The sequence below is a fragment of the Candidatus Halocynthiibacter alkanivorans genome (assembly GCF_003333265.1).
Lineage (GTDB): Bacteria > Pseudomonadota > Alphaproteobacteria > Rhodobacterales > Rhodobacteraceae > Halocyntiibacter_A > Halocyntiibacter_A alkanivorans.
Window position 1 is genome coordinate 1 of record NZ_QOLB01000112.1, and the last position, 110,509, is coordinate 110,509.

Sequence of the window (110,509 nt, forward strand, 5' to 3'; positions counted from 1 at the left end):
GAACAGGGCAAAAAGGGGCCAGGACCCGGGGGCCGCCCTCCGCACGCCCCACCCCTTGCCGTTCTACCCTGTTGCTCCCGCAACAATACCCGACTGCCCGACACCCCTTCCCGGCCCCGCCGCTCAGACAGCGCTTCCCGCTGCCCCGACGCCGCCCGCCTGTTGCCGCCCGCCTGTTGCTGCCCCGAATTCCTGGCGCCGCATTGCCGACCCTGGTTGGTGGCCCCATCCAGCGGTGCGCGGACGAGCTTCATGGCTCTGCCCGGAACACCGGGGCCGCCTGACACCTGGTCCGTACAAAAACGCCCCACTCCGGGGTCCGGAGCAGGGCGTGTTGCATTTTTTGGAGGCTGCGGTGGCGGTCCGGCTCGCAGGAAGCGTCAGGCCAGCAGCACCGTCAGGCCAGCGGCAGTGTCAGACCAGTCGCAGCCGGCGCAGGCGCGGCAGCCGCAGCGCCAGCAGCGCCAGCACGATTGCCATCCAGACCAGCGGCTCCAGCTGCCAGCCCTTGACCAGGATCACATAATGCAGCCCGCCCAGCACCAGTGCCGGATAGGTCAGCTTCTGCAAAGTGCGCCACATTGGCCCCAACCGGCGCACCGAGGCATTGTTTGAGGTCAGCGCCAGCGGGATCATCATCACAAAGGCCGCCATGCCAATGGTGACAAAGGGGCGCTTGACGATATCAGTGAGCACCTCAGACATGATCTGCACATCCAGCACCAGCCAGACCGTGAGATGCAGAAACACAAAGAAGAAGCCAATCAGCCCGGTGGCGCGGCGGAATTTGATCAGGCTGATGCCGGTGGCATTGCGCAGCGGCGTGATCAGCAGGCCAAAGACCAGCACTTTCAGCGCCAGTGAGCCCATCTCCTGTTCCAGCACTTTCACCGGATCGACACCAAGCCCGCCATTCAGCCCCTGCCATAACATCCAGGCCGGCCACATTGGCGCCAGGATATAGAACGGCCAGGCCGGGATTTTGCGGGTCAGCCCGTTGATGGTTTGCGCGATACTCATGTCACTCACTTTCACAGATTTATGTCCGGCCACCCCGGCTTCGCCTGCCACGGTATATTATAGTACGCCCGGAATGCGCTCAGATGGCGCCGCTTGCCAAAACGACCAGTACACCTGAGAGACCAGTGCGCCTGAGCGGCCACATTGCCGGCCGCCCCGCACCACGATCCCCGGGTCCGGTTTAAAACTTACGGCTCAGGTCCATATCCTGATACATCGCCGCAACGTGTTCGCCATAGCCGTTGAACATTTGCGTCGGCACCCGTTTGGCGAACAACCCGCCCCCAATGCGCCGCTCGCTGGACTGGCTCCAGCGCGGATGCGACACGTCCGGATTCACATTGGAGTAAAACCCGTATTCGCCCGGGTTGGCGATGTTCCAGCTGGTTTCGGGCTGTTTGTCGGTCAGCTTGATGCTGACAATCGATTTGATCGATTTAAAGCCGTATTTCCACGGCACCACAAGGCGCAGCGGCGCGCCGTTCTGATTGGGCATGTCCTTGCCATAGATCCCGGTCGCCAGCAGCGTCAGCGGATTCATCGCCTCATCCAGCCGCAGCCCTTCACGATAGGGCCATTGCAGCGTGCGCTTGCGCTGACCGCGCATCTCATCCGGCCGCACCAGTGTTTCAAAAGACACGTATTTCGCACCGGGCTGCACGCCGACACGGTCTAACAGATGCGACAACTGAAAGCCGTTCCAGGGCACCACCATCGACCAGGCCTCGACACAGCGCAGCCGGTAGATACGTTCCTCAATGGGCGCACCCTGCAGGATATCGGCAAGATCGTAATTACCTGGTTTGTCCACCATGCCTTCGATTTTGACTGACCAGGGATCGGTGGTCAGCGCCTTGGCATATTTCGCCGGATCACCCTTGCCGGTGCCAAACTCGTAATAGTTGTTATAGGTGGTGATATCTTCCCAGCTGTTGGGCTTGTCAGAGACGTCATACTGCCCCAGCGCCAGCGCCGGACCGGCCATCATCGCAGCGGCACCGGCCAGGCCACCGGCCATGATCTGGCGGCGGTTCAGAAAGGTGGCTTGCGGGGTGATATCCGAATATTTCAGGTCGGGCGTCCAGCGCATAACAGATCTCCAGGGTTCATAGTCACAGTGCTTGGCCAAAGGCATAACCCAAAGCCATCTTACAGCAAAATCAAGCAAACTCACGTTTCGTTGGGTTTTTGAAATGTTTGCCCCACTGGAAGGTCTGCGCCGGAAAGTCTGGGTACAAGTAATGCTCCGCCAGCACCCATAGCAAAAAGCCGGCGCATTTCTGTACCGGCCTTATCCACCCCAAAGCGCCAAACTGTCCGGCAGACATCAGAAGCGGACGCCAAGCCTTGTATAAAGGAAGCTCAGCAGCCAGGCCGGGCCAATCAGCAAAAACTGCACGTCCTTAAAGAAGGACGGTTTTTTGCCTTCGATCATATGGCCCCAGAACTGACCAATCCAGGCCAGTGCAAACACCACCAGCGCCAGCTGCCACAAAGGTGTCTCCAGCATATCCAGCCGCAGATTGGCGGCGATACACAACATGCCAAACACCAGAAACCCGATCGCCAGCGGCACCGACAAGAACAGGTAATAGATCAGCGACAGGGCAAAGATCGCCAGCATCCAGTTCAGACCGGCAGCGGCCAACAGCCCCGGCACCGGCACCGACCAGAGAAGCGCCGTCAGGCTCCAGACGATCAAAGGCACACAGACCCAGTGCACCGTCTTATTGGTCTTGTTCTGATGGCTCGCGCCATACTCGTCCAGCAACGCATCAATCCGGCGCATTTTCCCGTTCTCCCCAGCGATTTGCGACATGCTAGGCGAAACTTCGCGCATTACAAAGAAAAACCCACCCCCGGCAGGGGCGGGCTGTGGCTAACTTAGCGTCATTGCAGGGTTTTACCGACCCATTTTTGGAATTGGTCCCCGTTCTGGCCCGCTATGTCTCTGACGGCACCATGACACAAAGCAGTTCAAACATCAGCGAGACCCCCAGCCAGGCGGTCGCCCCCGCCTGATCAAACGGCGGCGATACTTCAACCAGGTCCGCACCGATGATATTCAGCCCCGCCAGTTCCCGCACCACCTGCAGCGCCTGAAACGCATTCGGTCCGCCGACCTCAGGTGTGCCGGTGCCCGGCGCATAAGCCGGATCGACAAAATCGATGTCATAGGAGACATAGGTGGCGCCATCGCCAACGATCTCGCGCGCCTCGGCCATGACGTCAGAGATGCCGCGTTGGAAAAACTCCTCAATCGCGATGACGCGGATGCCGACCGCATCGGCAAAATCCCGGTCCTCGGAATCATAGGCGGTGCCGCGGATGCCAATCTGCACCACCCGTTTCGGATCCAGCAGCCCCTCTTCCACCGCCCGGCGGAACGGGGTGCCATGGGTGTATTTTGTGCCGCCGAAATAGCCCTTAAACAGATCGGTGTGACTGTCAAAATGCACCATGCCAACCGGCGCATCAGACGCCAGCCCGCGCAGAATCGGCAGCGAACAGAGATGATCACCGCCGGCGGTCAGTGGCCGGATGCCCAGTTGTTTCACCCGGCTGTAAAATTCGGTGAACCGGTTCAGACTGTCCATCAGATCGGCCGGGTTCGGGCTCACGTCGCCCAGATCGGCGCAGCGGGCGGCCTCAAAAGGGCGGATACCGGTGGCACCGTTCTGCGCCCGGATCATGGTCGACAGGTCCCGCAGCTGACGCGGCCCGTGCCGCGGCCCCGGCCGGTTGGTGGTGCCACCGTCCCAGGGCGCCGATCAGGCCAATCTCGACCTCCGATATGCGCGTATCCTCAAGGCTGACATGGGGCAGACGCATAAAGGTCGGCACCCCGGCATACCGGGGCAGTTCCATGCCCGATACAGGTGTGAAAAAAGCGTCGCTCATGGCGGTATCCCCTGTGAGTTGCAGTCCCGCCAGCCTGGGCAGGCGCGCCGGGATTGTCCAGCCCTGGCGCGTCCGACACCGCCACAGGACACCGCTGCTCTGCACCGAGGACAGAGACAGGCTACAGCGCCTCGCGAGCGCCCCCACATGCCGCGCAACCCACTTATGCCCGCCTGGGACAGCCCGCCCCGAGCCGGGCGAAGCAGGTTTCACTTTAAGAGGCAGAAACAGAGGCAGAATCCGCCGCTCCGGGCAAATGTCCGGCCTGGCGCGCTAATCTGAAGCCAGGTCAGGCCAAGCCAGGCTGCCCCCTCAACCGCCAGTCAACGACAAGACACTTGCCCGGAGCGCCGCCAGCAATTCCGCCAGTTCCGCCTCATCCTCTGCTGAATTGCGCAGGCCAAGCGCCGCGCTTTGAATAAAAGCGGCAAACTGGCTGACGCTCAGCCCGGCGGCAAGGATCGCCGCCTCAAAGGGCTGCAATATGCCGGCGAGTGCGTCCGTCTTGCGCGCCTGACCGCGCCGGATCTCAGCCTTACCGGCAGCACTGTAGCCATTGATCATATCCACCGCCTCCGGAGACGCCCGGATCATCCTGAATGAGGCCACAATCGACTGTTCAAAATAGATATCCAGTTTTTCGCCGAGGTTCTCCGCCTGCTGCCACTGCGCCGCAACCTCCTGCTGCATCTGATCGGAAAAATAACGGATCGTGGCACAGAGCACCTCATCCTTGCCGGAATAGACCGTGTAAAGCGTCTGACGCACCAGACCTGCTTCGCGGGCGATGTCATTCATCGTCGTGCGCCGGATGCCATAGCGCATGAACACCTGCAGCGCCGCCTGAACGATTTTTTCATTTGGAATTTTCATGCCCGACAGATTGACAAATTGTGACAGATTGTCAATACACGACAAAACGACACAAACTGTCGCGGCGACAAGTGAGTCGCCCGGCACCGTGATCCGACACAATTGAAAGGTGAAAACCATGATCTCGAAACTGATATTGCTGCTGCTCGGCGTCCTGGGGCTGATCTCTGGCGGTTGGGCGGCAATGATCGCCCTCAGCGACACAACAAGCCAGCTCAGCACGCTCGCGATGATGGGGACGATGGGCTACCTGTTCCACAGTGCAGTGATTTTTGCTGCGCTCAGCTTCCCGCTGCGCCAGCGCCGCACCCTGACCCTGCTGCTGCTGGTCTGGCATGTGCCCGAAGCCATTCTCATCGCCACCATGGGCATGGGCATCCCACCTGAGCAGCAACTCGCCGGCATCCTGTTTCAAAGCGGCTTTGCCGCCCTCGCGCTGCTGTCCTGGTATCTGGCGAAACATGAGACGCCGGACAGCCCTCCGCCGGCAGCACAGGCAAGCTGACCCTGGCGCAGCCCCGGTCTGATCCAAACCCCGCCGCAACCCCGCCGCAGCGACGCTCCGGCAACCCCGGGGCGGCCACACCAGCGCCCCGGCCTGCCCTTGCCAGCCAACCCACCGGTGGCAGCCAGGCCAGCAGCCCTTGCCCGACTCACCAGGCAGGCGCACAATGAGGCCACACTCATGACATGGCGCCCAGGACGCGCAGTGTGACAGGATCTGCCACCGGGACGCCTTCGATGAAACGGAGGACACCATGACCATTGCCGCCCGCCTTGAACAGCACCTGAACGCCCGGGGGCTTCCCTTTGACACCGTGCCGCACCCCTATGCTGCCACCGCGACCGAATGCGCCGAAGCCGCGCATGTGCCCGGGGACCACCTCGCCAAATCCGTGCTCATCCATATGGAAGAAGGCCCGATGCTCGCCGTTCTGCCCAGCAATCACCAGGTGGATCTCAGCGCCTTGCAGGCAATGATGCACCGCCGCCTCGGCCTTGCTGCGGAATCAGAAATGCGCGAGCTGTTTGACGATTGCGACCTTGGCGCCGCGCCCGCCGTGGGCCAGGCCTATGACGTGCGCACAGTGCTGGACAACAGCCTCACCGGGCTGGACAAGATCTGGTTTGAAGCCGGCGACCACAAAACCCTGGTCGAGATGCGCGGCAAGGATTTTGATACGCTGATGCAAGGCGCCGAACACGGCTCCTTCTGCTGCCTGCACTAAGCAACACGCTCTGAAAACGCCACGTTCTGAGCGTGCTCGTGAAGGGCCACAGAAATCCACTCGCAGCCAGTCAAACCCTCCCCTGAACAGGGCGGAGCCCGCTGGCATGCGCCACCTGGAAAATCCTGGCGCAAGCCAGATCAGTGCAAAACTGACGAGGGCCGACAGCCTCAAATACCGAAGGGCACACCTCCGGCAACGGGCAGATTGATACCGGTCACGTAATTAGATTGAGGTCCTGCCAGGTAAGCAACTGCATTGGCCACATCTTCTGGCAGCCCTGCAGCTTTGACGGTGACACTGGCATAACGCCGCCGCTTCATGTCTTCGACTGAAATACCGTTTTCTCCGGCCAGACGAACGTTGGCTGCATTATGCATGTCAGTGGCAATATAGCCGGGGCAAACCGTGTTACACAGAATGCCGTCACTGCCGAATTCGGCGGCAAGCGTTTTGGTCAGCCCGACCAACCCATGTTTCATTGTCGTATAAGCGCCAAAACCTGCTTCGGCACCCAGACTACCCGTAGAGCCGATGTTGATGATGCGTCCGCCCCCAACCTTACGCATCTCGGGAATGACGGCTTGCGACAACATCATGGGCCCCAATATGTTGACGTGAAAGCTCAACTCCCACTGCCCCGGCGTCGTTGACAAGAAGTTATCCGAGCCCGCCAGAGAGCCGGCGTTGTTGACCAGGATGTCGAGACGTCCGAACTCTGCGACCGCGTTTGCAACGCAGATCTCAATATCCTCAACGGAGGTCACGTCCATCTTAGCGGCGCGGGCCCTGCCCCCTGACGCTTGGATTTCTGAAACGAGTTGCGCCAGCAGGTCAGCCTTTAAGCGGCTCTTACCATCTGTTTCTATGCTTCCTTCAATGTCAGCAACGACGACAGCAGCGCCTTCTCCGGCAAGCCGGAGCGCGATTGCCCGACCAATTCCCTGCGGTGCCGATGCGCCAGTCACAATGGCGACTTTTCCGTTGAGTGAGGTCATGTCCGGATTCACCTGTAATTTGTCATTCAGCAACAATCGCTACATCTTTCGCGCCGGGTATCAAGCCCGTTGCCAACGGCTTCCAGTGCCTGTGACCCCCTCAGAGCAACCTTCGCAGGCATGCCGGCGTGCTGGCATCAGGCCTGCACCTGGTCAAACCCTCCCCAAAATGGGCGCTGCCTGAGTTTGGGGAGGTGAAACGCGCCGTCCCGGGGGAGTAAGAGACGGCTCGGAAATAATCCGGGGAATCAGTGCAGGCTCATTCGGGCACAGCCCGGAAAAGCTGGACGGAGGTCAGATCAAAGCCCAAAGGATCCGCCGTTTCCTAAGGTCTAAATTGCTGATAACATTGCTCTGTCCACCCTGGCGGAGCAAAGCACCATGCATAATTTCCGACGCGCAACGCCGGATGACCTGAATGCCTTGTATCGAATTTCTCTCCGGACCGGTCACCTGGGTGCCGACGCGCGCCATCTGTATGCAGACCCCAAATTGATGGGGCATATCTATTCAGCCCCTTACCTCAAATTCTCGCCTGATCTGGCGATGGTCGTTGAGCGCCACGGCCAGGTTCTGGGGTTTTGTATCGGGGCTGCAAACACCAGGGATTTTGAGCGGCGCCTGGAGGCAGCCTGGTGGCCAGGTCTTCGTTGGAAACTACAGAAGCCTCTCGCAATAAAGCGTTCAGAATGGACTGCTGATGAGCGCAGGTGTCAGATGATACATGAGCCGGAGATCGCACCCGAACATGTCTGCAAAAGCTTTCCTGCCCATCTCCATATGAACCTTCTTCCCGAAATACAGGGCCAGGACATCGGGCATAGATTGTTGCAATATTGGATGGAAAGAGCCATCGGGCTGGGTATCTCCGCGGTGCATGTCGGCGCGAATGTTCAGAACCAGAAAGCGGTCAGGTTTTGGCAGCGGCAAGGCTTCAGAAACCTTGTCGAGAACGCTGGCGCGCCAGGGTCGCGAACCGTCTGGCTGGGGCGCTCAAAGCTCTGAGCTGACCGGCTGTTCTGGCCGCAAGCACTTCGCGGACCCGCCAGCCGATGCTGGGTTTCTGACGCAACCTCACCAGCCAGCCAGCGCCAACTACCCGGTCACTCTGCCCGGTGCCAACTGGCCTGTGCAAACGGCCCAGCGCAATCCGTCCGGGATCTCGACCGGGGAGGACCGCCAGGTCGCGCCGATGGCCGGGTGTTTGCCTGTGCCCATAAGAAAGCCTCCCATGGCGGATCCACCGCGGGCGCCGGAACAGCCCCCAGCCTCACCCCCACCACAAAAAGCCGCCCCGGGGTTTCCTCCGGGGCGGCTTTGTCTCACTTAACTGCGGTGCTTAATGCACGATCGCATCGTCGGGTTTGGCGCGGTGGCTGGCACCGACCCGGTCGCCCAGGATCAGCCCGTCGCTGCCGGCCCTGACCTCGAGCACATCGCCGTCGATCACATCTCCCGCCAGCAACAGCTCCGCCAGCGGATTCTGCAGCGCCCGCTGGATCACCCGTTTCAGCGGCCGGGCGCCAAACACCGGGTCATAGCCCTCATCCGCCAGCCATTTGCGCGCGCCCGCATCCAGATCAAGCGAAAGACCGCGCCGCGCCAGACGGGTGTCGAGCAGCCCAAGCTGGATCTCAACGATGCCATCCATATCGTCGCGGCTGAGCCGGTCAAAGATGATGGTCTCGTCCAGCCGGTTAAGGAACTCGGGGCGGAAATGGGCCCGCACCGCATCCATCACATCACGCCGCGCGTCCGAGGCACTGGCCCCCTCCGGCAACTGACTTAAAGCCTGAGCACCCAGATTTGAGGTCAGGATGATCAGCGTCTGTTTGAAATCGACACGCCTTCCCTGGCCATCGGTCAGCACGCCGTCATCCAGCACCTGCAACAGCACGTTGAACACGTCCGGATGCGCCTTTTCGACCTCGTCAAACAGCACCACCTGATAGGGGCGGCGGCGCACCGCCTCAGTCAGCACCCCGCCCTCATCATAACCAACATAGCCTGGAGGCGCCCCGATCAGCCGCGCCACCGCGTGTTTTTCCATGAATTCGGACATGTCGATCCGCACCATGGCGCTGTCGTCATCAAACAGGAACTCCGCCACCGCTTTGGTCAGCTCAGTCTTACCCACGCCGGTCGGCCCCAGAAACAGAAACGAACCCAAAGGCCGGTTCTCATCATTCAGCCCCGCGCGTGCCCGGCGCACCGCATTGGAAAGTGCCCGCACCGCCGGGGCCTGACCAATCACCCGCTGGCCCAGCGCCTCTTCCATGCGCAGCAGTTTCTCGCGGTCGCCCTCCAGCATTTTGCCGGTGGGAATGCCGGTCCAGCGCTCCACCACCTGGGCGATCTGCTCGGCATGCACCTTGTCGCCAACCAGACGCATATCATCCGCGCCGCCGGCCTCAGAGATCTTCTTTTCCAGCTCCGGAATGACGCCGTAAGACAGCTCGCCGGCCCGGGCCAGGTTGCCCTCCCGTTTGGCGATCTCAAGATCGGCCCGCGCCTGTTCCAGATATTCCTTCAGATCGCGTGCACCCTCAAGCTTGTCGCGCTCCGCCTGCCACTGCGCCGTCATTTCGGCCGAGCGCTGGCTCAGGTTGCCCAGCTCTTCTTCCAGCTTGCCCAGCCGGTCTTTTGACGCCTTGTCCTCTTCCCGGCGCAGCGCTTCCGCTTCGATCTGTTTTTGCAGAATCTCACGGTCCAGCGCGTCGAGCTCTTCGGGTTTGCTGTCCACTTCCATACGCAGCCGGGCCCCGGCCTCGTCAATCAGATCGATCGCTTTGTCGGGCAGGAACCGGTCGGTGATGTAGCGATGGCTCAGCGTCGCCGCCGCCACCAGAGCATTGTCGCTGATCTGCACCCCGTGGTGCACCTCATATTTGTCCTTGATGCCGCGCAGGATCGACACGGTGTCCTCGACGGTCGGCTCCTGCACCTGGATCGGCTGGAACCGCCGCGCCAACGCGGCGTCTTTTTCGACATATTTGCGGTATTCATCCAGCGTGGTGGCACCGACACAATGCAACTCGCCCCGCGCCAGCGCCGGTTTGATCAGATTGGCCGCATCCATAGCACCATCGGCCTTGCCGGCCCCGACAAGGGTGTGCATCTCGTCAATAAAGAGGATGATCTCCCCCGCCGCCGCTTCGATCTCCTTCAGCACCGATTTCAGCCGCTCTTCAAATTCGCCGCGGTATTTCGACCCGGCGATCAAAGCGCCCATATCCAGCGCCATCAGCTTTTTGTTGCGCAGGGACTCCGGCACGTCACCACTGATGATGCGCAGCGCCAGACCCTCGGCGATCGCGGTTTTGCCCACGCCAGGCTCCCCGATCAGCACCGGGTTGTTCTTGGTGCGCCGGCTCAGCACCTGCATCGCACGGCGGATTTCCTCGTCGCGCCCAATGATAGGGTCGATTTTACCCGCCCGGGCCGCTTCGGTCAGATCGCGCGCGTATTTGTTCAGCGCGTCAAAGCCATCCTCGGCGCTGGCACTGTCCGCCGTGCGCCCCTTGCGCACCTCATTGATGGCGGTGTTCAGCTTCATCGCGGTGACCGCACCGGCATCCAGCGCCTCTTTGGCTTTGGAGCGCACCACCGCCAGAGCGGTCAGAATACGTTCGACCGGCACAAAACTGTCGCCGGCTTTTTTCGCCAGTTTAAGCGCCTCATCCAGCACTTTTGTCGTCGACTGATCCATATAGGTCTGGCTGCCGTCGCCGGTGACTTTCGGCATTTTTGCCAGCACCGCGTCCAGCGCCTCAACCACGCGCGCGCTCGATCCGCCGGACGCATTGATCAGATTACTGGCCAGACCCTGGCCGTCATCCATCAGGGCTTTCAACAGGTGTTCGGGCAACAAGCGCTGGTGATTTTCGCGCACCGCAATGGTTTGCGCCGCCTGCAGAAACCCGCGCGAGCGCTCGGTGAACTTTTCCATGTCCATCGTCTTCTCCTTTTAACAAGCGTCCCGTCTCAGAGCGCCCGCAACCGGCACGCCCACGTTCAGGACCTTGCATAACATGTGGTTGCGCCCCCGGCCCTGTTCAAGATCAAATTGTTTACGTCTTCACAGCATCTTGCCGCACATCCCCTGGCGGCGCATAATTGTTTCACACCGATCAAACCTGTCCCGGGGAGCCCCCATGCCAAAGCTGGCTGACATAAGGGCCCGCAGCCACTGGACCGATATGCTGCAGGGTCAACCGCAACACCTGGCCATGGCGGTGCTGATGAGCACCGGTGCGCTCAGTCTGCTGGCCCTGCCCACCGCGGAAACCACGGACACCGCCACCTATGAGAGCCTGCTCTGGCTCGACAGTACCGGCTGGGCCCGGCTCTCGATCGCGCTGGCGCTGCTGCACCAGGGGCTGGTGGCGCTGGTGTTCCGGCTGCAATTGCACCGTAATGTGATGAGCCGGCTGTTTGGCGCCCGCGACATGCTGGTCTGGGGCTGGATGTTCCTGCCGCTGCTGGCGGCGCGCCCGTTGACGCTGCTGGCCAGCGGGCTCACTGACCCGACACAGATCAGCCGCTGGGAACCGGCGGAGTTTCTGCTCGGCCTGCTGCTGCTGGTGCCGGCGCTCTGGACCCTGCACAGCGTCATCACCCGTTTCACCATCCGCCGCGCGCTTGGCGGCGATCATTTCCGCGACGAGATTGCGGAACTGCCACTGGTGCGACGCGGCGCCTTCCGCCGGGTGCCCAACGCGATGTACACACTCGCTTTCCTCGGCCTCTGGGCCATCGCCCTGCTGACCCATTCCTGGAACGCGCTGGTGCTGGCGCTGTTTCATCACGGCTATATCTGGGTCCATATGTATTGCACTGAATCCCCGGATATGGGCTGGATTTACCCCAGGCAATAAGCCCGCTTGCCGGGACGCCCCTGCTGCGCGTATGACAGGCCAGCAAAACAGGAGTGCCCCTATGTCTGATGACCGCCTGATCGTCGCCCTTGATGTCCCCAATGCCCTCGCCGGGCTGAAACTGGCTGAACAGCTGGGCGACAGCGTATCCTTTTACAAAATCGGTCTCGGCATGCTGACCGGCGGCGGTATGGCCCTGGCCAATGAGCTGAAAGAAGAGTTTGGCAAACGCATCTTCCTCGACATGAAACTGTTTGATATCAGCGCCACAGTGGAAAAAGCGGTGCGCGGCATCTCCCAGTATAATCTCGATTTCCTCACCGTGCATGGCGACCCCCATGTGGTGCGCGCCGCCAAAGAAGGCGCCGCTGACAGCCAGACCAAAATCCTCGCCGTCACCATCCTGACCTCGCTGGACCGCGCTGATCTGGATGCGGGGCAGATCAAAGCCGGCGACATCCCTGACCTGGTGGTGGAGCGCGCCGGGCGCGCCTTTGACGCCGGCGCCGACGGCATCATCGCCTCCCCGCAGGAAGCGGCGCTGATCCGTGCTTTGCCCGAAGCGGCCGGCCGCCTCATCGTTACCCCCGGCGTGCGCCCCGCGGGTGCCGCTCCAGGCGATCAGAAACGCATCGCCACCCCGGCCCAGGCCATTGCCAACGGCGCCGACCACATCGTAGTCGGCCGCCCCATCTGGCAGGCCGGAGACCCGCGCGCCGCGGCACTTGCCGTGCTCCGCGAATTCGCCGCCGGTTAAGGTCACAAACGACATTCGGGACAAAATATGCCAGGGTAGATTTTTTATCCCTGCATATTTTTCCGGATGTCATTTATGAATATATTTTCACAAACCCCCAGCCTGGAATCCCCCACGCTTGTTTATACGCGTATGCGCCGTGCAACTGGCCGGCTCGCCTTGCTGCTTCCGCTGTCTTTGCTGCTGCTCTCCGCCCTGCCCCAGGTGCCGTTTGCCGGTTCCATCAGCCTGTTCTACTACGGGCCCGTCGGGGTGATCCTGCCGCTGATTGTCGGTCCGATATCGTTGTTTCTCTCCTGTTATCAGGGCGCCCTCCCGGACCCGAAGCGGGTACGCCGCAACCCCAAAGAAGCCTGGCTTACCGACCGGAACCTTTCGCTTCTCGCGGCACTCACCGTCTGGGGCGTGGTGCTGACCCCGACAAACCCGCCCGCCGACATGTCCCCCTCTCCCACCGCGCTTATGCATTTGCTGTTGGATTCGCGTGACCTGATCTCTCTGTTTCACGGCGTGCCTGCGGCGGTGTTTTTCTTCTGCCTCGCGGTGTTTTGCCTCAGCAATTTTCAGCGCAGCCCGCATGGCAGCCCGCATCCGTCACGTTGTGCCCTCACCCGCAGCAAGAACCGGATCTACACGGTCTGCGGGTGGATTATCCTCAGCATGACGCTGGCGTTTCTGGCGCTCTCCATCGCCCGCAACAGCAGTGCCAGCGCCAGTGAGTGGATCATCGGCTGGCGCCTGATATTCTGGAGCGAAGCGCTCGCCCTGACCGCTTTTTCCATCTCCTGGCAGGTGAAAGGCGACGGGTTGCTGCCGCTGGTGCATCTGGTCAGGTCGCTGACAGCACAGCCCGGAGCAGCGCCTGCGAAGCGCCAAAACAGTGCCGGGGCCAACGCGCTGCTGCCACCCGCCTGAATCTGGCCTGAAACTGGCCTGAACAGGAACAGGCCCCGCCATCTCTGGCAGGGCCTGTTGTATACAATCGTGACGGGCCAAAGCCCGGTCTTTGCGATCAAAGAGCCTCAGTCATCGTTGATGTCACGATGCCAGATCTTCACCTGACCTTTGCGCAGGCCAAACACCTTGTGCAATATCAGCCAGGCCAAAAGCGACAGCAGCGCAAACACCACCAGTTTCAGTGGCAGCGCGCCCGCCAGCCAGGCCGCCGCCGGTGGCAACAGCAACAACAAGCCGACCGCCAGCGCGCCCAGCGCAAAGCCGAGAAAAATGAACGCAGGTGCCATGATCTCAAGAATGGCCAGCACCAGCGCCGCCGAGACCCAGACCCACCACAGATCCCACATTATTTGCCACCTTTCAGCATGTTGAACGCGTCACCAAATGCATCCAGCGCCGCCGCCGGCAACAACACCGTCTGCTTGCCTTCGCCGGCGCCGACCGCCACCAGGGCTTCGACCTGTTTCAGCGCCACCTGATACTGCGCCGCCTCAATGCCGTTTTCCTTGATCGCGCGCGCCACCACCTCGGTCGCGTAAGCTTCCGCATCGGCCGAGACCCGGCGCGCCTTGGCCGCCTGCTCCGCCTTATAAAGTTCCGCATCCGCATTCAGTTCGACCGCGCGTTTGCTGCCCTCGGCCTCGGTGACCGCCGCCCGGCGCGCCCGTTCCGCATTCAGCTGCTGCAACATCGCTTCGCGCGTGGCATTGTCGAGATTCACATCGAGAATCTCCGCCCGCGTCACCTCAATGCCCCAGTCATCCACCGCCGCTTCAACTTCCACCTTGATGCGGGAAATCAACTGCTGGCGGTTGGACTGCACCTCATCCAGCTCCATCGAGCCGATGCCCGAACGCACGATACCGGCCACTGTTGTGGCAATCGCCGCATCCACATCGCGGATCCGGTAGACGGTCTTTTCAGGCTCTAATATGCGGTAAAACACCGAAGTCTCCACTTCCACCAGCACATTGTCCGCGGTGATCGCATCCTGGTTCGCGTTGGGCAACTGCCGCTCCAGCACCGAAATCTTGTGCCGTACCCGGTCCAGAAACGGCACGATAAAGTTAATGCCAGGCCCAAGCACTGAGCGCAGCCGCCCAAAGCGTTCAACCACAAATTTTTCCGACTGCGGTACGATACGCACCCCAAGCATCACGCATAAAAGAATGAACCCCGCCAGCAACAGCAGCATCAGGTTCTCGCTCAACAGATCAATCAGCACCGTTTCCAAATCCATTCCAGGCCTCACCTTATCCATAATTAAAATCCAGTTCTTACCCCCTGTTCCGGCGGCTCAATTTGAACTCTAGGCATTGTCGCCGGCAATTGCGACCGCTATCCTGGCGCCATGCCCAGCCTGTGCCGAGATTGTCTGACCCCCTTTGAGAGCGGTCGCCGCTGCCCCTCCTGCGGGCGCCCCCGGGTGAAATCGCACCCGGAACTGTTTGAGCTGTCCATCGCCCATATGGACTGCGACGCTTTTTATGCCAGTGTGGAAAAACGCGACAACCCGGCAATCCGCGACAAGCCGGTGATCATCGGCGGCGGCCGGCGCGGCGTGGTCTCCACTGCTTGTTACATTGCGCGCATCAAAGGTGTGCATTCGGCGATGCCAATGTTCCAGGCCTTAAAACTCTGTCCCGAAGCGGTGATCGTGAAGCCGCGCATGGAAGTCTATGTCGAAGCCTCCCGCGCCATCCGCGCCCTGATGGAAGAGCTGACCCCAAAGATTGAACCGCTGTCGCTGGACGAAGCCTTCATGGATCTCACCGGCACCACCAGATTACACGGCGCACCGCCGGCAGTGATGCTGGCCCGGCTGGTGAAACGGATGAAAGACGAGATCGGCATTACCGGCTCCATCGGGTTGTCGCACAATAAATTCCTCGCCAAAGTCGCCTCCGATCTGGACAAACCACGTGGGTTTTCGGTGATCGGCAAGGCGGAGACCGATGACTTTCTGCGCGACCGCCCGGTCAGCCTGATCTGGGGTGTGGGCGCTGTCAGCCGCGCCAATCTGGAACGCGCCGGCATCCGCACATTTGCCGATCTGCTGCGCTGGGACCGGCGCGATCTGCACGAGCGTTTTGGTTCCATGGGCGAAAGGCTTTGGCACCTGGCGCGCGGCGAAGACCGCCGGCCGGTCTCGGCCCATGCGCCGGTGAAATCAATCTCCAACGAGACCACGTTTTCCGAGGACACCAGCAGCACCGAAATTCTCGACGGCCATATCTGGCGACTGGCGGAACAGGTGTCAGACCGGGCCAAGGCGCGGGACCGGGCCGGGCGCATCATCACGCTCAAGCTCAAACGCCACGACCATACTTCCCTGTCGCGCCGCCTGACCCTGCCCGACGCCACCCAGATGGCCGACCGCATCTACCGCACCGCCCGCGACCTGTTTGACCAGGTCGGCAATCAGGGCCCCTACCGGCTGATCGGGGTTGGATTGTCCGATATCATCGCCTCCAGCCAGGCCGACCTGACCCAGGACCTGCTCGATCCCAAAGCCTCCCAACGTGCAAAGGCCGAACGCGCCACCGATGAAATCCGCGCCCGCTTTGGCAAAGATGCGATTGTAAAAGGCCGCTCCCTGCGCTGATGGCCAGTCCGGCGTAAAGCAACGGGTCCAAAGCAGTGCACCCGGTTGAGAACACGCCACCCCGGCACCCGGTTCACCCGGCGAAGCCACGGAACAGGTTCACCGCGCCGATCCGGATTGGAAGGTCAGAGCAACCGCCGGCCACATTTGCAGTTATTTTCCACCGGCGGCTTCACTGGCCACACGCACCGATGCAACCTCTGACAGCATGCGTTGGCAGCCACATCGCCATCCGCAGCCGACGCACTGGCATCGACACAGGCAGTCTCGCCCGCTACTGCGCCGCCAGCCTTACGTCACTGCGCCCGATCTGCACCAGCTCTGCGGCCACCTCGCGCATCATTGCTTTTAATTCGTCAAAACCACCGTGGCGGGTAAGCCCCGCCTCATCCATATACAGCGCCCGGTCAATTTCCACCTGCACCGCATGACGCCCTACCGAGGGGCGGCCATACTGGCGCACCATATAGACACCGGCAAAGGGTGCATTGCGCGCCACCCGCAAGCCGGTGCGCTGAAACGCCGCTTCCACCTGGTCCATGATATCGCTGTCCGTTGCGGCGCCAAACCGGTCCCCCAGCACAATCTGCGGTGCGCCGGCGACCTGGGCCACAGCTTCATGCGGCATCGAGTGGCAATCAATCAGCAGCGACTGGCCAAAAGAAGCCACCGCCTCGGCCAGCAGTTGATCCAGCGCGCCGTGATAGGGGTACCAGACCTGCTGCAGCCGTTCCGCCGCCTCCGCGCCGGTTATTTTGCCCCGGTAAATCGCGCGCCCACCAGCCACAACGCGGGGAATCACCCCCAGACCCGAGCTGACCCGCGGATTTATCCCGACCCGTGCAAGCCCGGCAATCAAAGCCGGATCCAGCTCGTCACAGCTGCGGTTCAGATCGACAAACGCACGCGGCGCTTCTGCCACCAGCAACGGCGCCCCCAACTGCGGCACATCTTCAAACAACAGGTCGACCCAGGCATCTTCTGACGAACGAATCGCCTGCCGGCTCAAGACCGACTGCTCCAGAAATGCCGCCGGATAGGCGCGGCCGCTGTGGGGCACCGCAAACACGGTGCCGCTGACCTGTTTTTCAGGCCGGATCAGACGGAATGAGCTCATAAATATCCCTTCTCCTCTGCCCGATCATCTTGCGGCAAATTTTTCCTGATCAAAACCCCCTGTAAGCCCTTGTAAGCCCCTCCGACTCCATTTATACGCACGCAGACCGAGCAGGATTTCTGGTAAAGGGTTCATTTGAACCATGTATCAGGCATCGGGTTCCGGGCGTATAGCTCAGTGGTAGAGCACTACGTTGACATCGTAGGGGTCACAAGTTCGAACCTTGTTACGCCCACCATCCCGTCCCTTGAGGACACAGTTTTAATTGGCGCAGCAGCGCCGGCAAGTAGGAGAAGGTCTTATGAAAGTCCGCAACTCGCTTCGCTCGCTGAAGAGCCGGCACCGTGACTGCCGTATCGTGCGCCGTAAAGGCCGCGTTTATGTCATCAACAAAACGCAGCCGCGCTTCAAAGCCCGTCAGGGCTGAAGTCAGCAGCAGCTGAATTTAAAAGGGTCGTTCTCCGGAACGGCCCTTTTTCTTTGCGGGCGTCATTCCACCGGCCCGGTGCCTCCCCAAACCTCCTCCGTCACGCCAGCTCCAACTTTTGCCGCGCGCTTTTTAAATCGATGCGCGCAGGGATGCCGTGTTTCTGCTGTGGGGCACCTACACCCGCCGCCAATCTTGACCCCCGGCACAAACAGGCGAATAATCCCGCCATACAGGCCTTCGTAATTTCACATTACAATGGAGGTAATCATGACATCTCTCACTTCCCCCATCACAGCGGCGCTGTTGGGCTGGCTTGCCGCCACCGGCATGTCTCTCGCGCAAGAAGACATGGGGGCCATGTTCGCCCCGGTGCCGGACGCGGCCATGGGCCCGATGGTTGACCAGCAAATGGGCTACATGACCCAGGAACTTGGCGACGGGCTTTACTGGCTGACGGACGGCACCTATCAGACCATGTTCCTGACCACCGGCGAAGGCGTGATCATCGTCGATGCACCGCCCAGCATGGGGCAAAACCTGCTCAATGCGGTGGCCAGCGTGACGGACGAGCCTATCACCCATGTGATCTACAGCCACAGCCACGGTGACCATATCGGCGCCGCATCACTTTACGGACCTGGCGTCACCATCATCGCGCAACAGGAAACCGCGCGCCATCTCACCGAAAAACAAGACCCCAACCGTCCGGTGCCGACCCAGGTATTTGACGACAGCCTGACGCTGAACATCGGCACCCAGGTGCTGCAGCTCGACTACCTCGGCGTCAACCACAACCCGGGCAATATATTCATCTATGCGCCAAAGCAAAAAGTGTTGATGCTGGTGGATGTGGTGTTTCCCGGCTGGACCCCCTTCCCGGATCTGGCGCTGGCCGAAGACGTGGAGGGCTTTTTTGCAGCCCAGGATCAGGTCCTGACCTATGAGTTCGACAATTTTATCGGCGGACATCTGACCCGTCTCGGCACCCGGGCCGATGTCGAGACCCAGATCGCCTATTTTGATGACATCGTTGTTGCGGCTGGCAAAGCCAATGGCGCAATGGATTTTGGCGCCGCTTTTGGTGAAGCAATGGAACGTGGTGGCGGCAATAATATCTGGGCCGTGGTAAAAATCGCCTTTGACCGTGTCGCCCGTCAATGCGCGGATGAGGTTGAAGCCAAATGGATGGACCGGCTCGGCGGTGTAGATGTGTTCACCTTTGACCACTGCTGGAAGATCTCAGAATTCCAGCGCATCGACTGAGTGCTCTCCGCCGGGCGCAGCCGCTGGCTACAGGCAAAAACCGGCCAGAAGCCCGAACTACAAACCTGGGCCGCAAACCTCGGCTGCAAGCACGGGCCACAAGTACGGGCCACAGGCACGGACAAGAAAGCATCGCGGGCCTGGATTTTTTCCGGGCCCGCCGTTTCATTGGGCTATGATTACCGCCCCGGGCACAGCTTCACCCCGGCAAGCAAATCCGCTGCTCTGGCGGCGCATGCAGACAGGGCATAGCTGCCGGCCTCAGCGCGCGCCCGAAGTGTCCTCATTTTCACTCCCCGGCTCAGCGTCTGCCAACGGACTACGAATGGTCCCGGCCTGCCCCTCGCGCTCCAGCGGCATGCAGTTGTTTGACAGCTGCCATTTCTGCGACAGCCAGTTCAGCTGGTTCAGCACGTCGCGCATTTCCAGCCCGCGTTCGGTCAGCGAATAGGACACTTCCGGCGGAATCGTCGGTTTGTAGTCCCGGTGCACCAGCCCGGCATCCTCCAGTTTGCGCAGCCTCTCAGTCAACACACGGGACGATATCCCGGAGACCAACCGCTTCAACTCGCCAAATCTGACAATTTCATGCGTCGCCAGACGCCACAGGATATATGTGGTCCATGGCCCTGAAATCACACGTAAAAGTCCGTCCATCGGGCAGGAAACTGGTGCCTCTGAAAACTTCATTTTACGTCCTTTCTGGGTGGTTACTATAAAATACCTACTTTTTAAAAATTATCAACCCGCCTACTTGCATTACAGAGCAACACAGTAGGAAAGCACAGACATGACTCGCAAACCAAAAGTCGCCGTCGTTTATCACAGCGGTTACGGCCACACCAAAGTTCAGGCCGAAGCCGTTCTTGCCGGCGCACAATCCGTAACCGGGGTGGACGCCGTGCTCATTGAGGCCGCCGAGGCCGCTGACAACATCGACCAGTTCGCCGATACAGACGCCATCATCTTCGGTTCCCCCACCTATATGGGTACTGTCTCTGCCCAGTTCAAAGCCTTCATGGATGCCTCCTCCGGCGCCTGGATGAACCTGAGCTGGAAGGATAAAATCGCCGGCGGTTTCACCAATTCCGCCAGCCAGGTCGGCGACAAAACCGGCACGTTGCAGACCCTGTCGGTCTTTGCCGCCCAGCACGGCATGATCTGGGTCGGGCTGGATCTGCCGCCCGGCAACAACGCCAGCAACGGCTCTGACGACAACATGAACCGCATGGGCGCCAGCCTGGGCGCGATGGCTCAGTCGCTGGCGGATGCCGGCCCGGATGTAGCGCCACCTTCCGCAGATCAGCGCACCGCGCATCACTATGGTGCCCGCATCGCCAACGCCGCCCTGCGTTGGGCCGCATAAGCCAAATCACCATGCAGAAGGGCCGCCCACATGGACGGCCCTTCCAACGTTCACGACACTAAGATCAGTCCAGCGGTTCAAAATGGCAGGAGAAATGCCGCATCATTTTGGGCTCCCAGCTGATCCGGTAGCCGCGCAGCGCGTCTTTCTGCGCCACCAACTCTTCAAACACCTCAACGATGTAATCGGCATGGGACTGGGTATAGGTGCGACGCGGCATCGCCAGCCGCACCAGATCCATCATCGCCGGCACTTCGCTGCCATCGGGCTGACGGCCAAACATCACGGTGCCGATCTCGCAGCTGCGGATGCCGCCGACCTCATAAAGCGCACAGGCCAGCGCCTGACCGGGATACTGCAGCGGGTCAATATGGGACAACCACCTGCGCGCATCAATGAACACCGCGTGTCCGCCGGCCGGTTTCACCACCGGAATGCCAAGCGCGTCCAAACGCTCAACGATGTATTCGTTGGTGCGGATGCGGTAGCGCAAGTAATCCTCGTCGACGATTTCCACCAGCCCCTGGGCAATCGCCTCAAGATCGCGCCCAGCCAGGCCGCCATAGGTCGGAAAGCCCTCGGTCTGGATCAGTTTTGCCCGCGCCAAAGCGGCCAGCTCGCCGTCATTCAGCGCCAGCCAACCGCCGATATTGGCAAAACCATCCTTCTTGGCGCTCATGGTCATACCATCTGCGCAGGAAAAACAGTCGCGCACGATATCCTTGATCGACCGGTCGCCCTGGCCTGGTTCCCGCTGTTTGATGAACCAGGCGTTTTCGGCGAACCGGCAACCGTCGATGATAAAGGGCTTGCCATGCGCCCGCGCGATCAAAGCCACCGCCCGGATATTTTCCAGGCTCACCGGCTGGCCACCGCCGGCATTGTTGGTCAGGGTGATCATCACGCAGGGCACCGTGTCGCCATGCTCCACCATGAACGCCTCAAGCCGCGTCAGATCCATATTGCCCTTGAACGGATGCAAGCTGGCCGGGTCCTTGCCCTCTTCAATCACCAGATCAAAAGCACGCGCACCACTGGATTCGATATTGCCCCGGGTGGTGTCAAAATGGGTGTTGTTGGGAATGTTGCGTCCCGCCCCGCCCAGGATCGAAAACAGAATTGCCTCCGCCGCCCGTCCCTGGTGGGTCGGAATGATATGCTCAAACGGCATCAGATCCTGCACCGCCGCGGTGAACCGGGCGAACGAAGGCGACCCGGCATAGCTCTCATCTCCGCGCATCATCGCCGCCCATTGCTCCGAGCTCATCGCGCCGGTGCCACTGTCGGTCAGCAGATCAATCAGCACGTCTTTGGACTGCAACCCAAACAGATTGTAATGCGCGGCAGTCAGCAGCTCGCGGCGCTGTTCGCGCGTCGTCATGCGGATGGTTTCGACCGATTTGATGCGGAAGGGTTCAATAATAGTTCTCATCAGCGCTCTCCAAGAGACGACCCCGAAAACATCGCGACAACCACACACACGAACGGGGCCTTGCGCTGCGGTTGCCGGCTTTCGCCAACCGCGCTCAGCGCCCAGTAGGTTGCCCCAGATTTTTACGCGCTGGCCAGCCGCCCTGTCAACGGGCCAGTAAACGCCCTTGCAAACGCGCCAGTCAGCCGACCAGGCCTGCAGCGCAGCCAAAACCACCAGAGGCACGGGGACCTCAGAGATATTTGTCACCGTTGACCGGCAAAGCGCCCGGCGCGAAACTGATGCACAAACACAGAGGATCTCGCCAAACAGCTATTCAGATCACGCAACAGGGAGACCACCATGGCGCATGCAGGCAAATTCTGGGACCGGATCGCCAAACGTTATGCCCGCTCCCCCGTCGCCGATGAAGCCGCTTACCGGCACAAACTGCAGGTCACCCAGGATTATCTGGAGCCTGAGATGGAGCTGCTGGAAATTGGCTGCGGCACCGGCAGCACCGCAATCACCCACGCGCCTTTTGTGCACCACATCCGCGCGGTGGATATCTCGGAAAAGATGCTCGCCTTTGCCCGCGACAAAGCCAGCGCCGCCAATGTCAGAAATGTCCGGTTTGAACAGGCGGCCATCGATGAAATCGAGCTGCCCGACGCGGGCTATGATGTGGTGCTTGCGCTCAGCATTCTGCACCTGGTGGAGGACAGGGACGCGGTGATCGCCAGACTACATCAGGCATTGAGACCGGGTGGATTTTTCATCAGCAGCACCGCCTGCCTTGGCGACAAGATGGGTTTTTTCAAATTCATCGCGCCGCTGGGCCACGCGCTCGGCCTGTTGCCGGTGCTGCGGGTCTTTACCAGCCAGGATCTGCAAGACAGCCTGACCCGCGCCGGGTTTGAGATCAATTACCGCTGGCAGACGGCGCCGGGCAAAGCGCTGTTTATCGTTGCGGGCAAAGCCGGCTCCTGACGAGCGGGCAGCAATTGGCAGCAGGTGGACCCGCTGCGGCGACAAAAATTGTCGCGGAGCCGGTCGGGTCTGGCGCCGCGCCAGGTGATGCCCCGCCACTTGCAGCTCAGACCTGTGGCCGCGTGCTCACCGAAACCGGGTTGCCGGACGGATCGCGTGCATTGGCGAATTCATAGCCGTCGCCGTGATGAACCGGCCCGAACTCCAGCCCCTTCGCGCCGGCCGCCTGACAAAACGCCACCACATCCGGAACCGTAAACACCAGTTTCACGAGTGACTGCCCCTGTTTCTGGCCTTTGCCGGCCGGATGCAGCAGCAGCCCCGTTCCGCCATCCGGATCCGTCAGCTCGACAATCCGGTCGCCCTCGGCCTGCACGGCAGTGAATCCAAAATGAAGATGATAGAACGCGACCATTTCTTCAACGCGTCTGGTGTAAATCAAAACTCTGTTCAACATCTGACCACCCGCAACTTGCTGAGCCCGAGATCACCGGACCGGACAGAGACAGACAATCACGCCAGATCAACTCTGACAATCCTGTGCCAATTTCAGATGTTCACGTTTCGGGTCTGGTTTTGCACAACCCATGCCCTGAAATGTGCAAAATTCATATAAGTTCGCAGCCCCGGGGAAGAGACCAGGACTGCGAACGCCTGGTTAACTATCGTAGTCGCGCTGATCGTCAATAACGATGCCGTCGTTCGGCAAAGATCCGGGCAAAACCTGCTCAATCCTGCCCTTCATTTTCAACGTCGCAACCACGGACGTCGCCCAGGCATCTGTGTCGCCACCGGCAGCTTCAACCTGCACCGTCAGCGCATCCATATCGCCCTCTCTTGTGGCAATGACACGGGCTTTGCTGATCTCCGGATGGGCGGCGACAAAATCGGCGACCTGCTCCGGACGTACAAACATGCCCTTGATCTTGGTGGTCTGATCGGCGCGCCCCATCCAGCCTTTGATGCGCGTATTGCTGCGGCCACAAGGGCTTACGCCCTCCATCACGGCTGACAGATCACCGGTGGCAAAGCGGATAAGCGGGTAGTCAGGGTTCAGCGATGTCACCACCACCTCGCCCACTTCACCCGGCGCCACCGGAATACCAGTGCCGGGGCGCACGATTTCGACAAGCACGCCCTCATCGACAATCATCCCCTCCATCGCTGCGGATTCATAGGCGATATTGCCGAGATCGGCGGTGGCATAGCATTGCAGACAGGCGATGCCGCGATCCGCATAATACTGACGCAAGGACGGAAACAGCGCGCCGCCGCCAACAGCGGCCTTGGTAATGCCCAGGCTGATGCCCATGGCATCGGCCTTTTCCAGGATGATTTTCAGATAGTCCGGCGTACCAGCATATGCAGTGGTTCCAATGTCTTGCGCCGCACGCACCTGCAATTCGGTCTGCCCGGTGCCCGCCGGAATCACCGCAGCACCGACAGCGCGTGCGCCGTTTTCAAAAATCATCCCCGCCGGGGTCAGGTGATAGCCAAAACAGTTCTGAACGATATCGCCTTTGCCGATGCCTGCCGCATGCAGAAACCGCCCCATGCGCCACCAGTCATCGCTGCTGCGCCCGGGTTCATAGATTGGACCGGGGGACTGGAAAATATGGTCCATCTGATGCGCCGCCAGGGTGGTAAAACCCCCAAATGGTGCATTTTTTTTCTGTGCGTTCACCAGGTCGGATTTACGCAGAACCGGCAGCTCTGCCAGTGCCTTAGCATCCGTAACTGAGGCGGCATCCACCCCGGAAAGCAGCGTCTCATAGCCTGGCGCCTTCATCGCGTTAACGATTTGCGCCGGCAAGGCCTGGGCCAGCGCGGAGGCACGTTCATCAGTGCTCCGCGTTTCTAAACGGTCAAAAAAGGACATAATATTCTCCTGGTTACGCCAGCCAGCGCTTGCGACGACGATAGGACCGAACGTCCCGGAAACTCTTGCGGCCGCCTTCCGACATGCCGAGGTAAAACTCTTTAATATCAGGGTTTTCGCGCAGATTGGCTGCGGAGCCTTCCATCACAACACGTCCCGATTCCAGAATGTATCCGTGATGGGCATAACGCAGTGCAACATTGGTATTCTGCTCGGCCAGAAGGAAGGTAACCCCTTCTTTTTCATTGATAGATTTTACAATCTCAAAGATCTGTTCCACCAGTTGTGGCGCCAGCCCCATGGACGGCTCATCCAACAGAACCATCTCCGGCCGGCTCATCAAAGCCCGCCCGATCGCGATCATCTGCTGCTCGCCGCCCGACGTGTAACCCGCCTGGCTTTTGCGCCGCTCTTTCAGCCGCGGGAAATAGCTGTAGACCATTTCCAGATCCTGCGCCGTTTCCCGTTTTGATTTGCGAGTATAGGCCCCGGTTAACAGGTTTTCTTCAACGGTAAGGTGTTCAAAACAATGACGTCCTTCCATCACCTGGATCACGCCTTTGCGCACCAGATCGGCGGGTGCCAGGTCATTAATGACCTGACCCTGGTAGGTAATCGAGCCCTTGGTGACCTCGCCACGCTCCGAGTGAAGCAGGTTAGAAATCGCCTTCAGCGTCGTGGTCTTGCCCGCGCCGTTGCCACCCAGCAAAGCGATAATCCCGCCTTTGGGCACCGTCAGGCTGACCCCTTTCAACACCAGGATCACATGGCTATAGATCACTTCGATATTGTTGACCTCAAGCAAGGTCTCTGTTGTGTGTCCCGTGTCGAGCATCAGTTTTATCCCGAATTACGTGTTTGGATCAGAGGGCCAGCGGTTGCCAGCCCTCTGGAATTGGATCAGTTACACCGCAGTTCGATGTTGTTTTCAGCCGCATAAGCGTTTGAATCTGCATCGATAAGTGGCTGGATGATTTCCATGTCAGATGGGCCGAAATCCGAAATCAGCGACCATGTCTGCGCGGAAGCATCCCACTGCTGGATCGCCCCGGTGCCCGGACCACCATGGTTCTCACAGGTGACGGAGAATGCCGGGCCGAAGTTTGGCATGCCAAGCTCAGTCATCCGCACTTCGGTGATCGTCAGTGCTTCCATCCCGTCGCGCATATTGGCCGGGGTGATTTCAACGTTGCCGGCGATATCCTGTGCATTGCGCGCAGATTCAGCCATCAGCATCGCGGCATAAAAGCCCCGGTTATACAGCGCCGTACCGATATTATCGCCAGCACCGGCCGCAAGACCTTTGTCGACAACATATTCCTGAACATCCTCAAAAACCGGATACTCAGAACCAACACCCTGGAAGGTCACAGCCTTGTAGCCATTGGCCGCATCACCGGCAGGGAGCACGTCAGGTTCACCACCGGACCACCAGACGCCGATAAAGTTTTCCATTGGAAAACGGATATTTGCGGCTTCCTGAATGGCGACCTGGTTCATCACACCCCAGCCCCACATCAGCACATAGTCAGGACGTTCACGGCGGATTTGCAGCCACTGGGATTTTTGCTCCTGACCGGGATGATCAACCGGCAGCAACGTCAGATCAAAGCCATGTTTCTTGGCCAGTTCTTCCAATGTCCGGATCGGCTCTTTGCCATAAGCGGAGTTGTGATAGAGCAGCGCGACTTTCTTGCCCTGCAGATCGTCGCCGTTGATGTCCAGCAAGTGGTTCACCGCCAATGAGGCCGCATTCCAGTAGTTAGCCGGGAAGTTAAACACGTTGGAGAACACTTTGCCGTTCGCCGCGGATGTACGCCCGTAACCAGGTGTGTAAAGCGGAATACCGTCAGCGGTCACTTTTGGGATCAGCTGATAGGTGATGCCTGTGGACAGCGGGTTATAGACCAGAGCGCCTTCGCCCTTGGTGGCCTCATAACATTCAACACCCTTCTCGGTATTATAGCCGGTTTCGCATTCAATGATTTTTGTTTTTACGCCGCCGATGCCGCCATCGCGTTCATTCAAAAGGGTAAAATAGTCCGCATAGCCGTCAGCATAAGGAATGCCACCGGCCGCGTATGGGCCTGTGCGATAGCTGAGCGAAGGGAATACCAGCTCCGATGCCATTGCGGGCGCTGCGGTCAAAAAGGCCAGTACGGCCAGCTTGGTCAATCTAAATTTCATCAGTTGTCTCCTCCCGTGGATATCAAATTGATGGTTTCAACGTGCCAGGTTTGCCCTGGTCCTATTTTGTCAGCCCCCCGCTTAATGCGGGAATGGCCAAAGTCGCAATTTCTCCTTGGCAATGCGCCAGAGTTGCGCAAGCCCGTGGGGTTCAAGGATCAGGAACACAATGATCAACCCCCCGATCACCATGAATTCGAGATGCGCGGCCAGATCAGTCGGCCAGCCGAGCGCACCGACAAAGATATTTTTCATCAAAACCGGCATCAGAACCATAAAGGCCGCCCCCGCAAAGGATCCAAAAATCGAGCCCAGCCCGCCAATGATAACCATGAACAGGATCAGAAATGACTTTTGAATTCCAAAGGCTTCTCCGACTTCCGCCGCGCCGAGATAAACGGAAAAGAACAAGGCGCCGGAGACACCAATGAAAAAAGAGCTGATTGCAAATGCAGACAGTTTCGCCTTGAGCGGGTTCACCCCGATAATTTCAGCTGCGATGTCCATGTCGCGGATGGCCATCCATGAACGGCCCAAAGAACCACGTGTCAAATTGCGCGCAAGCCAGGCGCAGCCGGTTACAAACAGCAACACGACCATGTATTTGGCCCAGGCATCTGTGTTTGCTCCGGTGACAGGAATGGAGAGCACCGTACGCTCCGGCGCGGTGATCTGACCAGAAGCCGAATAGTTGTAAAACCACGGCACTTTATTGAACAACCACACCAGGAAGAACTGCGCCGCCAGGGTTGCGACCGCAAGATAGAACCCTTTGATCCGCAGGGATGGCAGGCCAAAGAGAACACCGACAACCGCAGTAACGGCTCCGGCCAGCAGAATGTGGATCAGGATCGACACGTCGGGAAAGCTCGTCATCAGTTTGTAGCTGGCATATGCGCCCACCGCCATGAACCCGCCGGTGCCCAGGCTGACCTGGCCGCAATAGCCAGTCAGGATGTTCAGACCGATGGCTGCGATCGTGTAGATCATCAAGGGAACAAAGACGGCGTTCGCCCAATAGTCATTGATAATAAAAGGAATAATCCCGAATGCAACCGCCAGGACCGCATAGTAACGCAGCCGGTCAAATTTGATTGGGAACGTCTGGCTGTCATCTTCATAGGACGTCTTAAAGTCGCCCGCCTCACGGTAAAACATCAGAGTACCCCCCTGGAAAGTCGCAGATAGCTGCCGGAGCCGAAAGAGCTGAACGCCGACCAGCCTGTGACATAAGAAATCGAACAGAGTTTCATTGCCTCAAACCCTTTCGATGATTTTTTCGCCAAACAGCCCCTGCGGACGGAAGACGAGGAAGATCAATGCCAGCACATAGGCGAACCAATTCTCGGTCGCGCCGCCCACAAGCGGGCCGATGGAGAATTCAAACAGCTTTTCTCCGACACCGATGATCAAGCCACCAACAATGGCCCCCGGGATCGAGGTAAAGCCACCAAGCATCAGCACCGGAAGTGCTTTAAGTGCAATCAATGAAAGGGAAAACTGTACGCCTGACTTGGCACCCCACATGATGCCTGCGACCAGGGCAACAAAACCCGCAATGGACCAGACCAACACCCAGATGAAACGCAGGGAGATGCCGACCGACAGGGCGGCCTGGTGGTCATCGGCCACGGCGCGAAGGGCACGGCCCTGTTTGGAATATTGCGAAAAAATCGTCAGCGCGGCGACCAGAAGGATGGCAACAACTGTGGCGACCATGTCGAGTTTGTCGATGAAAAACCCGTAGAAATTTTCGCCGCCCAGCCCAATGGTCATGTCTTCGATCCAAAATGATCCGCCCTGTGGCAACCCTACATCTAGTTTCTTGATCTCGGGGCCCCACATGATGTCGCCAAAACCTTCCATGAAATAGGCCAGACCAATGGTCGCCATGAACAGGATGATCTCCGGCTGGTTCACCAGGTGTTTAAGTATATATTTTTCCACGATAATCGCGAACAGGATCATCACCCCAAAAGCGAGAATGATGGCCGGGATCACCGGCACCGTCCAGGGGAAGTGCTCGAGCTCTGTGCCCATTACCGTGTTGATAAGCTTAGCAAAAGGGATCTGCCCCTTTTGAATACCCACCAGGGTCATCGCGGCAAAAAGCGCCATCACACCCTGGGCGTAGTTGAAAATGCCGGAAGCTTTGAAAATGAGCACAAAACCCAGCGCCACAAGCGCGTAGAGCACGCCGGCCATCAACCCGTTGATGATGACCTCGACCGCATAGAGAAACTGGTCAGGCATTAGTTAACCCCTCCGAACTTATATGAAAATTGCACATTCCGAGCCATGGGTTGTGCAAAAGCATGAACATCTGAGAACATTGCGGCGTCAGTCATGGCTGACCCCCAGATAGGCGTCGATCACCTTTTGATCGTTGCGCACCTCATCCGGTGTGCCGTCGCCGATTTTGCGGCCGTAATCCATCACCACCACGCGGTCCGACAGATCCATCACCACACCCATATCGTGTTCGATCAGCGCGATAGTGGTACCAAACTCATCGTTCACATCGAGAATGAAACGGGACATGTCTTCTTTTTCTTCGACATTCATCCCGGCCATGGGTTCATCCAGCAGCAGAAGCCTTGGTTCCGCCGCAAGAGCACGCGCCAGCTCGACCCGCTTTTTCAGACCATAGGGCAAGTTGCCAACTGGAGTTTTGCGGATGGTCTGGATTTCCAGAAAGTCGATGATGTTCTCGACCTTTTCCCGGTGCTCGGTTTCTTCCTTCTGGGCTTTGCCCCACCAGATGGCCTGGCTCAGCATGTTGGATTTCATTTTGGTCAGCCGGCCGGTCATAATATTGTCGAGCACCGACATGCCTTCAAACAGAGCGATGTTCTGAAACGTACGCGCAATGCCCTGGCGCGCCACCTGATAGGGCCGCATTTTCGGACGTATCGCGCCGTCAAACCAGACGTCCCCGTCGGACGGCACGTAAAATCCGGAGATCACGTTCAGCATCGACGATTTTCCGGCGCCATTGGGACCGATGATGGCGCGGATCTCACCTTCGCGGATGTCAAAGGAGATATCTTTGATAGCGACCACACCGCCAAAACGCAGGGTGATGTTTTTCATCTCCATCAGCGTGCCGCCAATTGTGCGGCCGTCGGCGGTCACATAGCTGTCCGGGCTCATAACATTCATTCTGCGGCCATCCTTGTTGTACCGCTCTGGATCGCCGCGTCACGCAGTTCCAGCGTGGCGGAGATCGATCCTTTGCGACCGTCTTCATAGGTGACTTCGGTTTCGGTATAGATCGAGCTTTCCCCGGCGTAGAGCGCGTCCAGCAGGTCACTGTATTTTTCTTCGACCACATTGCGGCGCACCTTGCGGGTGCGGGTCATTTCGCCGTCATCCGCGTCCAGCTCTTTGTGCAGCACAATAAAACGGTGGACCTGGCAGCCCGACAACATTTCATCCTGCGCAATGGAGTTGTTCACCTCAGAAATATGCTGCTGGATCGTGTCCAGCACCTGAGGATGGCCCGCCAACTCCTGATAGGAGGCATACGCGATGTTGTTGCGTTCGGCCCAGTTGCCCACCGCGGTCAGGTCGATGTTGATGAAAGCGGTACACATGTCGCGCCCGTTACCGAAGACAACAGCCTCAAGAATATTGGGGAAGAACTTGAGTTTGTTTTCCACGAACTTAGGCGCGAACATGCGACCGTCGGCCATTTTGCCAACGTCTTTGGCCCGGTCAATAATACGCAGGTGACCGGATGATTTTTCAATGAAACCCGCATCGCCGGTGGCGACCCAGCCCTCGGCGTCTTTGGTGCCGGCGGTGGAGGTGGGATTGTTGTAATATTCAACAAAAGTGCCGGGCGAGCGGTAGAACACTTCGCCGCTGTCATCAATTTTGACCTCAACCCCGGGCGAAGGCACGCCAACCGTATCGGAGCGCACTTCGCCGTCCGGTTGCTGAGTGATGAACACCGTCGCTTCGGTCTGGCCATAGAGTTGTTTCAGGTTGATCCCCAGCGAGCGGTAGAAATCAAACAGTTCCGGGCCGATCGCTTCGCCGGCGGTGTAACCGATGCGGACGCGGGACAGGCCAAGCGTGTTTTTCAGCGGACCATAGATGAACAGATCGCCCATCTTATATTGCAGCCGGTCCACGAAGGAGACCGGTTTGCCGTCGAGGATATCGCTACCAACCTTGCGGGCATGCGCCATGTAATAGTCGAACAGTTTCTTTTTGAAGCGCCCGGAATCTTCCATGCGGATCATCACATTGGTCAGCTGGGTTTCAAAGATGCGCGGCGGGGCGAAATAGTATGTCGGCCCGATTTCGCGCAGGTCGGTCATCATTGTCTCCGCGCTCTCGGGGCAGTTGACGCAAAAGCCGCACCACATTTGCTGGCCGACGGAAAAGATGAAATCACCAACCCAGGCCATCGGCAGATAAGCGAGGATTTCCTCGTTCGGGCCGAGGTGGTCAAACTCAGAAGAGTTGCGCGCGGTCTCAACCACATTGCGGTTGGAAAGCACCACGCCTTTGGGCCGGCCGGTGGTGCCGGATGTGTAAAGCATCACAGCGGTGCTGTCGTAGTCCAGCGCGGCGATGCGCCGGTCGAGCTCATCTTCAAGGCGGGAATGGGCGGCGCGGCCCTCGGCCGAGATATCCGCCAGCGCATTGAGGTGGCTGTGGTCGTATTTGCGCATGCCGCGTTTGTCGACATAGATCACATGTTCAATGTGTTGCACAGTTTCCTGAGCGTCGATCACCTTGTCGACCTGTTCCTGGTCGCCGCAGATCACAAAGCGGGCGCCGCAGTTGTCGAGCACATATTCCATCTCGTCCGCCACCGCGTCCTGATAGAGTGGCACCGGAACGGCGCCGGCCATCTGCGCCGCCACCATGGTCCAGTAGAGCGACGGGCGGTTGCGCCCGATCACCGCCACATGGTCGCCGGGCTCCATGCCCAGAGCAAGGAAGCCGAGCGCGATGGCGCGGATTTCCTCCGCCGCCTCCGCCCAGGTCCAGCTTTGCCAGATGCCATATTCTTTTTCACGGAACGCAGGAGCGTTACCGAATTCTCTCGCGTTCCGGGCCAGAAGCGCAGGAACAGAAACAAGCCCCCCGCGGGGCTGCGCTAAAGTTATCAAATCCAATCCTCCCTGCACCAGAGCCCGGCTCTGGCGGTCGCGGCTTTTATACGAATCCGCTTTGGTCCAACCGTGACGAGACTGATCTTTCAGGTCAAACATTTCTTAACTTTGTCGCAATCCTAACGAATTGTAACAGCGCGCAAAGGGCTTTCCCCTGCCCGCCCTTGCTGGTAGCCAGACAGGCGGAGGGTGATTTTATGACGTCCAAGACCCTGGCTCTGACCCAGTCCGGATTGAACCTGATTGCCCAGGCGCTGTCGATTTTCGACCAGGACCTGCGGCTGGTGGTCTGCAACCGGCGCTATCGTGACCTGTTTGATCTGCCAAAAGAGCTGACCACGGCGGGGGCCCGCTTTGAAGACACCATCCGCTACCTGGTGCAGCGGGGCGAATATGACGAAGTAGAAGATCCGGAGGCCTTTGTGCAGGACCGGGTGGATCAGGCGCGCGCCTTTGAGCCGCATTATCTGGAACGACAGCGCGCCAATGGCGACACCATTTCGATCGAGGGCAGCCCGCTGCCGTCCGGCGGCTGGGTCGCGGTCTATACTGACATCACCGCGCTGAAAGTTCAGGAGCGATTGCTGCGCAGCCGCTCGGATGATCTGGCCGAGCAGGTGTTTGAATATGCAGAAGAATTAAGCGCCAGCAACCGGGCTTTGGCAGCGACAAACGCGACCTTGCAGGAGACCCAGCACGAGCTGACCGAGATGGCGGCACGGGCGCGGATGACCGCAGAAATGATGCCCGCCCATATCGCCCGGATTGACCGGGCGCGGCGCTATACCTATTCCAACCGGCAGCTCAGCACAGTGATGCCCTCACGCCCGTCCGAGATCACCGGCAAGCTGATATCGGAGACGCTGGACGGCGGCGCTTATGATCAGATCAAACCCTCGCTGGACCGCGCATTTCAGGGCACATCCAACGTATTTGAATTCACCGATGACGTCTCCAGCCGGCGGATCCGGGTGGCCTTTACGCCGGACAGAAGCGAGGCCGGTGCGGTCAGCGGTGTCTATATCCTGTCGATGGATATCACCGAAGAAGCCCAGGCACGTGCGGCGCTGGCACAGACCCATAAACGCGAACTGGCAGCACAGCTGACCAATGGGCTGGCGCATGATTTCTCGAATCTTCTGACCATTATTCTGGGCGCGCAAAGCCGTCTGGGACGTCAGAGCCTGGACAAAGCGGCGCAGGAACTGGTGCATGCCACCACCGCAGCGGCCAGACGTGGCGGCCGGTTGCTGAACCGGCTGGCAAAAATATCCGGCCCGCGGGAGATGCGGCCGGTGGCAACAGACTTGCCCGGATTGCTGCGCGAGATCGTGATCCTGGCAAAACCCTCGTTGCCGGAAGGCATCGCGCTGGAGCTGAATATTTCCCGGATGCCCGCCCTGCTGGATCTGGATCCGGCATCGCTGCAGGACAGTCTGCTAAATCTGATTATCAATGCCCGCGACGCGATCGGGGACCAGGGGCGGATCTGTATTTCCGCCAGTGTCCGGCGCGACACCTGGGTCGAAATCCAGGTTTGTGACAGCGGCGGTGGGTTTTCCGCAGAAGCGCTGCGGCACGCGCTGGATCCGTTTTTCACCACCAAGGGCGGCGAAGGTTCGGGGCTGGGCCTGTCGATGGTTTATGATCTGGTGCAGCTTGCGGGCGGGCATGTGCGGCTGGAAAACACCGGGCCTGGCGCCTGTGTCACCCTGCGTCTGCCGCTGCGCCTGCCGCCGCTGCACGCCAAAGCCGATGCCACATCGCTGTTGGTGTTGCTGATTGAGGACAATGCCGATATCCGCACCCTGGTGCGCGAAATGCTGGTGGACATGGGGCATCAGGTTATTGAGGCCGCAAGCGCCGAAGAAGGTCTGGCTCTGGCCCACATAGACGGGCTGGGTCTGGTGCTGTCTGACATTTCACTGGAGCACCGCAGCGCCGGCCTGGATCTCGCGCGCAAAATCCGCGATACGGCGCCCTGCCCGGTGCGGCTGATGACATCGCGCAGCGTCAATGATCCGATTCGCATAGAAGCGGCCCGCGACGGTCCGGTGATCGGCAAACCTTTTACCGCCACGCAGCTGAACGTATTTTTGAGAGAGGAGCCGGGCAATGACTGACGCGCCGATGATTGCCATTCTGGATGACGAACCCCAGATCCGCATGTTGCTGTCAGAAGCGCTGGAGGAGGCCGGGTTCCGCACCGCTTGTTTTGGCCGCGCCACCGAATTTGAGGCGGCGTTGAAATCGATGTCGCCTGATGTGTGCCTGGTGGACCTGGGATTGCCGGATCGCGATGGCCTGGCGCTGGTACACCGGCTGGCGTTGGAAAGTGGCGCCTCGATCATCATCATTTCCGGTCGCGCGCAAGTACAGGACCGGGTCACCGGGCTGGAGCTTGGCGCCGATGATTACATCATCAAACCGTTTGATCCGTCTGAGGTCGTGGCAAGGGTGCGGGTGCGGCTGCGCGCCGGTCGAGACACCGGCAGAGCGGCCAATATCGCCCGGTTTGCCGGTTGGGTTGCCGAATTTGACCGCTACATGCTGCGCGCTGAAGATGGCCGTGAGGTGGCGTTTTCCCACGCCGAGGGCGAAGTGCTGCGGCTGTTTCTGGAAGCGCCGAAACGCTTGATCTCCCGGGCGCAGATGCAGGAGCAACTGGGCGGCGCGGCGGGCGAAAGTTTTGACCGCGCGATGGATGTGCGGATTTCACGGCTGCGCACCAAGCTGGGGGAAGACCCGAAAAACCCACGCCTGATCAAAACCATTTATGGGGCCGGATATATTTTCCTGGGCGATGTCAGCTGGGAATAGGCCGGCACGGGGCGGGCACGGCCTTTGCTCTTTTCAAGTGGCTCTGGTTCTGATTCAAAGAAGGTCTCACCGGGGCTATTTCTATGTTGCACGTTCTTCTTTTGCGCCAGGCGGAACTGGCCGCGGCCCGGTATTACCGGGTCGAAGTGGCCTATAACCTGTTTGGCGAATATTCGGTGTTGCGCGAATGGGGCGCGACCGGGCGTCCGGGGCAATATCGCATTTGCTGGTTTTCCAATTTACGCGAAGCCTGTAAAGCTGCTGACAGGTGGCGTTGCGCGGCAAGTGGCCGTGGATATGCTGAGGTCTGACATAGTGGAATTGAAATGACACATCTTTGGGTACGCGCCGAGCAACGGCAACATGAAGAACGGGTGGGACTGACGCCTGAGGGTGCCCGGGCGCTTATTGACGCCGGGATCCAGGTCACGGTGGAAGACAGTTCGGTGCGCGCGATTGAGATCGACGGCTATGTCGACGCCGGCTGCGAGATTGCCGAGGAAAACTCCTGGCCCGATGCGCCGGCGGATGCGATCATTTTTGGGCTGAAAGAGCTGCCCGAAGATGGCAGCCCGCTGAGCCATCGTCACATTATGTTTGGTCATGCCTATAAGGGCCAGGGCGACGGGCGTATTCTGCTGGACCGGTTCAAGGCCGGGGGCGGTACCCTGTATGACCTGGAATACCTGGTGGATGAAAACGGCCGCCGGGTTGCGGCTTTTGGCTATTGGGCCGGTTATGCCGGTGCGGCGGTGGCGCTGAAATGCTGGGCGGTGCAACAGGCGGGCGAAGAGATTGAGCCGATGGGCACCTACCCTTCTGCCGCCGAAATGCAGGACGATGTCAGCGCCGATCTGAACGCCAGTGGCGGTCCGCGACCCACGGCGCTGATCATTGGCGCTCTGGGCCGCGTCGGCACCGGCGCCAGCGATCTCTGTGAAGAGCTGGGTGTTGCGGTGACAAAATGGGACATGGCGGAGACAGCGTCCGGCGGGCCGTTCCCGGAAATCCTGCAGCATGACATATTCTTCAACTGCATCCTTGCCGCGCCCGGCTGTCCGGTGTTTGTGCCGGAAAGCGCCAAGGCGGCACCGCGTAAACTGGGTGTGATCGGCGATATTGCCTGTGACCCCGGCTCTGAATTCTCGCCGGTCAAAGTCTATGATGATGTGACCACATGGGATGAGCCGGCGCTGCGGGTGCATGAGAATCCGCCGCTTGATGTCACCGCGATCGACAATCTGCCCTCAATGCTGCCGGTGGAAAGCTCGCTTGATTATTCTGAACAGCTGTTGCCGTCTCTGGCAACGCTTGGGGATCTGGACGCGGGTGTCTGGGGCCGGGCAAAAGCCGAATTTGACAAACATATCTGAGGATTAACGCTATGACCATTCACTGGTGTGGAACCGGCCTTTCGGCCATCCCCGGGCTGCGACGCCTGATTGAAGCGGGTCTGGACGTCACCGTCTGGAACCGGACCACAGCCAAGGCGCAGGACGCGGTTGGCGATCTGACCCAAGATATCAAAGCGTTCAGCGTTGAGGCACTTGAGGCTGATCTGGCGGCCGGTGATGTGGTGGTCTCGATGTTGCCCGGCGACATGCATGTGCCGCTGGCAAAACTGGCCATTGCTGCTTCGGCGCATTTTGTGTCCTCTTCCTATATCGCGCCCGAGATGCGGGCGCTGAATCAGGCCGCCAGAGACGCCGGCGTGGCGCTGGTCAATGAGGTGGGTCTTGATCCGGGCATCGACCATCTGATGGCGCATGACCTGGTGGCGGATTACCGTGCCAGCGCCGGGTTTGATGCAGGGAATGAACTGTCGTTCGTTTCTTATTGTGGCGGTGTGCCCAAAGAGGCCAATGACTTCCGCTACAAATTCAGCTGGTCGCCGCTGGGCGTATTGAAAGCGCTGCGCTCGCCGTCAAAATCCATCCGGGATTTCAAGGAATTCAATGTCGCGCGCCCCTGGGATGCATTGGGCGCATATGACGCGCCGCTGGAAGTGCCGGAGAGCTTTGAGGTCTATCCGAACCGCGACTCACTGCCGTTTATGGAGGACTATGGTTTTGACAAATCATGGAAGGTGCGGGAATTCGTGCGCGGCACCCTGCGGCTGAACGGTTGGGCGGCGGCCTGGGCCGATGTGTTCACCGAAATCGAAACCCTGTCGGGCGACGCCGGTGAAGCCCGCCTGAAGGAAATGTCGGACCAGTTCTGGGACGCACATTCTTACAACGAAGGCGAAGCCGACCGGGTGGTGATGTGCGTCTCGCTGAAAGCGGAAAAAGACGGCGCGACCGTCTGGCACAAAACCTGGGCGATGGATGCCTGGGGCGACGCCACCAGCACGGCGATGGCGCGTCTGGTCTCCAACCCTGTTTCGCTGGCGATTGAAGCAGTGACCGCTGGCACCATCGCGCCGGGCGTCTCTGCGGCGCCAAGTGATCCGGCGCTGGTCAAATCCTGGCTCGGCACGGTCGACACACTGAGCCAGCAACTGCATAAAAACGATCACCTGTCGGCGTAAATTTCATCTTCCTCGAGGCCGGGATCAATGCCGAGCCTTTCCAGCCCGGCTTCGAGGTACTCCGCCAGTAAGGGCACGCCGATCAGATATTCCTCTGCCGAAATGTTGAGGTCGGTGCGCACGGTTTGAATGGCCTCGTCCCACTCTACAGGGGCAAAGGTTTCGCGGCCGATCCACATGATCACCACCAGCGCCCGTTGCTCATCGAAATTCAGCCCGGAAATAAAGGCGCGCAACTCCCGTTCAGTCGCATCAGAACTGCGCGACTGCAGGATAGTGCCGCCGTCAGTGCTGTCTCCGGGACCGTCCCAGCGCGCGACTTTCACATCAAGTTCACGGGCACGGAGGATCACATGGGCCACGGTTCTGGGGCTGATGTTTTTCATCACCGGCCTCCTTTCTTTACGTGACATCAGGGTGCAGCAACAGCGCCGCGCCGCATATGACACGGATCAAAAGTGGCGGCTTGAGATGCAGCGCCACCATTGGCAGTGCCTGATGATACAGCATCCGCCGCCTCAGGTCACGCCAGCCACTGCGTGCAGTGTAAGGACGGTGCGCAACCAGGCCGGAGGCTTGATTGCCTTCCGGTTGCCAGGGCGGTGTCTGGCCCGCGTCAGTCGGATTTGGGCACAGAAATCGGGACCACGTTTTGTGCCACTTCCGGGGCGATTTCCTCAAAGTCGAAATTGTCGAGGCGTTTGGCGCGGCGGCCGGCTTTGTCGGCCGAAATGCGGATGTCAGCGATGTCTTTGGCGGCCTGACCAAAGTGACGGTCAAGGTTTTCAACCCGTGTGCCCAGCCGGTCCACATCCGATGAGAGCAGCCCCAATTCTTTGCGGATGGCGCCGGCCTGCTCGCGCATACGGGCGTCTTTCAGGATCGCGCGCATGGTGTTGAGCGTCGCCATGCAGGTGGTGGGCGAGACGATCCAGACCCTTGCCGCAAAACCTTCGCGCACCAGTTCGGGGAAGTTGGAATGCAGTTCTGCATAGACCGCCTCTGAGGGCAGGAACATCAAGGCGCCGTCAGCGGTTTCGCCCTCGATGATGTATTTTTCCGAGATGTCCTTGATATGTTTGCGGATCGCGGTGCGCAGGGCGGCATTGGCCTCTTTCACTTCGCGATCGTTGCTCGCTTTGCGCAGCGCCTCATAGGCTTCCAGCGGGAATTTGCTGTCTATCGCGATCGGGCCCGGAGGGTTGGGCAGATGGATCAGGCAATCGGCGCGTTTGCCGTTGGACAGGGTGGCCTGCATGGTGAAACTGTCACTCGGCATCGCTTTGATGACGATGTCATTCAGCTGAATTTCCCCGAAGGCGCCGCGGGTCTGTTTGTTGGACAGGATGTCCTGCAGACTCAGCACATTGCCCGACAGTTTTTCGATGTTCTCCTGGGCTTTGTCGATGGTGGCGAGCCGTTCCTGCAGCGCGGTCAGCGACGTCACCGTCTGTTTCGCACTGCCGTGCAGGGTGGCGTTCATTTTCTCCTGCATCTCGGCGAGATTTTTGCCGGTTTTGAGCTGCACATCAGAGAGGCTTTCTTTCATCGACAGTTGCACCTGGGACAGGCTGTCAGCCATGTTGCGCTGGACGCGTGCGAGGTTGTCAGACAGGTTCAGCTGCACATCAGTGAGCCGGGTCTCCATCAGCTTGCTCATATTGGCCTGGCTGGTGGTCTGGGTTTCAGACACATGCCGCAGGCCACCGGCAAGCTGGTGCTGCCCGTCTGACAGCGATTGTACCCGCTGGTCCAACCCCTGCATCTGTTGTGCCATCGGCGCGGTCATCGCCGCTGATTGTCCGGCGCGGCGCAGGATCATCAACAGCAGGACCAGCAGCAGAAAGCCGAGGCCAAGCCCGAACAGGCCCAGCAGAAACGCCGGGTCGGTGAATGCAAATTCTGTTTCGCCAATCTGGATCATGTGCGGCCAAAAAGCCTTTCGATATCGGAGAGCTTCAGCTCAACATAGGTGGGTCGGCCGTGGTTGCACTGGCCGGAATGGGGGGTGGCTTCCATTTCGCGCAGCAGCGCGTTCATCTCATCGGCCTGGAGGCGGCGGCCGGTACGCACAGAACCGTGGCAGGCGACACGCGACAGCACCGCTTCAATACGGGCCTGCACCGTCTGGCTGTCGCCGAGATCGGCAAGCTCGTCCAGAATGTCCAGCAGCATCGGACGGGCTTCAATGCGGCCAAGGATGGCGGGGGTCTCGCGCACCGCCACGGCGCCGCCGCCAAAGGGCTCAATCACCAGGCCAAGCCGGGCGAGATCATCCGTAAGAGAGAGCAGCGCGGCGGCGTCGCCTTCGCTCATTTCGACAATCTCGGGGATCAGCAACGCCTGCGACGCCACGCCGTTTTCCGCCATCTGCGCTTTCAGTTTTTCATAGACCAGCCGTTCATGCGCCGCGTGGGCGTCGACCAGAACGATGCCATCGCGGGTCTGGGCGAGGATATAGTTTTCATGCAGATGGGCCCGCGCTGCGCCCAGCGGCCGCTCGCTCAGCGCCGGGTCGATGGGCGGTTCTTCCACCCGCACCGAGGGGGCGGCGGCCTCGGAAAATCCAGGAGTGTCAAAACCTTGCGCCGGTTGTTCGTAAGACGGCTGACCAAAACCCTGGCCCGCAAAGCCGTCCGGCGCCTGGCCCTGAAAGGCGGCGTCCAGCGCCTGCTGACCAGGGCGGTGCGGCGGGGCATAGCTGCCGTAGCCTCCCCCAGACCGGTCCATCTGATAGGCACGCGGCGCGCCGGGCTGTTCCGGGCGCATGGCACCAAGGGTGGCGTCTGCCACCGTGGTGGAGGCGCGGTGACCTGCGCCGGCAAGTGCGTGGCGCAGGGCCGAAACAATCAAGCCGCGCGCCACCCCGGGGTCACGAAAGCGCACTTCGGATTTGGCCGGGTGCACGTTGACATCGACCCGGTGCGGATCCACGTCGATGAACAGGCAGGCTGCCGGGTGACGGTCACGCGACAGGAAGTCAAAATAAGCGCCACGCAGTGCCCCGATCAGCAGTTTGTCCCGCACCGGCCGGCCGTTGACAAACAGGTATTGCGCCACAGCTGAGCCGCGCGAATAGGTCGGCAGTGCGGCATAACCGGTCAGGTGATGGCCTTCGCGTTCGGCGTCAATTTTCAGCGCATTGTCGGCAAACTCGCGGCCCAGCACGGTGCCAAGCCGCGCATGTAACGCGTCAAACATATCACCGCTCTGGGCGTCGGCACGGAAAGTCACCCGACCTTCGCCACCGCCGGACACATCGCGCAGGGTGAAGCCGATAAAAGGCTCGGCCATCGCCAGACGTTTGACCACATCGCCGATGGCCTGGTTTTCAGCCCGGTCGGTGCGCAGGAATTTCAGCCGCGCCGGGGTGGCAAAAAACAGGTCGCGCAGCTCAATCACCGTGCCGCGCGTAATGGCGGCGGGCCGGACCGGTTCCGTCTTGCCGCCGTTGACCGAAATACTGGCGCCCTCGCCGCCTTTGATGCGCGAAGTGATGGTGAGCCGGCCCACCGCGCCGAGCGACGGCAAAGCTTCGCCACGAAAACCAAAGGTGTGGATGTCGAGCAGGTCAGAGCCGTCAATTTTGGAGGTGGCGTGGCGGCTGAGCGCCAGCGGCAGTTCGTCCGCAGTCATGCCCCAGCCGTCATCGGTCACCCGGATCAGGCTTTTGCCGCCATCTGCGATCGCAATTTCAATGCGGGTGGCGCCGGCATCAATGGCGTTTTCCACCAGTTCTTTGACCGCGGAGGCCGGGCGCTCCACCACCTCCCCCGCAGCGATACGGTTGATGGCGGCGTCATCAAGCTGACGAATGACCGCACGGGAATCGCGGTTCTGGGCGGCAGGTTCTGTCATAGATCAGGAGTAACACGGGCAGGGCCACCCTGCTAGGGCCAAATCGTGAACATCTGAGCTGTTCCCCCATGTGCCGGCGGCCTGACCACGCCCCTGCCGGCGGCTCTGCCTGCCCTGGGTCAGGCCCTCTGTCCGTGCCTCTGCCCGCCTGACTGCCCGCCCACCTGCAGCGCGACAGAGCGGACAAAATAACGGCGGGGGCTGAGATCAGCACCCGCCGCAAAGCATTGTTATAGTTGCGCGGTTCAGTCCGTCGGCAACAGGCCTGCGGGCTGACCGACAATGACAAATTCCAGCAGGTCAGGGTCGTAGAGGTCGCGGGCAACGCGGTTGATGTCTTCAAGGGTCACCGCATTGATCAGCCCGTTGCGCCGGGTGATATAGTCCAGCGGCTGCCCCTGCATCTGCATGCCCACAAGTATGCCGGCGATTTTGGCGTTGCCGTCAAAACGCAGCCCATAAGCGCCGGTGAGATAGGTTTGTGCTGCTTCCAGCTCCTCCCGGGTGATGTCACCGCTGGCAATCTTGGCCCATTCCGCCCGCACAACTTCAACCGTTTCCGCCATAACGCCATTGGCCGAGGCGACCTGACCCAGCACCAGCGCGCCTTTTTGCTTGGGGTAGAGATAAGAGCCGATGCCATAGGTCAGCCCGCGTTTTTCGCGCACTTCCTGGCTGAGCCGCGCTTCGCCGCCCTCGCCAAAAATCTGGTTGAGCACATAGGCGGGCATGAAATCAGGATCATCAAATGCAATGCCGGGCTGGCCAAAAATGGCCACCGACTGTGGGGTGTCAAACGGAATCACCGTCTGGCCGCCAGTCAGAAGCACGGACGCTTCCGGCACCGGGGCAGCCCCGGTTTCCGGCAAGGCCCCGAGCAGATCATCGAGCAGCAGGCCGAGTTCTTGTGCCGAAATATCGCCCACCGCACCGACATAGAGCCGGTCCAGCGCCAGCGTACGGGCGCGGGCGTCAAACATATCGTCGCGGCTCAGCGCGGTGACGGACGCAATGGTGCCGTCGGAGGCAGAGCCGTAGGGGTGATCGCCCCAGGCCAGCTGACTGAAGCGGAGCGAGGCAATGGTATCGGGATCGGTCTGATCCGAGCGCAGCCCGCTGAGCACCTGTTCGCGCACCCGGTCGACCGCGTCCTGGTCAAAACGCGGCTCCATCAGCGCCGAACGCAGCAGCGCCATCGCCGCGTCGCGGTTTTCCGACAGGAACTGCACCGAGATGGTCAGCGCATCATCATAGGCGCGAAAGCTGTAACTGGCGGCGAGTGTTTCGCGCGCTTCGGCAAAACCGCGCGCGTCCAGATCGCCGGCGCCCTCTTCAATCAGCGCCGTCATCAGGTTGATGGCGCCGCGTTTGCCGGGCGCATCCAGCGAAGCACCGCCTTTAAAGCGCAGCTCCAGCGCGGTGAACGGAATGCTGCGTTCCTCGACCAGCCAGGCTTTGATACCGCCGGGCGAGGTCAGTTCCTGCACGTTCTCTGCGGCACGCGCCTGGGTGGAAACGACCGGGGCCGCAATCAGCAGAGCAAGGCTCAGCGACAGAAAAAAACGGATCATTGGGCGGTCTCCTGATCTGAATTGGAGTCAGTGGTGGCGTCTGGAATGGTCTCAGACATCAGCCAGCCGGTGACGGAGCGGCGTTTGTCCAGCAGGTCACGTGCCGCCTGCATCACTTCAGCCTCGGTGGTGGCGGAGAGAATATCCGGCCAGGCCTCAATATCAGCCACGGTCAGCCCCGAAGTCAGCCCGGCGCCATAGCGTTGGGCCTGGCCCTGCAGACTGTCCTGAGCATAGATCATCGAGGCGCCGATCGAACGTTTCAGCCGGGCGAACTGATCCGCATCAATGCCATTGTCGAGAAAATCCGCGAGCGTGTCGTCCAGCGCCTGTTCCGCCTCATCAAGGCTCACGCCCGGGGTCGGCAGCACTACAAAGCCGAAATTGCGGTCGTCATAGGACAGGCCAGTGTAAAAGGCCGAGGTATAGACGGCGGTCTGGGTGTCAAACTGCAGCGCGCGGCCCAGTACCGAGGTGGTGCCGGAACCGCCAAGAAGATCGGCCAGCAGGGTCAGTGCTGCGGCGGTGTTCTGTTCGCCGGGGTCGCGTTCAGGCGCCAGGTAGCTGCGCACGATATAGGGCTGGGAAACCCGCGGATCGCTGTAGCGCATCCGGCGTTCTGAGGTTTGCGGCGGCTCCTGGGGGCGGGTGCGTTCTTTGAGGCCGGGCGTCGGCGCCACCGGACCGAAATATTGCCCGGCAAGGGCGCGCACCTCGTCCGCGCTCACATCGCCCGCCACCACCAGAATGGCGTTGTTGGGGGCGTAATAGCGCTGATAGAAATCAAAGGCGTCCTCGCGGGTCAGCGCCTGGACTTCCTGTTTCCAGCCGATGGTGGGGATGGCGTAGGGGTGGTTGAGATACTGCGCCGCATTGCGTTGCTCGGAGAACAGCGCGCCAGGATCGCTTTCGGTGCGCTGGTTGCGCTCCTCCAACACCACTTTGCGTTCGGTTTCAACGTCTTCCACCGTCATTTCCAGATTGCGCATCCGGTCGGCTTCCATTTTCATCATCAGCCCGAGCCGGTCCGGGGACACCCGTTGAAAATAGGCGGTGTAATCCTGGCTGGTGAACGCATTGTCAGAGCCGCCGTTCAGCCGCACGGTGCGGGAAAACTCGCCCTCATCCAGAGTGGCGGTGCGTTTGAACATCAGGTGTTCGAGAAAATGCGCGATGCCGGATTTGCCGGGCGGCTCGTCCGCAGCGCCGACCTTGTACCAGACCATGCTGACCACGACGGGCGCCCGGTTGTCTTCGATCACCACGACATCCATGCCGTTCTCAAGCGAAAATGTGCTGACTTCACCGGCCTGGGCGGCCGCGGTGGTCAGAAAAAGGGCTGAAACAATTTTCAGAAGGCGCGTCATTCGCAGTTCCTTTGCAAAGTACCTGGGAAAGAAGATATAAACCTGCCGCGAGACATCAACCCGAAGCAGAGCAATCAACGCGATTGTGAGAGTGTTTATTCCACTGGCGGGGCGGAAGGGGTCTCAATGCCGAGCGCGCGCAGCCGCGCCAGTTCAGCATATTCGTCCAGCGCCTGACGCCGGTAGGCTTTGAAATAACGGTTGCCGCCAAACAAGCCCTGGAACCAGCCGTCTTTGCGGCTGCGGAAACTCAGGTCTGCGGCGGCGAGATCAGAACGGATGCCAGTGTCAGTGCCATAGCGGCTGACATAGTTGACCAGCGCGCCGTCAGCGGCGCCGGTGCTGTCGCGCCCGCCCAGCGCCGCAATTGCATCGGATTTGGGGCTCTGGTCAGTCAGGTTGCTGCCGCCAGGTGTGGGCAGGGGCAACTCGGTCAGGGACGTGGGTGTTTGCAGCGGTTTTCCCGGCAGCAAAGCGAATTCATCGGGACCAAGCAGGCCGGATTTAGGCATCAGGCGCGGCTCACTGCTGCTGCAGGCGCTCAGCGTGACCGCTGCTGCCAAAACCATAAATACTGCTCGCATTGCTGTCTCCCTCTGAACCTGTTGTTTTGTTTAGCCGATTAGATTGCCCCCGTCACGCAGTGTTCTCTTTGCCGGTAAAAAGGATCAGCCCGAAGGCACCGGCAAAGACCGCAATATCGGCAATGTTGAAGGAAAACGGATTGGAATACCCACAGCAGGACATGTTGAGAAAATCCGCCACCGCGCCAAGGGTGATGCGGTCGGCCACATTGCCCAGCGCGCCGCCCAGCAGCAGCCCCGCGGACACCATGCCGCGGGGGGCTGCGTTTTCAGCCCGCACCCACCACACGACCCAGGCCGAGATCACCAGCGACAGGATGATCAGCGCCCAGCGGGTAAACTCAGCTTCGCCCGAAAACAGGCCAAAGTTGATGCCCCGGTTCCAGGCCATGCGAAAGACCAGGTAGGGCGGGAACACTTCGATCGCCTCGCGCGACGGCAGGTTCAGCCGGTAGATCACGATCCACTTGCTGATCTGGTCGATCAGAAACACGATAATGGCGGTCAGGCTGAGCAGGCGCATAAGGATCCTTAGTGGCGGAAGTGGCGCATGCCGGTGAAGACCATGGCGATCCCCGCGTCATTTGCCGCTTTGATGACTTCGTCGTCGCGCATCGAGCCACCGGGCTGGATCACGCAGGTTGCCCCTGCCGCCGCCGCTTCCAGCAGCCCGTCTGCAAAGGGGAAGAATGCGTCAGACGCCACCGCAGAGCCTTTGGCGAGGCTGACGTCCAGCCCCAAAGCTTCGGCCATACGTTCAGCTTTCAGACCGGCGATGGTGGCGCTGTCCAGACGGCTCATCTGGCCGGCACCAACACCAACGGTCTGGGCGTCTTTCACATAGACGATGGCGTTGGATTTGGTGTGTTTGGCGACTTTCCAGGCAAAGAGCAGATCTTGCATCTGCGCCTCAGTGGGGGCTTTTTCGGTCACCACCTTCAGATCATTGATGCCAACAAAGCCGTTGTCTTTGTTCTGCACCAACAGCCCACCGGCGACCTGGCGCGCGGTCATCGAGCCCAGTTTAGGGTCAGGCAGACCGTCGGTCACCAGCAGGCGCAGGTTTTTCTTGGCGGCGAAGATCGCGCGCGCCTCATCAGAGGCCCCGGGCGCGATCACCACTTCGGTAAAGATGCCGGTGATTTCACGTGCGGTGTCGGCGTCCAGCGGCTGGTTCAGCGCGATGATGCCGCCAAAGGCCGAGGTGCGGTCACAGTCAAAGGCGCTTTTATAGGCCTCGACCAGGGTGGCGCCACGGGCAACACCACAAGGGTTGGCGTGTTTGATAATGGCGACGGCAGCGCCGTCTCTGGCGTCAAATTCTGCCACCAGTTCAAACGCGGCGTCAGTATCGTTGATATTGTTGTAAGACAGCTCTTTGCCCTGAAGCTGGGTCGCGGTGGCGACACCAGGACGGCCCGAACCATCGGTGTAAAAAGCGGCCTTTTGGTGCGGGTTTTCACCATAGCGCAGCGTCTGGGCCAGTTCGCCGGCAAAGGTAGCGCGGCGCGGCGCGATCTCGCCAATCGCCTGCGCCATCCAGCCCGACACAGCGGCGTCATAGGCTGCGGTGCGCGCGTAAGCGGTCTGGGACAGTCTCTGGCGGAATGCATAGCTGGTGGCGCCGTCATGGGCCTCCAGCTCGGCCAACAGCGCGTCATAATCCTGCACATCGACCACCACGTTTACAAAGGCGTGGTTTTTGGAGGCGGCGCGGATCATCGCCGGGCCACCGATGTCGATGTTCTCGATACAGGTGTTATAGTCGCCGCCCGCCGCCACAGTGGCTTCAAACGGGTAGAGGTTCACCACCAGCAGATCAATCGCACCGATGTTGTGTTCTTTCATCGCGGCAACGTGGTTGTCATTGTCGCGCAGTGCCAGAAGGCCGCCATGCACCCCCGGGTGCAGGGTCTTCACCCGCCCGTCCATCATTTCCGGATAACCGGTCACATCGGCCACGTCGCGCACTTCAAGCCCGGCATCGCGCAGCGCTTTGGCTGAGCCACCGGTGGACAAGAGTTCAACCCCGCGCGCGGCAAGCGCACGTCCGAGGTCGATCAGACCGGTCTTGTCAGAAACAGAAAGCAAAGCGCGGCGGACGGGATAAAGATCGGTCATGGCTGGGTGGCCTCCAGAAAGTATCATTCAGCTGTCGCACCGTCCCTGGGCCCAAGATCACGCAGGGTCGTGGGGGTTTCCTGCGCTTTGGCCAAAGTCCAGCGGATGCGCGTCGCATAGTCCATTGCGACGCCGCTGAGAACCACTTGTTTGCCTGCACGGGGCTTTAAGCGGCCTTTTTCCAGAAAAACGGACCGTTCCAGCGACAGAGTGGCGCCTCCATCGTGGCGAAATACCCAGATCTCGCCGGATTTAAGTGCCATTGAGACCGCCGTACCGCCCAGATCCAGCGCCACATCCACATCCGGATGCAGGTGAAAGCGGACGGTAAAGGCGCAGCCGGTCGCCCCGTTGCGCGCCATCGCCCGGTCAAACTGCGCCTCATTTTCTTTAGTGATGGTGGCCAGGGTATCTTCGCCGGCAATGCCGCGCCCGTCCGCTGACAGATCAATCTGGCGCACATGGGTCAGCCCATGGGTGGAGACATAGCCATTATGCCCGGCGACAAATCCGGTACCATCCACCGCCTGGCGCGACTCGATGCGGGTGTCATCAGGGAAATCCATCAGCAGCTCGCGCTGAAAGCCGTTGACCGAGGTGCGCGGCCCGAGACGCGAGGAGGAATAATCTTCCAGCCCGAGCGTGGAATGAGAGGGCGTGGCGCGCCCGGCACGGCGCCAGTCGGCACCAAAGCTGACACCGGAGCCGCAATTGACCACCAGCGGACGCCGTCCGGAGGTCAGCTCAAACGCCAGGGTGGAGGCGTGCGCATTCCAGGACATGGGTCCGGAGGGCGGCGAGGCCGCATCCATGATCAGCGTGGTACGCCCGGCGGAGAGCTTGGCAAAACCCATCGACAGGAACGGGGCAAGACCCGGTTTGATGCCTGAGCTGGCCAGGGCGGAATCGAGCCGGCCCTCCAGCCCGCGCCCGCCGCCGTGAAAGCGGGCAAGGCTGCCATCGGCGTGGCGCAGGCTGCGCAGCGTCGGCGCGACACGTTCAATGGCGGCGAGATGCGGATTGGAGGCGCGGCGCCCGGCCTCAGACAGCGCCGAGGCCGCCCAGTTCAGCAGGGTGAAAACGTCCAGCAGTTCCTCGGGGTTGCGGGTCAGGATGCCACCGTGATCGTCGATCTGGTCTTCGCATTCCTGCGCCAGCGCGGTGATCGCGGGATCCACATGCTCCTCCATCCCCTCCAGCACGAGACCGGCATAGATCAGCCCGGTCAGGGCTTCAAACCGGGGCAGGCCGGGGCTGGCGACAGACCAGCGCCGCGACAGAAACAGGGTTTGCTGCGCCAGAGAGGTCTGAAACGCATGCGTCATGTCCTGACCCTGCCCCGACAGGATCAGCTGCGCGTGGTTGATCCAGCGGATCAGCCGGCGTCCGGTCAGGTCCGGGCTCCAGCCCGGGCCGCGCCCGGAGGCATAGCGGGCAAGCCAGTCACGAAGCCAGGTCTGGATCTGTTCCCGCGCGGCGTAGTCGCCGACCGCCGCCAGATCATCCAGCCAGGTAAAGCCGTGGATTTCTTCGTCAAACCCCTGCCCGGGCGCGGTCAGGTCCCAGATGCCCCGTTCCGGGGCCTGAACCAGATAGCCTGCAAACAGAAAATTCCCCGCAAGCAGCTGCCGGCCGCGGCCAAAGGTGCCGATGGTGCGCGGCTCCGGTTGCGCACAAAAACCGGTCGGCGGGCGCGCCCGCGTGGCGCGGTGCGCGTGAAAGTGGTTCATCCAGCGCGTTTTCCGCGCGGTCCAGCTGTCTGCGTTGGACACGTGTTGCTGCCTCATTGCCAAATTTGGTTTGGTCGTTTGAGGTTAGCATAGCCCTGGGCTGCGCCAGTGTCATCGGTAATTGAGGCGGCTCAGCCGGCTTTGCGGAACAGGGTGATAAAGAAACCGTCCATGCCGCCGTGCTCAGCCCAGAAATCGGGCCGCAGACGCAGGCCGCCGTCTTCGCCGACCCAGGCAGGGTCGACCCCCGGCACCAGCAACGCATCCCGTTCGATACGCATGTCGGAATGGCGGGTCAGCGCGTCGCGCAGCTGCTCTTCGCCCTCGTCAATCAGCAGTGAACAGGTGCAGTAGATCATGCGCCCGCCAGGTTTGAGCAGCGCCCAGGCCCGGTCGATCATATATTCCTGCAACTCGAACAAGCCGGGGAAATCACTGCCATCTTTGGCTTGCGGCAGGTCGGGGTGACGGCGGATTGTACCCGTTGCAGTACAGGGCGCATCCAGCAGGATGGCGTCAAATTGGGGCGCTTCAAATTCCAGCGCGTCGGCCGTCACAGTGGTGGCGGACAGACCGGTGCGGGTCAGGTTTTCGCTCAGCCGCTGCAAGCGCCGCTCGGAAATATCCAGCGCAGTGACTTCGGCGCCGGCAGCGGCCAGCTGCATGGTTTTGCCGCCGGGTGCGGCGCACATATCCAGCACTGTCTCGCCGGGCTGTGCGTTCAGAATGCGCGCCGGAAGGGCTGCCGCTGCGTCCTGCACCCACCAGTCGCCCGCGTCATATCCGGGCAGGGCCGAGACCTGGGCCGCATCAGACAGACGCACAGACCCCGTCGGCAATAAAACGCCACCAAGCCGGTTGGCAAGTTCTGCGCCATCACCTTTGGCGGTCAGATCCAGCGGCGCGCCGGCGAGATGGGCTGATTCGATGGCGGCGACGATGTCTTTGCCAAAATCAGCGAGCAACACTTTGCGCAGCCATTTGGGCAGACGCGGTTCCGGCAGTTTGTCCCAGGCCGCCGGGCCGCTGTCTGCGACCTTGCGCAGCACTGCATTGACCAGGCCGGAAAAATGCCGCGCTTTGCCGCCCGCCTGCACCACCGCCACCAGCGAATTGACCACGCCGTGCGCCGCGGCTTGTTCGACGCAGAGCTCGTAAGTGCCCAGCCGCAGTGTCGACATCACCGTGTCGGAGGGGCGTTTTTTCAGAAAGGGGCCGAGGATCCGGTCGCAACGGTCGAAGTTGCGCAGGGCGCCCAGCGCGAGGCGCTGGGCGCGGGCGCGGTCTTCGGGCTCCAGCCGCGACAGGATTTTGGGCATCACTTCCGGGAGCAGGCGGCCTTCGGCCACCGCATCCAGCAACAAGACCGCTGCGCGGCGGGGGGCGTATCCTGGCAGGGGCTGTTTCTGCGCCATGGTGATGTCCTTTGTATGAGCTGGTCTGTGGCTTGTTCTATGGGTCCGATGCCGTATATCAACAAGGAGAACATCACAAGGAGTGCGGCAATGAGTGCCTCTGAGACCCCTGAGCTGCCGGCAGCGGCAAAACGCGCGCTGGCCGAGGCAGAAGAACGCCGCAAGCTGGCCGCAGACAGGCCAGGCCTGGCGCCGGAACTTGGCGGTCGTGACGGGCCGGAGCCGGTGCGCTTTGGCGACTGGGAAAAAAAGGGAATCGCTGTCGATTTCTGACCGGCGCAACCGGCGGCCAATAGCGGGTGGCCGGGTCAGCTGGCAGTGACAGACGAACAGCGGCGCAGGCGTTTTGCGCAACAATAGCAAAAAGAAGAGGGGGGCGCGCGCCACGCAGTGGCGCGCGCCCCCCTCTGCGCTCAGCTACAACTGGCCCGTATTACAGGCCGAGCACGTCCATCATATCGTACTCACCGGCAGGTTTTCCCTGCCCCCAGAGCGCCGCGCGCAGCGCGCCTTTGGCAAACAGGCTGCGATCCGAGGCCACGTGGCGCAGCACGATGCGTTCCCCTGCACCGGCAAACAGCACGTCATGTTCGCCGACAATATCGCCACCACGGATGGCGGAAAATCCGATGTCGCCGCGTTTGCGCGCCCCGGTGATGCCGTCCCGGCCGGAGTCAGAGACATCTGCCAGCGCAACACCCCGGCCCTCGGCCGCGGCCTGACCCAGCATCAGCGCAGTGCCCGACGGCGCATCGACTTTTTGATTATGATGGGCCTCGACCACTTCAATATCGAAGTCCTCATCCAGCGCCGCAGCGACAATTTTTGTCAGTTTGGTCAGCAAGTTAACGCCAAGGCTCATATTTCCGGCGCGCACGATCACCGTGTCTTTGCCAGCGGGCGCCAGCTGCGCGATTTCGCCATCATTCATGCCGGTGGTGCCGATTACATGCACCACACCGGCACGCGCAGCGGCGGCGGCAAAAGCGATGGTGGCCTGAGGCGCGGTGAAATCGATCACCGCATCCGCTCCGGCGAGAGTGGCGTCCACATCATCAGAAACCGTGACGCCCAGCGCCGCACCGCCCATGCAGGTGCCGATATCGGCGCCGACCCAGCCGTGACCAGGGCGTTCCAGCGCGCCAACCAACCGGCAGCGCTCTGACGCGGTCACCGCTTTGATGAGCATCTGCCCCATCCGGCCCGAAGCCCCGGTTACAACAATCCCAATTTTATCACCCATGCGCCTGGCTCCTGTCCATTTCCCCTTCAATAAACCAAAGCCGTTATTGCATGAAAGCGCAATCGGGCTTATTTGGCGCCCATGGCAAAGAATAAACATACCAGCGCGGGCCCGTCCCAGCGCCAGCTGCGCGTCGGCGAACTGATCCGCCGCAACCTGTCTCAGATCCTGGGCCGGAGTGAAATCCATGACCCGGATCTCAATCGCATGATGATCACTGTGGGCGAGGTTACCGTCACCGGTGACCTGAGCATCGCCACCGCCTTTGTGCTGCCGCTCGGTGGCCAGGGTCAGCAGGAGGCCCTTGAGGCACTGCGGCGCAACAAGGGTGAGATCCGTCACCTGGTGTCGCAGATGATGCGCCTGCGTCACGCGCCGGAAATCCGTTTCCGCATCGATGACACCTATGAGCAGATGGACAGGACCAAGCGTCTGTTTGAAGACGACAACGTGCGCCGCGACCTGGTTCAGAAAGCGGATGACACCGCAGCGCCCTCTGATGAAGACAGCGGAGAGGCGTAATGGCACGCCGCAAAAAGGGCCGTGACATTCATGGCTGGCTGATCGTCGACAAACCCGCCGGCATCAGTTCCAACGCCGTGGTCAACAAGGTTCGCTGGGCGATGGACGCCAACAAAGCAGGCCATGCGGGCACGCTTGATCCCGAAGCGACCGGGGTGCTGGCGGTGGCGCTGGGCGAAGCGACCAAGACAGTGCCCTATGTCACCGACGCGCTGAAAGCCTACCGCTTTGTGGTACGGCTCGGTGCGGCGACCAATACCGACGATATGGAAGGCGAAGTGATTGCGACGTCCGATCTGCGCCCGACGGATGCGCAGATCAGCGCCGCCCTGCCCGCCTTTACCGGTGACATCCAGCAGGTGCCACCAAAGTTCTCTGCGGTGAAAATCGACGGGCAGCGCGCCTATAAGCTGGCGCGTGACGACGCCGAGTTCGAGATCGCCGCGCGGCCGCTGTATGTGGATGAGCTGCGGCTGATTTCCCGCCCAGATGCGGACCACGCCGAGCTTGAAATGGTGTGTGGCAAGGGTGGCTATGTGCGGGCCATCGCGCGCGACCTGGGCGCGGCGCTTGGCTGTCTTGGCCATGTGCATCACCTGCGCCGAATCTGGTCCGGGCAATGGGAAGCAGATGACGGCGTCTCAATGGAGCTGGTGGATGAGCTGGCCAAAACCGGTGAGCTGGACCAGTATCTGCGGCCGCTGGAAGACGGGCTGCATGATCTGCCGGAGCTGCGCGTAGCCGGGGACGGTGCGACAAAGCTGCGCCATGGCAACCCTGGCCTGGTCTATCCGGGCGAGGCAGAATATGGCGACGAGGCCTGGGCCTCGGAAGACGGCAAAGCGGTTGCAGTCGGACGTCTGCGTGGCAGCGAGCTGCACCCGAGCCGGGTGTTCAACCAGTAGCCAGGCCTGCAGACCAGGAGCGACCGGGATTGCAATGGGCTGAAATTCCGCCGCCGGGGAGGCCTCCGGCGGGGATATTTAAGCCAAAAAGAAACCGGGCGTTTAAGCCACACACAGGGATGCGCGCGCGATGATCACCCGGACACATGTCAAAGGCGATGCGGCCTCGGTTGCGGTCTATTCTGACTGCGAGCGCTACCGCTACTCATTGAGCCGGGTCTGGGACGCGGCCGGCAAACGGGCGCTGTTTATCATGCTCAACCCGTCCACCGCGACCGAAGTGCAGAATGACCCGACGGTGGAGCGCTGTGAGAGGCGCGCCCGCACGCTTGGATATGGTGCGTTCTGTGTCACCAATATTTTTGCCTGGCGCGACACCGATCCGAAAAAAATGCGCGGCGCAGCGGACCCGGTGGGGCCGGAAAATGACGCCAGTATTCTGGGGTTTTGTGGCTGGGCGGATCGGATCATCTGTGGCTGGGGCACCCATGGCGCCCATCTGGGGCGCGGGCCCGAGGTTGAGGCGGTTTTGCGCGCCACCGGAATGCCGCTGTATCACCTGGGGCTGAGCAAAGCCGGGCATCCCAAACACCCGCTGTATATCGCCTATGTGCAGCAGCCGGAACTGTGGTCCCTGCCAGTCGGTGCTGTGCAACGCGGCGCCGGGCCGGGCAGTTAGGGTCCCGGCCAGGGCCCCGGCCGCGGCAATCAGGGCTGTTATACTGTGGTGGTGAGGGGCCGCTCCCCGGTGATCTGGTCCGCGAATCGCTGCGGGTATCGGCGCCCGGGCTGCTGCCGGGAATTGAGCGCATGGCGATGCCTCATCCGACGGCGGAGTCTGATCCAGTGCGGGCGACGCGGCCGAGACCGAGACCGAGACCGAGACCGAGACCGCCGCCTGAACCTCAACCGGTGACCAGCCACCTCCAGTTTTGGAGCCGCTTTGGGGGCCGCTTTGGGGGCCTGTTCAGGCGTCGTCTCCGGCGTCGACAAATACGTCCGCAGTGCTGGCTCCGGGCGCGTCCTGCAGCAGCGCCACCATTTCCCCGTTCACCAACACCCGCGCGTCAAGCCCGTCCGGGGTGGCAATAACCTCAATGCTGTAGCCCTCCGGTCCGGGATCGGGGCTCAGCGTCACCCGCAGCATGTCTTCTCCAGGGGTGAAATCAGTGATCCGGGCATAACCCACATCCGCATCGGTGTCGTACCAGAGCCAGAACGTATCCTGGCCCGCACCGCCGGTGGCGGTATCACCGGCGTAGATATCCAGGTCATCATCATTGCTGCTGCCTGTCACCGGTGCGTCCACTGTGTCGGGGTTTTGTGGGGGCAGCGCGACCTCGCCCCCCTCGGGCCCGGGCTCATCAGGTTCAATCACCGGGGCAAGCGCCACATCGCCGGGGTCAGAACCGCCACCGGTGAGATCGGGCTCAATCACCGGCTGCAACGGCGCATCTGCGGCGGAATCACCACCCTCGTTACCATCACCGTCCCCCCCGGTACCCTCATCGCTACCTTCACCACCGCCGTCTGCATTCCCAGCGTCGTCCGCAGGCAGCAGCAGATCGGCGAGCGCGGCAGCGCTGGTGTCGCCGGTTACGGGATCGCTCAGCACCAGGTCAATATCGCCCAGCGGCACCGTTTCATGGCCGGCAAATCTCAGGGTAAATCCGTCGCCCTCAAGTGGCTGGTAGCTCAGCTCCGCGGCGGTGCCGTCTTCTGCCAGGCCGAGGGTAAATTCACCGGTGCCACCGTCCGCCAGGGCGAGCGTCAGGTGATCCTCTCCAGCAATAAAATCCGCCAGTTCGGTGTCGCCCTGCCCGGATTCAAAAAAGATGTCGCGGCCGGGATCAGACCCCTCCGACCCGGGTGGTTCCGCCAGTTCATCTGGTGGGGTAACATAGTCAGCCGCCTCGGGCGACAAAACGCTTTCGTCTGATTTGAGCGCATCAAGTATGTCGCCACCCGCTGTGGTCGCGCCGGTTTCATTTTGACCGCCGGCAGCCATATCGTCATCCGCGCCTGGCCCGGCATCACCCTCGCTGTCTGCTTCCCCCAGCAGGGGCAGCACAGCCATGGGCAAAACGCCCAGAAGAAGAAGTGCAAATATCATTTACAACCCTGTTTCAACAACGAATGGCAGGCAGGCTAACATGCGGAACACAGGGTGAACGGGCGATAAATACTTAAAATGCGCGATAAATGGATAAGGTTGCGGACTGGCTAATAACTTTTTTGCCATTGGCCAAGGAGAGGCGCTTTCCGGGGCCAGGGAAATACTCCTGATCCGTATCAGTGCGGCTATGCACCGCCCGTAGCGGGCGATACGGGGCTGAGCGGGCAGAATCGCAACTGGCCGGCCTTTTGCGCTGGCACGGCGCGTCAGTTGTGAATCGCGGCCTCTGGCATGGCAGCGGCGCTTTGCCCTGGTCAGGACCCGGGCAAAGCACCTTCCGGGCGCGCCGTCCAGGCCTGCTTTCAGGGCGCAGACAGGCTGCAGACAGGTTGGGAAGGGGCGCGGCGGGACGCTGACGGAACAGAGGAGGGGCGGGCAGAAGGCTGCGAAACGGGGCGCCGGTCTTGCCGCCACAGCAATCAGGGCCACCGCACCCCATGCGGTAGCATCCGGCGGTAACATACGCGCCGCAGCATTCGCGCCGCACCATTTTCCGCCTGCCGGCGACACGGTTGTTTACTTGCCCCGGCGGGCTGTTACACAGGTGGAATGACTGCATTGGACCCGGAAACAGAATCAGAACTGACCGCGCTGCGCAAAGAAATGGCCCGGTTGAACAACCACCGTTTTGTGCGCATCCACAACTCCACCGCCCGGCTGATGGGGTATCAGTTCCTGCGCGGGCTGGCCTTTGGGCTTGGCTCGGTTGTCGGGGCGACAATATTGGTCTCTACAGTGGCTTATCTGCTTGCTCAGGTTGATTTTATTCCCATTCTTGGGGACTGGGCCAAGCAGATCGCGGCGGAGATCCGGCTGGGCAATGGCAGCCTGTGAGACGAAAGTCTTTTCTTTTGAGCCAATTTCGACTATACGCGCGAAATCTTGCCCTTCCGGGTGAGGTATTGTGTTCCTCCGCTTGCGGAAGAGCCACTCCACGGGCCCTGCTGGACGACATCCCGGCCTGCGCCATCACACTAACCTTTTAAGGAGACCCCGATGTCGATCACAGTTGAAGAAAAAACACGTCTGATCAAAGAATTCGGTCTGAAAGAAGGCGACACTGGTTCGCCCGAAGTTCAGGTTGCGATCCTGACCTCGCGTATCACGACGCTGACTGAGCATTTCAAAACCCACAAAAAAGACAACCACGGTCGTCGTGGTCTTTTGAAAATGGTTGCTCTGCGCCGGAAACTTCTGGACTACACCAAATCCAAAGATGTGGCACGTTACCAGTCGCTGATCCAGCGTCTCGGCATCCGCCGCTAACAACGAAAAGCGCGCCTTTCGGGGCGCGTTTTTTTTGCCGCCGGAGCACCGGGCTTCACGTTCCGGGCGACATGCAAAAGACGAGGCCACGGGCAAGACAGCCCGTACGCAATCGGGGGGCGGAAGGGCCGCATCCCCAAATTAGGAAACGTTATGTTTAACGAAGTGAAAAAATCGATCGAGTGGGGCGAAGAAACGCTCACTCTGGAAACGGGCAAAGTGGCCCGTCAGGCCGACGGATCTGTGATCGCCACTCTGGGCGAAACATCTGTCATGGCCAACGTGACTTTTGCCCGCAAGCAAAAGCCGGGTCAGGACTTTTTCCCGCTGACCGTTCACTACCAGGAAAAATATTACGCAGCCGGCAAAGTGCCAGGCGGCTTTTTCAAACGCGAAGCACGTCCGACCGAAAAAGAGACGCTGACTGCGCGTCTTATTGACCGTCCGATCCGTCCGCTGTTTGTGCCCGGCTTCAAAAACGAAGTTCTGGTGATGTGTACCGTTCTGTCCCACGATCTGGAAAACGATCCTGATGTTGTGGCGATGATCGCAGCCTCTGCAGCGCTGACCATTTCCGGCGCACCTTTCATGGGCCCGATTGCCTGTGCGCGTGTTGGTTTTGTTGATGGCGAATATGTGCTGAACCCGACCGTTGATGACATGCACGACCTGCGCAACAAACCCGAGCAGCGTCTCGACCTGATTGTTGCCGGTACCAAAGACGCGGTGATGATGGTTGAATCCGAAGCTTATGAGCTGTCGGAAGCTGAGATTCTGGGTGCGGTCAACTTTGCCCACGCTTCGATCCAGCCTGTCATCGACCTGATCATCGATCTGGCCGAAGACACTGCCAAAGAGCCGTTTGCTTTTGACGCGCCTGACTACAGCGAGCTGTCTGCTGCTGTGACCGCTGCTGGTGACACCGCCATGCGTGCGGCTTTTGCCATCGCTGACAAACAAGAACGCACCGCCGCGGTTTCCGCTGCCCGCGATCTGATCAAAGCCGCTCTGAGCGAAGAACAGCTGGCTGATGCCAACCTGGGTTCTGCTCTGAAGAAACTCGAAGCCGGCATCCTGCGCGGCGACGTGGTGAAAACCGGTATCCGGATCGACGGTCGTAAGACCAACGAAATCCGCGGCATCGTTGCGGAAACCGGCTTCCTGCCGCGTACCCATGGCTCCGCCCTGTTCACCCGTGGTGAAACTCAGGGTCTGGTTGTGACCACGCTGGGCACCGGTGACGACGAGCAGATGATCGACGCGCTGCACGGCACCTACCGTTCCAACTTCATGCTGCACTATAACTTCCCTCCCTACTCGGTGGGTGAAGTTGGTCGTGTGTCCGGCCCTGGCCGTCGTGAAATCGGTCACGGTAAACTGGCATGGCGTGCGCTTCAGGCGGTTCTGCCTGCGGCCACTGATTTCCCTTACACGCTGCGCGTCGTATCCGAGATCACCGAATCCAACGGCTCTTCTTCCATGGCGTCTGTCTGTGGTGGTTCGCTGTCGATGATGGATGCTGGTGTGCCTCTGAAAGCACCGGTAGCCGGTGTTGCCATGGGTCTGATCCTGGAAGACAGCGGCGACTATGCCATCCTGTCCGACATCCTGGGTGACGAAGATCACCTCGGCGACATGGACTTCAAAGTGGCAGGTACCGAAAACGGCATCACGTCGCTGCAGATGGACATCAAGATCGCAGGCATCACGCCCGCAATCATGGAACAGGCGCTGGCGCAGGCCAAAGAGGGCCGGTTGCACATCCTCGGTGAGATGAACAAAGCGCTGTCCGGCGCTGCGGAATTCTCGGCCCACGCACCCCGCATCGAAACCATGCAGATCCCAACGGATAAAATCCGCGAAGTGATCGGTTCCGGCGGTAAAGTGATCCGTGAGATCGTGGAAGTTTCCGGCGCCAAGGTCGACATCAACGACGATGGTGTGATCAAGATTGCTTCCGCCAATGGCGAAGCGATCAAAAAGGCCTATGAGATGATCCACTCGATCGTCGCTGAGCCTGAGCAGGGTCTGGTTTACAAAGGTAAAGTTGTGAAGATCGTCGATTTCGGCGCCTTCGTGAACTTCTTTGGCAAGCGCGACGGCCTGGTGCACGTGTCCCAGATCGAAAACCGCCGCCTGAACCACCCGTCTGACGTGCTGAAAGAAGGCCAGGAAGTTTTCGTAAAACTGCTGGGCTTTGATGACCGCGGCAAAGTGCGCCTCGCCATGAAAATGGTCGATCAGGCCACCGGCGAAGAAGTGAGCGAAGACGCCGCCGAGGGTTAATCCCGGCGCCTTTTCCGCAAATCAGAAAGCCCCGGTGGAAACACCGGGGCTTTTTTATTCGAACTTTGCACCCTCGCGTTTAAGCGTAGCTAAAAAGCTCGAAGTCCTTTGCGAAGAGGTCGCGGATTTTCCGCTTTTGTGGGGCACACAATGTAAACTCCGCACGAGAAGAAGCATTGAATTTGCGCTTCTTCTCCCCTGCCGGCACTGGGTCATCGCAGCCTGCCATCTCAAAAGCGCGGCGCAGATCCGTTTCGTAGGTCCGGATATCACCTATAATGTCGTATTCAATAACCCCATGCCCTATGTTTATATGCTGGGGACGCCAATGAGGATCACAGAAGTAAATCGAGTCTTCGTGGGACTCCCGGACATAATCCAAGAAAACTTCAAAATTGCGTATAATGTCACCGCCCAGTTCAAAGCCCCGTGCCTTGATTGCCGGCAAATGCCGCTTTGTGCTGGGATGTTTGAGGTCCACAAAGAAATCATAAAAGGCCGATAGCACCCATTCCTCCGGATGCCGGGTAAAGCAAAATTTGACGCAGTCCGGGTCATGTATAGCGTGCTCATAGGCACGCCAATGAATCTGACCTTGTTTTACCCCGGACGTAACCCGACGCGCATCTTCAGCAAAATCCCCTTGGTACAGGCGCACGATGTGCTGAGTAGTACTGGTGCTCGCCACTTTGGCGTTTTTGGGGAAAAACAATTTTCCGTCATGGCTGAGGATACAATGAGCATACACAACTTGCTTTGCTACCGGCAGGCGCGCCAAACCGCGCCGCGCGCGATAAAGAGGGCTGACGAGGCTGAGAATAGCCGCTTTGGTGGGATTAATGCGATTGTCTCCGGGGATCGGAATGGCACTGGGCGGCATTTAGGGACTCTGTTGGATAAGGTCACGCCAGCGTAGAATATCAGTCCGGACGCTGCAACGCCTCATCGCACTTGCACCAACCGATCAGAATAGGGCAGCCCGCGCGTCAGCAGCGCAGATACCCGAGAATACACCTCAATGGTCACCCCCAGTTTGCCTGCCTGCTCCGCAGCATATTCAAAATGGTTCAGAATACGCTGCTCCGCGCCCACGATGCCGGACGCGGCTTGCGCCCCGTTCTCATAGAACCGGGGCCCGTCCGCGTTGGAAAGATCGATACCGGCCAGACCAATACACTCCGGACGCGCCGCAATTGCGAATTGCATGGCACTGAAGGCCACGGTGCCGGCGGGAATAATGCCCACACCGGGGTCCCGCGAAAAACAGTTTTCACCGGTGCCGGTGACCAATTTTTGTACACTCGCATCGCTGAAACGGCGCCGCGCCCCGTCAAAGGGTTTGTACAGATTTTCGATAAGGACGATTCGCCGGCCATCGCACCAGGAGGCATCATGGCTCAGAATCGCCCGGATCACCGATGGAGACAGCAGGAATACCGGATCCCGTGGCAGCTGTTGCAGCATGTTCCCGAAGTGACGCCAGACAAAGCGCTCGTCTTCGATTGCAATCGCAAAGGCCCCCTGCAACCGGGGCATCAGCGTCACCGCACCGTTCACCAGTAGCGCGGCACTGGCGTCAATTCTGGCGACATCCTGCGATCGCAGCGACGGCCCGGATCCGAAAATCACCACTTCGCGGCCGACGGCCGCGTAAAATTCAGTCACGGAAAAAAGCGTGCCCGCAGCCTGGCCCTTCCAGAGGATCTGTCCCGGCGTGTTGTGTTGCGCCCGGATCAGTTTCAGGAAAGGCCAGTTGTCTTGCCAATGCGCCCGTCGTCGCCCGAAAAGCAACTGGAAGCCGAGTTTGATTATTTTTCGGGCGACGGGCCGGTCATGCATCCTGAATGTCTATTCCGGATTTTTGGCAAAGCGCAGGTAGGGCAGTTTTTTGTCGAGCGTGCCGTATTTGGCTTCGGCGGCAGCGTCATCCAGAGACATGGCGACGATCACGTCTTCACCGACCTGCCAGTTGGCGGGGGTGGCGATTGGCACGCCATAGGTTTTCTGCAGCGCGTCCAGCGCCCGCAGCACTTCAGCAAAGTTGCGGCCGATGGTCATCGGATAGGTCATCGACAGTTTCAGCTGTTTGTCCGGACCAATGATAAACACCGAGCGCACGGTGGCGCTGTCGGCGGGGGTGCGGCCATCGGGCATGTAGGCCTCAGCGGGCAGCATGTCAAAAGCTTTGGACACTTCCAGCCCGGCGTCGGCGATGATCGGGAAAGTGGCTTTGCTACCGGCAAAGCTTTCGATATCGCCTTTCCATTTTTTGTGATCTTCCACCCCATCCACCGAGACGCCAATCACTTTGGTGCCGCGTTTGGCCCATTCATCTGCCAGTCGTGCCACAGCGCCGAATTCGGTGGTGCAGACCGGGGTGAAATCTTTGGGGTGGGAAAACAGGATTGTCCAGCTGTCGCCGATCCAGTCATGCAGAGAAAAATCTCCCTGATCTGTGGAAACGGAGAGATCGGGGATGGTGTCATTGATGCGAAGGGCCATGAGACGTCCTATCAGGCAAAAGGTTGTGTGTTGAAAAATACAGATAGGCGCAGATTAACGTATTTCACCCGGCGGGCCAGCGGTAATCGCGCGAATGTGACTGCCGGCCAGCGCGGCGAACGCCACCGGGAGCCGCCGCAGCCACGTGGCAGCGCCTTTACGCTCAGAACGGCGTTTTTACCTTAAACGTCATACCTTTGCCGCCGTCGGGATGATTGACCCGCAGGCTTTCGGCATGCAGCATCATCCGTGGCGCCTCCAGCGCGGCACCGCTGGCATAGAACGGATCACCAAGAATGGCATGGCCCAGCGCCTGCATATGCACCCGCAGTTGATGGGTGCGCCCGGTGCGCGGCATCAGCCGCACCCGTGTCGTGCCCTCTTCAAAGCGCATCACTTTCCAGTCGGTGATCGCCTGTTTGCCGTTTTCATGATCGACAATCTGCAGCGGGCGGTTGGGCCAGTCGACGAGAAGCGGCAGATCCACCGTGCCTTCTTTTTCCGCCAGCAGCCCGTGCACCCGGGCGACATAGGTCTTTTTGCTTTTGCGTTCCTCGAACTGCCTGGACAGGTTGCGCTGCGCCGCCGGGGTCAGCGCGAACACCATCACACCAGAGGTGTCCCGGTCCAGCCGGTGCACCAGCAACGCCTGCGGGAACGCCGCCTGCACCCGGGTCAAAAGACAATCGGCCAGGTGTTCGCCGCGTCCGGGCACTGAGAGCAGCCCGGCAGGTTTGTTGACCGCCAGCAGCTCATGGTCGTCATGCAGGTATGTCAGCGGCTCTTGCGGGGGGGAATATTCAGCGCTCATGCCCGCCCCATAACAGGCGCATCAGTGTTTGTCGAACTGTTGCGGGCCTGGTTCGATGTCATAATAGTCGCCCTTGTCAGTGCAAAAGATATGGCGGTCGGTTTTCAGCCCGCTGGCACCATCAAGACTGCCGGCAGCGACGGAAACCTGGTCGCGGCCGCGCGTGTCCCAGAACAGGCTGGAGCCGCAGTTCTGACAAAAGCCGCGCCGGGCCTGATCTGATGAGTCAAACCAGCGCAGGCCGGTGTCATTGGTCAGCACCAGATCGTTGCGCGCCACACTGGTCGCGGCCCAGTAATGCCCTGACGTTTTACGGCACTGGCTGCAATGGCAGGCCGCCACAGGGCGCAGTGGGCCGTTCAGGGTGAACTGCACCGCGCCACAGAGGCAGGACCCGGTGAGGGTCTTTTTCTTGATCATATGTACTCCTTTGCAGAGAGGTTACCCGTCCGGAGAAACCAACCCGGGAAAACGCCCCAGGGCGGTATCACCAAAAACAAATAGCAATGGCTGCGACCTGTCCAATCTGTTTCACGGCTGCCGCGCCCGAGCCTGCAGGTGAAAGCGGGCTGAATGCGAGCGGAGGTCGACACGCTTCAGTAGCTGCCGAACTTCACCGGACCCTCTTCGATTTCGTAATAGTCGCCCTTTTCGGCGCAGCAGGTGTGGCGCAGGGTGCTCAGACCGGTTTCCCCGTCAAGGGTGCCAGAGCCCACCGAGACGGTGTCTTTGTCGTGCCAGTCCCAGAACAGGCTGGAGCCACAGAACTGGCAAAAGCCGCGCCGGGTCTGGGGCGAAGAGTCAAACCAGCGCAGGCCGGTCTCATTGGTGATGAACAGCCCTTTGCGCGCGACCTCTGTCGCCGACCAGTAATGGCCCGAAGTTTTGCGGCAGCCCCTGCAATGGCAGGCCACCGATGAGCGCAGCGGTCCGTTCAGAGTAAAGGTGACTGCGCCGCACAGGCAGGATCCGTGTTTTTCATCGTCATCGCTCATGTAATCTCCCTGATAGAAAAGGTCTGTTTCAAAATATCTTGCAGCGCTAATGCATCAGCTTCAGAAAACGCATCCGGCAGGTCGCTGTCCAGATCAAATACGGCGATCACCTGGCTCATATGGTCAAACACCGGCAGCACCAGTTCTGACCGGGTGGACGAGGCGCAGGCGATATGACCGGGGAAGGCTTCGACATCGGCCACCAACTGTACCTCGCCAGTGCGCGCCGCTGCGCCACAGACCCCGCGCGAAAACGGGATCACCAGGCAGCCGTGGCCGCCCTGGTAGGGGCCGATTTTTAACAGCTCCGGCGCGGTGACACGGTAAAACCCGGTCCAGTGAAAACGATCATCGGCGTGGTGTATTTCACAGGCCAGCGTCGCCATCAGCGCGACAGAATCCGTTTCACCTTCGGTCAGGGAGGCGATGGTTTTGGCAAGGGTGGTGTAGTCGACGCGCATGGGGAAACCTTATGGCAGGTGGGCGGAACGCCCGGAATGAGGACAGCAGAGAGGGCAGGTAAGGAGGCGAGCGGACGGGCGGGGCGCAGCCGCAGCACGCGCCGCCCCGGATTTCACGGCTGCGGCGGGTTACACCCGTTCAATCGCAATGGCGGTGCCTTCGCCGCCGCCGATGCAGATGGCGGCGATACCGCGTCTGAGCCCACGTTTTTCCAGCGCGTTGAGCAGCGTCACCATGATACGGGCCCCGGAAGCGCCGATCGGGTGGCCCAGCGCACAGGCGCCGCCGTTGACGTTGACGTTGACCTTGTCGCGCGGCAGGCCCATCTCCTGCATGAAGGCCATCGGCACCACCGCAAAGGCTTCGTTGACCTCCCAGAGATCGACATCCGCCACTGCCCAGCCGAGTTGTTGCAGCAGTTTGCGGGCGGCGGGCACCGGTGCGGTCGGGAACAGGGAGGGCGCATGGGCATAGCTGGCGTGGCCCAGGATTCGGGCGCGCGCGCCTGATTTGTCTGAAGACAGCAGCAGCGCCGCAGCCCCGTCGGAAATAGACGAAGAATTGGCGGCCGTGACTGTACCGCCCTTACGAAACGCTGGTTTCAGCTGCGGAATTTTCTCTGGCCGCGCCTTGGCAGGCTGCTCATCCGCGGCAATCACCACCTCGCCCTTGCGGGTCTTCAGCGTCACGGGCGCGATTTCCCCGTCAAATGCGCCGCTTTTCTGTGCTGCCAGCGCGTTGGACAGCGAGTCCAGTGCATAGGCGTCCTGGTCTTCGCGGCTGAACTGAAAACGCTCGGCGCAGTCTTCGGCAAATGTGCCCATCAGCCGGCCTTTGTCATAGGCATCTTCCAACCCGTCGAGGAACATATGATCCACCGTCTGGCCATGACCAAGCCGGGCGCCGCCGCGCATAGACGGCAGCAGATAGGGCGCGTTGCTCATGCTTTCCATGCCGCCGGCCACCATGGTCGTGTTCGCGCCCAGCGCGATCTGGTCGTGGGCGATCATCACCGCTTTCATCCCCGAGCCACACATTTTGTTCAGTGTCGTCGCCGGTACGCTTTCGCCCAGACCGGCAGCAAAGCCCGCCTGACGCGCCGGGGCCTGGCCCTGACCAGCAGGCAGCACACAGCCCATCAGCAGCTCTTCCACTGCGCCAGCGTCGGCACCGGCATTTTTCAGCGCGGCTTTGATTGCCGCGCCACCAAGATCTGCGGCGCTGGCGGGCGACAAATCCCCCTGGAAGCCGCCCATGGGGGTCCGTGCGGCCCCAATAATATATACATCTTTCATTATTTCTCCTCTGCGCTTTGCTGCAGCGCAAACAGATTGGTAACCAATGCGGTTTAATTTTTCTCAGGTCAGTGAGGACGGGAGAATGGGTATGGAACTAAATTCTGAAACAATAGGCAACGCGCTTTTGGTCACGGTCTGTGAACCGCGGATCGATGCGGCAGTTGCCATACAGTTTAAGGACAGGATGCGCGAAGTCAGTGATGGCGGGCCGGACCGGGTGATTCTGGACATGTCGGCAGTGAGTTTCCTCGACAGCAGTGGTCTTGGCGCTGTGGTGGCGGTGATGAAATTCCTCGGCAAAGAACGCTCGTTTGAGCTGGCCGGGCTGACGCCGACAGTGGCCAAAGTCTTCCGGCTGACCCGGATGGATTCAATTTTCACCATCCACCCCGACCTTGAAACGGCGATTGCACCACTTGCCAACGCCTCCTGAAGCGGCGACCGGGCTTGCCCGGGATATCTGAATAAGGGACGACCCCCGATGACAGACGATTTGCGACTTGTTTTTCCAGGCACAACCGTAGCTGTGCGCACAGCGTTGCTGAAAATGGTCGGCAACCTGCAACAACTGGATCTCGATGCTGAGAAAATCGGATCCATTGAGCTGGTGGTCGCTGAAGCTCTGAACAATATTGTAGAACATGCTTTTGCCGAGCAGAACGGACGCATTGATCTGCGGCTGACTAACGGGGAGCGCGGGCTGTATTGCGCCATTGAGGACGATGGCAGCCCGATGCCTGACGGGCGGCCTCCGATTGGCAACCCGCCCGATCTGAGCGTTGACCTGCAGGACCTGCCCGAAGGCGGTTTCGGCTGGTTCCTGATCCGTGAAATCACCCGCGACCTTGGCTATGAGCGCGTTGAAAACCACAACCGTCTGACCTTCCGCATCCCGGTGGGCGACGACTTCACCCGCAGTTAAGCCCGCTCTGCCCACCATGCGGCCGGGCAGCGCGGCACTCAGCAGCAGACCGCACATGTGGCGGGCTGAGGCTGAGGCTGTTTCCCGGGACCAGATCCCGGCGGCCGGATCCGCGCGACCAGCGTCTGCCAGCATCCGGCTCGCAGCCAATACAGCTGCAGCGGTGTCTCTGCGCATGAGCAGGCCCGCCACTTCGGTGCGCCTGCCGCATCGGCCTGGCCCCTGCCCCCCCGTTCTTCCACGATGCGAAAAACCGAATTCCTGCTCTTGGCCTGTGCGGCAAGGATGTCTAGCATCCGCGCAAACAGGGAGATCAGAATGCGCGACTTTCAACTGCCCGGCCGTTCGGCCGTCTACGCCAGCAACGGCATGTGTGCCACGTCCCATCCGCTGGCCGCCAAGGTCGCCATCGACCTGTTGCAGGCCGGTGGCAACGCAGTGGATGCCGCCATTGGCGCTGCGGTTTTGCTGGGCATTTGCGAACCGCAGATGACCGGGATTGGCGGCGATTGTTTTGCGCTGATCAAACCGGCGGGCAGCGAAAAGATCCTGGGTCTGAACGGCTCGGGCCGGGCGCCGGCGGCGCTGCAGGGCGCAGAGCTGCGCGCGCGCGGGCTGAGCACGGTACCGCTGTCCGGCGTTGAAGCGGTGACCATTCCCGGCGCGGTGGACGCGTTTTGCACAATGTCAGAAGACCACGGCCGTCTCAGCCTGTCTGAAGTGCTGGCCCCGGCGATCACCTATGCGGAAAACGGGGTGCCGGTGGCGCCGCGGGTGCAGTTTGACTGGGCCAACGGGGCGGCGCAGCTCAGCGGCGCGGCGCGGCGGTTCTACCTGAACCAGGGCGAGGTCCCCGAGGTCGGTGAGATGTTCCGCCACCCCCAGCAGGCCGAAGTGCTGCGCCGCATCGCGCGCGACGGGCGCGAGGGATTTTATGGCGGCGAGGTCGCCAGGGATATGGTCGACAGCCTGCGCGCGCTGGGGGGGCAGCATACGCTGGAGGACTTTGCCGCCACAAGCTGCGACTATGTCACACCACTTCAGGGCAGTTACAAAGGCACCGATCTGGTTGAACTGCCACCCAACGGGTCGGGCGCCACCGCCATTCTGATGGCCAATATGCTGGCGCAGTTTGATCTGGCTGACATGGAACCGTTCGGGGTGCAGCGCGCCCATATCGAAGCAGAGATTGCCAAGCTGGCCTATGACACCCGCAACCGGCTGCTTGCGGATACGGATCACACCACGCGTCTGGCGCATATGCTGGCACCGGAAACGGCGGTGTCCCTGGCGGCTTTGGTGGATCCCACCCGCGCCATGGCCGCTGCGGCGCCGCTGAGCGAAAGCATTCACAAAGACACCGTCTATCTGACGGTGGTGGACCGCGACGGCATGGCGGTGTCTTTGATCTATTCCATCTTCCACTCGTTTGGTTCCGGCATCGCCAGCGACCGTTTTGGCGTGTTGTTTCAGAACCGCGGCGCCGGATTTACCCTGGAGGCTGGCCACCCGAACGAGATCAACGGTGGCAAACGCCCGATGCACACCATTATCCCGGGCATGTTGTGCCATGAAGGCCGTCTGGTGATGCCTTTCGGGGTCATGGGTGGCGCCTATCAGCCCAACGGGCACATCCGGTTCCTGAGCAATATGGTGGATTTCAAACTGCAGCCCCAGGCGGCGATTGATGCTCCGCGCAGCTTTTCTTACGAAGGGGTGATGACGGTGGAGCGCGGCTATTCTGATGCCGTGTGCGCCGGACTCAGTGATCTGGGCCATGTGGTCAAAGTGCCCGACGGGCCGATTGGCGGCGCCCAGGCGATCTGGATTGACCATGAAAGCGGTGTGTTGATGGGTGCGTCAGATCCGCGCAAAGACGGCTGCGCCCTGGGGTATTAACCAGCGCAGCGCGTCGGGTGGTTGCAGCGCCGGCGCTGACGGCATGTCCCCGGCGTCCGTTCTGCGGGCAATGTCCGGGGGCAATATCCGGGCGCCAGGTCCGGACGTAAATTCTGGACGCGAATTCTGGGGGCAAGGTCTGTGCTCCAGGTCCGGACGCAAGGCCCGGGCGCAAGGTCAGAGGGATATGGCCGCCAGGCAAACCCAGCCGGCCTGTCAGGCGGGCACAGACTGCGGGGCACGCGCTTGCGGAAAATCCGGCGGGGCAGATCCGTCAAGCAGGTCCCGGGGCGACTCACATCCCGGCGTCCTGGCAGCCGTTCGCGGCAGCCGTTCTGCGCGCAGGTCCGGCGAGTGCGCAGAACGGGGCAAGTGCTTCCACAACGCTCCGCGTGGCACATCTTCGGGCTCTTGTCTTCGGGAAAGCGGCGGGCCCTGGCAAGCAAAACATGCCCACGCCAGGCGGTGGTCGCGCGGTGTCAGTTCAGCTGGAAATCGAGCGGATAGGCGCCGTCTTTGAGCGGGCCAAACAGATCCTCGAGGTCCGGATGCTCCACCGGCACGCCGGAGTAATCCGCGATCAGGTTCTGCTCAGAGACATAGGCCACATAGTAATTCTGGTCGTTCTCCGCCAGCAGGTGGTAAAACGGCTGGTCCTTGCTGGGGCGCACTTCTTCGGGAATCGCATCATACCATTCCTCGGTGTTTGCAAACATCGCGTCCACATCAAAGACCACGCCGCGAAACGGATGTTTGCGGTGTTTGACAATTTGTCCCAGGTGGTATTTGGCACGTGTTTTCAACATAGATTGTAACCCTCGCAACATGTTACTAGACCCGGAGACGGGGCGCTGTCTATGCGGAACGCCCAATTTTCAAGGAAACAGTCTGTGACCCTTATTTCTACAATCTTAGAGATCGTCGCTCCGGTGTTCATCCTGGCACTCGTTGGGTTTACATGGGTGAAGCTGGGATTTGAATACCGGATTCAGTTCATCACCCGTCTGGCAATGACATTGTCTGTGCCGGCGCTGATGTTCACCGCGCTGATGAAGACCGAGGTTCCGCTCAGCGCGCTGAGCGAGGTGGCGCTGGCGGCGTTTGTGGCCTATGCGCTGCTGACGATTGCCTTTGTGATTGTCGCCAAAGCCCTGGGTCTGAATATGGCTACCTATTTGAATCCATTGATTTTTGGCAATACGGGCAATGTGGGTCTGCCGCTGGCTTTGTTCGCGTTTGGCGACGAGGGCCTTGGCTATGCGCTGGCGGTATTTGCGGTGATGATTGTGGGCTCTTTCACCTTTGGTATCTGGCTGGTGTCCGGTGGCGGATCGCCGCTTAAAGTGCTCAAAGAACCGGTGGTCTGGGCCACCGGGCTTGGGGTTCTGTTCCTGTCACAAGGCTGGCAAACACCCCGGTTTCTGACCAATTCTCTCGAGATGATCGGCCAGATTACCATCCCGCTTTTGCTGATCACCCTCGGGGTGGCGATTGCGCGGCTGAAAGCTTCGAGCTTCGGGGCGGCCATCTGGCTGTCGGCCCTCAAGACGGTGATGAGCATCGGCGTTGCCTGGGGTGCCGGGCTGTATTTCGGCCTCACCGGTGCGGCGTTCGGGGTTCTGGTGCTGCAGGTCGCGACCCCGGTTGCAGTCACATCCTATCTGCTGGCGGAGAAATACGGCGCCGACGCGGAGGCGGTGGCAGGCCTGGTGGTCGTCTCCACCATGATGTCCGTTCTGGCGCTGCCGCTGCTGCTTGCATTTGTGATCTGAAACACGCGCATTAGCCGTTCCCACCGGCGCTGATTCTGGCTAGTCTGGACGCATAATAAAAATAACACAGGGCAGCGCGGGCAGCATGAAACGATTTCTTCGGGCAACAGCTTTGCTGGTACTGGTCGCGGCCTGTGGCAGCGCCAATTTTTCAGCACCGCGCAATCTGAACAACGCCTGCAGCATCGTGAAACAGCGGCCGGCCTATCTGAAAGCGATGCAGCGCAGCGAACGTAAATGGGGCGTGCCGGTCTCGGTGCAGATGGCCACCATTTATCAGGAAAGCAAATTCATCGGCAATGCGCGGCCGCCGCATAAGTTCCTGCTGGGGGTGATTCCCATGGGCCGGCAAAGCTCCGCCTTTGGCTACAGCCAGGCGCTGGATGCCACCTGGGACGAATACCGCAGCGATGCCGGCTCCTGGGGGGCCAAGCGCAATGATATCGACGACGCCGCCGATTTCATTGGCTGGTATATGAGCGAATCCAACGAGCGGCTTGGCATTTCCAAAGCGGATGCGCGCAATCAGTACCTCGCATATCACGAAGGCCGTGGCGGTTTTGCCCGTGGCTCTTACCGCAGCAAAGGCTGGCTGCAGCGTGTGGCCTCCGAGGTGCAGTCGCGCTCCAATACCTATGGCGCACAGCTGGCCAGTTGCTCGCGCCGCTAAGCCTCCACGTTTGAGACCAGTTCCGGGCGCGGCGCGGGGGTGGCACGGCCAGGTCAAAAAGCGCTGCTGACCAGGTCAGGACGGACCGGTCGCAGCCTGGTCACAGCCCGGCATTTTTCGCCTCGCGTCAATCAGCCCGATGGTATTCGGTGTTGCCCGGCCCGGCGTTACTTGACGCGGCGCAGTTCGGCCCGGCGTTGTCAGGCCCCGCGTTGATCAGCCCGATGTTATCCGGCTCCACTTTATTAGTCTCTGTGTTGATCAGCCAGCACTATCCGGTCCGGTGCTATTGGGCCTGCGTTAATCAGCGCGGCGCCAGCCCGTCCGGCGCTCCCGGCCCCGCGTTATCCGACCCGGTGTTATTCAGTGAAACCGCGCCGTGTCATTTCGCCTTTGACATAGAACAGGCTGTTTGACAGCGGTTCGCCCATCTCCAGTGGTTCAAACAGCACCGTGGTCTGGCCACCGGCGCCGTCAAAGATGATCCATTGACGCAGCTGCAACGGATCTTCGCTGAACATCAGCTGAATGGCGCCGTAGTCGGGCCTGTCGGGATCCTGAGCGGTGACCGTCGTCAAATCTCCGTTCAGCGTATGACCAACGACCATGTCTGTCGCGCCCAGATCGACGTTGCGGGCGAGAATGATCTTGAGCGGGGTCTGGCTGAGCGGGAAGCGCTGGGGCGGCTCAGTGGAGGCCGGATCAAAGATGGCGACCTGACCACCGCCGGCCATCACCAGGGCCCCGCCAGGACCCGTTTCGGGCGCATCATATTCAAAGCGCAGCTTGCCCGGGCGTTTGATCAGCAACTGCCCGGCGGTGCGCGAGCCGTCGTCATTGATCTGGGTGAAGCGGGTCTGTGCGGTTTTAAAGCTGTTGAACCAGGCCGAAATTTCATTGAGCGGGATGAGTTCAGCCGCCTGGACCGGCAGCATAAGCGCCAGCGAGAACAGCGGGGCGATCAGCAGAGAACGAATGTGTTTCATAGATCTGAGATAGCCTTTGTGTGTGGTAATTTCACCCCCCGGCACCGCTCACTTATGCGGCACCGGGGGGCAAGCCCCCTCAGGCTTGTTCCGGGATCAGAATGTCGCGTTTACCCACATGGTTGGCCGGGGTGACGAGGCCCTGGTCTTCCATCTGTTCAACGAGGCGCGCGGCTTTGTTGTAACCGATCGCCAGTTTACGCTGGATGTAGCTGGTGGAGCACTTGCGGTCTTTGGCAACGATGGCCACCGCCTGGTCATACAGCGCGTCCTGTCCGGTGGTATTGCCACCCAGACCCAGCACTGCATCGATACTGTCGCCCTGGCCGTCTTCCGGGCCTTCGACCACGCCACCGATATAATCAGGCGGGCCATAGGCTTTCAGGTAGTTGACGATTTCCTCAACTTCCTCATCCGAGCAGAACGGGCCATGCACACGGGTGATTTTCGCACCCCCTGCCATGAACAGCATGTCGCCCATGCCCAGCAGCTGTTCGGCGCCCTGTTCACCCAGAATGGTGCGGCTGTCGATTTTCGAGGTGACCTGGAAGGAAATCCGGGTCGGGAAGTTGGCTTTGATCGTGCCGGTGATCACGTCCACAGAGGGACGCTGCGTCGCCATGATCAGGTGGATGCCCGAGGCCCGCGCCATCTGGGCCAGACGCTGAATGCAGGCTTCGATCTCTTTGCCGGCGACCATCATCAGGTCGGCCATCTCGTCGACCACAACCACGATATAGGGGATAGATTTGGGCTGCAGCTCTTCGGTTTCAAACACCGGATCACCGGTCTCGTCATCAAAGCCGGTCTGCACTGTGCGGCTGAACATTTCGCCCCTGGCCAGCGCCTCTTTCACCCGGCCGTTATAACCGTCGATGTTGCGCACGCCCATTTTGGACATTTTGCGATAACGGTCTTCCATTTCGCCGACGACCCATTTCAGCGCCACGACGGCCTTTTTCGGGTCGGTGACAACCGGGGAGAGCAGATGCGGGATGCCGTCATAGACCGACAGTTCCAGCATTTTGGGGTCAATCATGATCAGGCGGCATTCATCCGGCGACAGTTTGTACAGCAGCGACAGGATCATGGTGTTGATCGCCACAGACTTACCGGAGCCGGTGGTACCGGCGATCAGCAGGTGGGGCATTTTGGCAAGGTTGACCACGACAGCATCGCCGCCGATATCTTTGCCCAGCGCCAGCGGCAGTTGCATGCTGCTGTCACCAAAGTCCCGCGCCGCGAGGATTTCGCGCAGCATGACTTTTTCGCGGTGTTCATTGGGCAGCTCAATACCGATGACTGAGCGGCCGGGCACGGTGGAGACACGGGCTGAGAGCGCCGACATCGAGCGCGCGATATCATCGGCCAGACCAATAACGCGGCTGGCCTTCAGACCCGGGGCCGGTTCCAGCTCATACATGGTGACAACCGGGCCGGGGCGCACCGAGACGATTTCACCTTTGACGCCGTAATCATCCAGCACAGCTTCCAGCATGCGGGCGTTTTCTTCCAACGCCTCGTCAGACAGAACGTGATGGGAGGCGCCGGTGGGATTTTCCAGCAGCGACAGCGGCGGGCATTCGTATTCCGCGCCACCGTCTTCAAACGCCAGCGCCGGTTCGGCTTCGGCGCGGGCCTGATGGGATTGCTCAGGGGCTTTGCGCAGGCCGTGCTGCACCACTTTTTTGGGTGCGGCGATCGGGATCACCGGGGCGTTGGTGGGGGCGTTGACGGCGGCGTGGCGCATCTGATCATGCTGCTGCGCGCTGCCAACGCCATAGCCGGCGGGATCGAATTCATCCTCCAGGAACATGTTTTCCGGCGCCTCGTGCGCGTTGAACGGCTCCTGAATATGGTGCTGCGGCGCAAATTCCTGTGCTGTGAACTCATGGCCAGAGGCGTCCGAACCTGCGAAATCACGCCCGGTGAAATCTGCGGGCACCAGGGTGGTGTCCCCCTCGTAGGCCGAGTCGGGGATGAAGTCGCCACCCTGCGCCTGCAGTTCCGTCGCCTGGGGCTGGGAAGCAAGGGTCTCGCGGCTCATGACAATAGGTTTAGGGCCACGTGGATGTTTGATGCTGGTCAGCGGCGGCTCTGAGCGCAGACCGGCGGTCAGGGCCGGCCCCCGGCGCACGCGTTTGTTGATTACGTCTGAAATCCGGGCCTGCAGACGGGCCGGGCCGTGGGGTTCTTCCATGTCAGGCGCGTCAATAAAGGCCTCTTCCGGATCACCTGCGTCGATCACTTCGGGTTCAGCCGCGCGTTTCAGCAGCGAAGGCATGCGGGCAAACAGACCGGTCTTGCGTTCTTCTTCCACATATTCTTCGACAAATTCGCCCTGATCATGGTTGTCAGAGGCCGTGGCCCAGTCCTGTTCGTAATGCGACTCAGCCCGTACAACCCGGGCTGGTGCATGTGCTGTTTCCTGAGCAGTTTCCTGAGCTGCTTCCTGACCTGGCACCATCAGCGGCTCAGCATCAGAATAGATCAGCGCATCATCATAGCCGGCCTCTGCCCCGGCGGCACGGCGGGCGTCGCGTCGTTCAGCATGACGTTCGGCCTGGCGGCTGGCAATATTCTGCGCGCCCTGGCTTGCGCCCGAAGCGGCCCGGCCCATAAGCCGCAAGCCGGTATCATAGAGCAGCACCATGCCCACCAGCAGAAAACGTCCGATTCGGTGCAGCTCTGGTTTGGTGAACCCCAGCGCAAACAGCGACAGCGCAACCGAGGCAATCGCCAGCAGAAACGCGAGGATTTTAAGCCCGATCGCAGCCGGCAATGGCGCCACGCCCAGCACAGCGCCCAGCACCGTATTGCCAAACATGCCGCCAAGACCGACCGAATGGCTCCAGGCAGGGCCCGGCGCATGGCTGGCGGCATAGGCCGAAACCAGCGCCACGGCGATCGGGGCAAATACAATGCGCTGCAGGATGCGCTCATCCCCACGGTGGAGCACCAGCCGCAGCCCCCAGGCCGCAAAGGTGGCGACAAAACCCCAGGAGGCCAGCCCGACGATAAAAATCAGCGGGCTGGCAATCATCGCGCCAAAACGCCCCAACCAGTTTTGCGCCGGTGCGTCTGTGGCCATCAGCCAGTTGGGGTCATTGGGCGTATAAGAGCCCAGCAGCATCGCCATCAGCAGCGCCAGGATCAGCAGGCCAATGCCAAGCAATTCGGTGCCACGCCGTTCAAGTATCGCCTGGGTGTTTCTGTCCAAAAGCGGGTCGCGCCCGCGTATCTGATAAGATGCCATGACTTACTCGCCCCTCACGTACAAACAGTCGCGGATCTGGATCAGAGCGCGCTGCGTTTCTTTTATTGGGGCCACAAGCGCGACCCTGATATAGTTTTTGCCCGGATTTTCACCGTTCACATCCCGGCTGAGATAGGCACCCGGAAGCACCCGCACGCCGGTCTCGGTCCACAGCCTGACTGCCGCCTGTTCGCCGTCTTTGACCGGCAGCCACAGGAAAAACCCGGCAGGCGGGCTGGTATAGCCGGGAACGCCGGCAAAGATCTCATCGGCGATGTCGAATTTCCCGGCGTAAAGCCGGCGATTCTCCACCACGTGATCCTCATCCGCCCAGGCCGCAGCGGCGACATATTGCAGCGGCTTTGGCAGGGGCGCGCCGGAAAAGGCGCGCAGTTGACGGATCCGGGCGATGGATTTCGGACCACCGGCGACCAGGCCTGAGCGCAGCCCGGCCAGGTTGGAGCGTTTGGACAGCGAATTGAACAACACCACCCGTTCCGGGTCGGCGCCGACCTCAGCTGCCACGGTCAGAATGCCAATGGGAGCAGCGTCGCGGTAGATCTCGGAATAACATTCATCGGCGAAGATCTGGAAATCATGTTTTTCGGCCAGCGCCAGCAGATCGCGCCAGTAGTCGCGGCTGGCGACCGTGCCCTGCGGGTTGGCAGGCGAACAGATATAGGTGATCGCGGTGCGTTGCAGCACCTCTTCGGGCAGTCCGGCAAAATCGGGCATGAAGCCGGTTTCAGCCGTAGCGGCCACGTAGACCGGATCCGCAGCGACAGAAAGCGCCGCCACCGCATAGACCTGGTAAAACGGGTTGGGCATCAGCACCAGCGGCTTTGCACCGGCTTTTTGCTCAGGGCAGAGCGCCATCGCAGCGTTATACAACCCTTCGCGGGTGCCGTTCAGCGCCATCACCTGACTGGTGGGCAATGTCACACCATAGCGCCGCGCGATCCAGCCGGTGATCGCGCTCAGCAGTTCGGGAATGCCATTGTTGTCCGGATAGCGCCGGAACTCCGCCACGTGGCGGGCGATGATTTCCGGCACAAAGGCGGGGAAATCATGCTGCGGCTCACCGATGGTCATGTGCACAACATCACCACCCGGTGCATGAGCATCGAGCAATTCGCGCAGGCGCGGAAACGCATATGTGGGCAGGTTCGAAAACCGCTCCGGGAAAATCATAGTCCTCTGATCCGTATGTTAACTGCCTCGGGAGGGGTCATGTCGCCCCATTGCCCCAAAAATGTCACATCTTGGCCTCCGGGTCCAGAAAAAGCCCGTTAAAAATGCTGATTTTCCGTTTTCTTATGTCGTTACGCCAGCGCTGCTTCGGCCGCCACACCCAGCCGCAGCAGGCGATGCGCCTCCAGTGGCGGGAATTGCAGCATCAACCCGAAGGACGGCACACCGGTCGGCAGGGTCAGGGCGCAGAGACCGAGCAGATTGCCGATGCGGGTATTGCGCAGGGTCAGCAGGTTTTCGGTCACGTAATACTCATGGTCGCTCAGCAGTCGCTCAAGATCGGGTGGCAGGATCGGTGCGGCGGGCAGCAGCACCGCGTCATACCCGGCGGTCGCCGCCAGATAGTCCGCGCGCAGACGGTTCAGCTTTTTCCAGGCCGCGACATAATCCACCGCGGAAAACTCCGCGCCGGAGCGGAAACGCGCGAGGATCTGGTCAAACATTTTCTCCGGCGCCACCTCAATGGTGTCGCGCCACTGGGCATAGGCCTCAGCGGTGAACAGCACCGCCACCGCCGGGATTTCAGCACTGTCAATCACTGCGCCCGCCGCCCGCAGCCGGCTCAGCGCGCTGGTAAACGCGTCCCGGGGCGCGTCGCGCAGCCCCTCCATTGCCACGGTTTCCAGCACCAGAAAACGTTTGCCCTGCAGGGTCGCGCCACGCAGATCGGGCGCGGGCTTGCCTTCAAGGGCTGAAAGCAGAAGCGCGGCATCTTCGACCGTGCGCGTCAGGGGGCCGACGGTGTCAAAGCTTTCGCACAGGGGCACCACGCCTTTAAGGGGCAGCCGCCCGGAGGTGGTTTTCAGCCCGACCAGATCGTTCCACGCCGCCGGAATGCGCACAGAGCCGCCGGTGTCCGAGCCGATGGCGCCTGGCGCCAGGCCAAATGCGATCGAGCCCGCTGCGCCGGACGAAGAGCCGCCGGAAACCGCGTCCGCATTGTTCACACAGGGGGGCGTGGCAGTGACGGGATTGAGGCCAAGGCCGGAAAACGCCAGTTCCGACATATGGGTTTTGCCCAGGCAGATCAGACCGGCGGCGGTGGCATTGCGCAGCACGTCCGCGTCGCGCTCCGGCACCCGGCCCGCCAGCAAGGCAGAGCCAGCCTCCGTCGCCGTGCCGGCGGTATCAAACAGGTCTTTCCACGACACAGGTACCCCGTCCAGCGGTGACAGCCGTTGCCCGGCCTGCGCCCGCCTGGCGGCGGCCTCTGCTTCAGCCATGGCGCGATCCACGGTGAGCCGCGCATAGATCCGATCCCGCATCGGGTGCTCTGACGCGGCCTGCAGATACGCCTCCGTCAGTGCCACCGGATCGATCTCCCCTGCCGCGATACCGCGCCCGAGATCACCCATGCTTTTGCCCGAATACGGATTGCCCATCTGCCTGTCCCCTTTTTACATCGCGGTGACGGTAGCGACATGGCAACGCATGGACAATCCCACATCCGCAGCCATATTGAGAGCCATGGCATATGATAGTGAAATTCTGATTGTGGGTGGCGGTTTGAACGGCCCGGCGCTGGCGCTGGCGCTGGCGGATGCGGGGCTTTCTGTGACGGTGATCGACCGGCTCGACACCGCAACGCTGATTGAACGCGACTTTGACGGTCGTGGCTATGCGCTGGCGCTGTCCTCGATGCGGCTGCTGTCGGCGATCGGCGTCTGGACCGCGGTTGCGCAGAAGGCCGAACCGATTCTCGAGGTTAAAGTCACCGACGGACGGGTTGGCGAAGCGCCCTCGCCTTTTATGCTGGAATTTGACCACAGCGAAATCGAAGAAGGCCCGATGGGCTATATGCTGGAGGACCGCCACTTGCGCCGGGCTTTTCTGGCGGCGATGGACGCGCATGCGAATATCACTCAGATCAACGACACGGTGGTGGATCAGGAGATTGACGAATTCGGTGCCCGGGTGATTCTGGCCTCGGGAAAAGTCCTGTCGGCGCGGGTGCTGACCGGCTGCGACGGCCGCAGTTCCGGCACCGCAGAACGCGCCGGGATCAAACGCACCGGCTGGGGTTATGAACAGACCGCGCTGGTCTGCGCCATCGCCCATGAAAAGCCTCATCACGGTGTGGCGCACCAGTATTTCATGCCCTCCGGCCCGCTGGCGATCCTGCCATTGCCGGGCAACCGCGCCTCCATCGTCTGGACTGAAAGCGCCGCCAACGCCGCGCGCATTCAGGCGCTGGCTGATGAAGATTACCTCGCGGTTCTGCGCCCCAGATTTGGCACGTTTCTGGGTGATATTTCGCTGGCAGGGCAACGCTTTACCTATCCGCTGGCGCTTACACTTGCCTACGCGTTTGTGGCACCGCGCCTGGCGCTGGTGGGCGATGCGGCCCATGGCATGCACCCGATCGCCGGCCAGGGGTTAAACGCCGGGCTGAAGGATGTGGCGGCGCTGGCACAGGTGCTTGTCGACGCTATGCGGCGTGGTGAAGACTTTGGCCGTATTGATGTGCTGGAGCGCTATCAGTCCTGGCGCCGGTTTGACACCGCCTCGCTGGCGCTGGCGACCGACGCGTTCAACCGGCTGTTTTCCAACGACAATCCGATCCTGCGTCTGGGACGCGATCTTGGCATGGGGCTGGTCAATGCAGTGCCGGGGCTGCGGCGTGGCGCCATCCGCGAAGCCGCCGGGCTGAGTGGAGAGCTGCCGCGCCTGCTGACCGGGCGCCCGGTGTAACTGTGGCACTACGCCCGACCGCAGTGCCACAGCGAGCGCCCACCCCGTAAGCCCGCAACCGCAGCCACGCCGTGACCCGGGGTGCAGAGGCTCCCGCCCCTTTGGGCCCCATCAGAGATGGCGCGGCCAAAGCGTTGTGCCGCGCCTCGGCTGACGCCTCGGAAAGTGCGCCGCCCGGACGCCACTACCGTCATTTGGTGAAATCCTGGCCGCGCCATCGCGCCCCGGCACGGGCACCCTTTGCGACCTAACAGTTGCGCGACGGTCCGCCCCATGCCCGCCCCCGCCTGACAGCGTGTGCCCGCATGTAAAACTAAGCGCCACCGGATGATTGAAGCGCTGCACACAGTCACCTGAAAATGCCTGCGGGCTGATAGGCCGCAGTCATACACTTTCACGAGCCAGGGCCTGCCCCATGTTCAAAGCCCGCAGCGCTCGTCCGCCGGGGAAGTCCCTGGTTTAAGCGCGGTGAGGTCCCGTACATTCTGGAGCTGAAACACCCTTCCGCCTGGCAACAAAAGCGCCTGCGGCTTTTCGCGGCCCATCGGGTTTGAAGCTAAAACAGCGTTAGATTCCGCAGGTATTACCTGTACCGACGGGTCAGACCTGCCGGAGAATTCAAGGGTTCTCATCAGCAAGCCGTTCGGAAACCGGAGCGGGCGGCTTGTGCGGGACGAGCCGGAACAGCCTATACAAAACCAGCCTGCTGAACGGCAGGGCCTGCGCCACATGCCCATACCGCTGCGCCGTCGCTCTCATTTGGGATGTCCTTCTCACCGCCACCGCACCATCGTCACGGGCCCGCCCGCAGCATGCGAGACTGAATTTTAATTCAGTCGTCCTGCCCAGGCCTCAGTCAACAACCCTTCTGACCGGCACAGACCGGATCACTCCTCCAGCCGACGCGCTTCATCCACCAACATCACCGGAATGCCGTTGCGGATGGGATAGGCCAGCTTCGCCCCCGGCGAGACCAGTTCCTGGCGCTCCGCGTCGTATCTCAGCGTGCCCTGGGTGTGAGGGCAGACCAGGGCTTCCAGCATTTTGCGGTCGTAGACCGGTGCATTATCGACCGTGTCATTGCTCATTGCATCATTTCCTCTTGCTGGCCACCGCGCAGAGAAAACTCCAGCAGGGTGGACAGGGTTTCACGTCTGTTGGTCAGTGTCGGCGCTTCCAGCAGCGCCTGTTTGTCTTCGCTCCCAAAGGGGCAAAGCATCGACAGGGAATTGATCAGGAGTTCGTCTTCTGCCCCGTGCAGGCTTTCCCAGTCGGTCTGCAGCTCTTCGCTTTCAAAATAGCGCTGCAACAGGCGCATGAACCCGTCGCGGTCCATCTCAGCATCATGGTCCGCCGGCCCGGTGTCGCGCTCAAAACCGCGCCAGTGCACATCGCAGCGCCGGTAGGGGCAGAACCCTTCCAGCTCGGCGGCAATGCGAAAGCGCGAAACGCCGGACAGCGTCACCATATAACGCCCGTCTTCGGTTTCCGAAAACCCGGTGACCCGGCCGGCGCAGCCGATCGAATGCAGCCGGGCGGGCGTGCCTTCCGGTCCGATGCAGGGCTGGATCATGCCAATCAGCCGGTGGGAGGTTTTCAGCGTATCCTCCAGCATCAGCAGGTAGCGCGGCTCAAAGATATGCAGTGGCAGCCGGGAGCGGGGCAGCAAAAGCGCCCCGGGCAAAGGAAACACCGGAATGGTTTTTGGCAAATCAGTGTGTGGAATCATAACCCATACCTGGTGCATTTCCCCCGTCAGGCAAATATCATTGAGGACAGGCGGCGGCGGCCGTTGAGCACAATCGGGTCATTGGCCTTCAGCGCCTCAAATATTGTGAACAGCTGCGCTTTGGCGGCGCCCTCGTTCCAGTCGCGGTCGCGGCCAAACAGGCTCAGGAGCTCGTCCACCGCCTCTTGCACCTGCCCCTCGGCATGCAGCGCCTGCGCCAGTTCAAAGCGGGCCTGCAGATTGGCGCCGTCCGCCTCAACAGCGGCGCGCAGCTCCGCCACAGGACCGGCATCTGCCGCCTGTTTTGCCAGCGCGACCTGGGCGAAGGCGGCCTCGACCTCGGGGCTGGAGGCGATAGAGAGTGGTGCCCCGTTCAGCAAAGCCTCCGCCTCGTCCACCTGACCCTGGGCCAGACGGGCCGCAGCCAGACCGCCAAAAGCGGCAGCGTTTTCCGGCTCTTCTTCCAGAACCGCTTCAAAGATCTGCACCGCATCATCCAGCGCGCCGGTGTTCAGCATCTCCAGCGCCATCTCTACCGCTTCGCCAAGGCCACCATCCCCCGCAAGTGCGGCCGCCTTGTCAACAAATGCCTGGATTTCAGATTGCGGCAGCGCGCCCTGAAACGCGTCCACCGGCTGGCCTTCGTGAAAGACATAGACCGTCGGGATCGACTGCACCCGCAGCTGACCGGCAATCGCCTGATTTTCGTCCACATTGATTTTCACCATGCGCACTTTGCCACCCGCTGCGCTCACCGCCGCTTCAAGCTGGGGGCCAAGGGTTTTGCACGGGCCGCACCAGGGCGCCCAGAAGTCAACAATGACAGGGCCCTCTTTGGACGCGTCAATCACATCCACCATGAATGTGGCTTCATCTGTGTCTTTGATCAGCACTTCCGCCGGGGCGGTCTCGGTTTGGCCCAGTTCCAGCATTGGCTTGGCTCCTTGGAATTCGTTTCCCCCTATATGGACCGGCGCGGCGCATGTTCCAACCCTTGCTGGTCCGGGCAATTGCCCCCATGTTCATTTTATGGACTTTTTGAAACTCTCCGAACGGGCGATGGGCATGGATGAGGCCAGCTGGCAGCGTCACGCCAACCCCTGGAGCGTTTTGTCGCGGTTCTCCATTCTGCCGCTGTTGTGCCTCGCGGTCTGGAGCCGCGCCTGGCTGGGCCCCGCCTGGTTGCCGGTCGCGCTGGTGCTGGTCTGGACCTGGTTCAATCCGCGCCTGTTTGCCCCGCCAATCTACACTGAACACTGGGGCGCCCGGGTGACCTTTGGCGAGCGGGTGTATCTGAACCGGGCGGAGATCCCGGTGCCGGCGCATTACCGCCGCTGGACCACAGGTCTTGGTGCGCTGGCCGGTCTCGGGCTGGTGCCTATGGCGGTCGGTCTGTGGCGCTATGACCCTGGCCTGACGTTTGGCGGGCTGGTGCTCAGCATGGGGGCAAAAGCCTGGCTTTGTGACCGGATGGCGTTTTTATACGATGAAATGATCGACAAAGACCCGGTATACCGGGGTTGGATGCGCAAGCGTTCCGGCGGCTGAGATGGATGGAAGAGAAGTGCCCGGATTATGTTGGGGCAGAGGGTGGAGTGGCAGCCTTTTGGGTCGTTGACCCAAAAGATCGCATTGACTAATAATCCCTTGAATACAGGAAACATTTTTTTAAGGATTGAAGATGAACAAATACAGTATTTCTGTTTTGGCTATTGCTATTACTACTCTGTTTCTGGCGGTCGTTATCGGGCTAAAATACTCGCAAGCTTCATTGATATTTGGGATTGTTGCTTTGGCATTGGCACCAATAGCAATCCACAAAGTGAGCGACCGGGGCTGGGCTTTGGGTCTGCTCGCAGGTCTGGCAATATTCGCAAGTTTTCCAGCAAAAAAACTCTTTCAGATTGAGGGGTTCGTGACCGAGACCCTTTTGACTTTGATCTATTTCGGTACATTTTGGGTCATCGGGATGGGTTGGAAACGTAGCTGGAAATAAGCGGTTCGCTTGTTGCGTGGCTGATGCCGTGCCCAGGCTTCCCAGAATAGCGAACATTCCCGCTTATGGTTCAGAGCCTCCGCCGACCAATTTATCCGCAGGCTCGTGTCGCATCAGAAGGGCAAAGCGTGCCCCCCTTCCCTGCTTCCCTCAACAGAACTGCCGTCCCGCCCCGAGCGTTTTAGATGCCGGGGCCATAAATCTCAAACTGCTTACCGCTGGGACGCTTCGCACACGGGTTGTAAGCGGCGTGCTGTTTTTGAGAATCGCCCGCTTTGCTGTAGACTCCAGCGGCCCGGCATCGGGCCCGATGCCCGACCATAAAGAGGGAGAAAAAGATGTCTATGAAGCAAATTGCCCGCGACTTCTTTGAAGCTTGTGAGACAGGCGAGGGATGGAGCGTCTGCAAACAGTGGTGCAATGAGGGCGCGACATTCTCGGCCCAGGCCGATGCGCTTGCCGAAGTTTCGACGATTGAAGCCTATGCCGACTGGATGAAAGGTCTGCTTGTCCCCATTCCCAATGGCCATTACGAGCTGAAATCTTTCGCCGCAGATGACGAGCGCGGCAATGTGACCGCGGCCGCTGTTTTCCATGGCACCCATACGGTGGATGCCGGCAACGGCGCCCCGACCGGCAATTCGGTTGCGGCCGATTACGTCTATGTGATGGACTTTGACGGTGACAAGATCAGGCATATGACCAAGATCTGGAACGACGTTCATTCGCTGAAACAACTCGGCTGGGCTTAGGGTCAGATCCTGAGGAGAACCGCGCCTGACTGTCGGAAAGCCGCGCAAATCGCGTTCCCGCGCGCTGGCCAACCAGGAAACCCTGCGTCCGGACCGAGGGGTGGGTGAGACGCGCCCACCCCTTGGGGGCGGTGCGGACGCTGCCCGTGCGGCGCACGGGCAAGAACTGAGCGCGCGGAACGACTTACCCCGGGCCCATTCCCTCGCACTCCGAAACTCCACCAAACCAGGAGAAGACCTGCGCCCGCCCCTCGGTATTCCAGAGGGCGGGGGTGGTTCGGGCGCGGCGCGTGCCCGCACGGGCAAGTGAAACTTACTGTCAGCCGGGCGAACACCCTAAGCGTTGTTTTCGACCCGCGGTGCGCGATGGCGACCGCGGGGCGCTCCGTCAGAAGCCCCCAGGTGCCAGCGCCCGTCAGAGATCAAATGTGGTGAACACCGGCGCGTGGTCCGAGGGTTTTTCCCAGCCGCGTGCTTCGCGCAGCACCTGCGAGCTGTGCCCGGATGCGGAAATATCCGGGGTGGCCCAGACATGGTCCAGCCGGCGGCCTTTGTCGGCGGCAGCCCAGTCTTTGGCGCGGTAAGACCACCAGGAATAAAGCTGGCCTTCGGGGATATCCTGGCGGGTGATGTCGACCCATTTCCCGGCTTCCATCACCGCGTGCAGATGATCCACCTCCACCGGCGTGTGCGACACGATCTTCAGCAGCGCTTTGTGGTTCCACACATCGTCTTCGCGCGGGGCAATGTTCAGATCCCCCACAAGGATCGACTTTTGTGGCGCATCGGCTTTGAACCAGTCGCGCATCTCGGTCAGGTAATCCAGCTTCTGGCCGAATTTCTCATTCACCTCGCGGTCGGGTTTGTCGCCCCCCGCCGGCACATAGAAATTGTGGATGGTGACGCCGTTTTCCAGCTGGCCAGCGACGTGGCGGGCGTGGCCGAGATTGACGAAATCTTCCCCGCCCACGTCTTTGATTGGCAGGCGCGACAGGATGGCAACGCCGTTATAGCCCTTTTGGCCACGTGCCACCATGTGGGTATACCCCAGCGCATGGAACGCCTCAGTCGGGATTTTGTCGACCGGGCTTTTGCATTCCTGCAGACACAGCACGTCGGGCGCCTGTTCCTGCAGCAATTTCAGCACGATAGGCTCGCGCAGGCGCACGGAGTTGATGTTCCAGGTACAAAGTTTGAATGACATGGCGCGCTCGCTGTTCAGATCTCGGTTGGCTCAACTCCTAGCCTGGCATCAGCGCCTTGGCCAGAAAAGGCTTGCGTCAGATGCTGCTTTCGGTTTCAAAACCCTATGGCGAACACTCCTGATAACAAGCCGGACACCCCTTTGGGCCGCTGTCCAGGCACCCCACACACCAAGGTGCATGACTGGTGGCCGCCGCCCGTAGGTTTCTGAACCCGTTTCAATTCAGAACATCTACAGGATAAAAATATCATGACGACTGTAACTTTGCAGGCGGACCAGCGACTGGTCACGCTTGATGCGGGCAATGGCCCGGCACATTTCCCGCTGATCTGGCTGCGCGACAACGCGCCTGAAGGCTTTCACCCACAAACCGAAGAACGGCTGTTTGACCTGACCTCCGTGCCGCTTGATCTGAGTGCCGAGGGCGCGCGTATTGAGGGCGACACCCTGGTAATCGACTGGGACGGTGCCAACAGCAGCCGCTTTGACATCGCCACGCTGATGAAGGTGCGCCCTGGCAGCCGGCGGTCGGACCCGGCCCATATTGCCCCCGTCACCTGGCGCAGCGATCTGGGTGCCGGTGGCATTCCGCGCGTCAGTGCCAATGCGGTGCTGAGTGATGACGCCGCTTTGCAGGGCTGGCTGGCCAGCACCAGATGTTACGGCATCTCGATTGTTGAGGGCCTGGCCGATACGACCGAAGCGGGTATGGATGTGGCACGACGCATCGGCTTTCTGCGCGAGACAAATTTTGGCGTTACCTTTGAGGTGATTTCCAAACCCAACCCCAACAACCTGGCCTATACGCCGGTGGCGCTGCCGCTGCATACAGATCTGACCAACCAGGAAGTTCCCCCCGGTTTCCAGTTCCTGCATTGCCTTGCCAATGAAGCCACCGGCGGCGGTTCGCTGTTTAGTGACGGCTATGCCATTGCCGAAGACCTGCGCCAGGAAGACCCCGACGCCTTTACATTGCTCTCTGAGGTTTCAATCCCGTTCCGCTTCCATGATGACAGCTGTGACATCCGCGGCCGCAAACATGTGATCACCCTAAACGATGAAAGTGAGGTCACCGAGTTCTGCTTTAACGCCCATCTGGCGGATGTTCTGGATCTCGCACCAGAAGTGATGGTGCCCTATTACGCCGCCTATCGCCGCGTCATGGAAATGACGCGGGATCCAAAATACCTGGTGACGCTGAAGCTGAAAGCCGGCGAGATGGTGGTGTTTGACAACCGCCGGGCGCTGCACGGGCGGCAGGCATTTGACCCCTCCACAGGCCGCCGCCATCTGCACGGCTGTTATGTGGACCGGGGCGAATTTGACAGCCGGTTGCGGCTGCTGGCGCGTTAATCAGACCCGCTAAACACAAGAGGGCCCGGCAGCAAAGCCGGGCCTGACCTGTCAGGGCAGCGGGAGCGGAACAGCCCGGTCAGGGCGACCCGGTCTGCCAGACAGACGCGGTCCGGAAAGGGTCGTCAACAAGCCCGGTAGATGCTGTGCTAACGTTCAGGCCGGGTCGTACGGGGGGCGGCACAGACCCCACGCATCAGTTCAACAGATCAACTTGGGCGGGCAGCGATCCGTTTACACCCCGTTCGGGGCCAGAAGCACTTTGCCGTTGCGCCCGCCTTGTGAGGCCCGCGCCAGCGCCTGATCCAGATCCTCCAGCGCAAACACCTGATCCACCGGAACCGAGAGTTCGCCGGCGACAATCAAAGCGAGAATTTCACAGAACACTTCCTTGCAGCGCGCGGGTGTCGAGACGCAGAACCAGGGCGCCAGCCAGAATCCCCGCAGGGTGACATCATTCGCAATCGTGGACATCTGACTGATCTGCACCGGTTCGCCGGACATCGCGCCGTAACTCACCAGCGTGCCGCCCCGGCCCAGACAAGTTGCAAGACGCCCGGAGGCGGTACCTCCGACCGCATCAAAACCCAGCCCGATCACGGCGCCGCCGGTGGCTTTGCTCACACGTGCCGCCAGGTCGTCGCCATCAAGCAGCACCACGTCACCGCCCAGCGTTTCCAGCTCCGCCACTACGTCGGTGCGCCGGACAACAGAGACCGTTTTGATGCCGCGCATTTTGGCCAGCTGAATAACGTAACGGCTCACGGCGGAATTTCCCGCGTTCTGCAGGATCCAGTCGCCCGGCGAAAGTTCTTTGATGTCGGACAGCAGAAGAAAAGCCGTCGGCGGGTTTATGGTGATCATCGACAATTGATCAAGATCCGCATCTGGCAGCGGCGTCAGACCTCTGGCCGACACCACCGTTTCGCTCTGCCAGCAACCCGTGCCGCCGGGCAACTGCACCAGTTGCCCTACCTTCAGCCCCGCCACCCCGGAGCCGCGTTCAGAAATGCGGCCAATGCCTTCGCTGCCCGCCACCGCAGGCAGCGACAGGTGCAGCGGATAGGTCCCGGAGATCTGCATCAGATCCGCCGGGTTGATCGGACTGCGCAGGACTTTGATTCGCACCTGATCCGCCGCCAGCGCTGTGGGTTCCGCATTTTTTAGCGCAAGCACCAGCGCAGGATCACCAATCTGGGAGTAGAGAGCTTTTTTCACGGTCACCTTTACTGCGTTCCAATCGTCCGAAACGCTGAACTAAACTGATCAGTTCAAATAACACGTGGGCTGGAAAGATAAAGATAACGGGACGGTGTTTTTATGTATTCCGTTGCGAAAACTCAGTACTGCACCACTTCAAATTCGATCCCGTCGTGATCGCGGAAATAAAAGCGGCGGCCGGGTTCATAATCCGCGTGATTGCCGGTGGTAAAGCCTGCGGCCCTGACCCGTACTTCGGTCGCATCAAGGTCCTCAACCACCACCGCGAGGTGATTCAGCCCGCCCGTCGTGGCATAGCTGTTATCAGCGGCGCCGGTGGCGTTGCCCGGATTGTAAAGCGCCAGATAGCTCTCGGCACTTCCGACATGGATGGAGCGGCCTTCGTTGATGGCCTCCCCTTGCCAGCGGATCTGCCAGCCAAATACCTCGCACAGCCATTGGGCGGTGGCGTCAGGGTCAGATACGGTGATGTTGGCGTGTTCAAGACGGGTATTCATAGGTGTTTCCTTGTTCTGTATTAGCGGGAAAGGCCGATGTCGCGACGCATATGTTCTGACAGTTCGCAGCCCTGCACTTGCAGTGGGGCTGCACGGCGCTTGAGCCACAAGATCTGCACGCTAAGCAGCAGAGAGACCGCACCGCCAAGCCGGGGCCAGGGACGCGGTGCGAGTATCGGTATGTTGCATTGCAATTCGCGCGGGGTCTGAGGGGCCGGGAGCATGGGAGGTACCTTTCTGCAGCTTGGACAAATGCATTGGTAATTGCTAAAGCTAACTTCAGGTCAAGAACTATTTCCGGAGCCGGTATGAGAGAATTTTCCATTGGACAGATGGCCAGCCGCAGCGGCCTGGCGGTCTCTGCAATCCGCTATTACGAAGCGGAAGGTCTGATTCACCCGGAGCGCAACGCCGGGGGCCAGCGCCGTTTTCCACCGTCAGATTTGCGGCGGCTGTCCTTCATCATCGCAGCGCAGCAGTTTGGTTTTACCCTGCCGCGCATCCGCGTGCTTTTGGAAGAGCTGCCCGAGGCGCGCACCCCGACGCCAAAAGACTGGGCGCGGATTTCAAAGGCGTTCCGCAGCGAACTGGATGCAAAGATCGAAAGTCTGACCCGGCTGCGTGACACCCTGGACGGCTGTATCGGCTGCGGTTGCCTGTCGCTGGACAATTGCAAGCTCTACAATCCGGACGACCGCGCCGGCGCCAAAGGTGCAGGCCCCCGCTATCTGATGGGGGATACGCCGGATATTTAGAAATTGAAGTTTAGAAACAGGCTGCAAATCTGATATTCTGCAATAAGCGCCCGTTCTTCGGCGGACAGCAATCTCCCCTGCCCCTATACCGGTGTCATGTTGTTTTCATTGCCCGACCAGACCACTCTTTATGACGCGCTTGTGGCGCGCGATTCCGGATATGAGGGCCGCGCCTGGGTGGGGGTCACCTCCACCGGCATTTTTTGCCGCCTGACCTGCCCGGCGCGCAAACCAAAGCCGGAGAACTGCCGGTTTTTTGACAGTATCGCCGGCTGTATTTCTGCCGGGTTCCGCCCCTGCAAACGCTGCCACCCGCTGGCCCCGGCGGCGCAGTCTGATCCGGCTGTGCAGGGCCTGCTGGCGGCGCTTGAGGCCGACCCGGCGCGGCGCTGGCGCGAAGAAGACGTTGCCGGCATGGGGTTTGATCCCTCCACTGTGCGGCGCAGTTTCAAGCGCCACTTTGGCATGACTTTTCTGGAAATGGCGCGCCAGGCCCGGCTGCGTCAGGGCATCGGCACCTTGCAACAGGGCGGGCGCATTATTGAAGCGCAGCTGGACGCGGGATATGCCTCGCCCAGCGCCTTTCGCAGCGCTTTTGCCCGCCTTCTCGGCACCAACCCGGCCAGTTTCACCGGTGATGCAATGCTGCGGGCCGACTGGATCGACACGCCGCTGGGCGCGATGGTGGCGGTGTCTGACAGCGCCGCGCTGCATCTGCTGGAATTCGCCGACCGCAAAGCGCTGCCCGCCGAGCTGAAAAAGCTGCGCGGTTTTGTGCGCGGCGACCTGGGGCTGGGGCGGTTTGCCGCCACCGATCAGATCGAGTCCGAATTGAGCGCGTTTTTTGCCGGCGATTGCGCCAGTTTCACCACGCCGCTTGCCCTGCATGGCAGCACCTTCAGCCGCCAGGTCTGGCAGCAGTTGCGGTTGATCCCCCCGGGGGAGACCGTCAGTTATGGCCAGCTTGCCTGCCAGATTGGCAATCCTCTTGCGGTGCGCGCCGTGGCCCGCGCCAACGGGGCCAATCAGATCGCCATTGTAATTCCCTGCCACCGGGTGATCGGCGCTGACGGGTCGCTGACCGGCTATGGCGGCGGGTTGTGGCGCAAGCAAAAGCTGATTGAGCTGGAGCGGCACTACGCCCGGTCACCGTCCTGAACCACGGGAGAAGAGGCGGGCTGAACAGCGCCCCGGCTGCCTGCCGTTCTCCGGCCGGAAACCAGCCCGACCATGGCCCTGACCTCCAGCCTGAGCACGGGCCTGACCTCCAGCCCGACCACGGCCCTGATCACCAGCCGCTTCATCGCCCGGTTTAGTGGGTTGATCGACGCACAGACCACCGTCCGGATCACTTGCCTGCGCACTAGCGCGTTCGCTGGCCCGATCATTGCTCCGGTTGTCAGCCCTGTCATTGACGCAATTATTGGTCTGCGCACCACCTGGTTCACTCACCAGAGAGGCCTCGGCCGCCAGCGCCGCAGCCCGCCCCTTCAATCCGCCCCTGCAATCCGCCGCCGCCAATGGTCACACTCCATGGGTCACACGCTCCGGAGATCCGGCGCCCGGAAGTATCGCCAGTGACAGCCTGGCGCCTGCGCCGGTCGCGACGGCGCGTCACCAGCAGCCCCCGCACCCTTGATCTTTACCGGTGAGGGCAATACTGAGGGAACGCCCGGTCGCAGCCCACCCGGATAAAACAAGGACCCGTCGTATGAAAACGATTGTTATCTGCTCTGGCGGATTAGATTCCGTGTCTCTGGCCTATATGGTCGCCGCGGAACATGACCTGCACAGCCTGCTGTCGTTTGACTATGGTCAACGCCACCGCAAAGAGCTTGATTTTGCCGCGCTTTGTGCGCGCTCTCTCGGCGTGCCGCATCAGATTATCGATATCCGCGCCATTGGCGCCGGGCTCAGCGGCTCTGCCCTGACCGATGATATCGATGTGCCGGACGGCCATTATGCCGAAGAAAGCATGAAGCTGACCGTGGTGCCGAATCGCAATGCCATCATGCTGGCAATCGCTTTTGGCGTGGCGGCGGCGCAAAAAGCAGACGCGGTGGCCGCTGCGGTGCATGGTGGCGATCATTTCATCTACCCCGACTGCCGCCCCGGTTTCATTGACGCCTTTCAGGTGATGCAGGACCAGGCACTGGACGGATATGCCAGCGTGCGGCTCTACACCCCGTTTGTGAACGGCTCCAAGGGCGACATTGTCACCACAGGCGCGGCGCACAATACCCCGTTTGCCGACACCTGGTCCTGCTACAAGGGTGGTGAGAAACATTGCGGCCGTTGCGGCACCTGTGTGGAACGCCGTGAAGCCTTTGATCTGGCCGGTGTTATTGACCCCACCGCCTATGCCGATCCTGATTTCTGGCGCCAGGCGATTGCCCGGGGCGCGGCGGGGGCTGCCGGCGCAGACAATGCAGACAAGGACAGCGCGTAATGTACCGCATCAGCAAAGAGTTCCACTTTTCCGCCTCGCATCAGCTGCTGGACCTGCCGCCGGAGCATCAATGCGCCCGACTGCATGGCCACAATTATATCGTGGTGATTGAACTGGCCTCTAAAGTGCTGAACACCCACGGGTTTGTGCGCGACTACCAAGAGCTGGCGCCGCTCAAAGCCTATATCGACGAAAAACTGGATCACCGGCATCTGAACGAGGTGCTTGGGGATGACTGCGTCACCGCCGAACGGCTGGCGAAACATTTTTACGACTGGTGCAAAAGCCGGCTGCCGGAGACCTCGGCGGTGAAGGTCAGCGAAACCCCAAAAACCTGGGCGGAGTACCGGCCGTGAGCGATCTCAGCACCGATCAGGAGACGGCCGGCGCGGCCACCGGTCAGGAGGCCGCCAGTCTGGCAACCGCCCGGCGCAGCGGCGACATCCGCGTCAGCGAAATCTTTGGGCCCACCATTCAGGGCGAAGGCGTGCTGATCGGGCTGCCGACAGTTTTTGTGCGCACCGGCGGCTGTGATTTCCGCTGTTCCTGGTGTGACAGCATGCATTCGGTCGATCCCGCCTACCGCGATCAGTGGCTGCCGATGAGCACCGAATCCGTCTGGCAACGGGTGCAGCAGCTGTCCGGTGGCACGCCGCTGACGGTGACACTTTCGGGCGGCAACCCGGCGATTCAGCCGTTCGCGCCGTTGATCAGTCTGGGCCAGGCAGCGGGATATCGTTTTGCCATCGAGACCCAGGGGTCCATTTCCCGCAGTTGGTTTGCCGATCTCGACACTCTGGTGTTAAGCCCGAAACCACCTTCAAGCGGCATGGGCTGTGATCTTGCGGCGCTGCAGGCCTGCGTCGACGCTGCCGGTGAAGGCACTGAAACCGTGCTGAAAATCGTGGTGTTTGATGCGGTGGATTACGCCTGGGCGCGCGATATCGCTGCCCGCTTCCCTGCCCTGCCGGTCTATCTGCAGCCCGGCAACCACACACCACCCCCGGCCGACGACGACAGTTTTGTGGTTGATCAGGACGGGTTGAACGACCGGATGTTGTGGCTGGTGGATAAGGTGTCGGAAGACCGCTGGTTTGACGCCCGGGTGCTGCCGCAGCTGCATGTTATTCTCTGGGGCAACAAACGCGGCGTCTGACGCCACGGCCTCTTACAATCCGCCCCGAAAAACCGCCCTGTATAAGCCGGGGCGACACCGCCGGACTTGTACAAACCGCCGCGTTACGAACCGAAACTGCACCAGCCGCCACGATATATATCGAAAAGAATCAAACCGCCCAATCCATCAGGAGAGACCGATGTCCTCAGACTCCATCTACAGCAATCTGAAACAGCTGGGCGGCGCCACCGTGCTGCCCGACAATCCCGAAACCGCCGAGCTTGAGCGGGTGCCCAACCCGCAGGCCGATGTAGCCTATAACGTGCGTTTTACCGCACCCGAGTTCACCTCGCTCTGCCCGATGACCGGCCAGCCCGATTTTGCCCACCTGGTGATTGACTACGTGCCGGGTGAGTGGCTGGTGGAAAGCAAATCACTGAAGCTCTATCTCGGCGCCTTCCGCAACCACGGGGCGTTCCATGAAGACTGCACCGTCTCGATCGCCCGTCGTCTGGCCGATTATCTGGAGCCCAAATGGTTGCGCATCGGCGGCTACTGGTTCCCGCGCGGCGGCATCCCGATCGACGTGTTTTACCAGACCGGCCCGCTGCCTGAAGGTGTCTGGATCCCCGACCAGGGCGTAGCGCCTTATCGCGGCCGCGGCTGAGGTTATTTTGAGGGATAGCCCGGGCTGGGAGGTCCGGGCCATTTGGCAGCGTCAGAGGCTGCCAAGCGGACGATGCCGGCTTGCGTGTTGTGCCGCCTGTGGAAAGATCTTACCGATCTGATATACCCAAAATACTGTTGCAATCTCCGTTGAATAACTCTCGTATGCCTCTGAGCGTGAACCCAATGCGAAGCTGCTGAACAACATGTCCATCGAACTGAAAAAAATTGCCTCGATTGGCCGGCCAGTTTTGGAGCGCCTGTTTCAATACTACCTACATGATATATCTGAATATTCAGGCTGGGCACTCGAAAAAGATGGTTCGTTTTCTTACCCGATTGACTTACTTCCACCGTACTGGGAAAAACAAGACCACTACCCCTATTTCATCGTTAATGACGGCGAAATTGCAGGTTTTAGCCTTATCAGACGCGTGCCAGAGCTTAGTCAAGTTTGGGAAATGGGACAGTTTTTCGTTCTGAGAAAGTTTCGCGGCAAGGATCATGGCAGATCAGCATTTGAAAAGGCCCTATATCTGCATTCGGGGCAATGGCAGGTTCGGGTTCTGATCGAGAACATACCGGCATACCATTTCTGGAAAGCGCGTATAGATGACGTTTCCAAAGGTGATTTTTCCGAAGTTAAGAGGAAGTACCACAGCCACAACATGACTTATTTTACATTCAAAACCAGCCCTTAAATCATAGAGGTCTGTAAAGCGTTGGTATGTCAATTCGGGCCCAGAGCGGAAGTTCTGTCCGGCCCGGGCCATTCGGTAGCGCCAGGGGCTGCTAAGCGGACAAAATTGCCGTTGAGTGCTCTTTCAAATACGTGTTTTCGGCGCGGGCTCTCTGTCAGAATCGCCAGAATTTGGTTCGCCTCTGGGTTCGATTAACAGGACCTTGACTTCGTTTTCAGCACGTGGCCTGTGCACCACGCCTTTTGGGACTATGAACAACTCACCAGCTTTGACGGTGTGGGAAGGTTCCCCCTCGATATCCATCGTCATTTCGCCTTCAAGAACATAGAAAAAATCGTCTGTCTCATCGTGCTTATGAAATGGATACTCGCCCTGGAATTTCACAACCATCACGTCATTCTGATTGTAGTCGGCGACGACATGCGGATCCCAATGGCCAGAGAACATAGCCAGCTTCTCTGAGAGTTTTATCGGCTTCATAAAGGTTATCCATTTTCTAAGGTGCTTCGCAAACTTAGATTAGAAATACCGGTAAATTCAATGTCGTATTTGGACTCTGAGCGAATGCATGCCCGGCCCGGCCCAGCAGCGCCTGCCGCAGGGCTCCGCCCGTTCGAGACCACTGCGGCGACGGGCAGGATTGAGCCCTAAGCGGAAGTGGATGTCTGCGGCAAAATTGAGCGCTGGAAAGCCAGCATCAATCCGGAAACGAGGATCATAAAGCTGCCCCAAAAAAGAAAATACGTGGCCGTACTGGGCAAGCTTATCAACGTCGGTGAGAAACACATTATCAGGGCAGAAAGGCTGAAGGCCATGTCAATGCCCACCTTGGTCCGGCCCACATTTTCAGCAGTGCAAATCTGCAGTATCCTGCCATCGATAACGATGCGGCACATCCAGACGGTCATCCCCATCGCACCGTGTATAATCGCCAATGTCGGGATCGAGGTGCCCAACGACAATGCCACGGTTGATATACCGGCAAACAGCGCAAGCCAGTATTCCATATTGCGGGCCGTTAAACGTCGGATGCCAAAGCTCAGTAATGCTGCGGCAAACATGCCCCCCAAAGGCCAGGCGGCATCGACAATGCCAAACGCCTGGCTGCCTTTGCCCAGATCATCGTAAATTAGTGATGACAAGATCGCGTTAGACAATTGTCCAATGGGCAAGCTTACGCCAGCAAGCAACGCGAGCATTCGAAGCGCCCGGTTGGATCGGAATATCTGAACGCCGCCGCGCAAGTCAGTCCAGAACGCTTTCACCCCCGGGGCGTTGGTCCGCATATAGCCCCCGTCAACAAAAATCATCGGCAAAATCAACAACAAAGACGCGCCGGCCGAGAACAGAAACCCCGCTGCCGGAGACACGCGTTCGATGACAATGCCGGCCAGCACTGTGCCGATGGCCGTTGAAATCAGGTGCACACCGCGAAAGCGCGCGACTGTACGCATAAGCTTTGCCTTCGAAACCGCCGCCTGAATAAGCCCGTCATGCGAAGAATTGTGCATCATCCTAAGCGCGCTCGCAGCAACGACTGCGCCAAACAACAAGACAATATTCGGCTCAGAGGCACCCAGCCATATGAGTGCAAGAAAAATCAGGGTCAGAGCGATCCCGGAATGGGCAAAAATGACGAGGTATTTGCGGTTGTGACGATCCACCAGGGTTCCGACAAACGGGCCAACAAATAAATTGGTCAGCATGGCGATGATAAACACCTGTCCGACGCGACTGACATCCTCGGTGACAACCAGCGTTATCCAGCCGATACACACCAAATAAGATCCTCGGGACAGCCCGGAAAAAAACTCCATCACAAAAAGTAATCTGACATTGTTCATCGGAAAATTCCGTTCGCGTTGTTTAATAAAATACAACATCGACCATACCGGAACATCGTCGTCCCGCAATCGCGAATTATCGGGACGACCAGGCCCGAAGTGCTACAGGCTGATCAGCCCGCCCGCAGGTTCGGCACCTCAGACGGGCGGCTGTTGTTATAGTCCAGCCCCATGCGCAGGCCTCGGCCAATGCGGTGGGCCAGATGCGACCAGGATTGCGCTACATCGGCGGGCAACTCCCGCGCCAAAACCCTGTCAAACAGAGCCAGCCAGCGGGCAAAATGCGCTGATCTGACGGTTCCGGCTGCGATATGGGCCTGCATCGGATTTCCGTCATAGCGCCGCTCAAACAGGATCGCGTTGCGCCAGAAGTCGGCGATCTTCGCCTCATGGGCGGGCCAGTCGGATACTTTCGCCGCGAAGACCGGGCCCAGCTCCGGATCCTGACGCATCTCACAGTAGAACCCGGCCACCACGCTTTCGATCTGCGCCGCTGTGACAGGAAAGCGCGGCGGCAGGGTCATGCCTGGATGAACCAGATCAGGCCCAGAAAGATGACCAGATAGACAATCATATTGAACATGGCACGGATAAGACCGGCGTCTGCTTCCGGATCGATGCCCATACGGTTGCAAATTTTAGTGCCCGGCCAAAGCATTAACTGTGTGAGTGACATGGGACGCTCCTTAATAGGTATTTCAGATACGCATTAATTAGATCTTTTAAATACGCATTGCAAATGCTAAATAAAAAACATGCAATTAGATAAGTTTACCGATTATGCCCTGCGCGTTCTGATGACGCTGGCTGTCCATACGCCGGAGCGGATGCCGGCTTCCGCGATTGCGAAGATCTTTCAGCTGTCGGAGCATCATCTGTCCAAAGTTGCCTCAGAACTGGTGCGTGGTGGATTTGTTTCATCCGCGCGCGGCCGCAGCGGCGGTCTGACCCTGGCGCGCCCGGCCAGCCAGATCAATATTGGCGCGGTGGTGCGTCACTTCAAACGGGATGACCCGGTTGTGGAATGTTTTGGCAGCAACCGCTCCTGCCTTATCCTGCCCGCCTGTGGCCTGCGCCATCCGCTGCGCGAAGCCCAGGAGGCCTTTTTCAAAGCGCTGGACCGCTACAGCCTGGAAGACGTGACAAGGTCCGGGGCCCTGCTTGCTGAGCTGACAACGGAGCAAAACCAGCCGTAGGTGAGGCAAGTGCTTATTGCCAAATTCGCCGACCGAGTGATCAAGTTGCCCCCAAGTCCCAACACGGGAAGGCGCTTCTCTCCTCCCCAAGGCCAGGCGTTGCCCTGTATGGCTGGTGTCGGGCCGGGAGCGAACCGCTCAGCAATATAAAGCTGGCAACAGGATTTCGCGCAGCCTGCCCCTCAAACAAAAAACAAAAAAGTCCGGGCACGGCGGCCGGGCACTGCGACGGCCCGCTGTACTGACTTTACTGCCATTTGCCTCAAGGGCTTGTTGCGGAAAGAAGACATTGCCAAGGCACTTGCCTGGCGCTAGTCAAAAGCATGACAGATCGCCCCAAACTCGCGTCCCTGGCCGTCGTCCTTCGGGAGAGCAGGCTGATTCTGGTGCGCCGCAAAAATGAACCTGACGCTGGGCTCTGGGGCTTTCCGGGCGGGCATGTCGACATTGGCGAAACCGCCCTTGCCGCCGCGTCCCGTGAACTCAGAGAAGAGACATCGGTTTTCGCCGAGGCGCGGGAATATTTGCACAATCTTGATCTTATCGTCCGGGCAGACGACGGAACAATCCTCTTTCACTACCTCCTTGCGGCAGTGTTATGCGACTATGTAAGCGGCGAACCCTGCGCGGCGGACGATGTGTCAGACGCAAGATGGATCGACGCTGACGATGTGCTGAACGGGACGCTGCCGCTGAGCGAAGATGTGGATACCGTGCTGAAACTCGCACTGGCGAGACAAGCATCGCAAATTGAGGTGCCCACAGAGGACGGCCTCTGACGGCTTCCCTGAACCGGTCAGGCGTTTCAGATCGCGCGCCGCGCACACAGGCCGCAAGCTCGTGCAAAAGTTCACCTGCGAAATGGTCCCGAAAGCAATTTGCCGGGCCGCCGGATTGCCCCGGATCATTTCCGGGAGTCGCATTGCGCCTGCCCAAGGCCAGGCGTTGCCTGGTTCACCCTGCCCCCTCAAACAAAAAACAAAAAAAGTCCGGGCACGGGGCCCGGACAGTCCAACAGGGAGGTCATGCCAGCACCCCGGCATGAAGGGGATCTTTGGTGCGCCGGATCAGGCGACCAGGCGGTAGCCGCCGGATTCGGTCACCAGCAGCCGCGCATTGGAGGGATCAGGTTCGATCTTCTGGCGCAGGCGGTAGATATGAGTTTCCAGCGTATGGGTGGTGACACCGGCATTATAGCCCCAGACCTCGTGCAGCAGCACATCACGCGGCACCACACCCTCGGTGGAGCGATAGAGGAACTTGAGAATATTGGTCTCTTTCTCGGTGAGGCGCACTTTACGGTCGTCTTCGGTGATCAGCATTTTCATCGCCGGTTTGAACGTATAGGGCCCGAGCTGGAACACCGCGTCTTCAGACTGCTCATGGGTGCGCAGCTGCGCCCGGATCCGCGCCAGCAGCACCGGGAACTTAAACGGCTTGGTCACATAGTCATTGGCGCCCGCATCCAGCCCCAGAATAGTGTCGGCGTCGCTGTCATGCCCGGTCAGCATCAGGATCGGGCATTTGACGCCTGATTTGCGCATACGTTTGCACAGTTCCCGCCCGTCGGTATCGGGCAGCCCCACGTCGAGAATCACCAGGTCATAGATTGCCTCTTTGGCTTTCTCCATACCGGTGGCACCGCTGTCTGCTTCAAACACATCAAAGTCTTCGGTCATCAGAAGCTGTTCGCTCAGCGCATCACGCAGATCGTCATCATCGTCAACAAGCAGGATTTTTTTCAGCGTGGCCATGGTTGGTGTCCTCATATTGTCTCGTGGTCTGGACTTCATCTGAGCGCATACCGGGCAAGAAACAAGTTTTGCTGCAAAAATACACGCGCTCGTGTCTGTAAGGCAGGAAATGTTTCAATTTCCTGCAAAGCGCATTAGATGAGATTTGAGAAACCACAGGATCTGACCATGAGCCTTGCCCCGAACCTGACCGAAAGACTGGCGCGTGCGCGTGCCGATTTGCGCATGGGCGTGCCTGTACTGCTGCACGGGGGCGACGGCGCGGCGCTGGCGGTGGCGGCGGAAACGCTTGATGCAGAACGGCTGCGCGATCTGCGCGCGCTTGGCGAGGTGACGCTGGCGATCACTGCCCGGCGCGCACAAACGCTGAAAGCCCGCGCCTATGACGGCGATCTCGCCCGTATCCTCGTGCCTCAGGATGCCGGCGTGGCCTGGATTGCCGGGATCGCCGATCCGGCAGATGATCTGATGTCACCGATGAAAGGCCCGCTGCAGTCCCGGAGAGACGGCTCAGCCTCCGCTCATCGCGCCGCCATCACCCTGGCCAAATCCGCGCGTATCCTGCCTGCAGTGGTTCTGGTCTGTGTCACGGACGCACCGGCTCTGGGCCGCGAACACGGGCTGACCTGCATTGATATTGACGCCGCCCATGATGAGCTGGCGCGGCTGTCACCCTTGCACAGCGTGGTGCACGCGCGGGTGCCTCTGGATGTATCCGAGGCCGGACGGCTGCATATATTCCGGCCCGAAGACGGCGGCGAAGAACATTACGCGGTGGAAATCGGCCGCCCGGACCGCAGTCAGCCGGTGCTGGCGCGGCTGCATTCGGCCTGTTTCACCGGTGACGTGATGGGCTCGCTGAAATGCGATTGCGGCCCGCAGTTACACGCAGCCCTGGCGCAGATGGGCCGGGCCGGCCACGGCGTGCTGCTTTATCTCAACCAGGAAGGCCGCGGCATTGGTCTGGCCAATAAGATGCGCGCCTACTCGCTGCAAGATCAGGGCTTTGACACTGTCGAAGCCAATCACCGGCTGGGGTTTGAGGATGATGAACGCGATTTCCGTATTGGCGCCGAAATCCTGCATCAGATGGGGTTTGCCTCAGTGCGCCTGCTGACCAACAACCCGCGCAAAGTGGAGATGATGCAGCATCACGGTATTACGGTAAGCGAACGTGTGGCGCTGAAAGTCGGGCGCAGTTCCCACAATACCGCCTATCTGGATACCAAAGCGTCCAAATCGGGCCATCTGCTGTGAACGCCTGCGACCTGGTGCTGACCCCGCGCGGCGTGCGCTTTATGGGGCGGCTGTTTCCCTGCAGCATCGGGCGCGGAGGCCTCACCTCAGACAAACACGAAGGCGACGGCGCCACACCGCGCGGCAACCACAGCATCAAAACTCTGCTCTACCGCCCTGACCGGATGCGCGCGCCGACCCGCCAGGCGCGGCCGGTTCTGCCCGGCGACTTGTGGAGCGACGCCAGTGAAGACGCGGCTTATAATCACCCGGTGCGCGCGCCTTATGAGCACAGCCATGAAGCGCTGCGCCGGGCAGACCCGCTCTATGACCTGGTGCTGATCACCGGCTGGAACTATCCCTGCGCCACACCGGGGCGCGGCTCCGCCATCTTTATTCACCAATGGCGCCGGCCGGGCTTCCCGACCGAAGGCTGTGTGGCCTTTCGCCGCGACCATCTTCTGTGGATCGCACAGCATTTGCGCCCCGGCGCAAGATTGATTGTGCGCTGAAGCCGCAAGCCGCGCCCCGCTGCCTGTTTCTTTTTGGCCTAAATATCCATCTTCTTTTTGTCCGGACTATCCCTGGCGCCGCGCTCAACTCTGGTCGCGGGCGCCGAAAATCGCAGAACCGACCCGCACATGAGTCGCCCCCAGCGCCACCGCGCGTTCAAAGTCGCCGCTCATCCCCATGGACAGCTGCGTCAGCCCGTTCCGTTTTGCGATCTTGCCGAGCAGCGCAAAATGCAGCGCCGCTTCTTCATCCGCCGGCGGGATGCACATCAACCCGCACACCGGCAGGCCCAGATCACGGCACACCGCAATAAACCCGTCGGCCTCAGAGGGCAGCACGCCGGCTTTCTGTTCCTCTTCCCCGGTGTTCACCTGGATGAACAGCGACGGGCAATGGCCCAACTCCTCTGCCAGCCGCGCAATGGCCTGCGCCAGTTTCGGGCGGTCCAGGGTATGGATGACATCAAACAGTTCCAGCGCCTGACGAACCTTGTTGCTTTGCAGCGGCCCGATCAGATGCAGCTCAATGCCTTCATACTGTTCACGAAAGCCTGGCCACTTGCCCGCGGCCTCCTGCACCCGATTCTCGCCGAACACCCGATGGCCCTGTTCCAGTACAAAGACCACATTTTCATCAGGCTGCATCTTTGACACAGCAATAAGCTGAACGCCGCCGACGCTGCGCCCGGCGCGATTTTCCTCGGATTCGATACGCGTTTTAATGTCGGAAAGCCCCATGACACCCTCATTTTATACCATTTTGGCCCAATTGCAGCCGTTGCCCTGTTATTGGCCGCCCCCTGCAGACATGCAACAGGTGTGTGGCACTCCTGCATCATTATCGCCACATCCGCGCCCAATGCGTTTCCAAAACGTTGACCCAAACGTCTGATCGGCGCATTCCACTGTGCATGTGTCGGGTTCACCGGCATTCGAATTCAATAAAACTCCACGAGGGTACACATGAAAAACATCCTTCTTTCCACAGTCGCTCTGGTTGCCTTCGCTGGCGCCGCTGCTGCTGACGTTTCCTGGTCCGGCGCTGCAACTCTGGGCTACAACGATGACCTCGAAGACGGCGTATATGCTGACGTCGACATCGACATCGCTCTGTCTCAGGAACTGAACAACGGCTGGACAGCCGCTGCAAAATTCGGTTTTGAACTGGTTGACAATGGCGTGTCAGGGTCCAACGGTTTCCAGGCTGACGAAAACATCCTGATCTCGCTGACCAACGACATGTATGGCCTGTACTTCGGCGACACTGAGTTCGCTGCTGTGTCCTACTTCTCCGGCGTCACCAACATGCAGAACGACAACTTCTCCGAAGAAGACGGCGAAGATGTACTGAAACTGACAGCAACTTACGGCATGATCTCTGGCGGCCTGTCCTACGCATATCTCACCGATACCGCTGCCGGCACTGGTGATTCAGACGAACTGCAGCAGCTGTCTCTCGGTGTTTCCGCTGAATTCTCCGGCGTAACCGTAACTGCAGCTTGGCAGGACGCAACAACCGTCGACTTTAACGCTTCCAACGGTGACTTCACCAATGGCGAAGTGTTTGGCCTGTCGGTCTCTTCTTCCTTCTCGGGTGCAGACATCACGCTGGCATATGCCAACGACAAAGCTGCTGACAACAACTCCACTGGTATCGAAGTTTCCTACCCAATGGGTGCGGTTACTCTGGGTGCGTTCTACGTGTCCGAAACCAACACCGATGACAACTTCGGCGCAACTGTTGCGTACTCCGAAGGCGACCTGTCTGTTAAAGCATGGGTCCACGACGGTACCGACGAAGACTATGGTGTGAACATTGCTTACGCAATGGGCGACTGGGGTCTGTACGTTGGTGGTTCCGATGACGACGGCGCATATGTTGCTGGCGAACTCGACCTCGGCGGCGGCGCTTCCTTCACCGTTTCTTATGCAAACGACGAAGACAAGTCCGACAACGACGAGATCGGCCCACAGGAATACCTGCAGGGTACAACTCTGGCTCTGTCCCTCAGCTTCTGATCCTGCTTCAGGATAATGACTTTAAGGGCCGCTCTTCTGAGCGGCCCTTTTCTTTTGTCCGGCGTCTTTGATCCGTGCAAACCGCCTCAAAAGAAACCTTGTTCCCCCTGCCCTGCGCAGCTACGGTTGGGCCACTTTCGCTGAGGGGATTTTTATGACGCGTGCTCGCTACTTACTGCTGATCGTGACCGGGGCCATGCTGACCCTGTCGGCCTGTGCCAACAGCTTTGACAGTCTCGGCAGCCTGACCGGCTCCATCGGCAGCGGCCCGTTTTCCGGCGGCGGCACTGAAGTCACTGCTGAAGGCGATGTGATCGACAGCAAAACCGTGGTGCAGCAGGTCGAACTGGCCAATGGCGAGACCGTTCTGGTGGAACAGCGCCGCAAGCGCCGCATTTTTGGCGGCGGGCGTTCGATCCCCGGCTCTGACATTCAGGTCAACAAATACATCTGGTCGGCTGCGCTTGATGTGCTCGACTTCCTGCCCGTAAAATCCGCCGACCCGTTCACCGGCGTGATCGTCACCGAATATGGCACGGCACCCGGCAGCAGCCGCGCATGGCGTGCCACCATCTACATCCAGGATCCAGCGCTGGATGCGCGCAGCCTGAACCTGTCGCTCTATACCCGCAACGGCCCCGCCAGCGCAGAGACGCTGCGCGCGGTTGAAAATGCGATTCTGACCCGCGCGCGCCAGCTGCGCTCCACCGACGCCAACCTGTAGCCCCTCGACAGGACGCGCCGATCTTATTATGACCACGCCGGGCCCTTTGCCCGGCGTTTTCACGACCAAGGACCAGACCATGACCCGTTATACCGCTCAGGATGTTGAAACCAGATGGCAGAAAGCCTGGGATGAGGCTGACGTTTTCAAAGCGAAACGCGATGAAAGCAAACCCAAGTATTACGTGCTGGAGATGTTCCCCTACCCGTCGGGCCGCATTCATATGGGCCATGTGCGCAACTACACTATGGGCGACGTGGTGGCGCGCTACAAAATGTCCACCGGGCATAACGTGCTGCATCCGATGGGCTGGGACGCGTTTGGCATGCCGGCCGAAAACGCGGCGATGGCACTGAACAGCCATCCGGGCACCTGGACCTATCAGAACATTGCCGACATGCGGGCACAGATGAAGCCGCTGGGCCTCTCAATCGACTGGTCGCGCGAATTTGCCACCTGTGATCCGGAATATTATGGCCAGCAGCAGGCGATGTTCATCGACATGATGGCCAAAGGTCTGGCCTATCGCAAAAACGCCACGGTGAACTGGGATCCGGTCGATATGACCGTGCTGGCCAATGAGCAGGTCGAAAACGGCCGCGGCTGGCGTTCGGGCGCTGAAGTGGAGCAGCGCGAGCTGACCCAGTGGTTCTTCAAGATTTCCGACTTTTCCGAAGAACTGCTCAGCGCGATTGACGATCTGGACAACTGGCCGGCCAAAGTGAAGCTGATGCAGCGCAACTGGATCGGCAAAAGCGAAGGCCTGGAGTTTGCCTTCTCGCTGATCGACGCGCCTGAGGGCCATGAGCAGGTTGAAGTGTACACCACCCGGCCTGACACGTTGATGGGCGCCTCTTTTGTTGGCATTTCAGCAGATCACCCGCTGGCCAAAACGCTGGAACTGGACAATGCGGAGATTGCCGCGTTCTGCACCAGTTGTCGCAACGAGGCCACCACAGAAGAAGCCCGTGAAAAGGCAGAAAAACGCGGCTTTGACACCGGGCTGCGGGTACAGCATCCGCTGGATCCGTCCTGGGAGCTGCCGGTCTATATCGCCAACTTTATCCTGATGGATTACGGCACCGGCGCGGTGTTTGGCTGCCCGGCGCACGATCAGCGCGACTTTGAATTTGCCACAAAATACGAATTGGCGATCAATGCGGTGTTTACCCCGGTTGACGCTGATCTGGACACAAGCGAAGCCTACGTGCCGCTGAAATCCGAACAGGTGCGCTATGTGCGTGGTTTTGCCGGCGACGCGATCCAGACCGGCGCGGCCGGAGTCACCAGCGCCATCGCGTATTGCGAAGACAAAGGCTTTGGCCAGGGTGTCACCCGCTTCCGCCTGCGTGACTGGGGCCTGTCGCGTCAGCGCTACTGGGGCTGCCCGATCCCGGTTGTTCATTGCGAAGACTGTGGTGTGGTGCCGGAGAAGAAAGAAAACCTGCCGGTCAAACTGCCACAGGACGTCACCCTTGATCTGCCGGGCAATCCGCTGGACCGTCACCCGACGTGGCGCAACTGTGCCTGTCCTGCCTGTGGCAAGGACGCGCTGCGCGAGACTGACACGATGGACACATTCGTGGACAGCTCGTGGTATTACGCCCGTTTCACCAACCCGGCCGCCGCCACGCCGACTGACGCGGAAGACGCTGCCTACTGGATGAATGTGGACCAGTATATCGGCGGCATTGAGCACGCCATTCTGCACCTGCTGTATTCGCGCTTCTTTGCCCGGGCGATGAACCTGACCGGCCACCTGTCTGAGGGCGCGGTGGAGCCATTCAACGCACTGTTCACCCAGGGCATGGTCACTCATGAGATCTACCAGACGCGCGATGCCAAAGGCCGTCCGGTCTATCATCTGCCTCAGGACGTCACAGACGGCAAGCTGGCGGATGGCACTGATGTCGAGATCATCCCGTCGGCCAAGATGTCCAAGTCGAAAAAGAATGTGGTCGATCCTGATGCAATTATCAGCCAATACGGCGCGGATACGGCGCGCTGGTTTGTGCTGTCTGACAGCCCGCCCGAGCGGGATGTGGAATGGTCTGCCGCCGGTGCGGATGCCACTTTCAAACACCTGAACCGGGTCTGGCGCATTGCCGGTGACGTAGTTGAAGCGCCTGAAAGCGGCAAAGGCGATGCGGAGCTGATCCGCGCCACCCACAAAACCATCCATGAGGTCACCCAGGCCATCGACGGGTTTGCCTTTAACGCCGCGATTGCCAAGCTTTATGGCTTCACCAATACGCTGCAGAAATCCAAAGCCGGCGCGGAGGCCAAACGCTCAGCGCTTGCGGCGCTGGCGCAGCTGATGTCGCCAATGACCCCGCACCTGTCAGAAGAAATCTGGTCCCTGATGGGCGAGGCCAGTCTGATCATCCACGCGCCATGGCCGGTGGCCGATGAGGCCATGCTGGTCGAGGACACGGTGACGCTGCCAATTCAGATCAATGGCAAACGCCGCGACGAGCTGAAAGTCCCTGCGGACATGCCGAAGGAAGAGGTTGAAAAGCTGGTGCTGGCAAACGATGCTGTGATCAAAGCGCTGAACGGGGGCGTGCCGAAGAAACTTATTGTTGTTCCGGGCCGGATTGTGAATGTCGTTATTTAACCGCCGCTTGCTAATACTCTCCCTCGCAGCCCTCGCGGGCTGCGGGTTTTCCCCTGCGCTGGCGCCGGGCACAGCGGCGCGCAGCCTGCTGGGCGCGATAGAGGTCGCCGCGCCCACCAACCGCAACTCCTTTGATCTGGCGAAACAGCTGGAATTGAATCTGGGTCCGGCAAACAGCCCGCGCTATGCGCTGCGCTATGATCTGGGCACCAGCACCGCCGGTGTTGCCATTACCAGCAGCCAGGAAACCACCCGCTACCATATCACCGGCAAGGCGAATTTCTCGGTGCTCGATCTGAGCAGCGGCACGGTAGTGAGCTCGGGCAGGGTTCAGGGCTTTTCCGCCTATTCTGCCACCGGTTCCACCGCGGCCACGCTGAGCGCCCGCGATGACGCTTATGCCCGGCTGATGGTGCAACTGGCGGATCAGATCACCACCCGGCTCAGCGCCACAGCGGCGTCCTGGGCCGGATCTGCGGCCGGATCTGGGGCGGGGTCCGTGGCGGGGTCCGTGGCGGAGACTGCAGGCGAATGAAACTGACCGGCCGCGACGCTATTGCCTATTTCAACAAGCCTGATGCCACCCGCACCGGCCTGCTGATCTATGGGCCGGACGCGATGCGGGTGGCGCTGCGGCGTCAGGAAGTGATCGCGGCGCTGATCGGGCCTGAAGGCGAAGGCGAGATGCGGCTGACCCGCATTCCCGCCAGTGAGCTGCGCAAAGACAAAGTCATGCTCAATGACGCGATCAAAGCCCAGGGGTTTTTCCCCGGCCCGCGGGTGGCTTTTGTTGAAGACGTCACCGACACCCTGGCAAAACCCATCATCGCGGCGCTGGAAGACTGGCAGCCGGGCGATGCTCAGGTGATCGTCACTGCGGGACAGCTGACAGCGCGTTCAGCGCTGCGCAAGTTCTTTGAGGGCCACCGCAACGCCTATGCCACCGCGATCTATGCCGAGCCGCCTTCGCGGGCCGAAATCGAACAGGTGCTGAACAAGGCCGGTGTCAAAGAGATTGACCGCGATGCGATGGAAGACCTGACGGTGCTGTCGCGCGAACTCGATCCTGGTGATTTTCGCCAGACCATCGAAAAACTGGCGCTGTATAAGATTGGCGATGCCTCCCCGGTGATCAGCCTTGATGTGGAAAACTGTGCGCCCGCCAGTTCTGAAGCAGTGGTGGATGACGTCTTGAATATCGTCGCGGAGGGCCGCACCAGTGAAATCGGCCCGGTGATGGCCAAACTGACCGCTCAGGGCATCAACCCGGTGACACTGTGCATCGGGGCCACCCGCCACTTCCGCACGCTGCACGCGGCCTCCTGTGACCCGGGTGGCGCAGCTTCCGGCATCGGGCGGGTACGGCCGCCAGTGTTTGGCCCGCGCCGCGACCGTATGGTGCGCCAGGCCCAGGGCTGGGGCGTGAACAAGCTGGAAACCGCGCTGTCCCTGCTGACGGAAACGGATCTGACCCTGCGCTCCGCCGGGCAGCGCGCCCCGGCGATGGCGCTGGTCGAACGGGCGCTTATCCGGCTGGCGATGCTGTCAAAGCGTTAAGCGCCGCGTGCCGCCCCGTGGCAAAACAGGCGGTCAGCAGATAGCCACCTGTCGGCGCATCCCAATCCACCATTTCGCCCGCGCACCAGACGCCCGGCAGGGCGCGTAATTGCAGCCCCGCATCCAGCGCGCCCCAGGATACACCCCCTGCGGTCGAAATCGCTTCATCAATCGGACGCAGCCCCGCGTGGGTTATCGGCAGGGCTTTGATCTTTTCTGCCAACGCGCGCCCTTCGGGAAGCGGTCGGGCAAACTCCATCAGCAATGCCAGTTTTGCCGGCTCCAGCTTCAGCGTTTTGCGCAGATGGGCGGTGCGGGTGGTTTTGCCCCGCGGGCGCTCCAGTTTTTGCGCGATCTGATCCACACTCAGGTCAGGCAGCAGGTCCAGCGTCAGCGCCGCGCCGCCCCGCAGCGCCGATGACAGGCGATAGATGCCGCCGCCTTCCAGCCCGCGCGCCGAAATCACCGCTTCGCCACGCGAAGTCAGCGCACCGGCCCGCAGCGCGATGTTTTTTAATGGCGCGCCAAACTGTGCCGCAATATAGGCGCTCCAATTGACCACCAGCCCGGCGTTTGAGGGCTGAAACGGGGTGATTTCAACGCCGCGCCCGGTCAGATAGGGCAGCCAGGCCGCATCCGAGCCGAGCCGCGCCCAGCTGGCACCGCCCAGCGCCAGGATGGTGATCGGGGTGGAGATGGTTTGCGAGCCTTCTGGCGTTTCAAAGCGGCAGCCTGTGCCGGTCGTGCCCTCAAAGCCCGCCCAGCGCCAGCGCCGGTTCAGCACCACACCCTGGCTTTGCAGTCGCGCCAGCCAGGCCCGCAGCAAAGGCGAGGCTTTCATTTTGCGTGGAAACACCAGGCCGGTCGAGCCGGTAAACACCTCCTGCCCCAGACCTTGTGCCCACCTGATCACCGCCTGGCTGTCAAACCCGGCAAGGATGTCGCCCAACGGGGGCCCGGCGTATTGTGCGAGAAACTGATCAAACGGTTCGTCCCGCGTCAGGTTCAGCCCGGATTTGCCCGCCATCAGGAGTTTGCGCGCCGGCGAGGGTTTTGCGTCTGCCACCACGACGCGTTTACCTGCCGCGGACAGCACTTCTGCCGCCATCAGCCCTGCCGGTCCGGCACCAATTACCAATGCGTCAATATCTGCCATGTCAGCGCCTCACCTTGCGTTTTGCGCTGCTTAACACGGGCTGCGCGCCCAAGCCAGCTCCCCGGCCAGCGGTCCGGCCTGGATGCTCTGCTTTAAAGCTCAGAGGCACATCGCTTTGATCCCACTGCGAATGTCGTCAGGGGCGGCGAGCGCTGCTGCGCTGAGATCTGCAACAGTAGTCTCCAGATCCTCCAGCGCGACAATTCGGTCGATCAGGCCAAAATCATACGCGGTCTGCGAGTCGATTTTCTGCGCCCCCATCAGAATCATCTTGCTGCGCGATGGCCCGATCAAAGCCGACATGCGCGCCGGATCGGAGGGCTGGGGCAGATAGCCGAGTTTCATCACCGGGTAGAAGAACTTGGCCGCTGGCACCGCGATACGCAGATCACAGGCCAGCGCCATGCCAAAGGCGCCCCCGGCCAGCGTCCCGTTCAGCGCCGCAATGCTGAGACAGGGCAGCGCCGCGATGGCGCCTGAAAGCCGTTCCCACACCGGATCAACCGCAAGCCCGGCGCGGGCATCATCCAGATCAGCGCCGGCGGAAAACACCCTTCCGGTGCCGGTGAGCACAAACACTTTGGCCTGACCGCGCGCCTCAGTGGCGAAATCCGCCAGCGCGTTCAACATCACGGCCGTCAGAGAATTGGCTTTTTGCGGCCGTTCAATGGTGGCGCGCCAAACATCACCCGCCTGTTCAAACCGGATCACGTGATAAGCCCGACCCGACGGAGGATCGCCTCGTCGCGCAGCGAGACTTCCTGACCAACATAATCATCTGCATCACGCCCGCACATCCACAACAGTGTCCGTGCTGGCCACTCGGCCGGGATATGTTCAGACCAGTCGAGCTGGCTGACCGGGTTGATGCCGCTGGCTTTGATATCGCGCTGCATCTTTGTGGCGACGGTGCCTGGGCTGAGACCGAGGGCGCGGATGCCGTTTTCGCGCTCTTCCAGATCCAGCGAAGCGGTCAGCATCGCGGCGCCCGCTTTGGAGGTGCAATAAGCGGACCAGGCTTCAATCGGATAGTGCGCCGCGCCGGAGGAAACCGTCAACACGGTGCCGCCACCCGCTGCTTTCATCACCGGCACCGCAGCGCGCATACCATAAAAGACGCCTTTGACATTGATGTCGATTGTCATAGCCCAGGCCGCGGGATCTGCGCTGGCCAGGTGGGAGATCGGATCGATCACCCCGGCGTTGTTGATCAGAACATCCAGCCCGCCGAACCTGTCCACCGTAGTGGCAACCGCCGCAGCCATAGCCTCAAAATCCGCCACGTCGCAGGCAATCGCCAGCGCGGTGTTGCCGATCTCAGCCGCCAGCGCAGAAATCGCATCACCTGAGCGCGCCAGCAGGACGACATTTGCCCCGGCCTCGGCGAATACCCGCGCAGATTGAGCGCCAATTCCGCGCGATGCCCCTGTTATCAGTACAGTTTTACCGTTCATCCTTGAAATCCTGTAATTTTTCATCGATTTAAACTTCAGCTTTAGTCTGCACCAGATGCTTGACGCAGGACACCGCTGAGTCAAAGCTGGGCACAGTTATTTATGTTGGAAGGTATGTTATGATCCATTCCCGTCTTTTTAGCGGCGCCTGTAGTGCCGCCCTGATCGCTTTTGCGCCTGCCGCACAGGCCGATATTACCGCCCGCGAAGCGTGGGACAGTTTCAAAGCCTATGCCGAAATCAGCGGCCAGAACATTGAAGTTGGTTCTGAAAGCGAGACCGGCGGCACCCTGCGCCTGAGCGATGTTCAGGTCAGCATTTTGTTTCCGGGTGGCGCTGCCAGATCGGAGCTGAGCAGCCTGAGCTTCAGCGAACAGAGTGACGGTTCTGTCGCCATCACCCTGTCGCCCGACTATACCATCACCGTCAATGGCGAGGATGTGGATGGCGAAAAGTTCGACATGCGCGCGACGCTGACCCATGACGGGATGAACATCATCGCGGCAGGGGAACCCGAAGCGGTGACCTGGACCTACACCGCAGACATGCTGAAGCTGGCAATGAACATGGCTGCCACCGGTGGCGGCGGCGATGCCGATGTCACTGTGGACATGAGCGTTGCGGATATGGCCGGCAGTTATGCTTTTGCTGAAGGCGAAAGCGCGGACTTGTCCTATGATACCATCACCGGCGCGGTGCGCGTGGACATGACGGTCTCTGAGTCAGACCATGGCGCTCAGGTGCGGGGCAGTCTGGCGTTTGACGGCATGGAATTCGCCGCCGAAGGCGAATTGCCAGTAACGGAAAATCCCGAAGACTTCGCCAGGGCGTTGTTTAAGGCGGGCAGTCTTACCGGCGCCTACAGGCTGGGGGCCGGGACCTTCGCCATCAACATCACTGACGATGGTGAAAATTTTGACCTGACCGGCAACAGCGGTGGGTCTGAGGTAAATTTCGCCATCCAGGACGGCGGCTTCGCCTATGACACGCTGACCAGCAATATTGACGTCACCGTCGCCAGCAACGCGATGCCAATGCCACCGGTCACCGTGTCCCTTGCAGAATATGGCGCCAGCCTGGAAATGCCGATGGCGCAATCGGACGAGCCTGGCGACTTTGGTCTCGGGCTGCGCTTTGTGGGCCTGTCGGTGCCCGAAGATCTGTGGCGCATGTTTGACCCGTCACAAGTGCTGCCGCGCAGCCCTGCGACCTTCATCCTGGATCTGTCCGGCAAGGCCAACTGGTTGTTTGACATCTTTGACGAGGACGCCACTGAGGCGATGGAAGAGATGGATGAAATGCCCGGCGAATTGCATGCGCTGACGCTGGATGCGCTGCAGTTGAGTCTGGGCGGGGCGGAGCTGACAGGCAGCGGCGCGTTTACCTTTGACAACAATGATCTGGAGACCTTTGACGGCATGCCGGCGCCTGAGGGCGTAATCAATCTGAGCCTGAACGGCGGCAATGGTCTGTTGGACAAACTGGTACAGCTTGGTTATATCCAGTCTCAGGATGCGATGGGCATGCGCATGATGATGGGCATGTTCTCTGTTGTCGCGGAAGGTGAGGACAATCTGACCTCCGAAATCAAAGTCAGCAAAGACGGCCAGGTCTTTGCCAATGGGCAGCGCCTGCAATAACCGGTTCAGCGCTGAAACCAACAAAGGGCCGCCACTGTTGCGGCCCTTTCCTGTTGCAACGGGCTTGCGGGTCCTCCCCGGGCAGACTACCTGTTTAACAACACAGATATGAGGCCCGATATGACACAATCCCCCCTGTCCGACCTGACCGCCGCCCTGCTTGACGCCGCGCGGCGCGCCGGCGCCGGCGCCGCAGACGCGATGGCGGTCGAAGGCACATCCCTGTCGGTCGATGTGCTGGGTGGCAAGCTGGAACACGCCGAACGTTCTGAAGGTGTCGATATTGGCCTTCGGGTGTTGATCGGCCAGCGTCAGGCCTGTGTCTCGGCCTCAGATACCAGAGCTGAAACCATGACCGATATGGCAGAGCGTGCCGTTGCCATGGCGCGGCTGGCGCCTGAGGACCCCTATATCGGCCTCGCGGATGCGTCCCAGCTCGCCGCGCGGCGCGACGCCGCC

The 110,509-nt window shown here is 60.4% G+C and carries 110 protein-coding genes, 1 tRNA gene and 1 pseudogene; 52 read left to right on the plus strand and 60 right to left on the minus strand.

Annotated features, from left to right (window positions below):
* Nucleotides 1-414: 414 nt before the first annotated feature.
* From msrQ to DWA01_RS13225, 5 genes and pseudogenes are all read right to left on the minus strand, one after another.
* Complete coding sequence (gene msrQ / locus DWA01_RS13205; protein WP_114286390.1) at nucleotides 415-1,020, minus strand: protein-methionine-sulfoxide reductase heme-binding subunit MsrQ; 606 nt, start codon at nucleotides 1,018-1,020, stop codon at nucleotides 415-417.
* Between the two features lie 181 nt (nucleotides 1,021-1,201).
* On the minus strand, nucleotides 1,202-2,110 hold the full coding sequence (gene msrP / locus DWA01_RS13210) for a protein-methionine-sulfoxide reductase catalytic subunit MsrP (RefSeq protein WP_114286289.1): 909 nt from the start codon (nucleotides 2,108-2,110) through the stop codon (nucleotides 1,202-1,204).
* Nucleotides 2,111-2,347: 237 nt separating this feature from the next.
* Nucleotides 2,348-2,809: an Mpo1 family 2-hydroxy fatty acid dioxygenase gene (locus DWA01_RS13215; RefSeq protein ID WP_114286290.1), complete on the minus strand. Its 462-nt coding sequence runs from the start codon at nucleotides 2,807-2,809 to the stop codon at nucleotides 2,348-2,350.
* Nucleotides 2,810-2,963: 154 nt separating this feature from the next.
* A pseudogene (locus tag DWA01_RS13220) lies at nucleotides 2,964-3,921 on the minus strand (agmatinase).
* Between the two features lie 312 nt (nucleotides 3,922-4,233).
* Complete coding sequence (locus DWA01_RS13225) at nucleotides 4,234-4,794, minus strand: TetR/AcrR family transcriptional regulator (RefSeq protein ID WP_160116048.1); 561 nt, start codon at nucleotides 4,792-4,794, stop codon at nucleotides 4,234-4,236.
* A 118-nt stretch (nucleotides 4,795-4,912) separates the two neighbouring features.
* Between DWA01_RS13225 and DWA01_RS13230 the strand changes: the two genes are divergently transcribed.
* The gene (locus DWA01_RS13230) at nucleotides 4,913-5,299 is read left to right on the plus strand and encodes a hypothetical protein (RefSeq protein ID WP_114286292.1); all 387 of its coding nucleotides are present in this window, start codon (nucleotides 4,913-4,915) and stop codon (nucleotides 5,297-5,299) included.
* A gap of 253 nt (nucleotides 5,300-5,552) precedes the next feature.
* Nucleotides 5,553-6,023 carry an aminoacyl-tRNA deacylase gene (locus tag DWA01_RS13235; RefSeq protein WP_114286293.1) on the plus strand — a complete coding sequence of 157 codons (471 nt, stop codon included), beginning with the start codon at nucleotides 5,553-5,555 and terminating at the stop codon, nucleotides 6,021-6,023.
* Nucleotides 6,024-6,193: 170 nt separating this feature from the next.
* On the opposite strand, the gene DWA01_RS13240 is transcribed toward DWA01_RS13235, so the two are convergent.
* On the minus strand, nucleotides 6,194-7,057 hold the full coding sequence (locus DWA01_RS13240; protein WP_114286294.1) for an SDR family NAD(P)-dependent oxidoreductase: 864 nt from the start codon (nucleotides 7,055-7,057) through the stop codon (nucleotides 6,194-6,196).
* A 345-nt stretch (nucleotides 7,058-7,402) separates the two neighbouring features.
* On the opposite strand from DWA01_RS13240, the gene DWA01_RS13245 reads away from it, so the two are divergent.
* Nucleotides 7,403-8,026 carry a GNAT family N-acetyltransferase gene (locus DWA01_RS13245; protein ID WP_114286295.1) on the plus strand — a complete coding sequence of 208 codons (624 nt, stop codon included), beginning with the start codon at nucleotides 7,403-7,405 and terminating at the stop codon, nucleotides 8,024-8,026.
* Between the two features lie 334 nt (nucleotides 8,027-8,360).
* Here the strand turns inward: DWA01_RS13245 and clpB are convergent, their stop codons facing one another.
* Nucleotides 8,361-10,976 (minus strand): ATP-dependent chaperone ClpB, encoded by a 2,616-nt coding sequence (clpB, locus tag DWA01_RS13250; protein WP_114286296.1) that lies wholly within the window; start codon nucleotides 10,974-10,976, stop codon nucleotides 8,361-8,363.
* A 199-nt stretch (nucleotides 10,977-11,175) separates the two neighbouring features.
* Here clpB and DWA01_RS13255 point away from each other — a divergent pair, with 199 nt between their 5' ends.
* From DWA01_RS13255 to DWA01_RS13265, 3 genes are all read left to right on the plus strand, one after another.
* Nucleotides 11,176-11,898 carry a methyltransferase gene (locus DWA01_RS13255; protein ID WP_160116049.1) on the plus strand — a complete coding sequence of 241 codons (723 nt, stop codon included), beginning with the start codon at nucleotides 11,176-11,178 and terminating at the stop codon, nucleotides 11,896-11,898.
* A gap of 61 nt (nucleotides 11,899-11,959) precedes the next feature.
* A complete protein-coding gene (gene pyrF, locus DWA01_RS13260; protein WP_114286298.1) occupies nucleotides 11,960-12,655 on the plus strand; it encodes an orotidine-5'-phosphate decarboxylase in 696 nt (231 codons plus the stop codon).
* Nucleotides 12,656-12,730: 75 nt separating this feature from the next.
* The gene (locus DWA01_RS13265) at nucleotides 12,731-13,570 is read left to right on the plus strand and encodes a hypothetical protein (protein WP_114286299.1); all 840 of its coding nucleotides are present in this window, start codon (nucleotides 12,731-12,733) and stop codon (nucleotides 13,568-13,570) included.
* A gap of 107 nt (nucleotides 13,571-13,677) precedes the next feature.
* Here DWA01_RS13265 and DWA01_RS13270 read toward each other — a convergent pair whose 3' ends face one another.
* Nucleotides 13,678-13,962: a hypothetical protein gene (locus DWA01_RS13270; protein ID WP_419187008.1), complete on the minus strand. Its 285-nt coding sequence runs from the start codon at nucleotides 13,960-13,962 to the stop codon at nucleotides 13,678-13,680.
* Nucleotides 13,959-14,852: an SPFH domain-containing protein gene (locus DWA01_RS13275; protein ID WP_114286301.1), complete on the minus strand. Its 894-nt coding sequence runs from the start codon at nucleotides 14,850-14,852 to the stop codon at nucleotides 13,959-13,961. Before DWA01_RS13275 ends, DWA01_RS13270 begins: the two co-directional genes overlap by 4 nt.
* A gap of 111 nt (nucleotides 14,853-14,963) precedes the next feature.
* Here DWA01_RS13275 and DWA01_RS13280 point away from each other — a divergent pair, with 111 nt between their 5' ends.
* On the plus strand, nucleotides 14,964-16,217 hold the full coding sequence (locus tag DWA01_RS13280) for a DNA polymerase IV (RefSeq protein WP_114286302.1): 1,254 nt from the start codon (nucleotides 14,964-14,966) through the stop codon (nucleotides 16,215-16,217).
* 274 nt (nucleotides 16,218-16,491) lie between these two features.
* Here DWA01_RS13280 and DWA01_RS13285 read toward each other — a convergent pair whose 3' ends face one another.
* Nucleotides 16,492-17,334, minus strand: a complete 843-nt coding sequence (locus DWA01_RS13285) for an N-formylglutamate amidohydrolase (RefSeq protein WP_200832578.1) — start codon at nucleotides 17,332-17,334, stop codon at nucleotides 16,492-16,494.
* A 163-nt stretch (nucleotides 17,335-17,497) separates the two neighbouring features.
* Between DWA01_RS13285 and DWA01_RS13290 the strand changes: the two genes are divergently transcribed.
* The 3 genes from DWA01_RS13290 to DWA01_RS13300 all read left to right on the plus strand — a co-directional run bounded on the left by DWA01_RS13290 (nucleotide 17,498) and on the right by DWA01_RS13300 (nucleotide 19,027).
* Nucleotides 17,498-17,572: transfer RNA gene (locus tag DWA01_RS13290), tRNA-Val, on the plus strand.
* A 63-nt stretch (nucleotides 17,573-17,635) separates the two neighbouring features.
* A complete protein-coding gene (gene ykgO, locus DWA01_RS13295; RefSeq protein ID WP_085850311.1) occupies nucleotides 17,636-17,761 on the plus strand; it encodes a type B 50S ribosomal protein L36 in 126 nt (41 codons plus the stop codon).
* A 270-nt stretch (nucleotides 17,762-18,031) separates the two neighbouring features.
* A complete protein-coding gene (locus DWA01_RS13300) occupies nucleotides 18,032-19,027 on the plus strand; it encodes an MBL fold metallo-hydrolase (protein WP_200832579.1) in 996 nt (331 codons plus the stop codon).
* A gap of 261 nt (nucleotides 19,028-19,288) precedes the next feature.
* Here the strand turns inward: DWA01_RS13300 and DWA01_RS13310 are convergent, their stop codons facing one another.
* The gene (locus DWA01_RS13310) at nucleotides 19,289-19,717 is read right to left on the minus strand and encodes a winged helix-turn-helix transcriptional regulator (RefSeq protein ID WP_235008550.1); all 429 of its coding nucleotides are present in this window, start codon (nucleotides 19,715-19,717) and stop codon (nucleotides 19,289-19,291) included.
* A 100-nt stretch (nucleotides 19,718-19,817) separates the two neighbouring features.
* On the opposite strand from DWA01_RS13310, the gene DWA01_RS13315 reads away from it, so the two are divergent.
* A complete protein-coding gene (locus DWA01_RS13315) occupies nucleotides 19,818-20,393 on the plus strand; it encodes a flavodoxin family protein (RefSeq protein WP_114286306.1) in 576 nt (191 codons plus the stop codon).
* A 64-nt stretch (nucleotides 20,394-20,457) separates the two neighbouring features.
* Here DWA01_RS13315 and DWA01_RS13320 read toward each other — a convergent pair whose 3' ends face one another.
* On the minus strand, nucleotides 20,458-21,825 hold the full coding sequence (locus DWA01_RS13320) for a tryptophanase (RefSeq protein ID WP_114286307.1): 1,368 nt from the start codon (nucleotides 21,823-21,825) through the stop codon (nucleotides 20,458-20,460).
* 342 nt (nucleotides 21,826-22,167) lie between these two features.
* Between DWA01_RS13320 and DWA01_RS13325 the strand changes: the two genes are divergently transcribed.
* On the plus strand, nucleotides 22,168-22,794 hold the full coding sequence (locus tag DWA01_RS13325; protein WP_114286308.1) for a class I SAM-dependent methyltransferase: 627 nt from the start codon (nucleotides 22,168-22,170) through the stop codon (nucleotides 22,792-22,794).
* 106 nt (nucleotides 22,795-22,900) lie between these two features.
* Here the strand turns inward: DWA01_RS13325 and DWA01_RS13330 are convergent, their stop codons facing one another.
* From DWA01_RS13330 to DWA01_RS13365, 8 genes are all read right to left on the minus strand, one after another.
* Entirely contained in the window at nucleotides 22,901-23,251 is a 351-nt protein-coding gene (locus DWA01_RS13330) for a VOC family protein (RefSeq protein ID WP_114286309.1), read from the minus strand.
* 201 nt (nucleotides 23,252-23,452) lie between these two features.
* Complete coding sequence (locus DWA01_RS13335) at nucleotides 23,453-24,673, minus strand: phenylacetate--CoA ligase family protein (protein ID WP_114286310.1); 1,221 nt, start codon at nucleotides 24,671-24,673, stop codon at nucleotides 23,453-23,455.
* Nucleotides 24,674-24,686: 13 nt separating this feature from the next.
* Nucleotides 24,687-25,508, minus strand: a complete 822-nt coding sequence (locus tag DWA01_RS13340; protein ID WP_114286311.1) for an ABC transporter ATP-binding protein — start codon at nucleotides 25,506-25,508, stop codon at nucleotides 24,687-24,689.
* A 65-nt stretch (nucleotides 25,509-25,573) separates the two neighbouring features.
* Complete coding sequence (locus DWA01_RS13345; RefSeq protein ID WP_114286312.1) at nucleotides 25,574-26,860, minus strand: ABC transporter substrate-binding protein; 1,287 nt, start codon at nucleotides 26,858-26,860, stop codon at nucleotides 25,574-25,576.
* 81 nt (nucleotides 26,861-26,941) lie between these two features.
* Nucleotides 26,942-28,018, minus strand: coding sequence for a branched-chain amino acid ABC transporter permease (locus DWA01_RS13350; RefSeq protein WP_114286313.1), 1,077 nt, complete (start codon nucleotides 28,016-28,018; stop codon nucleotides 26,942-26,944).
* A gap of 99 nt (nucleotides 28,019-28,117) precedes the next feature.
* Nucleotides 28,118-29,113, minus strand: coding sequence for a branched-chain amino acid ABC transporter permease (locus tag DWA01_RS13355; RefSeq protein ID WP_114286314.1), 996 nt, complete (start codon nucleotides 29,111-29,113; stop codon nucleotides 28,118-28,120).
* Between the two features lie 87 nt (nucleotides 29,114-29,200).
* Nucleotides 29,201-30,022 carry an ABC transporter ATP-binding protein gene (locus DWA01_RS13360; RefSeq protein ID WP_114286315.1) on the minus strand — a complete coding sequence of 274 codons (822 nt, stop codon included), beginning with the start codon at nucleotides 30,020-30,022 and terminating at the stop codon, nucleotides 29,201-29,203.
* Entirely contained in the window at nucleotides 30,019-31,989 is a 1,971-nt protein-coding gene (locus DWA01_RS13365; protein ID WP_235008551.1) for an AMP-binding protein, read from the minus strand. Before DWA01_RS13365 ends, DWA01_RS13360 begins: the two co-directional genes overlap by 4 nt.
* A 200-nt stretch (nucleotides 31,990-32,189) precedes the next feature.
* Between DWA01_RS13365 and DWA01_RS13370 the strand changes: the two genes are divergently transcribed.
* The 5 genes from DWA01_RS13370 (at nucleotide 32,190) to DWA01_RS13390 (ending at nucleotide 37,342) form a co-directional block, all read left to right on the plus strand.
* The gene (locus DWA01_RS13370) at nucleotides 32,190-34,115 is read left to right on the plus strand and encodes a hybrid sensor histidine kinase/response regulator (RefSeq protein WP_114286317.1); all 1,926 of its coding nucleotides are present in this window, start codon (nucleotides 32,190-32,192) and stop codon (nucleotides 34,113-34,115) included.
* Nucleotides 34,108-34,812: a response regulator transcription factor gene (locus DWA01_RS13375; protein ID WP_114286318.1), complete on the plus strand. Its 705-nt coding sequence runs from the start codon at nucleotides 34,108-34,110 to the stop codon at nucleotides 34,810-34,812. Before DWA01_RS13370 ends, DWA01_RS13375 begins: the two co-directional genes overlap by 8 nt.
* 83 nt (nucleotides 34,813-34,895) lie before the next feature.
* A complete protein-coding gene (locus tag DWA01_RS13380; RefSeq protein WP_114286319.1) occupies nucleotides 34,896-35,123 on the plus strand; it encodes a WGR domain-containing protein in 228 nt (75 codons plus the stop codon).
* Nucleotides 35,124-35,138: 15 nt separating this feature from the next.
* Nucleotides 35,139-36,185 carry a saccharopine dehydrogenase gene (locus tag DWA01_RS13385; RefSeq protein ID WP_114286320.1) on the plus strand — a complete coding sequence of 349 codons (1,047 nt, stop codon included), beginning with the start codon at nucleotides 35,139-35,141 and terminating at the stop codon, nucleotides 36,183-36,185.
* A gap of 11 nt (nucleotides 36,186-36,196) precedes the next feature.
* On the plus strand, nucleotides 36,197-37,342 hold the full coding sequence (locus tag DWA01_RS13390) for a saccharopine dehydrogenase family protein (RefSeq protein WP_114286321.1): 1,146 nt from the start codon (nucleotides 36,197-36,199) through the stop codon (nucleotides 37,340-37,342).
* On the opposite strand, the gene DWA01_RS13395 is transcribed toward DWA01_RS13390, so the two are convergent.
* The 10 genes from DWA01_RS13395 to DWA01_RS13440 form a co-directional block, all read right to left on the minus strand.
* Entirely contained in the window at nucleotides 37,327-37,728 is a 402-nt protein-coding gene (locus DWA01_RS13395) for a DUF3775 domain-containing protein (RefSeq protein ID WP_114286322.1), read from the minus strand. The two genes, DWA01_RS13390 and DWA01_RS13395, sit on opposite strands and share 16 nt — an antisense overlap.
* Before the next feature lie 230 nt (nucleotides 37,729-37,958).
* Nucleotides 37,959-39,266 (minus strand): DNA recombination protein RmuC, encoded by a 1,308-nt coding sequence (locus DWA01_RS13400; RefSeq protein ID WP_114286323.1) that lies wholly within the window; start codon nucleotides 39,264-39,266, stop codon nucleotides 37,959-37,961.
* Nucleotides 39,263-41,200 (minus strand): DNA mismatch repair endonuclease MutL, encoded by a 1,938-nt coding sequence (gene mutL / locus DWA01_RS13405; protein WP_114286324.1) that lies wholly within the window; start codon nucleotides 41,198-41,200, stop codon nucleotides 39,263-39,265. Before mutL ends, DWA01_RS13400 begins: the two co-directional genes overlap by 4 nt.
* A 245-nt stretch (nucleotides 41,201-41,445) precedes the next feature.
* Complete coding sequence (locus DWA01_RS13410; RefSeq protein WP_200832580.1) at nucleotides 41,446-42,771, minus strand: M16 family metallopeptidase; 1,326 nt, start codon at nucleotides 42,769-42,771, stop codon at nucleotides 41,446-41,448.
* Nucleotides 42,768-44,138: a M16 family metallopeptidase gene (locus tag DWA01_RS13415; RefSeq protein ID WP_114286325.1), complete on the minus strand. Its 1,371-nt coding sequence runs from the start codon at nucleotides 44,136-44,138 to the stop codon at nucleotides 42,768-42,770. The genes DWA01_RS13410 and DWA01_RS13415 overlap by 4 nt, the downstream gene beginning before the upstream one ends.
* A 95-nt stretch (nucleotides 44,139-44,233) precedes the next feature.
* A complete protein-coding gene (locus DWA01_RS13420) occupies nucleotides 44,234-44,722 on the minus strand; it encodes a DUF3035 domain-containing protein (RefSeq protein WP_114286326.1) in 489 nt (162 codons plus the stop codon).
* A gap of 52 nt (nucleotides 44,723-44,774) precedes the next feature.
* A complete protein-coding gene (lspA, locus tag DWA01_RS13425) occupies nucleotides 44,775-45,245 on the minus strand; it encodes a signal peptidase II (RefSeq protein WP_114286327.1) in 471 nt (156 codons plus the stop codon).
* 8 nt (nucleotides 45,246-45,253) lie between these two features.
* Nucleotides 45,254-46,843 (minus strand): bifunctional phosphoribosylaminoimidazolecarboxamide formyltransferase/IMP cyclohydrolase, encoded by a 1,590-nt coding sequence (gene purH, locus DWA01_RS13430; RefSeq protein ID WP_114286328.1) that lies wholly within the window; start codon nucleotides 46,841-46,843, stop codon nucleotides 45,254-45,256.
* Nucleotides 46,844-46,866: 23 nt separating this feature from the next.
* Nucleotides 46,867-48,615: a heparinase II/III family protein gene (locus tag DWA01_RS13435; RefSeq protein WP_419187007.1), complete on the minus strand. Its 1,749-nt coding sequence runs from the start codon at nucleotides 48,613-48,615 to the stop codon at nucleotides 46,867-46,869.
* A gap of 89 nt (nucleotides 48,616-48,704) precedes the next feature.
* Entirely contained in the window at nucleotides 48,705-49,988 is a 1,284-nt protein-coding gene (locus tag DWA01_RS13440; protein ID WP_114286330.1) for an RsmB/NOP family class I SAM-dependent RNA methyltransferase, read from the minus strand.
* Between the two features lie 90 nt (nucleotides 49,989-50,078).
* Between DWA01_RS13440 and DWA01_RS13445 the strand changes: the two genes are divergently transcribed.
* On the plus strand, nucleotides 50,079-50,261 hold the full coding sequence (locus DWA01_RS13445; RefSeq protein ID WP_200832581.1) for a DUF1674 domain-containing protein: 183 nt from the start codon (nucleotides 50,079-50,081) through the stop codon (nucleotides 50,259-50,261).
* Nucleotides 50,262-50,421: 160 nt separating this feature from the next.
* Here DWA01_RS13445 and dapB read toward each other — a convergent pair whose 3' ends face one another.
* Complete coding sequence (gene dapB / locus DWA01_RS13450; protein ID WP_114286332.1) at nucleotides 50,422-51,231, minus strand: 4-hydroxy-tetrahydrodipicolinate reductase; 810 nt, start codon at nucleotides 51,229-51,231, stop codon at nucleotides 50,422-50,424.
* 81 nt (nucleotides 51,232-51,312) lie between these two features.
* Between dapB and rbfA the strand changes: the two genes are divergently transcribed.
* The 3 genes from rbfA (at nucleotide 51,313) to DWA01_RS13465 (ending at nucleotide 53,337) form a co-directional block, all read left to right on the plus strand.
* Nucleotides 51,313-51,753 carry a 30S ribosome-binding factor RbfA gene (gene rbfA, locus DWA01_RS13455; RefSeq protein WP_114286333.1) on the plus strand — a complete coding sequence of 147 codons (441 nt, stop codon included), beginning with the start codon at nucleotides 51,313-51,315 and terminating at the stop codon, nucleotides 51,751-51,753.
* A complete protein-coding gene (gene truB, locus DWA01_RS13460) occupies nucleotides 51,753-52,658 on the plus strand; it encodes a tRNA pseudouridine(55) synthase TruB (protein ID WP_114286334.1) in 906 nt (301 codons plus the stop codon). Before rbfA ends, truB begins: the two co-directional genes overlap by 1 nt.
* Nucleotides 52,659-52,788: 130 nt before the next feature.
* Nucleotides 52,789-53,337: a DUF1643 domain-containing protein gene (locus DWA01_RS13465; RefSeq protein WP_114286335.1), complete on the plus strand. Its 549-nt coding sequence runs from the start codon at nucleotides 52,789-52,791 to the stop codon at nucleotides 53,335-53,337.
* 288 nt (nucleotides 53,338-53,625) lie between these two features.
* Here DWA01_RS13465 and DWA01_RS13470 read toward each other — a convergent pair whose 3' ends face one another.
* Nucleotides 53,626-54,771 carry a hypothetical protein gene (locus DWA01_RS13470; RefSeq protein ID WP_114286336.1) on the minus strand — a complete coding sequence of 382 codons (1,146 nt, stop codon included), beginning with the start codon at nucleotides 54,769-54,771 and terminating at the stop codon, nucleotides 53,626-53,628.
* A 612-nt stretch (nucleotides 54,772-55,383) separates the two neighbouring features.
* Between DWA01_RS13470 and DWA01_RS13475 the strand changes: the two genes are divergently transcribed.
* From DWA01_RS13475 to pnp, 3 genes are all read left to right on the plus strand, one after another.
* Entirely contained in the window at nucleotides 55,384-55,668 is a 285-nt protein-coding gene (locus tag DWA01_RS13475) for a DUF5665 domain-containing protein (RefSeq protein ID WP_114286337.1), read from the plus strand.
* Between the two features lie 162 nt (nucleotides 55,669-55,830).
* The gene (gene rpsO / locus DWA01_RS13480) at nucleotides 55,831-56,100 is read left to right on the plus strand and encodes a 30S ribosomal protein S15 (protein ID WP_114286338.1); all 270 of its coding nucleotides are present in this window, start codon (nucleotides 55,831-55,833) and stop codon (nucleotides 56,098-56,100) included.
* Between the two features lie 153 nt (nucleotides 56,101-56,253).
* Entirely contained in the window at nucleotides 56,254-58,386 is a 2,133-nt protein-coding gene (gene pnp, locus DWA01_RS13485) for a polyribonucleotide nucleotidyltransferase (protein ID WP_114286339.1), read from the plus strand.
* Between the two features lie 79 nt (nucleotides 58,387-58,465).
* On the opposite strand, the gene DWA01_RS13490 is transcribed toward pnp, so the two are convergent.
* The 8 genes from DWA01_RS13490 to DWA01_RS13525 form a co-directional block, all read right to left on the minus strand.
* Nucleotides 58,466-59,266, minus strand: a complete 801-nt coding sequence (locus DWA01_RS13490; protein WP_114286340.1) for a sulfotransferase family 2 domain-containing protein — start codon at nucleotides 59,264-59,266, stop codon at nucleotides 58,466-58,468.
* Nucleotides 59,267-59,328: 62 nt separating this feature from the next.
* Nucleotides 59,329-60,051 carry a glycosyl transferase gene (locus tag DWA01_RS13495; RefSeq protein ID WP_136057751.1) on the minus strand — a complete coding sequence of 241 codons (723 nt, stop codon included), beginning with the start codon at nucleotides 60,049-60,051 and terminating at the stop codon, nucleotides 59,329-59,331.
* A 183-nt stretch (nucleotides 60,052-60,234) separates the two neighbouring features.
* Nucleotides 60,235-60,888, minus strand: a complete 654-nt coding sequence (locus DWA01_RS13500) for a peroxiredoxin (RefSeq protein WP_114286342.1) — start codon at nucleotides 60,886-60,888, stop codon at nucleotides 60,235-60,237.
* A gap of 163 nt (nucleotides 60,889-61,051) precedes the next feature.
* Entirely contained in the window at nucleotides 61,052-61,699 is a 648-nt protein-coding gene (locus DWA01_RS13505; RefSeq protein ID WP_114286343.1) for an RluA family pseudouridine synthase, read from the minus strand.
* A gap of 21 nt (nucleotides 61,700-61,720) precedes the next feature.
* Nucleotides 61,721-62,119: a GFA family protein gene (locus DWA01_RS13510; protein WP_114286344.1), complete on the minus strand. Its 399-nt coding sequence runs from the start codon at nucleotides 62,117-62,119 to the stop codon at nucleotides 61,721-61,723.
* Nucleotides 62,120-62,295: 176 nt separating this feature from the next.
* A complete protein-coding gene (locus DWA01_RS13515) occupies nucleotides 62,296-62,694 on the minus strand; it encodes a GFA family protein (protein WP_114286345.1) in 399 nt (132 codons plus the stop codon).
* On the minus strand, nucleotides 62,691-63,155 hold the full coding sequence (locus tag DWA01_RS13520; protein ID WP_114286346.1) for a GAF domain-containing protein: 465 nt from the start codon (nucleotides 63,153-63,155) through the stop codon (nucleotides 62,691-62,693). Before DWA01_RS13520 ends, DWA01_RS13515 begins: the two co-directional genes overlap by 4 nt.
* A 129-nt stretch (nucleotides 63,156-63,284) precedes the next feature.
* Nucleotides 63,285-64,451, minus strand: coding sequence for a thiolase family protein (locus tag DWA01_RS13525; RefSeq protein ID WP_114286347.1), 1,167 nt, complete (start codon nucleotides 64,449-64,451; stop codon nucleotides 63,285-63,287).
* Between the two features lie 91 nt (nucleotides 64,452-64,542).
* Between DWA01_RS13525 and DWA01_RS13530 the strand changes: the two genes are divergently transcribed.
* From DWA01_RS13530 to DWA01_RS13540, 3 genes are all read left to right on the plus strand, one after another.
* Nucleotides 64,543-64,887 carry an STAS domain-containing protein gene (locus DWA01_RS13530; protein WP_114286348.1) on the plus strand — a complete coding sequence of 115 codons (345 nt, stop codon included), beginning with the start codon at nucleotides 64,543-64,545 and terminating at the stop codon, nucleotides 64,885-64,887.
* Between the two features lie 48 nt (nucleotides 64,888-64,935).
* Entirely contained in the window at nucleotides 64,936-65,376 is a 441-nt protein-coding gene (locus DWA01_RS13535) for an ATP-binding protein (protein ID WP_114286349.1), read from the plus strand.
* Nucleotides 65,377-65,694: 318 nt separating this feature from the next.
* Nucleotides 65,695-67,275 carry a gamma-glutamyltransferase family protein gene (locus DWA01_RS13540; RefSeq protein ID WP_114286350.1) on the plus strand — a complete coding sequence of 527 codons (1,581 nt, stop codon included), beginning with the start codon at nucleotides 65,695-65,697 and terminating at the stop codon, nucleotides 67,273-67,275.
* 479 nt (nucleotides 67,276-67,754) lie between these two features.
* Here the strand turns inward: DWA01_RS13540 and hspQ are convergent, their stop codons facing one another.
* Nucleotides 67,755-68,081, minus strand: a complete 327-nt coding sequence (gene hspQ / locus DWA01_RS13545) for a heat shock protein HspQ (protein WP_114286351.1) — start codon at nucleotides 68,079-68,081, stop codon at nucleotides 67,755-67,757.
* Between the two features lie 84 nt (nucleotides 68,082-68,165).
* Between hspQ and DWA01_RS13550 the strand changes: the two genes are divergently transcribed.
* Together DWA01_RS13550 and DWA01_RS13555 are read left to right on the plus strand one after the other, a co-directional pair.
* Nucleotides 68,166-69,047, plus strand: coding sequence for an AEC family transporter (locus tag DWA01_RS13550; protein ID WP_114286393.1), 882 nt, complete (start codon nucleotides 68,166-68,168; stop codon nucleotides 69,045-69,047).
* Between the two features lie 85 nt (nucleotides 69,048-69,132).
* On the plus strand, nucleotides 69,133-69,717 hold the full coding sequence (locus DWA01_RS13555) for a transglycosylase SLT domain-containing protein (protein WP_114286352.1): 585 nt from the start codon (nucleotides 69,133-69,135) through the stop codon (nucleotides 69,715-69,717).
* 359 nt (nucleotides 69,718-70,076) lie between these two features.
* Here the strand turns inward: DWA01_RS13555 and DWA01_RS13560 are convergent, their stop codons facing one another.
* The 4 genes from DWA01_RS13560 to DWA01_RS13575 form a co-directional block, all read right to left on the minus strand.
* Complete coding sequence (locus tag DWA01_RS13560; RefSeq protein WP_114286353.1) at nucleotides 70,077-70,703, minus strand: LolA family protein; 627 nt, start codon at nucleotides 70,701-70,703, stop codon at nucleotides 70,077-70,079.
* 79 nt (nucleotides 70,704-70,782) lie between these two features.
* A complete protein-coding gene (locus DWA01_RS13565; RefSeq protein WP_114286354.1) occupies nucleotides 70,783-73,959 on the minus strand; it encodes a DNA translocase FtsK in 3,177 nt (1,058 codons plus the stop codon).
* A 3-nt stretch (nucleotides 73,960-73,962) separates the two neighbouring features.
* The gene (locus DWA01_RS13570; protein ID WP_114286355.1) at nucleotides 73,963-75,150 is read right to left on the minus strand and encodes an aminotransferase class I/II-fold pyridoxal phosphate-dependent enzyme; all 1,188 of its coding nucleotides are present in this window, start codon (nucleotides 75,148-75,150) and stop codon (nucleotides 73,963-73,965) included.
* Between the two features lie 131 nt (nucleotides 75,151-75,281).
* On the minus strand, nucleotides 75,282-76,592 hold the full coding sequence (locus DWA01_RS13575) for an amidase (protein ID WP_114286356.1): 1,311 nt from the start codon (nucleotides 76,590-76,592) through the stop codon (nucleotides 75,282-75,284).
* Nucleotides 76,593-76,677: 85 nt separating this feature from the next.
* Here DWA01_RS13575 and DWA01_RS13580 point away from each other — a divergent pair, with 85 nt between their 5' ends.
* A complete protein-coding gene (locus tag DWA01_RS13580; RefSeq protein WP_235008552.1) occupies nucleotides 76,678-77,901 on the plus strand; it encodes an FAD-dependent monooxygenase in 1,224 nt (407 codons plus the stop codon).
* Between the two features lie 887 nt (nucleotides 77,902-78,788).
* Here the strand turns inward: DWA01_RS13580 and DWA01_RS13585 are convergent.
* The 3 genes from DWA01_RS13585 to trxA are packed head-to-tail and all read right to left on the minus strand — an operon-like array spanning nucleotide 78,789 to nucleotide 80,562.
* Nucleotides 78,789-78,989 carry a Trm112 family protein gene (locus tag DWA01_RS13585; protein WP_114286358.1) on the minus strand — a complete coding sequence of 67 codons (201 nt, stop codon included), beginning with the start codon at nucleotides 78,987-78,989 and terminating at the stop codon, nucleotides 78,789-78,791.
* Nucleotides 78,986-79,630, minus strand: a complete 645-nt coding sequence (locus DWA01_RS13590; protein WP_114286359.1) for an LON peptidase substrate-binding domain-containing protein — start codon at nucleotides 79,628-79,630, stop codon at nucleotides 78,986-78,988. Before DWA01_RS13590 ends, DWA01_RS13585 begins: the two co-directional genes overlap by 4 nt.
* Before the next feature lie 26 nt (nucleotides 79,631-79,656).
* Entirely contained in the window at nucleotides 79,657-80,562 is a 906-nt protein-coding gene (gene trxA, locus DWA01_RS13595; RefSeq protein WP_114286360.1) for a thioredoxin, read from the minus strand.
* A gap of 97 nt (nucleotides 80,563-80,659) precedes the next feature.
* Here trxA and DWA01_RS13600 point away from each other — a divergent pair, with 97 nt between their 5' ends.
* The 3 genes from DWA01_RS13600 to DWA01_RS13610 all read left to right on the plus strand — a co-directional run bounded on the left by DWA01_RS13600 (nucleotide 80,660) and on the right by DWA01_RS13610 (nucleotide 82,378).
* Nucleotides 80,660-81,178, plus strand: coding sequence for a DUF6653 family protein (locus DWA01_RS13600; RefSeq protein WP_114286361.1), 519 nt, complete (start codon nucleotides 80,660-80,662; stop codon nucleotides 81,176-81,178).
* Nucleotides 81,179-81,311: 133 nt separating this feature from the next.
* Complete coding sequence (locus DWA01_RS13605; protein ID WP_114286362.1) at nucleotides 81,312-81,626, plus strand: hypothetical protein; 315 nt, start codon at nucleotides 81,312-81,314, stop codon at nucleotides 81,624-81,626.
* Between the two features lie 338 nt (nucleotides 81,627-81,964).
* Nucleotides 81,965-82,378 carry a nuclear transport factor 2 family protein gene (locus DWA01_RS13610; RefSeq protein WP_114286363.1) on the plus strand — a complete coding sequence of 138 codons (414 nt, stop codon included), beginning with the start codon at nucleotides 81,965-81,967 and terminating at the stop codon, nucleotides 82,376-82,378.
* Between the two features lie 415 nt (nucleotides 82,379-82,793).
* On the opposite strand, the gene DWA01_RS13615 is transcribed toward DWA01_RS13610, so the two are convergent.
* Nucleotides 82,794-83,582 carry an exodeoxyribonuclease III gene (locus DWA01_RS13615; RefSeq protein WP_114286364.1) on the minus strand — a complete coding sequence of 263 codons (789 nt, stop codon included), beginning with the start codon at nucleotides 83,580-83,582 and terminating at the stop codon, nucleotides 82,794-82,796.
* Nucleotides 83,583-83,831: 249 nt separating this feature from the next.
* Between DWA01_RS13615 and DWA01_RS13620 the strand changes: the two genes are divergently transcribed.
* Nucleotides 83,832-84,935 carry a TauD/TfdA family dioxygenase gene (locus DWA01_RS13620; protein WP_114286365.1) on the plus strand — a complete coding sequence of 368 codons (1,104 nt, stop codon included), beginning with the start codon at nucleotides 83,832-83,834 and terminating at the stop codon, nucleotides 84,933-84,935.
* Between the two features lie 234 nt (nucleotides 84,936-85,169).
* Here the strand turns inward: DWA01_RS13620 and DWA01_RS13625 are convergent, their stop codons facing one another.
* Nucleotides 85,170-86,159 (minus strand): zinc-dependent alcohol dehydrogenase family protein, encoded by a 990-nt coding sequence (locus tag DWA01_RS13625; protein WP_114286366.1) that lies wholly within the window; start codon nucleotides 86,157-86,159, stop codon nucleotides 85,170-85,172.
* Between the two features lie 116 nt (nucleotides 86,160-86,275).
* Complete coding sequence (locus DWA01_RS13630) at nucleotides 86,276-86,653, minus strand: VOC family protein (protein ID WP_114286367.1); 378 nt, start codon at nucleotides 86,651-86,653, stop codon at nucleotides 86,276-86,278.
* Nucleotides 86,654-86,961: 308 nt separating this feature from the next.
* On the opposite strand from DWA01_RS13630, the gene soxR reads away from it, so the two are divergent.
* The 7 genes from soxR to DWA01_RS13670 all read left to right on the plus strand — a co-directional run bounded on the left by soxR (nucleotide 86,962) and on the right by DWA01_RS13670 (nucleotide 92,341).
* Complete coding sequence (soxR, locus tag DWA01_RS13635; protein ID WP_114286368.1) at nucleotides 86,962-87,408, plus strand: redox-sensitive transcriptional activator SoxR; 447 nt, start codon at nucleotides 86,962-86,964, stop codon at nucleotides 87,406-87,408.
* A 96-nt stretch (nucleotides 87,409-87,504) separates the two neighbouring features.
* Complete coding sequence (locus DWA01_RS13640; RefSeq protein WP_114286369.1) at nucleotides 87,505-88,566, plus strand: bifunctional transcriptional activator/DNA repair enzyme AdaA; 1,062 nt, start codon at nucleotides 87,505-87,507, stop codon at nucleotides 88,564-88,566.
* A 553-nt stretch (nucleotides 88,567-89,119) separates the two neighbouring features.
* Nucleotides 89,120-89,857, plus strand: a complete 738-nt coding sequence (gene queC, locus DWA01_RS13650) for a 7-cyano-7-deazaguanine synthase QueC (RefSeq protein ID WP_114286371.1) — start codon at nucleotides 89,120-89,122, stop codon at nucleotides 89,855-89,857.
* A complete protein-coding gene (queD, locus tag DWA01_RS13655; RefSeq protein ID WP_114286394.1) occupies nucleotides 89,857-90,213 on the plus strand; it encodes a 6-carboxytetrahydropterin synthase QueD in 357 nt (118 codons plus the stop codon). The genes queC and queD overlap by 1 nt, the downstream gene beginning before the upstream one ends.
* Nucleotides 90,214-90,272: 59 nt before the next feature.
* The gene (queE, locus tag DWA01_RS13660; RefSeq protein ID WP_419187009.1) at nucleotides 90,273-91,013 is read left to right on the plus strand and encodes a 7-carboxy-7-deazaguanine synthase QueE; all 741 of its coding nucleotides are present in this window, start codon (nucleotides 90,273-90,275) and stop codon (nucleotides 91,011-91,013) included.
* 160 nt (nucleotides 91,014-91,173) lie between these two features.
* Nucleotides 91,174-91,641 (plus strand): preQ(1) synthase, encoded by a 468-nt coding sequence (gene queF, locus DWA01_RS13665; RefSeq protein ID WP_114286373.1) that lies wholly within the window; start codon nucleotides 91,174-91,176, stop codon nucleotides 91,639-91,641.
* Between the two features lie 205 nt (nucleotides 91,642-91,846).
* Nucleotides 91,847-92,341: a GNAT family N-acetyltransferase gene (locus tag DWA01_RS13670; RefSeq protein ID WP_114286374.1), complete on the plus strand. Its 495-nt coding sequence runs from the start codon at nucleotides 91,847-91,849 to the stop codon at nucleotides 92,339-92,341.
* A gap of 123 nt (nucleotides 92,342-92,464) precedes the next feature.
* Here the strand turns inward: DWA01_RS13670 and DWA01_RS13675 are convergent, their stop codons facing one another.
* From DWA01_RS13675 to DWA01_RS23325, 4 genes are all read right to left on the minus strand, one after another.
* A complete protein-coding gene (locus DWA01_RS13675; protein WP_114286375.1) occupies nucleotides 92,465-92,821 on the minus strand; it encodes a cupin domain-containing protein in 357 nt (118 codons plus the stop codon).
* Between the two features lie 167 nt (nucleotides 92,822-92,988).
* Nucleotides 92,989-94,185 (minus strand): MFS transporter, encoded by a 1,197-nt coding sequence (locus DWA01_RS13680; RefSeq protein WP_160116051.1) that lies wholly within the window; start codon nucleotides 94,183-94,185, stop codon nucleotides 92,989-92,991.
* 113 nt (nucleotides 94,186-94,298) lie between these two features.
* Nucleotides 94,299-94,709 (minus strand): group III truncated hemoglobin, encoded by a 411-nt coding sequence (locus DWA01_RS13685; protein ID WP_114286377.1) that lies wholly within the window; start codon nucleotides 94,707-94,709, stop codon nucleotides 94,299-94,301.
* A complete protein-coding gene (locus DWA01_RS23325) occupies nucleotides 94,706-94,861 on the minus strand; it encodes a hypothetical protein (protein ID WP_200832582.1) in 156 nt (51 codons plus the stop codon). Before DWA01_RS23325 ends, DWA01_RS13685 begins: the two co-directional genes overlap by 4 nt.
* Nucleotides 94,862-94,940: 79 nt before the next feature.
* On the opposite strand from DWA01_RS23325, the gene DWA01_RS13690 reads away from it, so the two are divergent.
* On the plus strand, nucleotides 94,941-95,381 hold the full coding sequence (locus DWA01_RS13690) for an RrF2 family transcriptional regulator (protein ID WP_114286378.1): 441 nt from the start codon (nucleotides 94,941-94,943) through the stop codon (nucleotides 95,379-95,381).
* 323 nt (nucleotides 95,382-95,704) lie between these two features.
* On the plus strand, nucleotides 95,705-96,160 hold the full coding sequence (locus tag DWA01_RS13695) for an NUDIX hydrolase (RefSeq protein WP_114286379.1): 456 nt from the start codon (nucleotides 95,705-95,707) through the stop codon (nucleotides 96,158-96,160).
* Between the two features lie 288 nt (nucleotides 96,161-96,448).
* Here the strand turns inward: DWA01_RS13695 and DWA01_RS13700 are convergent, their stop codons facing one another.
* Nucleotides 96,449-97,135, minus strand: a complete 687-nt coding sequence (locus DWA01_RS13700; RefSeq protein ID WP_114286380.1) for a response regulator transcription factor — start codon at nucleotides 97,133-97,135, stop codon at nucleotides 96,449-96,451.
* Between the two features lie 168 nt (nucleotides 97,136-97,303).
* Between DWA01_RS13700 and ribA the strand changes: the two genes are divergently transcribed.
* Together ribA and DWA01_RS13710 are read left to right on the plus strand one after the other, a co-directional pair.
* Nucleotides 97,304-98,392 carry a GTP cyclohydrolase II gene (ribA, locus tag DWA01_RS13705; protein ID WP_114286395.1) on the plus strand — a complete coding sequence of 363 codons (1,089 nt, stop codon included), beginning with the start codon at nucleotides 97,304-97,306 and terminating at the stop codon, nucleotides 98,390-98,392.
* Nucleotides 98,389-98,883 (plus strand): L,D-transpeptidase family protein, encoded by a 495-nt coding sequence (locus tag DWA01_RS13710; protein ID WP_114286381.1) that lies wholly within the window; start codon nucleotides 98,389-98,391, stop codon nucleotides 98,881-98,883. The genes ribA and DWA01_RS13710 overlap by 4 nt, the downstream gene beginning before the upstream one ends.
* Nucleotides 98,884-98,967: 84 nt before the next feature.
* Here the strand turns inward: DWA01_RS13710 and DWA01_RS13715 are convergent, their stop codons facing one another.
* Entirely contained in the window at nucleotides 98,968-99,621 is a 654-nt protein-coding gene (locus DWA01_RS13715) for a YggS family pyridoxal phosphate-dependent enzyme (protein ID WP_114286382.1), read from the minus strand.
* A gap of 225 nt (nucleotides 99,622-99,846) precedes the next feature.
* Between DWA01_RS13715 and DWA01_RS13720 the strand changes: the two genes are divergently transcribed.
* From DWA01_RS13720 to holA, 5 genes are all read left to right on the plus strand, one after another.
* The gene (locus tag DWA01_RS13720) at nucleotides 99,847-100,902 is read left to right on the plus strand and encodes a porin (RefSeq protein ID WP_114286383.1); all 1,056 of its coding nucleotides are present in this window, start codon (nucleotides 99,847-99,849) and stop codon (nucleotides 100,900-100,902) included.
* A gap of 154 nt (nucleotides 100,903-101,056) precedes the next feature.
* Nucleotides 101,057-101,626, plus strand: coding sequence for a DUF3576 domain-containing protein (locus DWA01_RS13725; RefSeq protein WP_235008553.1), 570 nt, complete (start codon nucleotides 101,057-101,059; stop codon nucleotides 101,624-101,626).
* 79 nt (nucleotides 101,627-101,705) lie between these two features.
* Nucleotides 101,706-104,243, plus strand: coding sequence for a leucine--tRNA ligase (gene leuS, locus DWA01_RS13730; protein ID WP_114286397.1), 2,538 nt, complete (start codon nucleotides 101,706-101,708; stop codon nucleotides 104,241-104,243).
* The gene (gene lptE / locus DWA01_RS13735) at nucleotides 104,230-104,778 is read left to right on the plus strand and encodes an LPS assembly lipoprotein LptE (RefSeq protein WP_114286384.1); all 549 of its coding nucleotides are present in this window, start codon (nucleotides 104,230-104,232) and stop codon (nucleotides 104,776-104,778) included. Before leuS ends, lptE begins: the two co-directional genes overlap by 14 nt.
* Nucleotides 104,775-105,800 carry a DNA polymerase III subunit delta gene (gene holA, locus DWA01_RS13740; RefSeq protein ID WP_114286385.1) on the plus strand — a complete coding sequence of 342 codons (1,026 nt, stop codon included), beginning with the start codon at nucleotides 104,775-104,777 and terminating at the stop codon, nucleotides 105,798-105,800. The genes lptE and holA overlap by 4 nt, the downstream gene beginning before the upstream one ends.
* On the opposite strand, the gene DWA01_RS13745 is transcribed toward holA, so the two are convergent.
* From DWA01_RS13745 to DWA01_RS13755, 3 genes are all read right to left on the minus strand, one after another.
* Nucleotides 105,769-106,956 (minus strand): TIGR03862 family flavoprotein, encoded by a 1,188-nt coding sequence (locus DWA01_RS13745; protein WP_114286386.1) that lies wholly within the window; start codon nucleotides 106,954-106,956, stop codon nucleotides 105,769-105,771. The genes holA and DWA01_RS13745 overlap by 32 nt on opposite strands.
* Before the next feature lie 99 nt (nucleotides 106,957-107,055).
* Nucleotides 107,056-107,667, minus strand: coding sequence for an enoyl-CoA hydratase/isomerase family protein (locus tag DWA01_RS13750; protein WP_114286387.1), 612 nt, complete (start codon nucleotides 107,665-107,667; stop codon nucleotides 107,056-107,058).
* Nucleotides 107,664-108,410: an SDR family oxidoreductase gene (locus tag DWA01_RS13755; protein ID WP_114286388.1), complete on the minus strand. Its 747-nt coding sequence runs from the start codon at nucleotides 108,408-108,410 to the stop codon at nucleotides 107,664-107,666. The genes DWA01_RS13750 and DWA01_RS13755 overlap by 4 nt, the downstream gene beginning before the upstream one ends.
* Nucleotides 108,411-108,529: 119 nt before the next feature.
* On the opposite strand from DWA01_RS13755, the gene DWA01_RS13760 reads away from it, so the two are divergent.
* Both DWA01_RS13760 and DWA01_RS13765 read left to right on the plus strand, forming a co-directional pair.
* Nucleotides 108,530-110,050: a DUF2125 domain-containing protein gene (locus DWA01_RS13760; protein WP_114286389.1), complete on the plus strand. Its 1,521-nt coding sequence runs from the start codon at nucleotides 108,530-108,532 to the stop codon at nucleotides 110,048-110,050.
* A 120-nt stretch (nucleotides 110,051-110,170) separates the two neighbouring features.
* A partial coding sequence (locus tag DWA01_RS13765) for a PmbA/TldA family metallopeptidase (protein WP_272867856.1) occupies nucleotides 110,171-110,509 on the plus strand: 339 nt, incomplete at its 3' end.

Coding starts and splice junctions, on each gene's coding strand:
- msrQ (WP_114286390.1), bottom strand. CDS start 1,020: ATGAGTATCGCGCAAACCATCAACGGGCTGACCCGCAAAATCCCGGCC.
- msrP (WP_114286289.1), bottom strand. CDS start 2,110: ATGCGCTGGACGCCCGACCTGAAATATTCGGATATCACCCCGCAAGCC.
- DWA01_RS13215 (WP_114286290.1), bottom strand. CDS start 2,809: ATGCGCCGGATTGATGCGTTGCTGGACGAGTATGGCGCGAGCCATCAG.
- DWA01_RS13225 (WP_160116048.1), bottom strand. CDS start 4,794: ATGAAAATTCCAAATGAAAAAATCGTTCAGGCGGCGCTGCAGGTGTTC.
- DWA01_RS13230 (WP_114286292.1), top strand. CDS start 4,913: ATGATCTCGAAACTGATATTGCTGCTGCTCGGCGTCCTGGGGCTGATC.
- DWA01_RS13235 (WP_114286293.1), top strand. CDS start 5,553: ATGACCATTGCCGCCCGCCTTGAACAGCACCTGAACGCCCGGGGGCTT.
- DWA01_RS13245 (WP_114286295.1), top strand. CDS start 7,403: ATGCATAATTTCCGACGCGCAACGCCGGATGACCTGAATGCCTTGTAT.
- clpB (WP_114286296.1), bottom strand. CDS start 10,976: ATGGACATGGAAAAGTTCACCGAGCGCTCGCGCGGGTTTCTGCAGGCG.
- DWA01_RS13255 (WP_160116049.1), top strand. CDS start 11,176: ATGCCAAAGCTGGCTGACATAAGGGCCCGCAGCCACTGGACCGATATG.
- pyrF (WP_114286298.1), top strand. CDS start 11,960: ATGTCTGATGACCGCCTGATCGTCGCCCTTGATGTCCCCAATGCCCTC.
- DWA01_RS13265 (WP_114286299.1), top strand. CDS start 12,731: ATGAATATATTTTCACAAACCCCCAGCCTGGAATCCCCCACGCTTGTT.
- DWA01_RS13275 (WP_114286301.1), bottom strand. CDS start 14,852: ATGGATTTGGAAACGGTGCTGATTGATCTGTTGAGCGAGAACCTGATG.
- DWA01_RS13280 (WP_114286302.1), top strand. CDS start 14,964: ATGCCCAGCCTGTGCCGAGATTGTCTGACCCCCTTTGAGAGCGGTCGC.
- DWA01_RS13285 (WP_200832578.1), bottom strand. CDS start 17,334: ATGAGCTCATTCCGTCTGATCCGGCCTGAAAAACAGGTCAGCGGCACC.
- ykgO (WP_085850311.1), top strand. CDS start 17,636: ATGAAAGTCCGCAACTCGCTTCGCTCGCTGAAGAGCCGGCACCGTGAC.
- DWA01_RS13300 (WP_200832579.1), top strand. CDS start 18,032: ATGACATCTCTCACTTCCCCCATCACAGCGGCGCTGTTGGGCTGGCTT.
- DWA01_RS13310 (WP_235008550.1), bottom strand. CDS start 19,717: ATGAAGTTTTCAGAGGCACCAGTTTCCTGCCCGATGGACGGACTTTTA.
- DWA01_RS13315 (WP_114286306.1), top strand. CDS start 19,818: ATGACTCGCAAACCAAAAGTCGCCGTCGTTTATCACAGCGGTTACGGC.
- DWA01_RS13320 (WP_114286307.1), bottom strand. CDS start 21,825: ATGAGAACTATTATTGAACCCTTCCGCATCAAATCGGTCGAAACCATC.
- DWA01_RS13325 (WP_114286308.1), top strand. CDS start 22,168: ATGGCGCATGCAGGCAAATTCTGGGACCGGATCGCCAAACGTTATGCC.
- DWA01_RS13330 (WP_114286309.1), bottom strand. CDS start 23,251: ATGTTGAACAGAGTTTTGATTTACACCAGACGCGTTGAAGAAATGGTC.
- DWA01_RS13335 (WP_114286310.1), bottom strand. CDS start 24,673: ATGTCCTTTTTTGACCGTTTAGAAACGCGGAGCACTGATGAACGTGCC.
- DWA01_RS13340 (WP_114286311.1), bottom strand. CDS start 25,508: ATGCTCGACACGGGACACACAACAGAGACCTTGCTTGAGGTCAACAAT.
- DWA01_RS13345 (WP_114286312.1), bottom strand. CDS start 26,860: ATGAAATTTAGATTGACCAAGCTGGCCGTACTGGCCTTTTTGACCGCA.
- DWA01_RS13350 (WP_114286313.1), bottom strand. CDS start 28,018: ATGTTTTACCGTGAGGCGGGCGACTTTAAGACGTCCTATGAAGATGAC.
- DWA01_RS13355 (WP_114286314.1), bottom strand. CDS start 29,113: ATGCCTGACCAGTTTCTCTATGCGGTCGAGGTCATCATCAACGGGTTG.
- DWA01_RS13360 (WP_114286315.1), bottom strand. CDS start 30,022: ATGAATGTTATGAGCCCGGACAGCTATGTGACCGCCGACGGCCGCACA.
- DWA01_RS13370 (WP_114286317.1), top strand. CDS start 32,190: ATGACGTCCAAGACCCTGGCTCTGACCCAGTCCGGATTGAACCTGATT.
- DWA01_RS13375 (WP_114286318.1), top strand. CDS start 34,108: ATGACTGACGCGCCGATGATTGCCATTCTGGATGACGAACCCCAGATC.
- DWA01_RS13380 (WP_114286319.1), top strand. CDS start 34,896: ATGTTGCACGTTCTTCTTTTGCGCCAGGCGGAACTGGCCGCGGCCCGG.
- DWA01_RS13385 (WP_114286320.1), top strand. CDS start 35,139: ATGACACATCTTTGGGTACGCGCCGAGCAACGGCAACATGAAGAACGG.
- DWA01_RS13390 (WP_114286321.1), top strand. CDS start 36,197: ATGACCATTCACTGGTGTGGAACCGGCCTTTCGGCCATCCCCGGGCTG.
- DWA01_RS13395 (WP_114286322.1), bottom strand. CDS start 37,728: ATGAAAAACATCAGCCCCAGAACCGTGGCCCATGTGATCCTCCGTGCC.
- DWA01_RS13400 (WP_114286323.1), bottom strand. CDS start 39,266: ATGATCCAGATTGGCGAAACAGAATTTGCATTCACCGACCCGGCGTTT.
- mutL (WP_114286324.1), bottom strand. CDS start 41,200: ATGACAGAACCTGCCGCCCAGAACCGCGATTCCCGTGCGGTCATTCGT.
- DWA01_RS13410 (WP_200832580.1), bottom strand. CDS start 42,771: ATGATCCGTTTTTTTCTGTCGCTGAGCCTTGCTCTGCTGATTGCGGCC.
- DWA01_RS13415 (WP_114286325.1), bottom strand. CDS start 44,138: ATGACGCGCCTTCTGAAAATTGTTTCAGCCCTTTTTCTGACCACCGCG.
- DWA01_RS13420 (WP_114286326.1), bottom strand. CDS start 44,722: ATGCGAGCAGTATTTATGGTTTTGGCAGCAGCGGTCACGCTGAGCGCC.
- lspA (WP_114286327.1), bottom strand. CDS start 45,245: ATGCGCCTGCTCAGCCTGACCGCCATTATCGTGTTTCTGATCGACCAG.
- purH (WP_114286328.1), bottom strand. CDS start 46,843: ATGACCGATCTTTATCCCGTCCGCCGCGCTTTGCTTTCTGTTTCTGAC.
- DWA01_RS13440 (WP_114286330.1), bottom strand. CDS start 49,988: ATGGCGCAGAAACAGCCCCTGCCAGGATACGCCCCCCGCCGCGCAGCG.
- DWA01_RS13445 (WP_200832581.1), top strand. CDS start 50,079: ATGAGTGCCTCTGAGACCCCTGAGCTGCCGGCAGCGGCAAAACGCGCG.
- dapB (WP_114286332.1), bottom strand. CDS start 51,231: ATGGGTGATAAAATTGGGATTGTTGTAACCGGGGCTTCGGGCCGGATG.
- rbfA (WP_114286333.1), top strand. CDS start 51,313: ATGGCAAAGAATAAACATACCAGCGCGGGCCCGTCCCAGCGCCAGCTG.
- truB (WP_114286334.1), top strand. CDS start 51,753: ATGGCACGCCGCAAAAAGGGCCGTGACATTCATGGCTGGCTGATCGTC.
- DWA01_RS13465 (WP_114286335.1), top strand. CDS start 52,789: ATGATCACCCGGACACATGTCAAAGGCGATGCGGCCTCGGTTGCGGTC.
- DWA01_RS13470 (WP_114286336.1), bottom strand. CDS start 54,771: ATGATATTTGCACTTCTTCTTCTGGGCGTTTTGCCCATGGCTGTGCTG.
- DWA01_RS13475 (WP_114286337.1), top strand. CDS start 55,384: ATGACTGCATTGGACCCGGAAACAGAATCAGAACTGACCGCGCTGCGC.
- rpsO (WP_114286338.1), top strand. CDS start 55,831: ATGTCGATCACAGTTGAAGAAAAAACACGTCTGATCAAAGAATTCGGT.
- pnp (WP_114286339.1), top strand. CDS start 56,254: ATGTTTAACGAAGTGAAAAAATCGATCGAGTGGGGCGAAGAAACGCTC.
- DWA01_RS13490 (WP_114286340.1), bottom strand. CDS start 59,266: ATGCCGCCCAGTGCCATTCCGATCCCCGGAGACAATCGCATTAATCCC.
- DWA01_RS13500 (WP_114286342.1), bottom strand. CDS start 60,888: ATGGCCCTTCGCATCAATGACACCATCCCCGATCTCTCCGTTTCCACA.
- DWA01_RS13505 (WP_114286343.1), bottom strand. CDS start 61,699: ATGAGCGCTGAATATTCCCCCCCGCAAGAGCCGCTGACATACCTGCAT.
- DWA01_RS13510 (WP_114286344.1), bottom strand. CDS start 62,119: ATGATCAAGAAAAAGACCCTCACCGGGTCCTGCCTCTGTGGCGCGGTG.
- DWA01_RS13515 (WP_114286345.1), bottom strand. CDS start 62,694: ATGAGCGATGACGATGAAAAACACGGATCCTGCCTGTGCGGCGCAGTC.
- DWA01_RS13520 (WP_114286346.1), bottom strand. CDS start 63,155: ATGCGCGTCGACTACACCACCCTTGCCAAAACCATCGCCTCCCTGACC.
- DWA01_RS13525 (WP_114286347.1), bottom strand. CDS start 64,451: ATGAAAGATGTATATATTATTGGGGCCGCACGGACCCCCATGGGCGGC.
- DWA01_RS13530 (WP_114286348.1), top strand. CDS start 64,543: ATGGAACTAAATTCTGAAACAATAGGCAACGCGCTTTTGGTCACGGTC.
- DWA01_RS13535 (WP_114286349.1), top strand. CDS start 64,936: ATGACAGACGATTTGCGACTTGTTTTTCCAGGCACAACCGTAGCTGTG.
- DWA01_RS13540 (WP_114286350.1), top strand. CDS start 65,695: ATGCGCGACTTTCAACTGCCCGGCCGTTCGGCCGTCTACGCCAGCAAC.
- hspQ (WP_114286351.1), bottom strand. CDS start 68,081: ATGTTGAAAACACGTGCCAAATACCACCTGGGACAAATTGTCAAACAC.
- DWA01_RS13555 (WP_114286352.1), top strand. CDS start 69,133: ATGAAACGATTTCTTCGGGCAACAGCTTTGCTGGTACTGGTCGCGGCC.
- DWA01_RS13560 (WP_114286353.1), bottom strand. CDS start 70,703: ATGAAACACATTCGTTCTCTGCTGATCGCCCCGCTGTTCTCGCTGGCG.
- DWA01_RS13565 (WP_114286354.1), bottom strand. CDS start 73,959: ATGGCATCTTATCAGATACGCGGGCGCGACCCGCTTTTGGACAGAAAC.
- DWA01_RS13570 (WP_114286355.1), bottom strand. CDS start 75,150: ATGATTTTCCCGGAGCGGTTTTCGAACCTGCCCACATATGCGTTTCCG.
- DWA01_RS13575 (WP_114286356.1), bottom strand. CDS start 76,592: ATGGGCAATCCGTATTCGGGCAAAAGCATGGGTGATCTCGGGCGCGGT.
- DWA01_RS13580 (WP_235008552.1), top strand. CDS start 76,678: ATGGCATATGATAGTGAAATTCTGATTGTGGGTGGCGGTTTGAACGGC.
- DWA01_RS13585 (WP_114286358.1), bottom strand. CDS start 78,989: ATGAGCAATGACACGGTCGATAATGCACCGGTCTACGACCGCAAAATG.
- DWA01_RS13590 (WP_114286359.1), bottom strand. CDS start 79,630: ATGATTCCACACACTGATTTGCCAAAAACCATTCCGGTGTTTCCTTTG.
- trxA (WP_114286360.1), bottom strand. CDS start 80,562: ATGCTGGAACTGGGCCAAACCGAGACCGCCCCGGCGGAAGTGCTGATC.
- DWA01_RS13600 (WP_114286361.1), top strand. CDS start 80,660: ATGGACTTTTTGAAACTCTCCGAACGGGCGATGGGCATGGATGAGGCC.
- DWA01_RS13605 (WP_114286362.1), top strand. CDS start 81,312: ATGAACAAATACAGTATTTCTGTTTTGGCTATTGCTATTACTACTCTG.
- DWA01_RS13610 (WP_114286363.1), top strand. CDS start 81,965: ATGTCTATGAAGCAAATTGCCCGCGACTTCTTTGAAGCTTGTGAGACA.
- DWA01_RS13615 (WP_114286364.1), bottom strand. CDS start 83,582: ATGTCATTCAAACTTTGTACCTGGAACATCAACTCCGTGCGCCTGCGC.
- DWA01_RS13620 (WP_114286365.1), top strand. CDS start 83,832: ATGACGACTGTAACTTTGCAGGCGGACCAGCGACTGGTCACGCTTGAT.
- DWA01_RS13630 (WP_114286367.1), bottom strand. CDS start 86,653: ATGAATACCCGTCTTGAACACGCCAACATCACCGTATCTGACCCTGAC.
- soxR (WP_114286368.1), top strand. CDS start 86,962: ATGAGAGAATTTTCCATTGGACAGATGGCCAGCCGCAGCGGCCTGGCG.
- DWA01_RS13640 (WP_114286369.1), top strand. CDS start 87,505: ATGTTGTTTTCATTGCCCGACCAGACCACTCTTTATGACGCGCTTGTG.
- queC (WP_114286371.1), top strand. CDS start 89,120: ATGAAAACGATTGTTATCTGCTCTGGCGGATTAGATTCCGTGTCTCTG.
- queD (WP_114286394.1), top strand. CDS start 89,857: ATGTACCGCATCAGCAAAGAGTTCCACTTTTCCGCCTCGCATCAGCTG.
- queF (WP_114286373.1), top strand. CDS start 91,174: ATGTCCTCAGACTCCATCTACAGCAATCTGAAACAGCTGGGCGGCGCC.
- DWA01_RS13670 (WP_114286374.1), top strand. CDS start 91,847: ATGTCCATCGAACTGAAAAAAATTGCCTCGATTGGCCGGCCAGTTTTG.
- DWA01_RS13675 (WP_114286375.1), bottom strand. CDS start 92,821: ATGAAGCCGATAAAACTCTCAGAGAAGCTGGCTATGTTCTCTGGCCAT.
- DWA01_RS13680 (WP_160116051.1), bottom strand. CDS start 94,185: ATGAACAATGTCAGATTACTTTTTGTGATGGAGTTTTTTTCCGGGCTG.
- DWA01_RS13685 (WP_114286377.1), bottom strand. CDS start 94,709: ATGACCCTGCCGCCGCGCTTTCCTGTCACAGCGGCGCAGATCGAAAGC.
- DWA01_RS23325 (WP_200832582.1), bottom strand. CDS start 94,861: ATGTCACTCACACAGTTAATGCTTTGGCCGGGCACTAAAATTTGCAAC.
- DWA01_RS13690 (WP_114286378.1), top strand. CDS start 94,941: ATGCAATTAGATAAGTTTACCGATTATGCCCTGCGCGTTCTGATGACG.
- DWA01_RS13695 (WP_114286379.1), top strand. CDS start 95,705: ATGACAGATCGCCCCAAACTCGCGTCCCTGGCCGTCGTCCTTCGGGAG.
- DWA01_RS13700 (WP_114286380.1), bottom strand. CDS start 97,135: ATGGCCACGCTGAAAAAAATCCTGCTTGTTGACGATGATGACGATCTG.
- ribA (WP_114286395.1), top strand. CDS start 97,304: ATGAGCCTTGCCCCGAACCTGACCGAAAGACTGGCGCGTGCGCGTGCC.
- DWA01_RS13715 (WP_114286382.1), bottom strand. CDS start 99,621: ATGGGGCTTTCCGACATTAAAACGCGTATCGAATCCGAGGAAAATCGC.
- DWA01_RS13720 (WP_114286383.1), top strand. CDS start 99,847: ATGAAAAACATCCTTCTTTCCACAGTCGCTCTGGTTGCCTTCGCTGGC.
- DWA01_RS13725 (WP_235008553.1), top strand. CDS start 101,057: ATGACGCGTGCTCGCTACTTACTGCTGATCGTGACCGGGGCCATGCTG.
- leuS (WP_114286397.1), top strand. CDS start 101,706: ATGACCCGTTATACCGCTCAGGATGTTGAAACCAGATGGCAGAAAGCC.
- lptE (WP_114286384.1), top strand. CDS start 104,230: ATGTCGTTATTTAACCGCCGCTTGCTAATACTCTCCCTCGCAGCCCTC.
- holA (WP_114286385.1), top strand. CDS start 104,775: ATGAAACTGACCGGCCGCGACGCTATTGCCTATTTCAACAAGCCTGAT.
- DWA01_RS13745 (WP_114286386.1), bottom strand. CDS start 106,956: ATGGCAGATATTGACGCATTGGTAATTGGTGCCGGACCGGCAGGGCTG.
- DWA01_RS13755 (WP_114286388.1), bottom strand. CDS start 108,410: ATGAACGGTAAAACTGTACTGATAACAGGGGCATCGCGCGGAATTGGC.
- DWA01_RS13760 (WP_114286389.1), top strand. CDS start 108,530: ATGATCCATTCCCGTCTTTTTAGCGGCGCCTGTAGTGCCGCCCTGATC.